At 64.3% G+C, this 112254-nt stretch carries 102 protein-coding genes and 1 tRNA gene (2 of these 103 only partly in view); 55 read left to right on the forward strand and 48 right to left on the reverse strand.

The annotated features are described in order from the left end of the window. The 10 genes in view from ABDB84_RS07595 to ABDB84_RS07640 are tightly spaced (at most 22 nt apart) and all read left to right on the forward strand, a layout consistent with a single transcriptional unit that may run on beyond the window. A protein-coding gene (locus tag ABDB84_RS07595; RefSeq protein WP_345919107.1) for an ABC transporter ATP-binding protein crosses the window boundary here: on the forward strand, positions 1–472 show its 3' portion. The gene continues 341 nt to the left of window position 1, outside the view; the window shows 472 of its 813 coding nt (coding positions 342–813); its start codon lies beyond the left edge, outside the window; the stop codon is at positions 470–472. After that, positions 469–1395 (forward strand): cobalamin-binding protein, encoded by a 927-nt coding sequence (locus ABDB84_RS07600; protein ID WP_345919108.1) that lies wholly within the window; start codon positions 469–471, stop codon positions 1393–1395. The genes ABDB84_RS07595 and ABDB84_RS07600 overlap by 4 nt, the downstream gene beginning before the upstream one ends. Beyond that, positions 1392–1913, forward strand: a complete 522-nt coding sequence (gene cobU, locus ABDB84_RS07605) for a bifunctional adenosylcobinamide kinase/adenosylcobinamide-phosphate guanylyltransferase (RefSeq protein WP_345919109.1) — start codon at positions 1392–1394, stop codon at positions 1911–1913. Before ABDB84_RS07600 ends, cobU begins: the two co-directional genes overlap by 4 nt. Then, entirely contained in the window at positions 1910–2536 is a 627-nt protein-coding gene (locus tag ABDB84_RS07610; RefSeq protein WP_345919110.1) for a GNAT family N-acetyltransferase, read from the forward strand. Before cobU ends, ABDB84_RS07610 begins: the two co-directional genes overlap by 4 nt. Further along, positions 2533–3579 carry a nicotinate-nucleotide--dimethylbenzimidazole phosphoribosyltransferase gene (gene cobT / locus ABDB84_RS07615; protein ID WP_345919111.1) on the forward strand — a complete coding sequence of 349 codons (1047 nt, stop codon included), beginning with the start codon at positions 2533–2535 and terminating at the stop codon, positions 3577–3579. Before ABDB84_RS07610 ends, cobT begins: the two co-directional genes overlap by 4 nt. Continuing rightward, positions 3576–4352 carry an adenosylcobinamide-GDP ribazoletransferase gene (locus ABDB84_RS07620; protein WP_345919112.1) on the forward strand — a complete coding sequence of 259 codons (777 nt, stop codon included), beginning with the start codon at positions 3576–3578 and terminating at the stop codon, positions 4350–4352. The genes cobT and ABDB84_RS07620 overlap by 4 nt, the downstream gene beginning before the upstream one ends. Then, the gene (locus ABDB84_RS07625; protein ID WP_345919113.1) at positions 4339–4935 is read left to right on the forward strand and encodes a histidine phosphatase family protein; all 597 of its coding nucleotides are present in this window, start codon (positions 4339–4341) and stop codon (positions 4933–4935) included. Before ABDB84_RS07620 ends, ABDB84_RS07625 begins: the two co-directional genes overlap by 14 nt. A 15-nt stretch (positions 4936–4950) precedes the next feature. Then, positions 4951–6072, forward strand: coding sequence for a putative lipopolysaccharide heptosyltransferase III (gene rfaQ / locus ABDB84_RS07630; protein ID WP_345919114.1), 1122 nt, complete (start codon positions 4951–4953; stop codon positions 6070–6072). Beyond that, complete coding sequence (locus tag ABDB84_RS07635; RefSeq protein WP_345919115.1) at positions 6065–7291, forward strand: glycosyltransferase family 4 protein; 1227 nt, start codon at positions 6065–6067, stop codon at positions 7289–7291. Before rfaQ ends, ABDB84_RS07635 begins: the two co-directional genes overlap by 8 nt. A 22-nt stretch (positions 7292–7313) precedes the next feature. Further along, a complete protein-coding gene (locus ABDB84_RS07640; RefSeq protein ID WP_345919116.1) occupies positions 7314–7976 on the forward strand; it encodes an HAD family hydrolase in 663 nt (220 codons plus the stop codon). A gap of 26 nt (positions 7977–8002) precedes the next feature. On the opposite strand, the gene dctP is transcribed toward ABDB84_RS07640, so the two are convergent. The 10 genes from dctP to ABDB84_RS07690 all read right to left on the reverse strand — a co-directional run bounded on the left by dctP (position 8003) and on the right by ABDB84_RS07690 (position 20354). Beyond that, complete coding sequence (gene dctP / locus ABDB84_RS07645) at positions 8003–8980, reverse strand: TRAP transporter substrate-binding protein DctP (RefSeq protein ID WP_345919117.1); 978 nt, start codon at positions 8978–8980, stop codon at positions 8003–8005. 307 nt (positions 8981–9287) lie between these two features. Beyond that, a complete protein-coding gene (locus ABDB84_RS07650) occupies positions 9288–10118 on the reverse strand; it encodes a CorC family transporter (protein WP_345919118.1) in 831 nt (276 codons plus the stop codon). A 90-nt stretch (positions 10119–10208) separates the two neighbouring features. Continuing rightward, positions 10209–10661: an rRNA maturation RNase YbeY gene (gene ybeY / locus ABDB84_RS07655; RefSeq protein ID WP_345919119.1), complete on the reverse strand. Its 453-nt coding sequence runs from the start codon at positions 10659–10661 to the stop codon at positions 10209–10211. Positions 10662–11031: 370 nt separating this feature from the next. After that, positions 11032–12666, reverse strand: a complete 1635-nt coding sequence (locus ABDB84_RS07660) for a DEAD/DEAH box helicase (RefSeq protein ID WP_345919120.1) — start codon at positions 12664–12666, stop codon at positions 11032–11034. A 495-nt stretch (positions 12667–13161) separates the two neighbouring features. Beyond that, entirely contained in the window at positions 13162–13977 is an 816-nt protein-coding gene (locus ABDB84_RS07665) for a TorF family putative porin (RefSeq protein ID WP_345919121.1), read from the reverse strand. A 127-nt stretch (positions 13978–14104) separates the two neighbouring features. Further along, on the reverse strand, positions 14105–15541 hold the full coding sequence (locus ABDB84_RS07670; RefSeq protein WP_345919122.1) for an APC family permease: 1437 nt from the start codon (positions 15539–15541) through the stop codon (positions 14105–14107). 57 nt (positions 15542–15598) lie between these two features. Continuing rightward, positions 15599–16579: a helix-turn-helix domain-containing protein gene (locus ABDB84_RS07675; RefSeq protein ID WP_345919123.1), complete on the reverse strand. Its 981-nt coding sequence runs from the start codon at positions 16577–16579 to the stop codon at positions 15599–15601. A 101-nt stretch (positions 16580–16680) separates the two neighbouring features. Continuing rightward, entirely contained in the window at positions 16681–18144 is a 1464-nt protein-coding gene (locus ABDB84_RS07680) for an amidase (RefSeq protein ID WP_345919124.1), read from the reverse strand. A 39-nt stretch (positions 18145–18183) separates the two neighbouring features. Continuing rightward, positions 18184–19416, reverse strand: a complete 1233-nt coding sequence (locus tag ABDB84_RS07685) for an MFS transporter (protein ID WP_345919125.1) — start codon at positions 19414–19416, stop codon at positions 18184–18186. 11 nt (positions 19417–19427) lie between these two features. After that, positions 19428–20354 (reverse strand): SphA family protein, encoded by a 927-nt coding sequence (locus ABDB84_RS07690; RefSeq protein ID WP_345919126.1) that lies wholly within the window; start codon positions 20352–20354, stop codon positions 19428–19430. 232 nt (positions 20355–20586) lie between these two features. Between ABDB84_RS07690 and ABDB84_RS07695 the strand changes: the two genes are divergently transcribed. After that, positions 20587–21594: a helix-turn-helix domain-containing protein gene (locus tag ABDB84_RS07695; RefSeq protein WP_345919127.1), complete on the forward strand. Its 1008-nt coding sequence runs from the start codon at positions 20587–20589 to the stop codon at positions 21592–21594. 52 nt (positions 21595–21646) lie between these two features. Here the strand turns inward: ABDB84_RS07695 and ABDB84_RS07700 are convergent, their stop codons facing one another. Together ABDB84_RS07700 and ABDB84_RS07705 are read right to left on the reverse strand one after the other, a co-directional pair. After that, positions 21647–22012, reverse strand: coding sequence for a cupin domain-containing protein (locus ABDB84_RS07700; RefSeq protein WP_345919128.1), 366 nt, complete (start codon positions 22010–22012; stop codon positions 21647–21649). A 31-nt stretch (positions 22013–22043) separates the two neighbouring features. Next, complete coding sequence (locus ABDB84_RS07705) at positions 22044–23342, reverse strand: NAD(P)/FAD-dependent oxidoreductase (RefSeq protein ID WP_345919129.1); 1299 nt, start codon at positions 23340–23342, stop codon at positions 22044–22046. Positions 23343–23654: 312 nt separating this feature from the next. Here ABDB84_RS07705 and ABDB84_RS07710 point away from each other — a divergent pair, with 312 nt between their 5' ends. Then, complete coding sequence (locus ABDB84_RS07710; RefSeq protein WP_345919130.1) at positions 23655–24812, forward strand: pyridoxal phosphate-dependent aminotransferase; 1158 nt, start codon at positions 23655–23657, stop codon at positions 24810–24812. Positions 24813–24837: 25 nt separating this feature from the next. Here ABDB84_RS07710 and ABDB84_RS07715 read toward each other — a convergent pair whose 3' ends face one another. After that, positions 24838–26754, reverse strand: a complete 1917-nt coding sequence (locus tag ABDB84_RS07715; protein WP_345919131.1) for a DUF6600 domain-containing protein — start codon at positions 26752–26754, stop codon at positions 24838–24840. A gap of 218 nt (positions 26755–26972) precedes the next feature. Between ABDB84_RS07715 and ABDB84_RS07720 the strand changes: the two genes are divergently transcribed. The 13 genes from ABDB84_RS07720 to ABDB84_RS07780 all read left to right on the forward strand — a co-directional run bounded on the left by ABDB84_RS07720 (position 26973) and on the right by ABDB84_RS07780 (position 40348). After that, positions 26973–28469, forward strand: a complete 1497-nt coding sequence (locus tag ABDB84_RS07720; RefSeq protein WP_345919132.1) for a CoA-acylating methylmalonate-semialdehyde dehydrogenase — start codon at positions 26973–26975, stop codon at positions 28467–28469. 5 nt (positions 28470–28474) lie between these two features. Beyond that, complete coding sequence (locus ABDB84_RS07725; RefSeq protein WP_345919133.1) at positions 28475–28873, forward strand: NUDIX hydrolase; 399 nt, start codon at positions 28475–28477, stop codon at positions 28871–28873. A 65-nt stretch (positions 28874–28938) separates the two neighbouring features. After that, positions 28939–29427 (forward strand): bacteriohemerythrin, encoded by a 489-nt coding sequence (locus tag ABDB84_RS07730; protein ID WP_345919134.1) that lies wholly within the window; start codon positions 28939–28941, stop codon positions 29425–29427. A gap of 157 nt (positions 29428–29584) precedes the next feature. Continuing rightward, a complete protein-coding gene (locus ABDB84_RS07735) occupies positions 29585–30826 on the forward strand; it encodes a GTP cyclohydrolase II (protein WP_345919135.1) in 1242 nt (413 codons plus the stop codon). After that, positions 30823–32070, forward strand: a complete 1248-nt coding sequence (locus tag ABDB84_RS07740; protein WP_345919136.1) for a URC4/urg3 family protein — start codon at positions 30823–30825, stop codon at positions 32068–32070. The genes ABDB84_RS07735 and ABDB84_RS07740 overlap by 4 nt, the downstream gene beginning before the upstream one ends. A 19-nt stretch (positions 32071–32089) precedes the next feature. Further along, entirely contained in the window at positions 32090–32734 is a 645-nt protein-coding gene (upp, locus tag ABDB84_RS07745) for a uracil phosphoribosyltransferase (protein WP_345919137.1), read from the forward strand. Then, positions 32734–33483 carry a TetR/AcrR family transcriptional regulator gene (locus ABDB84_RS07750; RefSeq protein WP_345919138.1) on the forward strand — a complete coding sequence of 250 codons (750 nt, stop codon included), beginning with the start codon at positions 32734–32736 and terminating at the stop codon, positions 33481–33483. Before upp ends, ABDB84_RS07750 begins: the two co-directional genes overlap by 1 nt. A gap of 76 nt (positions 33484–33559) precedes the next feature. After that, entirely contained in the window at positions 33560–34555 is a 996-nt protein-coding gene (locus ABDB84_RS07755; protein WP_345919139.1) for a BMP family protein, read from the forward strand. A gap of 101 nt (positions 34556–34656) precedes the next feature. Continuing rightward, positions 34657–36204 carry an ABC transporter ATP-binding protein gene (locus tag ABDB84_RS07760; protein WP_345919140.1) on the forward strand — a complete coding sequence of 516 codons (1548 nt, stop codon included), beginning with the start codon at positions 34657–34659 and terminating at the stop codon, positions 36202–36204. Continuing rightward, on the forward strand, positions 36194–37261 hold the full coding sequence (locus tag ABDB84_RS07765) for an ABC transporter permease (RefSeq protein WP_345919141.1): 1068 nt from the start codon (positions 36194–36196) through the stop codon (positions 37259–37261). The genes ABDB84_RS07760 and ABDB84_RS07765 overlap by 11 nt, the downstream gene beginning before the upstream one ends. Beyond that, positions 37258–38205: an ABC transporter permease gene (locus ABDB84_RS07770; RefSeq protein ID WP_345919142.1), complete on the forward strand. Its 948-nt coding sequence runs from the start codon at positions 37258–37260 to the stop codon at positions 38203–38205. The genes ABDB84_RS07765 and ABDB84_RS07770 overlap by 4 nt, the downstream gene beginning before the upstream one ends. 20 nt (positions 38206–38225) lie before the next feature. Then, complete coding sequence (locus ABDB84_RS07775) at positions 38226–39497, forward strand: amidohydrolase family protein (RefSeq protein WP_345919143.1); 1272 nt, start codon at positions 38226–38228, stop codon at positions 39495–39497. 17 nt (positions 39498–39514) lie between these two features. Beyond that, positions 39515–40348, forward strand: a complete 834-nt coding sequence (locus ABDB84_RS07780; RefSeq protein WP_345919144.1) for an aldo/keto reductase — start codon at positions 39515–39517, stop codon at positions 40346–40348. Between the two features lie 8 nt (positions 40349–40356). Here the strand turns inward: ABDB84_RS07780 and ABDB84_RS07785 are convergent, their stop codons facing one another. Further along, a complete protein-coding gene (locus ABDB84_RS07785; protein WP_345919145.1) occupies positions 40357–42360 on the reverse strand; it encodes a diguanylate cyclase domain-containing protein in 2004 nt (667 codons plus the stop codon). Between the two features lie 157 nt (positions 42361–42517). Here ABDB84_RS07785 and ABDB84_RS07790 point away from each other — a divergent pair, with 157 nt between their 5' ends. Continuing rightward, complete coding sequence (locus ABDB84_RS07790; RefSeq protein WP_345919146.1) at positions 42518–42856, forward strand: zinc ribbon domain-containing protein YjdM; 339 nt, start codon at positions 42518–42520, stop codon at positions 42854–42856. A 16-nt stretch (positions 42857–42872) separates the two neighbouring features. Here the strand turns inward: ABDB84_RS07790 and ABDB84_RS07795 are convergent, their stop codons facing one another. Then, entirely contained in the window at positions 42873–43517 is a 645-nt protein-coding gene (locus ABDB84_RS07795) for a histidine phosphatase family protein (protein WP_345919147.1), read from the reverse strand. A 45-nt stretch (positions 43518–43562) separates the two neighbouring features. Next, entirely contained in the window at positions 43563–44510 is a 948-nt protein-coding gene (locus ABDB84_RS07800; RefSeq protein WP_345919148.1) for a LysR family transcriptional regulator, read from the reverse strand. Positions 44511–44606: 96 nt separating this feature from the next. Here ABDB84_RS07800 and ABDB84_RS07805 point away from each other — a divergent pair, with 96 nt between their 5' ends. The 3 genes from ABDB84_RS07805 to ABDB84_RS07815 all read left to right on the forward strand — a co-directional run bounded on the left by ABDB84_RS07805 (position 44607) and on the right by ABDB84_RS07815 (position 48477). Next, on the forward strand, positions 44607–45815 hold the full coding sequence (locus ABDB84_RS07805) for an MFS transporter (RefSeq protein ID WP_345919149.1): 1209 nt from the start codon (positions 44607–44609) through the stop codon (positions 45813–45815). Positions 45816–45928: 113 nt separating this feature from the next. Then, complete coding sequence (locus ABDB84_RS07810; protein WP_345919150.1) at positions 45929–47197, forward strand: Nramp family divalent metal transporter; 1269 nt, start codon at positions 45929–45931, stop codon at positions 47195–47197. A 158-nt stretch (positions 47198–47355) separates the two neighbouring features. Then, positions 47356–48477: an asparaginase gene (locus ABDB84_RS07815; RefSeq protein WP_345919151.1), complete on the forward strand. Its 1122-nt coding sequence runs from the start codon at positions 47356–47358 to the stop codon at positions 48475–48477. A 231-nt stretch (positions 48478–48708) separates the two neighbouring features. Here ABDB84_RS07815 and dbpA read toward each other — a convergent pair whose 3' ends face one another. After that, positions 48709–50127: an ATP-dependent RNA helicase DbpA gene (dbpA, locus tag ABDB84_RS07820; protein WP_345919152.1), complete on the reverse strand. Its 1419-nt coding sequence runs from the start codon at positions 50125–50127 to the stop codon at positions 48709–48711. A 268-nt stretch (positions 50128–50395) separates the two neighbouring features. Beyond that, entirely contained in the window at positions 50396–50878 is a 483-nt protein-coding gene (locus ABDB84_RS07825; protein ID WP_345919153.1) for a hypothetical protein, read from the reverse strand. A gap of 267 nt (positions 50879–51145) precedes the next feature. Between ABDB84_RS07825 and ABDB84_RS07830 the strand changes: the two genes are divergently transcribed. Further along, positions 51146–52513, forward strand: a complete 1368-nt coding sequence (locus ABDB84_RS07830) for an O-linked N-acetylglucosamine transferase, SPINDLY family protein (protein WP_345919154.1) — start codon at positions 51146–51148, stop codon at positions 52511–52513. Positions 52514–52596: 83 nt separating this feature from the next. Here ABDB84_RS07830 and ABDB84_RS07835 read toward each other — a convergent pair whose 3' ends face one another. The 4 genes from ABDB84_RS07835 to ABDB84_RS07850 all read right to left on the reverse strand — a co-directional run bounded on the left by ABDB84_RS07835 (position 52597) and on the right by ABDB84_RS07850 (position 57132). Next, positions 52597–54057, reverse strand: a complete 1461-nt coding sequence (locus ABDB84_RS07835) for a glycoside hydrolase family 88/105 protein (protein WP_345919155.1) — start codon at positions 54055–54057, stop codon at positions 52597–52599. A gap of 354 nt (positions 54058–54411) precedes the next feature. Further along, positions 54412–55686, reverse strand: coding sequence for a tyrosine--tRNA ligase (gene tyrS / locus ABDB84_RS07840; protein WP_345919156.1), 1275 nt, complete (start codon positions 55684–55686; stop codon positions 54412–54414). Between the two features lie 82 nt (positions 55687–55768). Beyond that, on the reverse strand, positions 55769–56635 hold the full coding sequence (locus ABDB84_RS07845; RefSeq protein WP_345919157.1) for a tRNA nucleotidyltransferase: 867 nt from the start codon (positions 56633–56635) through the stop codon (positions 55769–55771). Positions 56636–56826: 191 nt separating this feature from the next. Next, positions 56827–57132, reverse strand: a complete 306-nt coding sequence (locus ABDB84_RS07850) for a hypothetical protein (protein WP_345919158.1) — start codon at positions 57130–57132, stop codon at positions 56827–56829. 245 nt (positions 57133–57377) lie between these two features. Between ABDB84_RS07850 and ABDB84_RS07855 the strand changes: the two genes are divergently transcribed. The 3 genes from ABDB84_RS07855 to ABDB84_RS07865 all read left to right on the forward strand — a co-directional run bounded on the left by ABDB84_RS07855 (position 57378) and on the right by ABDB84_RS07865 (position 61213). Beyond that, positions 57378–58727: a twitch domain-containing radical SAM protein gene (locus ABDB84_RS07855; protein ID WP_345919159.1), complete on the forward strand. Its 1350-nt coding sequence runs from the start codon at positions 57378–57380 to the stop codon at positions 58725–58727. A gap of 127 nt (positions 58728–58854) precedes the next feature. Then, positions 58855–59568 carry a YebC/PmpR family DNA-binding transcriptional regulator gene (locus tag ABDB84_RS07860; RefSeq protein WP_345919160.1) on the forward strand — a complete coding sequence of 238 codons (714 nt, stop codon included), beginning with the start codon at positions 58855–58857 and terminating at the stop codon, positions 59566–59568. A 136-nt stretch (positions 59569–59704) separates the two neighbouring features. Beyond that, a complete protein-coding gene (locus ABDB84_RS07865) occupies positions 59705–61213 on the forward strand; it encodes a sensor domain-containing diguanylate cyclase (RefSeq protein WP_345919161.1) in 1509 nt (502 codons plus the stop codon). A gap of 8 nt (positions 61214–61221) precedes the next feature. On the opposite strand, the gene ABDB84_RS07870 is transcribed toward ABDB84_RS07865, so the two are convergent. The 4 genes from ABDB84_RS07870 to ABDB84_RS07885 all read right to left on the reverse strand — a co-directional run bounded on the left by ABDB84_RS07870 (position 61222) and on the right by ABDB84_RS07885 (position 64783). Then, positions 61222–61998: a DUF481 domain-containing protein gene (locus ABDB84_RS07870; RefSeq protein WP_345919162.1), complete on the reverse strand. Its 777-nt coding sequence runs from the start codon at positions 61996–61998 to the stop codon at positions 61222–61224. A 103-nt stretch (positions 61999–62101) separates the two neighbouring features. Further along, entirely contained in the window at positions 62102–62497 is a 396-nt protein-coding gene (locus tag ABDB84_RS07875) for a cupin domain-containing protein (RefSeq protein WP_345919163.1), read from the reverse strand. A gap of 85 nt (positions 62498–62582) precedes the next feature. Then, complete coding sequence (gene purT / locus ABDB84_RS07880) at positions 62583–63800, reverse strand: formate-dependent phosphoribosylglycinamide formyltransferase (protein WP_345919164.1); 1218 nt, start codon at positions 63798–63800, stop codon at positions 62583–62585. 107 nt (positions 63801–63907) lie between these two features. Continuing rightward, a complete protein-coding gene (locus ABDB84_RS07885) occupies positions 63908–64783 on the reverse strand; it encodes an AEC family transporter (RefSeq protein WP_345919165.1) in 876 nt (291 codons plus the stop codon). A gap of 141 nt (positions 64784–64924) precedes the next feature. Here ABDB84_RS07885 and ABDB84_RS07890 point away from each other — a divergent pair, with 141 nt between their 5' ends. The 6 genes from ABDB84_RS07890 to ABDB84_RS07915 all read left to right on the forward strand — a co-directional run bounded on the left by ABDB84_RS07890 (position 64925) and on the right by ABDB84_RS07915 (position 70636). Then, positions 64925–65182 (forward strand): hypothetical protein, encoded by a 258-nt coding sequence (locus ABDB84_RS07890; RefSeq protein WP_345919166.1) that lies wholly within the window; start codon positions 64925–64927, stop codon positions 65180–65182. A 2-nt stretch (positions 65183–65184) separates the two neighbouring features. Next, positions 65185–66558 (forward strand): amino acid permease, encoded by a 1374-nt coding sequence (locus ABDB84_RS07895; protein WP_345919167.1) that lies wholly within the window; start codon positions 65185–65187, stop codon positions 66556–66558. Between the two features lie 91 nt (positions 66559–66649). Further along, positions 66650–68158 carry a M20/M25/M40 family metallo-hydrolase gene (locus ABDB84_RS07900; RefSeq protein ID WP_345919168.1) on the forward strand — a complete coding sequence of 503 codons (1509 nt, stop codon included), beginning with the start codon at positions 66650–66652 and terminating at the stop codon, positions 68156–68158. Between the two features lie 67 nt (positions 68159–68225). Further along, complete coding sequence (locus tag ABDB84_RS07905; protein WP_345919169.1) at positions 68226–68699, forward strand: Lrp/AsnC family transcriptional regulator; 474 nt, start codon at positions 68226–68228, stop codon at positions 68697–68699. An 82-nt stretch (positions 68700–68781) separates the two neighbouring features. Further along, complete coding sequence (locus ABDB84_RS07910; RefSeq protein ID WP_345919170.1) at positions 68782–69396, forward strand: YitT family protein; 615 nt, start codon at positions 68782–68784, stop codon at positions 69394–69396. Positions 69397–69439: 43 nt separating this feature from the next. Continuing rightward, positions 69440–70636: an amino acid aminotransferase gene (locus tag ABDB84_RS07915; RefSeq protein ID WP_345919171.1), complete on the forward strand. Its 1197-nt coding sequence runs from the start codon at positions 69440–69442 to the stop codon at positions 70634–70636. On the opposite strand, the gene ABDB84_RS07920 is transcribed toward ABDB84_RS07915, so the two are convergent. After that, positions 70637–71542, reverse strand: a complete 906-nt coding sequence (locus ABDB84_RS07920; RefSeq protein WP_345919172.1) for a LysR family transcriptional regulator — start codon at positions 71540–71542, stop codon at positions 70637–70639. 107 nt (positions 71543–71649) lie between these two features. Here ABDB84_RS07920 and ABDB84_RS07925 point away from each other — a divergent pair, with 107 nt between their 5' ends. Next, complete coding sequence (locus ABDB84_RS07925; protein WP_345919173.1) at positions 71650–72756, forward strand: NADH:flavin oxidoreductase/NADH oxidase; 1107 nt, start codon at positions 71650–71652, stop codon at positions 72754–72756. 25 nt (positions 72757–72781) lie between these two features. Further along, positions 72782–73810, forward strand: coding sequence for a zinc-binding alcohol dehydrogenase family protein (locus ABDB84_RS07930; protein WP_345919174.1), 1029 nt, complete (start codon positions 72782–72784; stop codon positions 73808–73810). Here the strand turns inward: ABDB84_RS07930 and ygiD are convergent. After that, complete coding sequence (gene ygiD / locus ABDB84_RS07935; RefSeq protein WP_345919175.1) at positions 73807–74697, reverse strand: 4,5-DOPA-extradiol-dioxygenase; 891 nt, start codon at positions 74695–74697, stop codon at positions 73807–73809. The two genes, ABDB84_RS07930 and ygiD, sit on opposite strands and share 4 nt — an antisense overlap. Before the next feature lie 176 nt (positions 74698–74873). Here ygiD and ABDB84_RS07940 point away from each other — a divergent pair, with 176 nt between their 5' ends. After that, a complete protein-coding gene (locus ABDB84_RS07940) occupies positions 74874–76304 on the forward strand; it encodes a TldD/PmbA family protein (protein ID WP_345919176.1) in 1431 nt (476 codons plus the stop codon). Next, complete coding sequence (locus tag ABDB84_RS07945) at positions 76301–77617, forward strand: TldD/PmbA family protein (protein WP_345919177.1); 1317 nt, start codon at positions 76301–76303, stop codon at positions 77615–77617. The genes ABDB84_RS07940 and ABDB84_RS07945 overlap by 4 nt, the downstream gene beginning before the upstream one ends. A 9-nt stretch (positions 77618–77626) precedes the next feature. On the opposite strand, the gene ABDB84_RS07950 is transcribed toward ABDB84_RS07945, so the two are convergent. The 3 genes from ABDB84_RS07950 to ABDB84_RS07960 all read right to left on the reverse strand — a co-directional run bounded on the left by ABDB84_RS07950 (position 77627) and on the right by ABDB84_RS07960 (position 82732). After that, positions 77627–79117 (reverse strand): sensor domain-containing diguanylate cyclase, encoded by a 1491-nt coding sequence (locus ABDB84_RS07950; RefSeq protein WP_345919178.1) that lies wholly within the window; start codon positions 79115–79117, stop codon positions 77627–77629. Positions 79118–79263: 146 nt separating this feature from the next. Next, complete coding sequence (locus ABDB84_RS07955; protein ID WP_345919179.1) at positions 79264–81291, reverse strand: helicase-related protein; 2028 nt, start codon at positions 81289–81291, stop codon at positions 79264–79266. Between the two features lie 70 nt (positions 81292–81361). Next, positions 81362–82732 carry a sensor domain-containing diguanylate cyclase gene (locus ABDB84_RS07960; RefSeq protein WP_345919180.1) on the reverse strand — a complete coding sequence of 457 codons (1371 nt, stop codon included), beginning with the start codon at positions 82730–82732 and terminating at the stop codon, positions 81362–81364. Between the two features lie 188 nt (positions 82733–82920). Between ABDB84_RS07960 and ABDB84_RS07965 the strand changes: the two genes are divergently transcribed. Next, positions 82921–84402: a sensor domain-containing diguanylate cyclase gene (locus ABDB84_RS07965; RefSeq protein ID WP_345919181.1), complete on the forward strand. Its 1482-nt coding sequence runs from the start codon at positions 82921–82923 to the stop codon at positions 84400–84402. 19 nt (positions 84403–84421) lie between these two features. Here the strand turns inward: ABDB84_RS07965 and mltA are convergent, their stop codons facing one another. After that, a complete protein-coding gene (gene mltA, locus ABDB84_RS07970; RefSeq protein WP_345919182.1) occupies positions 84422–85699 on the reverse strand; it encodes a murein transglycosylase A in 1278 nt (425 codons plus the stop codon). Positions 85700–85715: 16 nt separating this feature from the next. Between mltA and ABDB84_RS07975 the strand changes: the two genes are divergently transcribed. Both ABDB84_RS07975 and ABDB84_RS07980 read left to right on the forward strand, forming a co-directional pair. Next, positions 85716–85862 (forward strand): hypothetical protein, encoded by a 147-nt coding sequence (locus tag ABDB84_RS07975; protein WP_345919183.1) that lies wholly within the window; start codon positions 85716–85718, stop codon positions 85860–85862. Then, positions 85849–86718, forward strand: a complete 870-nt coding sequence (locus ABDB84_RS07980) for an ATP-binding protein (protein ID WP_345919184.1) — start codon at positions 85849–85851, stop codon at positions 86716–86718. The genes ABDB84_RS07975 and ABDB84_RS07980 overlap by 14 nt, the downstream gene beginning before the upstream one ends. 11 nt (positions 86719–86729) lie before the next feature. On the opposite strand, the gene ABDB84_RS07985 is transcribed toward ABDB84_RS07980, so the two are convergent. Next, a complete protein-coding gene (locus tag ABDB84_RS07985; protein ID WP_345919185.1) occupies positions 86730–87731 on the reverse strand; it encodes a tetratricopeptide repeat protein in 1002 nt (333 codons plus the stop codon). After that, complete coding sequence (locus tag ABDB84_RS07990; RefSeq protein WP_345919186.1) at positions 87728–88081, reverse strand: hypothetical protein; 354 nt, start codon at positions 88079–88081, stop codon at positions 87728–87730. The genes ABDB84_RS07985 and ABDB84_RS07990 overlap by 4 nt, the downstream gene beginning before the upstream one ends. Positions 88082–88256: 175 nt before the next feature. Here ABDB84_RS07990 and ABDB84_RS07995 point away from each other — a divergent pair, with 175 nt between their 5' ends. The 3 genes from ABDB84_RS07995 to ABDB84_RS08005 are packed head-to-tail and all read left to right on the forward strand — an operon-like array spanning position 88257 to position 91045. Continuing rightward, the gene (locus ABDB84_RS07995) at positions 88257–89192 is read left to right on the forward strand and encodes a Nudix family hydrolase (protein WP_345919187.1); all 936 of its coding nucleotides are present in this window, start codon (positions 88257–88259) and stop codon (positions 89190–89192) included. Beyond that, positions 89189–90091: a tyrosine recombinase XerC gene (xerC, locus tag ABDB84_RS08000; protein ID WP_345919188.1), complete on the forward strand. Its 903-nt coding sequence runs from the start codon at positions 89189–89191 to the stop codon at positions 90089–90091. Before ABDB84_RS07995 ends, xerC begins: the two co-directional genes overlap by 4 nt. 60 nt (positions 90092–90151) lie before the next feature. Then, positions 90152–91045, forward strand: a complete 894-nt coding sequence (locus ABDB84_RS08005) for an AEC family transporter (RefSeq protein WP_345919189.1) — start codon at positions 90152–90154, stop codon at positions 91043–91045. A gap of 5 nt (positions 91046–91050) precedes the next feature. Here ABDB84_RS08005 and ABDB84_RS08010 read toward each other — a convergent pair whose 3' ends face one another. Next, entirely contained in the window at positions 91051–91848 is a 798-nt protein-coding gene (locus ABDB84_RS08010) for an inositol monophosphatase family protein (protein WP_345919190.1), read from the reverse strand. Between the two features lie 179 nt (positions 91849–92027). On the opposite strand from ABDB84_RS08010, the gene ABDB84_RS08015 reads away from it, so the two are divergent. From ABDB84_RS08015 to ABDB84_RS08030, 4 genes are all read left to right on the forward strand, one after another. After that, positions 92028–92753, forward strand: a complete 726-nt coding sequence (locus ABDB84_RS08015) for a 16S rRNA (uracil(1498)-N(3))-methyltransferase (protein WP_345919191.1) — start codon at positions 92028–92030, stop codon at positions 92751–92753. A 115-nt stretch (positions 92754–92868) separates the two neighbouring features. After that, the gene (gene argA, locus ABDB84_RS08020) at positions 92869–94188 is read left to right on the forward strand and encodes an amino-acid N-acetyltransferase (protein WP_345919360.1); all 1320 of its coding nucleotides are present in this window, start codon (positions 92869–92871) and stop codon (positions 94186–94188) included. Between the two features lie 29 nt (positions 94189–94217). Further along, on the forward strand, positions 94218–95951 hold the full coding sequence (locus tag ABDB84_RS08025) for a sensor domain-containing diguanylate cyclase (RefSeq protein ID WP_345919192.1): 1734 nt from the start codon (positions 94218–94220) through the stop codon (positions 95949–95951). 31 nt (positions 95952–95982) lie between these two features. Further along, the gene (locus ABDB84_RS08030; protein WP_345919193.1) at positions 95983–96180 is read left to right on the forward strand and encodes a DNA gyrase inhibitor YacG; all 198 of its coding nucleotides are present in this window, start codon (positions 95983–95985) and stop codon (positions 96178–96180) included. 6 nt (positions 96181–96186) lie between these two features. Here the strand turns inward: ABDB84_RS08030 and ABDB84_RS08035 are convergent, their stop codons facing one another. From ABDB84_RS08035 to ABDB84_RS08060, 6 genes are all read right to left on the reverse strand, one after another. After that, positions 96187–96651 carry a GNAT family N-acetyltransferase gene (locus tag ABDB84_RS08035; protein ID WP_345919194.1) on the reverse strand — a complete coding sequence of 155 codons (465 nt, stop codon included), beginning with the start codon at positions 96649–96651 and terminating at the stop codon, positions 96187–96189. A gap of 10 nt (positions 96652–96661) precedes the next feature. Next, positions 96662–97312, reverse strand: coding sequence for a DUF484 family protein (locus ABDB84_RS08040; RefSeq protein WP_345919195.1), 651 nt, complete (start codon positions 97310–97312; stop codon positions 96662–96664). Positions 97313–97381: 69 nt separating this feature from the next. Further along, on the reverse strand, positions 97382–98218 hold the full coding sequence (dapF, locus tag ABDB84_RS08045) for a diaminopimelate epimerase (protein ID WP_345919196.1): 837 nt from the start codon (positions 98216–98218) through the stop codon (positions 97382–97384). Between the two features lie 64 nt (positions 98219–98282). Further along, positions 98283–99320 (reverse strand): A/G-specific adenine glycosylase, encoded by a 1038-nt coding sequence (gene mutY / locus ABDB84_RS08050; RefSeq protein WP_345919197.1) that lies wholly within the window; start codon positions 99318–99320, stop codon positions 98283–98285. A 46-nt stretch (positions 99321–99366) separates the two neighbouring features. Beyond that, positions 99367–101277, reverse strand: a complete 1911-nt coding sequence (locus ABDB84_RS08055) for an ATP-binding protein (protein WP_345919198.1) — start codon at positions 101275–101277, stop codon at positions 99367–99369. Then, the gene (locus ABDB84_RS08060) at positions 101274–102569 is read right to left on the reverse strand and encodes a cyclic di-GMP phosphodiesterase (RefSeq protein WP_345919199.1); all 1296 of its coding nucleotides are present in this window, start codon (positions 102567–102569) and stop codon (positions 101274–101276) included. Before ABDB84_RS08060 ends, ABDB84_RS08055 begins: the two co-directional genes overlap by 4 nt. Positions 102570–102706: 137 nt before the next feature. On the opposite strand from ABDB84_RS08060, the gene ABDB84_RS08065 reads away from it, so the two are divergent. Next, a tRNA-Phe gene (locus ABDB84_RS08065) sits at positions 102707–102782 on the forward strand. Between the two features lie 236 nt (positions 102783–103018). On the opposite strand, the gene ABDB84_RS08070 is transcribed toward ABDB84_RS08065, so the two are convergent. From ABDB84_RS08070 to ABDB84_RS08085, 4 genes are read right to left on the reverse strand one after another with little or no spacing between them, the layout of a single operon-like run. Next, entirely contained in the window at positions 103019–103636 is a 618-nt protein-coding gene (locus tag ABDB84_RS08070; RefSeq protein WP_345919200.1) for a TetR/AcrR family transcriptional regulator, read from the reverse strand. Further along, positions 103633–105123, reverse strand: a complete 1491-nt coding sequence (gene adeC / locus ABDB84_RS08075) for an AdeC/AdeK/OprM family multidrug efflux complex outer membrane factor (protein WP_345919201.1) — start codon at positions 105121–105123, stop codon at positions 103633–103635. Before adeC ends, ABDB84_RS08070 begins: the two co-directional genes overlap by 4 nt. 1 nt (position 105124) lies before the next feature. Beyond that, complete coding sequence (locus tag ABDB84_RS08080; RefSeq protein ID WP_345919202.1) at positions 105125–108274, reverse strand: efflux RND transporter permease subunit; 3150 nt, start codon at positions 108272–108274, stop codon at positions 105125–105127. 16 nt (positions 108275–108290) lie between these two features. Then, a complete protein-coding gene (locus ABDB84_RS08085; RefSeq protein WP_345919203.1) occupies positions 108291–109484 on the reverse strand; it encodes an efflux RND transporter periplasmic adaptor subunit in 1194 nt (397 codons plus the stop codon). 145 nt (positions 109485–109629) lie between these two features. On the opposite strand from ABDB84_RS08085, the gene ABDB84_RS08090 reads away from it, so the two are divergent. After that, on the forward strand, positions 109630–110235 hold the full coding sequence (locus ABDB84_RS08090) for a TetR/AcrR family transcriptional regulator C-terminal domain-containing protein (protein ID WP_345919204.1): 606 nt from the start codon (positions 109630–109632) through the stop codon (positions 110233–110235). Positions 110236–110400: 165 nt separating this feature from the next. Here ABDB84_RS08090 and ABDB84_RS08095 read toward each other — a convergent pair whose 3' ends face one another. The 3 genes from ABDB84_RS08095 to ABDB84_RS08105 all read right to left on the reverse strand — a co-directional run. After that, positions 110401–110994: a GNAT family N-acetyltransferase gene (locus ABDB84_RS08095; RefSeq protein WP_345919205.1), complete on the reverse strand. Its 594-nt coding sequence runs from the start codon at positions 110992–110994 to the stop codon at positions 110401–110403. Beyond that, entirely contained in the window at positions 110927–111274 is a 348-nt protein-coding gene (locus ABDB84_RS08100) for an antibiotic biosynthesis monooxygenase family protein (RefSeq protein ID WP_345919206.1), read from the reverse strand. The genes ABDB84_RS08095 and ABDB84_RS08100 overlap by 68 nt, the downstream gene beginning before the upstream one ends. A gap of 86 nt (positions 111275–111360) precedes the next feature. Next, positions 111361–112254: the 3' portion of an NAD(P)/FAD-dependent oxidoreductase gene (locus ABDB84_RS08105; RefSeq protein WP_345919207.1), read on the reverse strand. It continues 348 nt past the right edge of the window; 894 of the gene's 1242 nt are visible here — the last part of the coding sequence; the start codon falls outside the window, past its right edge — the gene reads right to left on this strand; its stop codon occupies positions 111361–111363.

Raw genomic sequence — 112254 nt, forward strand, 5'->3', positions numbered from 1 at the left:
CCTGGTCAGTCAGCCCGATGCGCGCATGGCGGATTGTCGCGCGCTGGCCCAGCGCAGCCTGGAGCTGCTCGATGCCGCACATCTGGCCGACGCCGATGTGCGGACCCTGAGCGGTGGCGAACGCCAGCGCGTTGCGCTGGCCACGGCTTGCGCGCAGGCTGCGCCCATCCTGCTGCTCGACGAACCGACGGCGCATCTGGACTGGGCACATCAGGCATCCTTGCAACGCTGGCTCAAAACCTGGTCAGCGCAGGGCGGCATGGTGATCGCTGCCGTGCATGATCTGAACCTGGCCTGGACCCTGGCGAGCCACGCCTTGCTGCTCGACGGGCGTGGTGGTTATTGCAGCGGCACACGCGAAGAGGTGTTGAACGCTGCTGCCTTGCAGAATGCGTATGGCGTGCCGGTCAGCGCGCGTGATGAGGGGGCGGTGCGCTGGTTCCGCCTTGAACTGGATGAAAGTTTGAGATGAGTCTTGCCAATCTTTATCGCTGCACGCTGCTGAGCCTGGCCCTGTGTGGCGCCGCGTGCGTGTCGGCCGCCGACAGCCGCATCAGCCTGCGTGACGACAGCGGCCAGGTGCTGACACTTGCCCAGCCGGCGCGGCGGGTCATCTCGCTGGCGCCCAGTCTCACCGAAATGCTCTACGAGGCCGGTGGCGGTGATCGTCTGGTTGGTGCCGTTGAATACAGCGATTACCCGCCGGCGGCGCTGAAGATCGAACGCATCGGCAATAACCAGCGCCTGGATCTGGAGCGCATTGCGGCGCTCAAGCCCGATCTGGTGCTGGTGTGGTTCCACGGCAATGCGCTGCGCGAAGTCGAGAAACTGCGCACCCTCGGCATTCCGATGTTCTATCTGGAGCCGCATCACATCGCCGATATCCCCGGCACCCTGCTACGCATCGGCCAGCTGCTCGGCAGCGAAGCGCAGGCGCAACAGGCGGCCGAGCGCTTCCGTCAGCGCCACGACAAGCTGCGCGCCACCTACGCGGGCCGCAAGCCGCTGCGCGTGTTCTACCAGATCGCTGAAAAGCCGCTGATGACGATCAACGACCAGCAGATTATCTCCGATGTGATCGGCCTCTGCGGTGGCATCAATGTGTTCGGCAAGGAGCCTATGCTGGTGCCGCAGATCTCGACCGAAAGCGTCGTCTCAGCTAACCCGGATGTCATCGTCAGCGCAAGTATGGGCAGCTCGGGTGAGCAGGGCGCGCGACGCGCCATGAACGAGCCGCGGATGGAAAACTGGCTGCAGTTCGGCAGTCTCAACGCGGTGCGCAATCGTCAGCTGTGGATGGTGCCGGGCGACCAGATCAGCCGCCACGGCCCGCGCATTCTCGATGCGGCGCAAGCCATGTGCACGGCGCTGGATGCCGCGAGGCAGGGCAAATGAGGCATCTGGTGATCGGCGGCGCGCGCTCGGGCAAGAGCCGCTTTGCCCAGGATCTGGCGCTGGCGCACAGCGGCGAGGTGTGCCTGATCGTCACCGCCGAAGTGCTGGATGCGGAAATGGCCGAGCGCGTCGCCAAACACCGTGCCGAGCGCCCGGCCAACTGGCGTGTGGTCGAGGCGCCGCTGGCCCTGCCCGCAGCGATCCGCAGCGAAGCGCAGGCCGGCGCCTGCGTGCTGGTCGACTGCCTGACGCTATGGCTATCGAATATTCTCTGCACGCAGCCTGATACGTTGCCCGCCCAGCTTGAGGATTTGTCCGCCGCGGTGGCGAGCGCTCAGGGCACGCTGCTGATGGTGTCCAACGAAGTGGGCTGGAGCATCGTGCCGGAGAACAAGCTGGCGCGCCTGTTCCGTGACGAGCAGGGGCGGCTCAACCAGCAGCTGGCGCGGCTCTGCGACAAGGTAACCCTGGTTGCTGCAGGCCTGCCACTGCATCTCAAGACAGGGGCAGCGCGATGAATCGCGGGCTGCTGCTCACGGCTCGACTGGAGCTGAGCACCGCCAGTGAGGCGGATGCAGCGGCCTGGCTGGACTACGAGCTGCGCAACCGGCGCCATTTCGCGCCGTTGTCGCCGCGGCGCGACGAAGCCTGGTTTAGCCTCGCGGCGGCCCAGGCACGCGCGCAGCAGGCACAGCAGGATCTGCTGGCTGGCCGTGCCTGCACCTGGTTGCTGCGCCGGCGCGATGATGCCGCGCGCGCCGTGATCGGCCATGTGACGCTCAGCGAGATCGTGCGCGGCGTCTTCCAGGCCGCCTATCTGGGCTTTGGCGTGGATCACGCAGAGCGTGGCCAGGGTCTGGCGCGTGAGGCGCTGGAGCTGGTGATCGAGCATGCATTCGGCAAGCTGGGCCTGCATCGCCTGATGGCCAATCATCTGCCGGAGAATTTCGCCAGCTCGCGTCTGCTGCATAAGCTGGGTTTCGTGCAGGAAGGCTTTGCGCCCAACTATCTCTTGCTCAACGGCTACTGGCGCGACCATGTGTTGACCGCCTTGAGCAATCCCGACTGGCAGGCCGCTGCGCCGGCTGCTGATTCTGCCAGCGCCACACCGCTGGCGACCGACAAGGACACACCGCTATGAATTTCAATATCACCGCACTGGACCGCTCGCTCGCGAGCGTTTTGCAAGCCCGCCTCGACTCGCGTACCAAGCCGCCGGGCAGTCTGGGCCGGCTTGAAGCGCTGGCCTTGCAGGCTGGCCTGATCCAGCGCAGCGAGCGGCCGCAGCTCCTCGCGCCGCGCATGGTGGTGTTCGCCGGCGACCACGGTGCGGCCAAGGCTGGCGTGTCGGCCTTTCCGCAAGAAGTGACGGTGCAGATGGTGGCCAATTTCCGCGCCGGTGGCGCGGCCATCAATGTGCTGTCGCGTCAGGCCGGGCTGGCCATGAGCGTGGTCGATGCCGGCGTGGCGAGCGCCTGCTTCGGGCCGGCGCAGAGCGAGGTGGAATTCATCGATGCCAAGCTTGCGCCGGGCACCGCCAATTTCATCGAGCGTGCAGCGATGAGTGCCGAGCAATGCGAAGCGGCGATGGACTGCGGCGCCGAGCTGCTGCGCAAATGGCATGCTGCCGGTTGCAATGCCATCGGCTTTGGCGAGATGGGCATCGGCAACACCGCCTCGGCGAGCCTGATCACCCATGCGCTGGCCGACCTGCCGCTGGCCGAGATCATCGGCCGTGGTACCGGGCTGGATGATGCGGGCCTGCAGCGCAAGCGCGAACTCCTGTCGCGCGCTGCCGCACGTGTCGCCGGGCGTGCGCTGGCGCCGCTCGATGTGCTGGCTGAATTCGGTGGCTTCGAGATTGCGATGATGACAGGCGCCTATCTGGCGGCAGCCGAAGCGCGCATGCTGATTGTTGTCGATGGCTTCATCGCCACCGCTGCGCTGCTGGTAGCGCATGCCCTGCAGCCGGCGGTGCTTGATTACTGCGTGTTCTCGCATTGCTCGGCCGAGCCGGGCCATCAGCGCCAGCTGGCCTTCCTGGGCGTTGAGCCGGTGCTGGCGCTGGATCTGCGCCTTGGTGAAGGATCGGGCGCCGCCCTGGTGTTCCCGATCATCCGCTCGGCGCTGGCGCTGATGAATGACATGGCTGGCTTTGCCGACGCCGGCGTCAGCAACAAATGATGCGCGAGCTGCGCCGCTTCCTCATCGCCATGGGCTACTTCACGCGCCTGCCGGTGCCGGCCTGGGTGGGTTGGGAGGCCGGCGAGCTCAATCGCGCGGCGCGCTATTTTCCGTGGATCGGCCTGCTCGTCGCGCTGATCGTGGCCAGCGTGTTGTGGTGCGTGGCGCTGTATTTGCCGCTCGGTGTGGCGGTGCTGCTGTCGATGATCGTCAGCCTGCGCCTCACCGGAGCCTTTCACGAAGACGGGCTGGCCGACGCGGCCGATGGTCTGGGCGGCGGCTGGCAGCGCGAGGACGTGCTGCGCATCATGAAGGATTCGCGCATCGGCACCTATGGCGCGGCGGCGCTGGTTACCGCGCTGCTGCTCAAATGGGGCTGCTTGTCGGCGCTGACGCCGGGGCAGACTGTGCTCGCCTTGTTCGTAGCGCATCCGCTGTCGCGCCTGGCGGCCTTGCTGGTGATGCTGAGCCTGCCCTATGTGCGCGATGAGGACAGCAGCCGCGCCAAGCCGGTGGCGCAAGGTCTGGGCTGGCCGGAGGGCCTGATCGGCGCGCTGGGCGGCCTGCTGCCGCTGCTGCTGGCGGGCCTCGCGGGCGCGCTCAGTGCGGCGCGCATCGCGCTGATTCTCGGCGCCGTGCTGCTGGTGCTGGCGTTCTGGTTCCGCCTGCTGCAGCGGCGCCTCGGCGGTTACACCGGCGATTGCCTGGGCGCGGTGCAGCAGTGCAGCGAGCTGGCCATCTACCTCGTGCTCTGCGCGCATGTCGCAGGCTGAGATGGGGCGTCGCCTGTTCCTCTTGCGGCATGCGCCGGTCGCCCTGGCCGAGGGCATTTGCTATGGCCGCAGCGATGTCGCCTTGCGCCAGCCGGTGGCCGAACATGCGCGCGCTGCGCAGGCGCACTTGCCGCGCGAGCTGGCCGTGTTCAGCAGCCCGCTGCAGCGCTGCCGGCTGCTCGCCGAGGCCCTGCATCCGGCGCCGCAGATCGATGCACGTCTGGCCGAGATGGATTTTGGTGACTGGGAGCTGCGCAGCTGGAACGAAGTGCCGCGCGAGGGACTCGATGCCTGGGCGCGTGATCCACTGGGCTACAGCGTTGCCGGCGGGGAATCCGGCGAACAGGTCCGTACGCGCGTGCTGGCGGCGCTGCACGAGATCCTCGCAGCGAATGCGGGCGATGTGCTGATCGTCTCCCACGGCGGGCCGCTGCGTTTTGTGCGCGCAGCGCTGCTGGGCGCGGATTTCATGGCCGAAGGCTTTCCGCTCGGTGCGCTGTATTGCCTGCAGGCGCCAGCGGCCGGCCAGGCGCAGTGGAGGCAGCTGTCGGCGCATCAGCTTGTGCAGCAAGTTGCACTTTGATGGACAATCCCGGCCATGTCTGCTTCCACTGCCCCTAGTTCCTACCTGCCCGATGCTGTGCCGCTGGCCCAAGTGCGCCGCGCCCTGGTCATCAAGCTGCGTCACCATGGTGATGTCTTGCTCGCCTCACCGGTGCTCTCGGCGCTCAAGGCCGCCGCGCCGCATTGCGAGATCGATGCCCTGGTCTTCGCCGATACGGCAGCGATGCTCGCTGGTCACGCGGCGCTGGCGCAGCTGCACAGTCTGGATCGCAATGCCAAGAAGCGCGGCGCGCTGAATCAGTTGCGCGAGGAATGGGCGGTGCTCTCGGCGCTGCGCACGCGCCAGTATGACTTGATCATCCACCTCACCGATCACCCGCGCGGTGCCTGGCTGTCGCGCCTGCTCGGCGCACGCTGGGCGGTGGCGCCGGTGCGCAGCAAGGGCGCCAAGTGGTGGAAGAAGTCTTTCACGCATCTCTACAAGACCGTCGGTGGCGGGCGTCGCCACACCGTCGACACCCACCTCGATGCGCTGCGCCGCATCGGCATCCAGCCGCAGGATCAGGCCCGCAAGCTGAGCCTGGTGCCGGGTGCCACCGCTGAAGCCAGCGTAGACGCGCGGCTGTCCAGTCTGGGCGTGGCCGCGGGTAGCTTCATTCATTTTCATCCGGCGTCGCGCTGGTTCTTCAAGTGCTGGCCGGTGGCGCAGTGTGCCGGGCTGCTGGCGCAATTGAGCGCACGCGGTGAGACCGTCGTCATCAGCGGTGCGCCGGATGCGCGCGAGCGCGGCATGGTCGAAGCGATTCTCGCGCAGGCTGGCGTGGCGGCGATCAACCTCACCGGCGAACTCTCGCTCAAAGAGCTGGCCGCGCTGGCCGCGCGGGCCAAGCTGTTCATCGGTGTCGATTCGGCGCCGATGCATATCGCAGCGGCGGTCGGCACGCCCTGCGTGGCGCTGTTCGGCCCCTCGGGCGACCGTGAGTGGGGGCCGTGGATGGTGCGTCACGAGATCGTGACCAGCGCCCATCCTTGCCGGCCCTGCGGGCAGGATGGCTGCGGCGGGGGCAAGGTGTCGGAGTGCCTGACGACGATTCCGGTCGCTCAGGTGCTGGCGGCAGTGGACCGGGTGCTGGGGAATGACAAACCCCGTGGCTGATTCTGTGGCGCCCCTCTCCCCCAGCCCCTCTCCCGCAAGCGGACGAGGGGAGCAGCGCATCCGTTTGGCCATCGTGCGCAGCCGCTACAACCCCTTTGGCGGGGCAGAGCGCTTTGTCGAGCGCACGCTCGCGGCGCTGGATGAACATGACATCGACGTGACCCTGGTCGCCCGCAAGTGGGCCGGGCAGCCGGCGCAGAGCGCCTGGCATCTGCTGCGCTGCGACCCCTTCCACATCGGCCGCGTCTGGCGTGACTGGGGTTTTGCGCGCGCGGTGCAGCGCCTGATCGGCGCGGGACGATTCGATCTGGTGCAGAGCCACGAACGCATTGCCGGCTGTGATCTGTTCCGTGCCGGCGATGGCGTGCATGCCAGCTGGTTGCAGCTGCGCGCACGCACGCTCTCGCCGCTCTCGCGCTGGGCGCAGCGCGTCTCGCCCTGGCATCGCTACACCCTGGCGGCCGAGGATGCGATGTTCCGCAGCCCGCGCCTGCGCGCGGTGATCTGCAATTCACGCATGGTGCGCGATGATCTGGCAGCGCGTTATCCGGCCCTGCAGTCGCGCCTGCATCTGCTCTACAACGGCGTGGATCTGACGCGCTTCAATCTGCAGTTACGCGATCAGCATCGTGCGGCGCTGCGTGAGCGTCTGGGCGTGAGTGAAGCTCAGCCGGTGATCCTGTATGTCGGTTCCGGTTTCGAGCGCAAAGGTGTGGCGCCCTTGCTGCAGGCACTCGCGCGGGCCGAGCTGGCGGGCGCCGAACTGTGGCTGATCGGCAAGGACAAGGCGCAGCCGCGTTTCGAGCGCCTCGCGCAGCGCCTTGGCGTGGCCGGCCGCGTGCGCTTTCTTGGCGCGCAGCAGGACGTGACGCCCTATCTGGGCGCCGCCGACGTGTTCGCGTTGCCGACGCTCTACGACCCGCTGCCCAATGCGGCGCTCGAAGCGCTGGCGAGCGGCTTGCCCCTGCTGACTTCGTCCAGCTGCGGCGCCGCCGAGTTGATTGCAGGACGCGATTGCGGCGTGGTCTGCGATGCGCTGGATGCGGGTGCCATCGCCAGCGGGCTGGCGCACCTCTTGGCGGCGGCCACGGATGCGCAAGCCTTGCCTGCGCTGCGTGCTGATGCGCATGCGGCGGTCAGCGCGCTGTCCTTGCCAGCGATGGCGGCGGCGCAGCTGGCGCTCTACCGCGCCCTGCTGGGTACGGTTCATAGAAACTGATTGTGCACACGGAACAAACAGGATGATGAAGTCCGTAGCGGCGGTACTCTTCGATCTCGATGAAACACTCATTGACCGGCGTGCTGGTTTGCTGAAGTTCGCGCGAGGGCTTTGGGCCGAGGCGTGTCCTGCGGTGAGTGAAGACGTGTTCGTGCGCGATTTCATCGCGCTGGATGATCTGGGCGCCACATCGCGGCCGGAGCTCTTTCGTCAGCTGGTCGCCAGGCATCTGCCCGAGCATGATCCCGCCTCGTTATTGCAAAGCTTTCTGGCCACGGCCTGGCTGGCGCCCAAGCTCTTTGACGACGCATTGCACACCTTGCAGACACTGGAGGCGCGTGGTTGGCGCATCGGCATCGTCAGCAATGGTTCTACACAGACGCAGCGTGCCAAGATCGAGAACACCGCTTTGCATGCCTGGGCCGATGTGTCCGTGATCTCGGAAAGCTTCGGCTGCAAGAAGCCCGACCCGCGGATCTACCACCACGCATTGCAAATGCTTGGCGCGAGCGCGGCGGACAGCTGGTTTGTCGGCGATTGCGCGGTCAATGATGTGATCGGCGCCAATGCCCTCGGCATGCGTACAGCCTGGGTCGAGCGACACGGCAGCTGGCCCGCCCAGCATGTGCCGGTTTATACCGTGCGCATCCAGCAGTTACACGAGCTGCTGGACATCATTCACTGAGCGTGTCGTGCTCGCCCGCGGCTTGATCAGCTCTGCGTCTGGCCGAGCGTCATCACCTTGAGCATCAGGTCGCCCGAGCTGGGATTGCTGAGAATCGGCGAGTAGACGCTGTTCATGCGGGTGATGAAGCTGGAGTTGTCGCGCATCTCGTAGAACTTCACGCCTTCCTTCTCCAGCTGCTTGCGGATGGTGGCGGTTTTCTGCGCCCAGATGGCGCGCATTTCGGTGGCTGAATCGCGGGCGGTCTGGCGTACCAGAGCTTGTTCGGCCGGCGTCAGCTTTTGCCACAGCTGGGTCGAGATGGCCAGCGCTTCGGGCACGACGCTGTAGTGGCTGATCGTGTAGTAGCGCGCCGATTTGTACTGCTCCGAGAGCTGGTAGGAGACGATATCGTTCTCGGCGGCGTCCAGACTGCCGTTGTCGAGCGCTGCGCGGACTTGTTCGTACGGCAGATTGACGGACTGGGCGCCCAGCGCTTCGAGCATGCGCTGCAACTCGCTGCGATTGGCGACGCGCACCTTGAGGCCGGCCAGATCGCTGGCATAGCGCACCGGCTTGTTGCGCGAGAAGAAGTTGCGCGTGCCGCCGTCGTACCAGGCAAGCACCACGAAGCCGCGCTGAGCCAGATTGCGTTCGAGGTTCTGGCCGATTTCGCCATCGAGGGTGCGGAACATGTGATCGGCATTCTTGAAGATGAAGGGCAGGGACATCACCTTCATTTCCGGCACCGCCTGCGACAGCGCGCCATTGCTCAGTACGGCAAAGTCCAGTTCGCCGCTGCGGAACATGCTGAGCGCCTTTTTCTGGTCGCCGAGGTTGTCGGCCGAGAACAGCTTGCCGTCGAATTTGCCATTGCTGCGGCTGCGCAGCTGATCAAGAAAATAGTTCAGCCCCTGGTGATTGGGGTAGGCATCGCCCTGCAAAACCCAGGCTTTGAGTTCGGCGGCCTGGGCCGTCAGCTGCAGGCTTGCCGCAAGGGCCAGCACGAAAAGTTTGCGCCACATGATGTGATTCCTCTGAAAACGGCGGATGTGTCTGACTCATCCATGGGCGCATTTTCGCATCGAGCCTAGGGAAAACCCTAATGCCGTCGGCTATTGGAAGCTATAAATCCGATAAAAATCACTGGAACGATAAAGCGCAGGGCGTGCAGAGGCGCGCCGCTGCGCGCTTTGCAGCCGATTACGGGATTTCGGGGGGTGCGGGGCGAGCCGACGAATGGCGGCGAGCAGAGCTGTCAGGCAGCGCCTGATACCGGTGACATGCGATTGGCCAAGCCTGCGCGCTGGGGCGCGCAAGCTTGGCCGGGGTTTATTCGCTGGCGTCGGGCAGGCGCTCGACCAGCAGGGTGTGCACGCGACGGCTGTCAGCACGCAGCACCTGGAAGCGCAGGGTGTCGAGCAGGATCACTTCACCGCGCTTGGGCAGGCGCCCGAGCTGCTGGATCACCAGACCGCCGACGGTATCGGCGTCGTCGGTGCTGTACTGGGTGCCGAAGGCGGCGTTGAAGTCATCGATCGCGGTGGTGGCCTTGACGCGGTGACGGCCAGCCTGGTCGGGGATGATGTTGTCGGCGTCTTCGTCGAAGTCGTACTCGTCCTCGATGTCGCCGACGATCTGTTCGAGCACGTCCTCGATTGTCACCAGGCCGGCCACGCCGCCGTATTCGTCGACGACGATGGCCATGTGGTTGCGGCTGACGCGGAACTCGCGCAGCAACACGTTGAGGCGCTTGGATTCAGGGATGAAGACGGCCGGGCGCAGCATCTCGCGCAGATCGAAATCGGTGTCGCGGGCACGCAGCAGATCCTTGGCGAGGAGGATGCCGAGCACGTCGTCCTTGTTCTCGCCGACCACCGGGAAGCGTGAGTGGGAGGTTTCCAGCGCGAAGGCGAGGATGTCGTCGATACTTGAATCGATATCGAGGATGTCCATCTGCGCGCGCGGCACCATGATGTCGCGGACCTGAATGTCGGCAACATTGATGGCGCCTTCGATGATCGACAGCGCGTCGGCATCGAAGAGATTGCGCTCGTACGCGGCGTGGAGGAGCTCGATCAGCTCCTCGCGGTCTTCAGGCTCGCGGGTGAGCAGGGCTGAGAGACGTTCAAGAAAACTCGGGCGACTACTGGAAGGGTCCATTTCTGTTGGGTGGAAGTGAAGGGTGAGGAGTGAGGAGTCCCGGCGGGCGGCCCTCAGCCGTCGCGCTCCTTACTCCGCATTCCTGACACCTCACTGGTAAGGATCAGGATAACCGAGTTTTGCCATTACATCTTGTTCGATGCCTTCCATTTCGGCGGCTTGCTCCGCATCTTCATGGTCGTGACCGCACAGATGCAGGATGCCGTGCACGATCAGATGGGCGCAATGCGCCTCGACGCTCTTGCCCTGTTCGGCTGCTTCGCGCACCACCACGGCCCAGCACAGCACCAGATCGCCGCTGAGCACCGGCAGGGTTTCGTACGGAAAGGACAGCACATTGGTGGCGTAATCTTTGGCGCGCCAGCTGTTGTTGAGCGTGCGGCCTTCTTCTTCATCGACAAAGCGCACCGTGATATTGCCCGGGCCATTGCCGACGGCGCGGATCCATTGCCGCAGCTGGCTGCGCGAGGGCAGGCCGGTTTTGTCGGCGAGGGCGTACTGGACGTTCAGATCGAGGCGGGCGGCAGGGCTTTGGCGGGGCATTGGTGCAGGTCTTTGTAGAAGGGCCGCCATGGTGTGGCAGCGGTGGCGTGCTGTCAAATCTGCGCCGGGCGCAGGCATCAAAAAGCCCCGCTCAGCGCGCAATACCGTTCAGTTAGGCTATGCGCATGTTTGATGCGCTGGGTTTGGACGCAAAGGACGCAAAGGACGCAAAGGGCGCAAAGGGCGCAAAGGAAAAGCAAAGGTCCACAAAGGAAAACGATTTTTTGGTTTCCTTTGCGGACCTTCTGTCTTTCTTCGCGTCCTTTGCGTTGAAAATCCGTCGCCCAAAAACTGAATAGGTCTTAACTGAACTGCATTGCCGCTCAGCACGGGGCTGAGCGGGGCTTTGGGCGCACGTGCAGCGCTGTGATCAGGCCAGCTTGCGCAGCGCGTTGAGGCCGCGGGCGAAGACTTCGCGCAGCGGGTTGCCACCGTTGCCGCTCAAGCCGCCCTTGTCGCCTTCACGCTTGCGTGCGTCGGCGGCCGGGGCTGCGCTGCGATCAGTGCGGCGCGAATCGTTCTGGCGCACAAGTGTGCCATCGGCATTGCGACGCGGCGCCGGCGCCGGCGCATCGCTGCGCGGCTTGCTGCGCTGGCCTTCGCCCGGCTTGCGTGCAGCACCGGCATTGGCGCTGCGCGGAGCACGATTGCCATCGGCGGCGCCTTCGCGACGAGCTGCCTGCGGTGCATTGCCATCGGCGCGACGCGGTTGTGCGGCGCGTGCCTCAGCGGAGCGCGACGCCCCCCGTTGTCCTTCAGCGGCACGCGGTGCGCTGCGCGGCTGGGCGCTACGGCCTTCGCCACGACCCTGGCCCTGGCGACCACGACCTTGCGGTGCGCGCGGCGGGCGGGCATCGCTGTCATCGGCGACCACCGGCATGTCGAACACCGGCACGGCGATGCGCGGCAGCTGGCGCTTGATCAGTTTTTCGATGTCGGAGAGGTATTTCGATTCTTCGCGATCCACCAGCGACAAAGCCTCGCCGCTGGAGCCGGCACGGCCGGTGCGGCCGATGCGGTGCACATAGTCTTCCGGCACGTTCGGCAGCTCGAAGTTCACCACGTGCGGCAGTTCCGAGATGTCCAGACCGCGTGCGGCGATGTCGGTCGCCACCAGCACTTGCAGGTCGCCCGATTTGAACTCGGCCAGCGCGCGGGTACGGGCGTTCTGGCTCTTGTTGCCGTGAATGGCCAGCGACGGAATGCCGCCCTTGGTCAATTGTTCGGCGAGGCGGTTGGCGCCGTGCTTGGTGCGTGTGAACACCAGCACCTGGAACCACTGCTGTTCCTTGATCAGGTGGGCGAGTACGTGGCGCTTGGCCTTCTGCTCGACCAGCATGACCTTCTGTTCGACCAGCTCGGTGGTGGTGTTGCGGCGTGCCACTTCGATCATCGAGGGCTTGTTGAGGAGGCCGTCGGCGAGCGTCTTGATCTCGTCCGAGAAGGTGGCCGAGAAGAGCAGGTTCTGGCGCTTCTTGGGCAGCAGGGCGAGCACCTTCTTGATGTCGCGGATGAAGCCCATGTCGAGCATGCGGTCGGCTTCATCGAGGATCAGGATTTCAACTTGCGACAGATCCACGGTCTTCTGCTGTACGTGGTCGAGCAGGCGGCCCGGCGTGGCAACGAGGATGTCCACGCCACGGCGCAGCGCGCTGATCTGCGGATTGATGCTGACGCCACCGAAGATCACGATGGACTTCAGGTCGAGGTACTTGCCGTATTCGCGCACGCTCTCTTCGACTTGTGCGGCGAGTTCGCGCGTCGGCGTCAGCACCAGGGCGCGGATCGCACCGGGGCGGCTGGCGCTGGTGGTGGACAGGCGTTGCAGGATCGGCAGGGTGAAGCCGGCGGTCTTGCCGGTGCCGGTCTGTGCGCCGGCCAGCAGGTCGCCACCCGAGAGCACGGCGGGAATGGCCTGTGCCTGGATCGGCGTAGGAATGGTGTAACCGCGCTCGCTAACGGCGCGGACGATGGGCTCACTGAGCCCGAGGGAAGCAAAAGACATGGCACTCCAATGGGGAGATGACTGCGTCGACCCGTCACTTCGAGGTGACACCAGTCGAGGAGGACGAAGCAGTTTATGTTGGGTCTCCGCCCCGGTCCTGGTGGACCGGCTTGTCCCGCGATGGGGGCCAATTCAATCTTGCGGCGTACCGGCGATGGAATCGAGAGACTTCAGACAGTGGCGAGGGGACTGGTAATCATTGCCACTGGCGCGCAGTGTGCCTGAATCTCGCTGGAAGGCAAGGATTAGTTTCGGCGCTGCGCTCACAGGCGAGAAGGGGCGTGTGGGAGTAGCGTACTTGAGCCTGCACATCGGGAAATCACCACGGTACGGAATGCTTTCACCCTCCGCCTTACGTCCGCAACGAATCCGTGGGCGATACGAAGTTTAGGCTTCGTTGCCGTTCAGGGCAATGGCGTTGGCTTGACATGAAATGTATTGATGGCGCCGTGCAGTGCGGGGGATGTTGCCTGATCCCCCGCCCCTTGCGCGGGTTCAGAAGGTTTTGCTCAGTGTCAGGGAGACGCGCGATTTGCCGACGTCATAGGTGTCGCTGAGCTTGTAGTTGGAAGGCGTCTGGTTGAAGAAAGAACTTGCCAGATTGCGGGTCCAGGCGATGTTGGCTGCCCAGTCATTGGCAAAGCGCTTGCCCAGGCTGAGGCGCACATCGGAGAAGTCCGGGTCGGTGGTGCCACCCGCCGTTGGCGTGCTGAGCTTGGCTTTGACGTGCTGGTGGCCGAAGTGCAGCCCGGCTGTGAAGTCTTGCGGCAGCGGAATGTCGGCATTGACTTCGAAGTAGGTCGAGCCCTTGCTCTTGCCGGTGTAGCCCGTTTTGGTATTGAAGCCAAGCAGGTCAGTCAGGCTGTAGCTGAGTTTGGCGCTGAGCCATTTGTAGCTCAGCGCGGCATTGGCTTCGGTGAAGTCGTATTTCTGGCTGTCGAATTGCGCATAGGTGACCTTGTTATAGTTGGCGCCGGGATAGAAAACATGGATCGCACCCAGGACATAGCCGATGTCATCGGTGATCGCGCCGCGATAGCCGCCCGACAGATCGATTTCGGTATGGCCGCCAGCGTATTGCTTGGGGCTGATGTTCGACGCCCACAGGCTGGCGAAGGCGCCGGAAGCGTGAGCGTAATCAATGCTCGCTTGCGCGGCCGGTGATCCCCATGTCTGCGTCATGCCACGGAAAATGTAGTCCGAGGCGTAGGTGGCGGTCATCGTCAGGGCGGGCGGCGTAGCGGCTTCTTCGCCGTGGGCGCTGTGACAGAGCGCAAGCAGCGCGGCGATCAGAATCTTGTTGTGTTGCATGGTGGGGCTCCTTGTGGGTATTGCTGTAGAAATGAAGGCGTTGCAAGGCGCAGCCGTCCCCCGCTGCACGGGCCGCGAGGCCGGTGCAGACAGAGTGCGACTGTGGGTGTGTGGCTGGAGGGCCGCGTCAGGCGACCGACTCGACCAGCTTTTGCAGGCGCGCGTAGCGCGCTGGAAAGACCTGACTGATCAGCCAGGCCAAGCCGTAGCCCAGTGCGGCAGTGCCAAAGACCAGGTAGGGCAGGCTGAAGATGGCGTGCGAATCGCTGCCGCTGAGTACGTTGAGGTTCTCGATCACCTTGATCAGAGCCACGCTGAGGCCGATGGCCGCCAGCGCTGGCGCCAGCTGGCTGCTCCAGAACGATGCCTTGATCTGCGGATGCTGGCGGAAGAACAGGATCACGGCGACCGATACCGCTGCCTGCAGCAACAGGATGGACAGCGTGCAGATCGCCGAGCACCAGGCGAAGACGTGCTGCATCGGATCGAGCGCAGCCAGACCGCAGCCGAGCATCAGCGCAATCATCACCAGGCTTTGCACCAGACTGGCCATCCAGGGCGTGCCGAATTCCTTGTGCGTGCGCGCCAGACCCTGCCACAGAAAGCCGTCACGACTGATCGAGAAGAGATAGCGCGAGATCGTGTTGTGAAAAGCCTGCGTAGCTGCAAACAGGCTGGTGATCAGCAACACCGACATCATCTCGACCGCCCATTGCCCGACATACTGTTCGGTCATCACGAAGATGAAGCGGCCGGGGTCTTTGCCTACGATCTCCAGCAGCGCAGCAGGGCCTGTTGCCTGCACGAAGGCCCAGGACACGAAGGTGAAGAACAGGGTGATCAGCGCCACTGCCAGCAAGGTGGCGCGTGGCACGGCCTTCTCCGGATCGCGGCATTCCTCCGAATAGATGGCAGTTGCTTCGAAGCCGACAAAGCAGCTGATCGCAAAGATCAGGCCGATGCCGATAGCGCCGCTGAAGCTGGCTTGCGGCGTGAATGAGCTGAATTCCAGCGTCCCCGTCGCGCCGCCGTGCACGACGATGCTGAGTGCTGTGAGGATGACAATGCCAACTTCGGCCAGCATCAGGAGGCCCAGCAGCTTTCCGCCGAGCTCGACCTTGGCGACGCCGAGCGCGAGGACCACGCCCAGCATCAGCACGGAACAGATCCACCATGGCATCGCGAGGCCAAAGTGATCGCTGAGGAACATGCTGGTCATGAAGCCGAACATCGCCGCGACTGAAATCTGGATCGCCGTGTAGGCGAGCAGCGCGATCTTCAGGCCGGCGAGGCCGAATTTGGGACCTAGACTCGATGATATATAGGAATAGAAGGCGCCCGCATTGACGACGTGGCGACTCATGGTGACGAAGCCGACGGCAAACAGCGCCAGGATCAAGCCGGCCATCACGTAGATGCCGGGCATGCCGACGCCATTGCCAGCGAGGAAGGCGATGGGCAGCGCGCCGACGATGCCGGTCAGCGGCGAGGCGGCCGCGACGACAAAGAAAACGAGTGACCACAGCCCCAGGCTGTTTTTCTTAAGCTGATTGTTTGAACTCATGACTCACTCCGGTTGGGATGTGAGTTGAGTATGCAGAGCGTGCCGCCCTGATCGATATCAAGAACTGGCGAACATTGCCCTGCTATGCGCCTGCCTGCCCGCGATTTGCGCCGTCATCGATGGCAGTTCATTGAACAGACGTCGATAGTCGGCCGCAAACTGCGACAGATGCCAGAAGCCCCAGTTGCTGGCGATGTCGGCAATGCTTTGCTGCGTGTTGCAGCGCTGCAGATCGCGTCGCACCGCATTGAGCCGTACGATCTTGAGAAAGGCGCCGGGGCTTTCGCCGACGACTTGTTCGAAGCACTCCTGCAAGGTTCTGCGCGAGGTGTGTGTTTGGGCGCAGAGATCCGTTACGGTGATCGGCTCGCCGGCATTCTCGAAGACGAATTTCTGCGCCTTGCCGACCACCTGGCGCGCCTTGTCGCGGCTGAGTTTGCGGCTTGCCTTCTCGCCTGCGATGCAGTGGATCACCAGACCGGAAAGATCGCTGAGAAATTGCTTGCGCGCTTCCTGTTTGGCCAGCTGCAAAGGATGCTCGGCCAGTACGGCGATGGCACTGCCGATGCGCTGGCGCAGAAACTGCGCCTGGTCGGGCGCATGGCGCGTGCTCAGCGGCGGCTCCACGAGTTCTTCATCGAGCAGCAGCAAGGGAATGCTGATCGACAGCAAGGTGCTCGACTGCGGTGTGCTTACTTGCAGCTCGCTGCCACGGTACATGCACATCACGTGATCGAGGCCGATCTGCTCCCCTTGCCAGCGCGCCTCACCGGACAAATGCTCGAATACGCCAAAGCAAATGCTGTCAGGCCGTGCATGGCCACTCTGGAACACCGCCTGCGAGAGTTCTTCCTTGAAAAGCTGGACACCCTCGACCCAGGCTTCACGCAGATGCCCTTCGAAGCTGCCGCGCGAGAGCTGGTCGTAACGCAGCGACCAGTCGCGAATCAGGCGCGACTGGTCAGCGACATCCTTGATTCTGGACGCTGCGCTGTAGTGCAGTGCCGGCGCAGGTGTCTTGTTCAGGTCGTGGCGCATCTTCCATTTTCCAGTACGGAGTTGCGCTGCAAACACAGCGCTCACGCCAGGGAAGAAGCAGGAATTGCGCCACGACGGGCGGTAAGGATGTCCAGCACGCATCAGGCTGTCTCGCGCTGCGCCTTGCAGGCCGATAGCGTGGGCTGTTTGTGCGCCCACGGGCTGGCCAGTTCAAGTTCGCTTGCCAGCGAGAACAGGCTCGCCTCGTCACCGAAAGGCGCAGCGAAATGCACACCGATTGGCAAGCCGGCTGCATTCCAGTGCAGCGGGACCGACATGGCGGGCTGGCCGGTGGCATTGAACAGCGCGGTGATCGGCGAGAAGCTGTGACTTTTCTCGATGAAGTCGTCCAGGCTGGCGTCGTCGCCAACCGACAACTCACCGAGTTTGACCGGCGCCTTGGCGAGCGTTGGGCTTAGGAGGATGTCCACGTCCTGGAAGATCGCTGCAAAGCGTCGGCCAAGCGCGTGAATCCAGTCGACAGCGGCTGCGTACGCGGCGCCACTGACCTGGCCTCTTTCGCGCAAAATCACCCGGGTGGATGCTTCCAGCAAGTCCAGCGGCGCTGTTTGCCCGCTGTGTCGGGCAATCATGTTCATGAGGTTTTGCGTCTGTGCGCCGATGATGGTGAATACCTGCTGATAGAACTCGGTACTGCTGACCGGGAAGCGCATCACTTGCACCTGATGGCCCAGCGACTCGCACAGAGTAGCTGCCGAGCGGACAGCGCTGACGCAGTCGGCATCGCTGTCCCAGCGGTCGCTGTGCTCGATCAAACCGATGCGCAAGCGACGTGACGGACGCTGGCACGCCTTGAGGAAGCTGTCGTGTTGCGAGGGCGCCGCGTAAGGAGCGCCGGGGTCGTCGCCCGCCACGCAGTCGAGCAAGGCGGCGCTGTCGCGAACCGAGATGCTGACGGCATGGTTGATGCCCATGCCCGCCCAGCCTTCGCCGACCAGCGGACCTATTGGCGTGCGGCCACGCGTGGGTTTGAGGCCAAATAGGCCGCAACATGAGGCGGGCACGCGGATCGAGCCACCACCATCGTTGGCATGCGCGAACGGGACGATGCGCGCGGCAACCAGCGCGGCAGCTCCGCCGCTGGAGCCTCCCGGTGTACGCGTTGTATCCCAGGGATTGCGGGTGGCGCCGGACAGGCGTGACTCGGTCGAGAACAGGGCGCCAAATTCCGGTGCGGTGCTGGTGCCTGCAATGATCAAACCCTTGCGACGCAGGCGGCTGACGAACTCGGCGTCAAACGGCGCCGGAACGTCCTTGAACAATAGCGAGCCGTTTTGCATCCGCGCGCCGGCGACCGGCATGAACAGATCCTTGATGAACATGGGCTGGCCGGCTAGGGGGCTGGCCATCAGCGGGGTCTGGCTGACTTCAGCACGTGCGCTGTCGTAGAGCGTTTCGGAAATGGCGTTGAGCTGGGGGTTGAGCGCGGTGGCTGCACTGATGGTGGCCTCCAGCAGCTCGCGTGGGCTCAGCTCGCCACGGCGCAGCAATTCGCCACGTGCGATGCCGTCAAGTGCGGCGATGTCTTGCAGAATGGGGTGCATGTCGATTCGTCCTGAAATTGGAGTGAAGGTTCTGCTGCCTCAGGCCTGTGCCGGCGTGGCCTGCTCGCGTCGGCTGGCGGCCAGCATGGCCCAGGCCACGGCGGTGCCGATGAGTACATAGGCAAACATGTTGATGGCGGCTGGAATCTGCTGCCCAGGCCCGGCCAGCGCGCCGATCAGCAAGGGGCTGGCGAACTGGCCAAGATAGAGGCACGCGGTAAACACGCCGACGCCACGTGCTCGGGCGCGGGCCGATAGCTTGGGCAGCAAGCCGGCCAGTGCATTGGGGACCAGTAGTCCGCCACCGATGCCGTGAATGCTGACTGCAACCAGCACTTGGGCGTAGCTGTGTGCAGTCGCCAGACTCAGCAAGCCGACTGCCAGCAAGATCAGCAGCAAGCTGTTCGTCAGACGACGGCCGAGCTGGCGATAGGCCAGAGGCCACAGCATCGAGCCGGCCAGTGTGGCCAGCAAACCCGTCCCGGCGGATGCGCCGATCAAGGTAGTGGACGTCACGCCGATATGCACCAACAAGCCGGGTGTCTGTACCGGGACGATGAAACTGCCGATCATGCCGATGAGGGCCAGCAGTCCGGCGCTCAGCACCGGAGCGGCGACGCCCGGCGCAGTTGCGCTGGCCATCTCGACTTGCGTATCAGCTTGGTGCTGCGCGGGCTGGCGTGTCGGCTCCCACAATGTCATGGCCATCAGTGGCAGTAGCAACAGGGGTAGCAGGTACAAGTAGAAAGGTGCGCGCCAGGAGAGCTCGCCCGCCGCTCCGCCGAGTACGAAAAACAGGCTGCCAACAAGGCTGATCGCGACGACTTGCAGATTGATGTAGCGCTGCTGCTGTGCGCCCTTCCAGTAATCGCCGATCAAGGTCGTGCAGCAGGTCATGATGGCTGCCTCGGCCAGCCCGAAGATCAGACGGGACCCCAGAATCTCGTTCAGGGAGTGCAGCAGTGCAGGGGCTACGCCGGCGATCACATAGATCAGCGTGGCCAGCATCAGCAGCGTTTTGCGGCCGATGCGATCCGATAACCAGCCCGCCAGCGGCGCAAACAGCGCAATGGCGAGTGCGGGTCCGGTTGCGACGAGTGGCAGCAGCATGGCTGTCTCGGGGGAGTTCACCAGTTCGCTCGCCATTTTGGGTAAAACGGGCGCGACCATGACCGCACCCATGATGCTCAGGCTGCTGCCCAGCAAAATCGCCAGCGCTTGTTTGGGGCCGGCGACGCGTTCGGCGCCCGGAGAGTTTTTCGCTTCATGCATGCTGGTTCCCCTCAGAATGAATACGCCACGCGAGCGGCGACCGTGTAGCCGGCGGAGCGGTTGGCGACATTGAATTCTTTGTAGGCATGCAGCCAGAGCAGCGGTTTGCCAGGCTCGAAGAAGCTGATGGCCGGGCCGATGGCGAGTGCCCTGGCTCGATTGCCCGAACTCAGGCCAGGCGAGGAGTCATCGCTGATCTGTTGGTACCAGTAACCACCCAGCCCGAGCGTGTAGGCGCCAAGGTGCTGACCTGCGGCAAACTCCTGCTTGTACTCGATGCCACTGCGATAATTGGTGGCGTTGTTGCGCGTATTGATGTCCAGCTCAAGATTGCTGGACAGCTCGAAGCCGCCCTGGCTGATATAGGTGACGCCCATGGTGGGGCCGTAAGTCCAGTGATTGCTGCCCGGATTGACCAGACGGTTCTTGTCGTAGTCGCCGGTCGGCGCCTGAATCTGCAGACTGAGGTTGGTGTGCACGCTGGGCGTGTGCCACTGGATGATCAGGGGTTGAACCTGGATATCGCCCAGCTCTGCCGCCTGACCGGAGAACCCCAGTTTACCAACCGGTGTTGCGACGCTGAAACGGGCATCCATATCCAGAAAAGGCACTACGGTGCCAAAGCCGATATTGCCGCCCAGCCATTGCGTCGTGCTCATGCGCACATAAGCAATTGCTGCGGTTTTAACTGTCAGCTTGAAGTCGTCGAGTGCGGAATTTCCTTGCGCATTGTTGTTGCGTTTGCTGCTGTAGTATGACGTTCGTATTCCAACTGTGCCCAGGCCATCAGTTGCTTGAGGCATGAATCCCGCACCAAAGTCATATACACCGAAGGGCGTTGTGGGCCCATTTTCTGTTGCATGCGCTTGGGCCGCCATACACAGCACAGCCAGGGATATTGCGGTGCGTGTGGCACCACGATTGAGCAGTTGGGTCATTCTCATTTCCTCGTCTGATCGCACTGATGTGCAAGGTGAGGAAAGTATGGGAGTGCCGCCGCGCGCCAAATATCCGCTTTTGGCCAGGGCTTTATCCACTTTCGGCACAAATTGCGATGCGCGGCTTGTCTGAGCGCAAGTCCCGGCAAGCTTGGTACGGAGTTCGCTTGAATATGGCCGGTGAGAAACGATCAGGGCCGGCAATGCGCTGCAATGGCCGAGAGGAGCAAACATGAATGAAACGCTGACATCGCCGAAGCAGAGCTGGTCCGCACGGTTCGGTCATGAAGTCGTGCGCGAAACGCATTCGGCAGATGCCGAGGAGCATGCACGCGGCTTGCGCGGTTGGCAGTTGAGCTTCGATCAGCTGGCGGCCGGCCGCTTCAGGGCGCATTGCCTGGAGTTCATGCTCGACCATATGCAGCTCGTGCATGAGCACACAAATTTGAGTCTGGGCAAGGCAGGCCAGGCGATCGAGGGGAGTGTGGTGTTCAGCTTGCCACTGGCGGCCGATGGCGAAGGCGCCTGTTCCGGGCGTCGCCTGGGGATACCCAGCGTTCTGCTTGCTGATGGTGCTGCCTTGCCCGAGGTGCGCACGCCCGATGCGCTGGAGCTCGTGTATATCGCCATTGAGCGGGGGTTTCTCGTCGAGGCCGCGCACTGTCGTGGTTTTGATGGATTGCCGAAACTGCTAGCCGGGACCAGCTTTCTGGAATTGCCGCTGAGCAAGGCGCGCTTGCTCAGCGACAGGCTGCGCCATCTGCTGGAGCAATTACAGCAGGCAAGGCCGTATCTGCATCTGCAGAGTTTGCGTCAGCAGGTCGAGCAAAAGGTGCTCGATATTCTCCTGTTTACGCTCTATGACGCTGAGCGCGTGCAGATGCTGGCGCTGGATCGCTCCCAGAAGCTGGTCAGCCGTGCGCGCTGTGTTGCGCTCGAAACTCCCGCCTTTCCGCCCGGCATTGACGAGCTGTGTCGACGCATCGGGGTGAGCCGGCGCAAGCTGCAAAATTGCTTTCAGCAGAGCCTTGGCCTCAGCCCTGCGCAGTACTTGAAGACCATCCGCTTGAATGCGGTTCGTCGGGATCTGCGCAAGCAGCCAGCCGCGCGTGTGGGTGATATTGCGGCGAACTGGGGCTTCTGGCACGCCGGCCGTTTTTCGGCGGAGTACCGTGAGTTGTTTGGCGAGCTGCCCTCCGTCACGCTGACGCAGCATCCCGGCGGCTTTGGCAAAGCATGAGGGCCGGTCGGCTTGCTGCCGTACCGGCCCTGCGTGAAGCGTGAGTAATGCCTCAGACTGCCGCGAAGTAATGCTTCATGAACAGCGGGCTGTCGATTTCCCAGATGACTTCCGTACCTTTGGTGACGAACCAGCTGTCGCCGACGCCGTAGCTGCGCGATTCGCCACTGGTGACATCGGTGAGTTTGACGCTGCCTTGCACGACGGTGGCTTGTTCGTTGAACGGATAGGTCATGCGGAAGCTGCCCTGGCTGGCGGCAAAATAGCCGGCGGAGACGGGGTCGGTCGGTGCGCCGAAGGTGCCGAGCGCCCAGGCTTGTACGTCGCCGCTGAGCACCGTTGAGCCGAGGTTCTCGACCGAGCCGATGGCGTGCATGTCTTGTACTGCAAGGGTGAGAGAGATGGGTGTAAAGCTCATGTTGTCCTCTTGTGGGTGAATGTCATTGTGTTCAGCGGCGACCGCTCCAGTAGCCCGCCAGTTGATGCCAGACCTTGCCGGCCGAGACGATGGCTGGACGCAGCTGATCTTTGGCGGGAATCGGTGCGCGGGGCACCGAACTGATCAGCGTGTAGCGTGACGAACCTTCGGCCATGCCTTCGGCGAGAATCTTGCAGATGATGTGGCTTGGCGTAACGCCGAAGCCGGAATAGCCCTGTACGTAGAACACATTGTTGTGCTGCGGCAGGGAACCGATCTGCGGGAACAGATTCGGGCTGCAGGCCATCGGGCCACCCCAGGCCAGGTCGATCTTGACCTGATCGAGGTAGGGAAAGACCTTGAGCATCAGGGCGCGATTCCAGGCCTTCAGATCGCGCGGGATATGCTCGATCAGCGGCGTTGCGGCACCGAACAGCAGGCGGTTCTCGCGTGTCACGCGGTAATAGTCGATGACGGGACGGATGTCGCTGTAGGCCCCACGAATCGGGCTGATCTGTTCGATCAGCGCATCGGACAGCGGCTCGGTCATGCACTGGAAGGCATAGGTGTTGATCGTTGTCTTGTGCAGCGAGGGCTCCATGCCGTTGAGAAAGCTGTCGCATGCCCACAGCATCTTGTTGGCCCTGACACTGCCTTTGGCCGTACGCACCGTGATGCGATCGCCGTAGCTCACTTCGACGGCCGGCGAATGCTCAAAGATCTGCACGCCGTGCGAGGCCAGCGCCTTGGCTTCGCCCAGCAAGAGATTGAGCGAATGCACGTGGCCACCGCCCATGTGCAGCAGCGCGCTGCCATAGACCTCGGAGCCGATGATGCTGCGCACTTCGGCGCCTTCCATGTAGCGGATCTCGTGTGGCGAACCGAGCGACTTGAACTCCTTCTCCCAGGTGCGCAGGGTCTTCGCCTGGCGCCCGTTGAAGCCCAGATAGGCGTAACCATGGCAGAAGTCGGCGTCGATGCCATATTTCGCGATGCGCGCCTTGATGATGTCCGCGCCTTGGTCGCTGATCTCGAAGATCGCGCGCACACCTTCTTCGCCGACGTCCTTCTGGATCTTGCTCAGATCGTGGCCGATGCCGGCCATGATCTGGCCGCCATTGCGCCCCGTGCCGCCAAAGCCCAGGTAGCGTGCTTCCAGCACGGCGATATTGGTGATGCCGCGCTCGGCCAGTTCCAGTGCGGTATTGATGCCGCTGAATCCACCGCCAATCACGACGACGTCAACGTCGATGTCCTTCTCCAGGCTGGGGAAGTCGAGGTGGTATTTCTTGGTCGCGGTGTAATAGGTCGCTGTCTCGATATTGATCATGGTTATCCGTGCACGCCGTGTGCATCTCCGTCGTTCAATGCTGCTGAAGTTCCACGCGTACCGATTCATGGCGTGGGCTAGGCATCAGTCGTCCGCGCTGGCCCTGCCTGGTCGGCACGGCTGCACAGGCGGCTGAGCATCGTTGAAGGCATTGTTGAGGGCGACGGCGCACAGGCGGTATCGAAAACTGGCGGAATTTGCGTGCTGCCTCCGCGTGGCACTCCATGCGAAGCGTGGCCGGCTGATCTGTATCCAGAAGTGCGTCTGCGCCTTGCCGTAAAATGCGCGCTGTCCTTGCAGCAAGGAAAGACCGTGTCCCAGCACATTGCGCAGCGCGCACGCAACATCCCGCCCTTTCATGTCATGGAGCTTCTGGCACGTGCCCAGGCGCTGCAGGCGCAGGGGCGCGACATCATCCACATGGAGGTTGGCGAGCCGGACTTTCCGCTGGCGCCGACCATTCTTGAGGCGGCGCAGCGTTATCTCGCCCAGGGCCGCGTCGATTACACGCCGGCGGCAGGGCTGCCCGCGCTGCGCGAGGCGATTGCCCGGCACTATGCCGAACGCTTTGGCGTGGCAGTGTCGCCCGAGCGCATCCTGGTGACCGCCGGCGCATCCGGCGCGTTGATGCTGGCGCATGCCTTGCTCACCGAGCCCGGCGATCACTGGCTGCTGCCCGATCCCGGTTATCCCTGCAATCAGCAGTTCGTGCGTGCTTTCTCGGGGCTGCCACAGGCCTTGGCTGTCGATGCCAGCAGCGCCTTCCAGCCGCGTGCCGATCAGGTCGCGGCGGCATGGACGGCGCAGACACGCGGCATCATGCTGGCCAGCCCGGCCAATCCCACCGGCACCTTGATCGCGCCGGCCGAGCTGGCCCGCATTCATGCTCTGGTGAAGGCGCGTGGCGGCAGCTTGCTGGTCGATGAAATCTATCAGGGGCTCAGCTACGGGACGGCGCCGAGCACTGCGCTGAGTCTTGGTGAGGATGTCTTCGTCATCAACAGCTTTTCGAAATACTTCGGCATGACTGGCTGGCGCCTGGGCTGGCTGGTTGCGCCACAAGCCTGCGTGCGGGATCTGGAACGGCTCGCCCAGCACTACACGATCTGCGCCTCGGCGCCGGCCCAGCACACCGCGCTGGCGGCCTTTAGTGCCGAGAGCACGGCGATCTTTGAGGCACGCCGTGCCGAGCTGGACGTGCGCCGCCGGCTGCTGCTCGATGGTCTGGAAGCGCTGGGCTTGCAGGTGCCAGCACGGCCCGAGGGCGCGTTCTACGCCTGGGCCGATGTCAGTGCGGTGGCGGCAGACGCCGCTGTGCTGGCGCGGCGTTTTCTCGAAGACGCCGGCGTGGCTACTACGCCGGGCATCGATTTCGTCCGCCGTCAGCCTGAGCGCTGGCTCCGGCTGGCCTACACCACCGAAGTCGGGCGCATCGAGGAAGCCTTGCGCCGCATGCGAAGCGTGCTCTGAGCGCGCTTGCCCCTATTGCGGGCAATCAGTTAAACGGGCGCGGCGCGCGTTCGTCCGGCTTGCGCGCATTGCCGCGTTGTTCAGCGCCGGGGGCTGCCGGCGGTGCGGCCACTGGGGCCGGTGTGGCGCCAGGTGCTGGCGCTGGTGTACGCGGTGTGTCGGGCTGGGTCTGCATGCGGCGTACGCCTTGCTCCGGTGCGCGTTCGATCAAGCGCTCATTGGAACGATCTTCGCGGATCGATTCCATGCGTGGCACGCTGCGGCGTTCTTCCGGCTGGCGGATCTCGACGCGGCGTTCGCTCTGCGGGATTGCCGGCGTGAAGCCGGGTGCCGGCGCTGCGCTGGGGGCCGGTGCCACGCGTGGCGGCGGCGCGCTGATCGGCGCAGCAGCCGGGGCGCGCTCACGCTGCGGCTCTGCACGACGCTCCGGCGTGCGTGGTGATTCTTCATCGCGCGGTGCCCGCTCATTGCTGCGTGGCGCGACAAAGCCCGGTTCGGCGCGACGCGGCTGGACCTGCTCGCGTGCAGGCTGGCGCTGATCTGCGGCAGGGCTGCGCTCGTTCATCACCGGCAGGCGGAACAGCTGCGCCGGCGGCAGCTCGCGTGCTTGCGGCGCATTGCCGCGCAGGCTGTCACGCGACGGGCGCAGCGGCAGCCGCTCCTGTACCGGCAGTTGGTTGAAATCGCGCTCGCGCAAGGCCGGCTGTACGCCCGGCCGCGCCGGCACGCCGCGCAGGAAGTCGCGCTCGGGCATCACCGCAATCGCGTGTGGAATGCGCTGGTTGATGTAGCTACCCGGATTGCGGTCAAGTCGGATGAAAGGATTGATGCGTTCGACATAGCGTGTGTCGCGTGTGTAGGCCGGACGATACGCTTCGTTGGGGCCCAGTGCGAACCAGGCAATGCCGGGCTGTCCGCTGCTCAGCGAAACACTCCAGCTACCATTGCGTGCGCCGACGAAGGCAACCAGGGCCGGCGCGTAAACCGGGCGTCGCACCACCGGTCCGGGCACCCAGCCCCAGCGCTCGCCAAAGCGCGCCCAGCGGCCGTAGTGGAAGGGCGCAAAGCCCCAGGCGGCATCATCGATCCAGGTCCAGCCCCAGGGCTCGATCCACGCCCAGTGCCCGGCATGGTAGGGCGCCCAGCCCACGGGGACGGCACGCGGCAGCCACACTGCGCCATAGCCATCGAACTGACTCCAGTCGCCGTATTCGTCGAGCTCCTGATAGCCGGGCATGTCGCGCGACACGTAGCGCGCACTCGGCGAGGCATCGTCGCGGGCATCGCGCTGTGCCACCCAGTTGTCGAAATCATCGCGCGGGCCAAGGCCGCCGCTCTCGCGCATCAGCAGGTCCTGCCCTTCAAAGCGCACGCGCTGACCCGCCGCCAGTTGCACGGATGGGCGGGACGTATCCTCGGTGTAGGCCGCACCGCGACCACGGCGCAGACTCAGGCTGGTGCTGTTGCGTTCGTTGTCGACGTCGAAGCGGTAGTCGCCACTGGCTTTGACGGTGAAGCCGAAATTGGGCGTGTCGACCTCGATGTATTCATTGTCCGGGTAGTCGCGCACGCGTAGTGCCAGGCTGCCGCTGCTGAGCTTGAGTTTGAGATCTTCGTCACCCAGGTAGAGGATCTGCAGCGCAGTGCCACCAGCCAGGCGCAGCGCGGTCGAGCCGACATGCAGTTCGGCGCGGCCGCCCGGTGCAACCCACAGCCTGTCGCCCGCGGTCAGCGGACGGTTGAGCAGCGCAGCCGACCATTTGTCCTGATCGCCCGGCGCGAAGCTGACGTTGCCGGCGATATAGCCCAACCTGGCAACGCGTGCTGGCGGCGGGCTGTCGTCTTCGCGCTCGGCTGCCGGGGCCGCATTGACCAGGCAGAGCAGGGACAGCAGGCCCAGCACCAGGGCGAGCAGGCGGATGGGCAAAGCCTTGTTGTTCATGATCAGTCTCCTGTGGGCGTTGCAGGCCGTGTGCGAGGCGTGCGCGCTAATTATCGTGCTATCGCGGCGCTCACAGGTATTCCCAGCCTCAGCCAGATGTAACAGTTGGTAATGCCGGGCATGCATTCGTCGGCTGAAGATGATGCTTATTCTGTTTGCGCAACCCGGCGCCCGGCACGCCCTGCCACAATGACGTGCTTCCGCTTCTCAAGGAACGCATGATGGAACAGATCACCCACTTCATTGCCGGCCAGCGCGACGCCGGCAGCAGCACCCGCAGCAGCCCGGTGTTCAACCCCGCCAGTGGCGAGCAGATTGCGAAAGTGCTGTTGGCCGATCAGGCCGATGTGGAACGTGTTGTCGCCAGTGCCAAGGCGGCGCAGCGCGCCTGGGGTGATACTTCGCCGCTGCGCCGTGCGCGCGTGATGTTCAAATTCAAGGAGTTGCTCGAACTGCATCAGGCCGAGCTGGCCGCGATCATCAGCCGCGAGCACGGCAAGGTGCAGAGCGATGCGTTCGGCGAGGTGACGCGCGGGCTCGAAGTGGTGGAGTTCGCTTGCGGCATGCCGCACCTCATCAAGGGCGAGTTTTCCGACCAGGTTGGTACTGGCGTAGACAGCTACAGCCTGCGCCAGCCGCTGGGTGTGGTGGCAGGTATCACGCCCTTCAACTTCCCGGCCATGGTGCCGCTGTGGATGCTGCCGGTGGCACTGGCTTGCGGCAATGCCTTCATTCTCAAGCCTTCCGAGCGTGATCCCTCAGCCAGCCTGTTCCTTGCCGATCTGCTCAAGCAAGCTGGCTTGCCCGACGGGGTGTTCAGTGTTTTGCAGGGCGACGCTGAGGCGGTCAACGCGCTGTTGGTGCACCCGGATATCGCCGCGATCAGCTTTGTCGGCTCGACGCCCATTGCGCGCCATATCTACGCCACCGCGACCGCACACGGCAAGCGCGTGCAGGCGCTCGGCGGTGCCAAAAACCATCTGGTGGTGATGCCGGATGCCGATCTCGACCAGGCCGTCGACGCCTTGATGGGCGCGGCTTACGGCTCGGCCGGCGAGCGCTGCATGGCGATCTCGGTTGCAGTGGCAGTCGGCGATGTGGCCGACGCGCTGGTCGCCAGGCTCGCCGACAAGGCGCGCGCGCTGCGTGTTGGGCCCGGTGACGATGCGGCTTCCGAAATGGGCCCTCTGGTTACGCGTCAGCACTGTGACAAGGTGCGTGGCTATGTCGACGCCGGTGTGGCGGAAGGAGCGGAGCTGGTGGTGGATGGCCGTGCGCTCAGCGTCGCTGGCCATGAAGCGGGCTTCTTCCTTGGTGCCTGCCTGTTCGACAAGGTCAGGCCTGAGATGAGTCTGTGGCGCGAGGAAATCTTCGGCCCGGTGCTGGCCGTGGTGCGCGTGCCGGACTTTGAAGCGGCGCTGTCGCTCATCGGCGAACACGCCTATGGCAATGGCGTCGCGCTGTTCACGCGTGATGGCGACTGCGCGCGCGAGTTCGTGCGCCGCGTCGAGATCGGCATGGTCGGCGTCAATGTACCGATCCCGGTGCCGATGGCCTTCCACAGCTTTGGTGGCTGGAAGCAATCGATGTTCGGCGATCACTCCATGCACGGCATGGAAGGCGTGCGCTTCTACACGCGCCTGAAAACCGTTACCAGCCGCTGGCCGACCGGGATTCGCTCCGGTGCGGAATTCACCATGCCGACCATGAAGTAAAGCGGGTGACGACGCTCGACGTTCTGGCCTGGGTTTGCGTGCGCGAGCGGCGCCTGCTCGTCGTGCGCACGCGTGGCCGCGATGCCTGGTATCTGCCCGGCGGCAAGCGCGAAGCCGGGGAGAGCGATGCCGCAGCGCTGAGCCGCGAAGTCCGCGAAGAGCTGGGTGTACAGCTCGATCAGGCGAGTCTGTCGCCCTGCTGTGTGGTCGAGGATGTGTCGCACGGTCTGGCGGTCCAGATGCAGGTGCACATGGCCTGTTACTTCGCGGACGCCAGCGGAGCGCCTGCACCGCAGGCCGAGATCGAGGCGCTGCACTGGCTGGCGGCAGCCGAAGCCGGGCAATGCGCACCGGCGGCGCGTCAAGTGGTCTTGCGCTTGCGCGCGGACGGGCTGATTGACTGAGGTCAGCCGCCGCACGCCGATCTGGTCGTACCCTTCGTGCTGGCTCTGGCGAAGGAAGGCAAAGCATGGAAGAGACTGCACAGCAGGCGTTATTCCCGTGGTCTGCGCAATTGAATGTCGGTGTCGAGGAGATCGACGCCCAGCACCAGGAACTGGTCAATCTGCTCAATGCCTTGCACGCATCGATCAGCGCGCATCAGCCGCTCGACCGCACACGCGCCGCGCTCAATGACCTGGCCGATTACACACGCACCCATTTCGTCGTCGAAGAGAGCCTGATGCGCGTCTTCGGCTATCCGGGCTTTGGCCATCACAAACACATCCATGAAGCGCTGATGCTGCAGATCAAGCAGCTGCAGCAGACTCTGGATGCCGAGCACACCGAGATCTCGCCGGATCAGCTGGATTTCCTCAAGGTCTGGCTGATACAGCACATCAGTGAGGCCGACAAGCGCTTCGGCGAATACCTGGTCAAGGTGGGCACGGCGCAGGAATGGTCGGCCCATGTGCGCGAGACCATGGAGCGACGCACCTGGTGGTGGAAGTTCTGGTGATTGCACTGTTGCGGCTCCTGCCGTCCCGATTTGGCTTTGTCGCGGTGCATGTTTGCCGTCTTTGAACATGAATCCGGCGCTTTTCTGCATGGCACAGAACTGGCTTGTAGCTGGCTTTAAAAGCTGACCATTCGGTCAGATTTTTTGGAGCAAGCCCATGTCGGACCATATCAAGCTCACATCGCATCCACACAGTGGTAGCGCAACACAAGCGGGACAGGTGCATTGGGGGGCCAGCAGCGCGCTCGCCCGAGGCCCGCTGGTCGCCAGTCTCACTCAGCCGGCGACACGCAATGTCATCGGTACGCATTCCGGGTCGTACTCGGTGTATCGCGCGCTGGCCGTGGCCTCTGGCCATCTGGATCGCGAGCACCGCCCGGACCTCACCAATACCGCGCCGGTGGCGCGCATCGGCCCGAATCCGCAATGGACCGAGCCGGGCAAGATCATCTCGCTCGACCCCTGGGGGCATTGCGTCTCCGAGGTATTTGCCGAGCAGATCGCGGCGGGCCTCGACGTGCGCCCCAGCATTGCGATTACCAAGGCGCACATCAATATGCCCGAACTCAAGGACGCGATCACCGCCGGGCGCCTCAAGCCCGATGGCGACATCCTTGCCGAGAACGGTGATGTGCGCGTGACCAAGGCGGCGATTGATCCGGTGTGGTACCTGCCGGGAGTGGCCGAACGTTTCGGCATCAAGGAGAGTGCGCTGCGCCGTGCCTTGTTCGAGCAGACCGGTGGCATGTTCCCCGAGCTGGTGACGCGTAACGACCTCAAGGTTTTCCTGCCCCCCATTGGCGGCATGACGCTCTACTTCTTCGGTGATGTCGAAAAACTCGGCAAGCCGGAAACCAAGGTGGCCTGCCGTCTGCATGACGAATGCAATGGCTCGGACGTGTTCGGTTCCGATATCTGCACCTGCCGCCCTTACCTCGCACACGGTATCGAAGTGTGTATCGAGATGGCGCAGCGCGGTGGCGTCGGCCTCGTGGTGTACAACCGCAAGGAAGGACGCGCGCTCGGCGAAGTCACCAAGTTCCTCGTTTATAACGCACGCAAGCGTCAGGTCGGTGGTGACCGCGCCGAGACCTATTTCGCGCGTACCGAATGCGTGGCCGGCGTGCAGGACATGCGCTTCCAGGAGCTGATGCCTGATGTCTTCCACTGGCTGGGCATCACGCGCATCGACCGCTGGGCTTCGATGAGCGACATGAAGCATGGCGCCCTCGTCGCACAGGGCATCGAGGTCGTCGAGCGCGTGCCAATTCCTGACGAGCTGATCCCGGCCGATGCCAAGGTCGAAATGGATGCCAAGAAGGCCGCTGGTTACTTCTCCGAAAGCGTGCCCGAAGCCGCCGAACTGACACTGGCCAAGGGCCGGGGGCTCGACGAATGACGCTCAATCAATCTGGATGGCATACCCCGGTGGCGGCCGATCATCCGGCAGCCGCTTTGCTCTCGGCTGCGGCCGTGCGCGAGCGCTGCGCTGTGGTGATGCGCTACGTCGAGAGCGGCGCGTCGCCGAATTTTGTCTGGCATGCAGACAAGCTGCCGGTGGTGGCGCGTTATGTGGCCGAGACGATCCGACTGCGCTACCCCGATCTGCAGGTGCCTTATCACAGCCGTCAGCGGCATTTTGAAGCGGGCGGTGTGGATCGCTGGCAGGCGCTGGCCACCGCCCACGGCCTGGACGCCGACAAGGCCGAGCGCGCACGCATCGCCATCGATCTGGTGATTCCCAGCGTGTTGCTCGATGCAGGGGCAGGCGCGGCCTGGAAGTTTGCCGATGCGGCGACGGGCCAAACGCATGCACGTTCGGAAGGTCTGGGCGTGGCCAGCTTGCGCATGTTTGAGTCGGGCGCTTTGTCGGCGGATGCCGTGCAGCCGCTGCGCTGCGATGCCAGCGCTTTGCAGGCGATCACTCCGCAGCGCCTGGCCGAGGCTTTCCAGGTCACGGCAGACAATCCGCTGGTGGGCCTGGAAGGGCGGGCGACCTTGCTGCGCCGTCTCGGTGAGGTGATTGCCGCAACCCCCGCCGTGTTCGGCACGCCGGCGCGCCTGGGTAATCTCTACGACTACTTGCTGAGCAAGAGTCATGATGGTGTGCTCAAAGCCGCTGTCGTGCTCGAAACGCTGCTCCACGCGCTGGGCCCGGTGTGGCCGGGGCGGATCGCGCTGGATGGCGTGTCGCTTGGCGACTGCTGGCGGCATCCCGCGCTGGCCGATGGTCTGCTGCCGTTCCACAAGCTGACGCAATGGCTGACATACTCCTTGCTGGAGCAGCTGGAATGGAGTGGTTTGCAGATCGAGGGCATCGATGCGCTGACCGGTTTGCCGGAGTACCGCAATGGCGGTTTGCTGCTCGACCTGGGTTTGCTGGAGCCGCGCGCAGCCGATTTTGCAACGCGCAGCTGGCAGGTTGATGATGAGGCGATCGTCGAATGGCGCGCGCTCACCGTGATTGCGCTGGACCGCATCGCCGCTGCCGTGCGCACTGAGTTGGGTCTGAGCGCGGCGCAGTTTCCGCTGGCCCGCGTGCTCGAAGGCGGCACCTGGGCGGCCGGTCGCCGTATCGCCGCCGAGCTGCGTCCCGGTGGCGGACCGCCGCTGACGCTGATCAGTGATGGAACCGTTTTCTAGATTTTTAAAGGAGTCAGTGATGTCCGCAAATGAATTCGACAATGTCAGCGTGATCAATCATCCGCTGTTGCAACACAAGCTCTCCTACGTGCGCAGCGCCGACACCACGACGGACAACTTCCGCCGCCTGGTGCGCGAGATCTCGCACATGATGGCCTACGAGATCACCCGTGATCTGCCGACCGAGAAGATCGCCATCACCACGCCGCTGACCACTTTCGATTCGCCGGTGATCAGTGGCAAGAAGCTCTGTCTGGTGTCCATCCTGCGTGCCGGCACCGGCATGCTCGACGGCATGATCGATCTGCTGCCCGGCGCACGCGTCGGCCATATCGGTCTCTACCGCGATCCGGAGTCGCTCGAAGCCGTGGAGTACTACTTCAAGGTGCCCGAGGACATCCAGGACCGTCTGGTGATCGTGCTCGACCCGATGCTGGCCACCGGTCACTCGGCGATTGCCGCGCTGGACCGCCTCAAGGAAGTCGGCGTCACCAGCATCAAGTTCGCCTGTCTGCTGGCTGCGCCTGAGGGCCTGCGCAATCTGCTGGCGGCCCACCCGGATGTGCCGGTCACCACGGCCTCGATTGACTGGCACCTCAATGACCATGGCTACATCGTGCCCGGTCTGGGCGACGCGGGCGACCGGATCTTCGGGACGAAGTGATGGCGGTGCTGTCGAAGCGTTTGGGGAAGGCAACAGATCTAGAGCTAGGCTCCAGCCATCCCAGCTCTCCCCCAGCCCCTCTCCTCAAGGAGAGGGGAGCTTCAAGTCGCGATGCCTCTGCTGAGGCATCGCGCGCAGTCAAGCCGGGACGCATCCGCCAGGAGCAGGAACATACGATCCTCCAGGCGGCCGAGCAGGTGTTTGCACGTGCCGGTTTTGCCGGCTCCAGCATGAGCGAGCTGGCGCAGGCAGCGGGTTTGCCGAAATCCACATTGCATTATTACTTCGGCACCAAGGAGGCGCTTTACCGCGCCGTGCTGGCCAATATCCTGGCGCTGTGGCTGGAGGGCGCCGAGGCGATCCAGCCCGAGGCTGCACCGGCCGATGCGCTGCGTCAGTACATCCGTCACAAGATGCAGCTGACGGCCGAGCGCCCTGACGCCTCACGCGTGTTTGCCAACGAGATGCTGCATGGCGCCGTGCACATCGGCGATATTCTGCGTACCGATCTGCGTGCCCTGGTCAAGCGCAAGAGCCGCGTCATCGAGGGCTGGATCAGCGCCGGCCAGATGGCCAGCGTCGATCCCATGCATCTGTTTTTCAGTCTGTGGGCGATGACCCAGACCTACGCTGACTTCGAGAGTCAGATCACTGCGGTGGCTGGTGCGCCGCTCGGTGCGCGCGGCATGCGTCGCGCGCAGGAACATGTCGAGAGTTTCGTCTTGCGCGCCTGCGGGCTCGTATCATGAGCAGCAATTGCGTGAGTTGATGCGCCCAGTTGGCGCAAGGGTTTCAGTGCTGTCTGTTTCTTGAAAAGGAGTGCCCATGAATACATTCTCCCGTCGCGGCCTGCTGTGTGCCGCCCTGGCCACCGCGGCTGCCCTGCTGGCGCCTTTGCCGGCCTTGGCCCAGCAGAAGATCAAGGTGGCTGCGATCTACACCGTGCCGGTCGAGCAGCAGTGGGTGTCGCGCATCCACAAGGCGCTCAATGCGGCCAAGACGCGTGGCGAGATCGACTACGTGTTCTCCGAGAACGTCAGCAATGCCGACTACGAACGCGTGATGCGCCAGTACGCCGAGCAGGGCAACAGCTTCATCGTTGGCGAGGCCTTCGCGGTGGAAGCCGCTGCGCGCAAGGTGGCCAAGGATTACCCCAAGACCTCGTTCCTGCTCGGTTCATCGGGCAAGCCACAGGCGCCCAATTTCTCGGTGTTCGACAACTTCATCCAGGAGCCGGCGTATCTGTCCGGCATGATCGCGGCCGGTGTCAGCAAGAGCGGCCATATCGGCATGGTTGGCGGCTATCCGATTCCTGAAGTGAATCGCCTGATGCACGCCTTCATGGCTGGCGCGCAGGAGATCAACCCTAAAGTGAAGTTCACGGTGAGTTTCATCGGCTCCTGGTTCGACCCGCCCAAGGCCAAGGAAGCCGCCTTCGCGATGATCGACAAGGGCGCTGACGTGCTCTACGCCGAACGTTTCGGTGTCTCCGACGCGGCCAAGGAGAAGGGCAAGCTGGCCATCGGCAACGTCATCAACACCCAGGCGCAGTACCCCGATACCGTGGTGGCTTCGGCACTGTGGAACATGGAACCGACCATTGATGCCGCGCTGAAAAAGGTCAAGGAAGGCAAGTTCAGCGCCGAGGACTACGGCCAGTACTCGACCATGAAGTTCAAGGGCTCGGAACTGGCGCCGCTGGGAAGCTTCGAGAAGAAGGTGCCTGCCGAGGTGGTGGCCAAGGTGAAGGCCAAGGAAAAGGCAATTCTTGACGGCAAGTTTGTCGTCAAGGTCGTCGAGACCGAGCCCAAGTCCAACTGAGTTATCCTGCTGCTTTATGCGCTTACCTCAGGCGCCTGCCTCACGCGCCCGCCTTGTGGCGGGCGCGTGATTGCTGGTCTGCGCCCCCACCGAGTTTTGCCATGACCCAGACACCTCCGGCCTTGCGGCTTTCGCGCATCACCAAGCGCTTCGGCGCGCTGACTGCCAATGACGACATCTCGCTCGAACTGGCTAGCGGCGAAGTGCTGGCTTTGCTGGGCGAGAACGGTGCGGGCAAGAGCACTCTGGTAAGCATCCTCTTCGGCCATTACGTGGCGGATGCGGGCGAGATCGAAGTGTTCGGTCAGCGCTTGCCGCCGGGCGATCCGAAAGCCGCGCTGGCTGCCGGTGTGGGCATGGTGCACCAGCACTTCACGCTGGCCGATAATCTCAGCGTGCTCGACAACGTCATGCTCGGCACCGAGCCGCTGTGGCAACTCTTCTCACGCCGCAAGGCGGCGCGTGCGCGTCTGCTGGAGACGGCCGCGCGCTTTGGTCTGGCGCTTGATCCGGATGCTCAGGTGGCGAGCTTGTCGGTGGGTGAGCGCCAGCGTGTCGAGATTCTCAAAGCGCTGTATCGCGGTGCGCGCATCCTCATCCTCGACGAGCCGACTGCGGTGCTGACGCCGCAGGAGAGCGAATCCCTGTTTGCCACGCTGGGCCAGCTGGTGGCGCAGGGCCTGTCGATCATCTTCATCAGTCACAAGCTCGACGAAGTGCTGCGCGTCTCGCAGCGTGTGCTGGTGCTGCGTGCGGGCAAGCTGGTCAGCGTGCGCGCGACCCACGAGACCAGCAAGGCCGAGCTGGCCGAGTTGATGGTCGGCCGCAGTGTCAATCTGCCGCAGCGTGAGTCGCGCATGCCGGGCGAGCGGGTGCTGCAGTTGCGCGCGGTGTCGGCGCACGAAGCGGGCAAGCGCTTGCTCGATGGCTTGAGCCTTGATGTTCGCGCCGGTGAGATTGTTGGCATTGCCGGTGTCTCGGGCAATGGTCAGCTGGCGCTGGCGCAGCTCTTGTGCGGCACCCTCGCTGCCAGTACCGGCGAAGTGCTGCTCAAGGGCCGGGCGATGGCCGCCACGCCCCGCGACTGGGTGGCGCAGGGCGTGGCGCGCATCCCCGAAGATCGCCATGCCGTAGGCATTGTCGGTGATTTGCCGGTGTGGGAGAACGCCGTCTCCGAGCGCTTGCACACACCGGCGTTTTCGCGCTGCGGGATCGTCCGGCGTAAGGCGGCGCGGCAATTTACGCGTGATCTGGTGACGCGCTTCGATGTGCGCCTGTCGGGCATCGAAGCGGCTACGCGGGTGCTCTCCGGCGGCAACATGCAGAAGCTGATTCTCGGCCGCGCCTTGTCGGTGGCGGGCGAGGGCGGCACGCCCAGTCTGATCATCGCCAATCAGCCAACCTGGGGGCTGGACATCGGCGCGGTGGCCTATGTGCATCGCTGTCTGCTCGACGCGGCACGACAGGGCGCTGCGGTGTTGCTGATCTCGGAAGATCTCGATGAATTGTTTGCGATTGCTGATCGTGTGGCGGTGATGTTCAAGGGGCGGCTGGGTGAAGCCCGCGCCACCGAGCACTGGACGCGGGCGCAGATCGGCCTGGCGATGGCGGGCAGCGCGGCTGCGACGGAGGTGGCCGATGCGGCTTGAAGCACGTAGCGAGGTCTCGCGTGGCGCCCTGTTGCTGGCGCCGCTGGCGGCGATCCTGTTCACCTTTCTGATCTGCGCCTTGCTGGTCGCCTGGGCCGGTGCGCCGGTTGGGCGTACTTATGCCTTGCTGCTCGATGGCGCCTTCGGCTCGCGCTTCGCGATTGCCGAAACCCTGACCCGCGCCACGCCGCTGATCCTCACCGGCCTGGCGGCTGCGGTGGCTTTTCGCGCGCGGCTCTACAACATCGGCGCCGAGGGCCAGCTTTACGTGGGGGCGCTGGCGGCGGTGGCGGTCGGCGGTTTGCATGGCGGCACGGGTTTCGATCTGGCGCCGCAGCTGCTTTTTCCGCTGATGCTGCTGGCCGGTGCGCTGGCCGGCGCCTTGCTGTTGCTGGGGCCCGCCTGGCTCAAGCTCAAGCTGGGCGTCGATGAAGTGGTGACCAGCTTGCTGCTCAACTTTGTTGCCTTGCTGGCGGTGTCGATGATGCTCGACGGGCCGATGAAGGACCCGCTGGCGATGGGCTGGCCGCAGTCGGTGGCGATCATGCCGGAGCTGGAATTTGCCAAGCTGCTCGAACGCACGCGGGTGCACAGCGGTTTGTTGCTGGCCCTGGGCTTGTCGGTGCTGATGTGGCTGGTCGAGCGCTTTACCACCTTTGGCTTTGCGCTGCGTGCGGTCGGCGCTAATGCGCGCGGCGCTGCTTTCGCCGGCTTGCCGGTGCAGCGCACGGTGCTGTGTTGCGCCCTGATTTCCGGCGCGCTGGCCGGCCTGGCGGGGGTGGGCGAAGTGGCCGGGCGCGCCGGTTATGTGACCCTGGACATGTCGCCGGGCTACGGCTACGCCGGCATCGTGATCGCCATGCTGGCCGGTTTGCATCCGCTGGGCGTGGTGCTCGCGGCCTGCTTTGTGGCCGCGGTCCTGGTTGGCGCCGACAGCATGAGTCGCGTCGTCGGCGTGCCCAATTACATTGCCGATGTGATCGTCGCCACGGCCTTGCTGGCGATGCTGGTGGCGGCCTTGCTGACGCGCTATCGCCTGCGCTGGGGGCGTGCATGATGGACTTCCTGACCACGCTGGCTGACATGCTCGCCTCGGTGCCGTTCTGGATCGCCACCTTGCGCATCGCCACGCCGCTGATTTTCGGTACGCTCGGCGTGCTGGTCTGTGAGCGCTCCGGGGTACTCAATCTGGGTATCGAGGGCATCATGGTGGCGGGCGCGTTCACCGGCTGGTTGGCGGTGTTCCACGGTGCCGATCTGTGGACCGGGGTGCTCGTTGCGGCGCTGACCGGCGCGCTGTGCGGCTTGCTGCATGCGATGCTGACCGTCTGGCTGGGCGTCTCGCAGCATGTGGCGGGCTTGGGCATCACCCTGCTGGCCAGCAGCCTGGCTTCATTCGCGTATCGCGTCAGTTTTCCCAAGGTCAGTACGCCGCCTACCATCGAGCCCTTTGCGCCCTTGACGGCCTTGCAAGGCATTCCGCTGATCGGCCCGGTGCTGGCTGCGCAAACTGCGCTGAGCATGCTGGCCTTGTTGCTGGTGCCGCTGCTGGCCTGGATCATCTATCGCACGCCGGCCGGACTGGCCCTGCGCATGGTCGGCGAGAGTCCGGCGGCGGCCGAGGGCCAGGGTCTCGACGTGGTTCGCGTGCGTACTCTGGCGATCATCCTCGGTTCGATGCTGATGGGTGTGGCGGGCGCCTTCCTGACCCTGTCCGCCTTCAATGCCTTCTTCTTCAACATGGTCAATGGCCGCGGCTGGATCTGCGTGGCCCTGGTGGTGTTCGCCTCCTGGCGGCCGGGCAAGGCGCTGCTTGGCGCGCTGTTGTTCGCCGCTTTCGATGCGGCCCAGCTGCGCCTGCAGCAGGCCGGCGGCATCCTGCCCTACCAGGTTTATCTGATGTTGCCTTACCTGCTGTCGATTGCGGCACTGGTTTTCATGGCACGCCGTGCGGCTTATCCGCAGGCGCTGATGAAGCCTTACCGCAAGGGCGAGCGCTGATCTTTTGAGGAATGCCAAGCATGTTTGACCTGATCATCCGCAATGCAAATCTGCCCGATGGCCGCAGCGGCATCGATATCGGCATCCGCGACGGCCGCATCGAGGTTGTCGAAGCCGCCCTGGCCGCCCAGGCTGGCGAGCTGATCGATGCGGATGGCATGCTGGTCGCGCCGCCCTTTGTCGATGCGCATTTCCACATGGACTCTACGCTCAGCTACGGCCTTCCGCGCGTGAATCAGTCGGGCACTCTGCTCGAAGGCATCGCGCTGTGGGGCGAACTCAAGCCGCAGCTGACGCAGGAGGCCATCGTCGAACGCGCGCTGGCGTATTGCGACTGGGCGGTATCCAAGGGGCTGCTGGCGATCCGCTCGCATGTCGATGTCTGTGATCCGCGCCTGCTGGCCGTCGAAGCCTTGCTGCATGTGCGCGAGAAGGTGAAGCCTTATCTCGATCTGCAGCTGGTCGCGTTTCCGCAGGACGGCGTGCTGCGAGCGCCGGGCGCGCTGGACAACCTCAAGCGGGCGCTGGACATGGGCGTCGACGTGGTGGGCGGCATTCCGCACTTCGAGCGCACCATGAGCGAGGGCGCCGAGTCGGTGCGCATCCTCTGCGAGCTTGCGGCCGAACGCGGCTTGCGCGTCGACATGCACTGCGATGAGACGGATGACCCGCTCTCACGGCACATCGAGACACTTGCATTTCACGCTCAGCGTCTTGGATTGCAGGGGCGTGTTGCCGGCTCGCACTTGACCTCGATGCATTCGATGGACAATTACTACGTCTCCAAGCTGATTCCGCTGATCCGCGAGGCGGGCGTGGCGGCGATTGCCAATCCGCTGATCAACATCACCTTGCAGGGACGCCACGATAGCTACCCGAAGCGCCGTGGCATGACCCGCGTGCCCGAGCTGCTGGCCGCCGGCGTCGAGGTCGCCTTCGGTCATGATTGCGTGATGGACCCCTGGTATCCGTTGGGTAGCGGCGACATGCTCGAAGTGGCGCAGATGGGGCTGCACGTTGGCCAGATGACCGGTCAGGCAGCGATGCAGCAGTGCTTTGCCGCGGTGACGACGGCACCGGCGCGCATTCTCGGGCTTGATGACTATGGCATTGCGCCGGGGTGCCGGGCCGATCTGCTGCTTTTGCAGGCGCGTGATCCGATTGAGGCCATTCGCCTGCGTGCCACGCGCTTGCTGGTGATGCGTGCGGGCAAGGTGATTGCCCACAGCCCGATGGCGACGGCTACCCTGAATCTGCCGGGTCGCCCGGCGAGTACGGCCTGCATGCTTTAGTTTGTGAAGGAGCGCGCATGAAGCAAATCGTTCTGCCCGGCGGTGAAAGTGTACCTGCACTGGGGCTGGGGACCTGGTGCATCGGCGATGAGCGCAAGCTGCGCGGCGAGGAAATCGCCACGCTCCAGCTGGCGCTCGATCTGGGCCTACGCCTGATCGACACTGCGGAGATGTACGGCGAGGGACGCGCTGAGTCGCTGATCGGTGAGGCGCTGCTCGGGCGTCGTGACGAGGCCTTCATCGTCAGCAAGGTCTATCCGCACAATGCCTCGCGGCGCGATGCTGTGGCGGCCTGCGAGCGTAGTCTCCGGCGACTACGTACCGAGCATATCGATCTTTATCTTTTGCATTGGCGCGGCAGCGTGCCTCTGCAGGAGACGCTGGAAGCTTTCCTGGCCTTGCAGGCGGCGGGCAAGATCCGCCATTTCGGCGTCAGCAACTTCGATCTGGATGACATGCGCGAATGGGCAGCACTCGATGGCGCTGCGGCCACCGCCACCAACCAGGTGCTCTATAACCTCGGGCGGCGCGGTGTCGAATGGGATTTGCTGCCCTGGCAGCGCGCGCGCAGCATGCCTTTGATGGCTTACTCGCCGATTGAACAAGGGCGCCTGCTGCGTGAGCGCAAGCTGATCGACTTCGCTGCACGCCATGGCTTCAGCCCCTCGCAAGCAGCACTGGCCTGGTTGCTTGCTCAGGAAGATGTAATCGTCATTCCAAAGACCGGCCAGCGGCAGCGTCTGCGCGAGAATCTGGCGGCCGCCGAGATCCAGCTTGATGCCGCACAGCTGGCCGAGCTGGAGCACTTGTATCCCGCTCCGCGTGGCGCCGTACCACTGGCCATGCTGTAGCGCCGGCCTCAGTCGAAGCTGACGGGCGGTATGGCGGGCCCATAGAGCGTCACCTTGTCGCGTCCGCTGTGTTTGGCGTTGTACATGGCCTGGTCGGCATGGGCGCAGAGCGTGATCTCGTTGTCGCCATGCTGCGGGTAGATGGCGATGCCGATGCTGCACGAAATATTGAAACGCTGCGCGCCGAGCACGATGCTCTCGCGCAGGCTCTGGCGGATTTTGTCGGCGACGCGCAATGCGTCCTCGGCGTTGTCGAGGCGACGCAGCAGGACGATGAACTCATCACCGCCGACCCGCGCGACGGTATCGGAGTCACGCACGCAGGCACACATTCGCGCCGCTGCTTCACGCAGGACCAGATCGCCGGTGGCATGGCCAAAGTTGTCGTTGATCGGCTTGAATTTATCCAGATCCAGATACATCAGGGCCAGTTGCTCGGTGTGGCGTTGCGCATCGGCAATCGCTTGTCCAAGGCGGTCGGAGAACAGGTTGCGATTAGGCAGGCCGGTGAGCTGATCGTGTTGCGCCATGTGGCGCATGCGCGCCTCGGCTTCGCGTCGCATGCTGATGTCGCGGGCAACACCAAGAATGCCGATGACATCGCCGGCGTGATTGCGGATCGCTGATGTATTGATGTCAGCCCACACGGTTGATCCATCTTTGCAGCGCGCTTCGACCTCGCCGCGAAATGTCGGGAAGGGCTTCCCCTGGCGTACTGCCTCGATGCCACGCTGTATGCTTTCCTTGAGCTGGCGTGCGGACGCTGGGGTGAAATGCTCATCGATGGTTTGCCGCATCGCTTCAGCCGGTGTGTAGCCGCGTATTTTCTCGACCGAAGGGCTGATGTAGGTCAGCTCGCCTTGCAGATTGCGTACCCAGATCACGTCGGAGGCGTTGTCAGCCAGCATCCGGTGGCGTTCCTCGCTCTCGCGCAGGGTCTGCTTGGCGGCCTGGCTGGAGGTGAGGGCCTGCTTGAGCAGATGATTCATGCGCAGCACGTAGAGCATCAGCGCGACCAGGGCAACAAGGATGGCCAGGCCGCCATATAGCCAGCGGAGGTCCGGCTTGCCGGGGGCCTGATAGAGAAAGCGGTCGAGCGGAAAGTCTTTCGGCAGCAAGCCCAGTTCCGCATAGGTGTCAGCAATATGACGCCAACGTTTCGGATTCATGTAGCCGATCTCGACCAGATCGGGGTGTAGAAGCTCGTCCATCTGCTGTGCTTCGTAGAGCAGATAGTTAATTGGGTGCGGTGGAGAATACTCGCGTTCGATCAGTTCGGCGATCTCGCGCGGATGCGCCATGGCGTACTGCCAGCCGCGCAGGCTGGCCGATCTGAATGCCTCAGCGCGTGCAGCGTGGTGCTTGAGTTCTTGCTCGGAGGTGAAGAGATTGTCGCCGTAGAACTCGATGCCCGCTGAGCGTGGCGTGAAACGTTGGTAGTGTATGCCAAGCTGGTCGAGTTCGAAGGGCTCGGCGATTTCGTATGCCGACATGGCGTCGGCACGTCCGTCAATCAGATCGCGTGGCCGATGGCTGTGTGGCATGAAGTGGATGCTCTCCAGCGGTACTTGTTCGCGGCGCAGATAGGCGAGCAGTTCCTCGGCCTGGGGTTCGATCATGATGCGTTTGCCGGCCAGGCTTTGCGGGCTCTGATCACCGGCCTCATAGCGCTTGAGCAAGACCAGGGGCGAGTGCTGGAAGATGACTGCCAGCGCTACTACCGGCTTGCCGGCATGGCGGGCCAGTAGCAGGCTACTGGTGCCGACGCCATATTCTGCCTTGCCGGTGACGACCGCCGTGACGGGGTCCAGATCCGGCGGGGCAGGGAGGATGTCGACCTGGAGGCCGGCCTCGCGGTAATAGCCCTGCGCTTGCGCGGCGTAATAGCCGGCAAACTGGAAGGCATGGGTCCATTTGAGTTGCAGCCGGACCTGCTCCAGCGCGCGTGCGGGGGTGGCTGTCATGCAGAGCAGACAGACAATCAGCCACGCGATGCTGCGGAGTCTTTTCATGTCTGGGTGTCCCGCAGTTGAGAGGAGGCTGCCGGTCGAGTTTTAGATGTCTTATCGCCTCGTTTACGGAGCCTGATCGCAAAACTGTAATCTGACAGATCGGTTCGCCGGGCCTGCCGGGCGTATACTGCCGGCCCCACGTACGTCTGGAACACTCATGTCTGCCATTCCTGCCTGTCCCCAGTGCACTCTCGAAAACACTTATGCCGATGGTGCCAACTATATTTGCGCCGATTGTGGCTACGAATGGCCGATTTCGGCCGAGCTGGAGGCTGAGTCCGATGAGGCGGTCGTCAAGGACTCGAATGGCACCGTGCTGAAAGATGGCGATGCCGTTGTGCTGATCAAGGATCTCAAGGTCAAAGGCTCGTCGATTACCTTGAAGCAGGGCACCAAGGTCAAGAGCATCCGCCTGGTCGGCGGCGACCATGAGGTTGATTGCCGCATGGAAGGCGGCAGCTTCATGCTCAAGGCATGCTTCCTGAAAAAAGCCTGAGCGCTTTTTTGTCGGCTCAGGCTGACTGCTCGTCGCGCGCCGCTTGCTGGGTGGTCTGCAGATGACTGCTGTCGTCCCAGGCGATCAGTCGCCAGGCCTGGCCATCATGCTCTAGCCAGTTGAGTGCGGCATTGTTGAGCCGCCAGCTGCGCACCAGGTTGTAGGGGATACCCATCACCAGGCGGTAGGCGATGTCGAGCACGCCGCCGTGGCTGACCACGATCACGTTCTGTCCGGCGTGTTCGCGCGCAATCTGTGCGAGCACCGCCTCTACACGGGCAAGCAGCGCGTCGATGGCTTCGCCCTCGGGCGGCAGATAGTCGGGCCGACGTGCCTTGAGCGTGCCATAGGCATCGGGGAAGCGCGCATTGGCCTCCTCACGCGTCAGTCCCTGTAGCAAGCCCAGGTGCCGTTCGCGCCAGCGTGCATCGATGCGTGCCGGCAAATGCAGGGCATCGCCGATGATTTCGGCCGTCATGCGCGCACGTTGCAGATCGGAGCAATACAGCGCATCAAAGCTTTGCTCGCGCAGGCTGCGCGCCGCCGCCTGCGCCTGGCGAACGCCGAGGGCATTGAGGGGGATGTCGATGGCGCCTTGCAGCCGCCCTTCGGCGTTCCAGTCGGTTTCGCCGTGGCGGATCAGGCAGAGTCGGGTGGTCATGGCGTTCGGCAAGCGGGCTGCTGCGGTGCAGCGGAGTCCGTCATCTTAACGTGCCGATTCGCCGGCGTCAGCGCGCAGTACTTCGCCGCGCCAGGGCAGACCGCCGAGTGAGTTGCGCATCAGCTCGATGAAAGCGCGCAGGCGCGCCGGGTAGAAGGCCGCGTAGGGGTACGTGAGATAGACCGGTAGGGAGGCGGCGCGCCAGTCCGGCAGTAGCTGTATGGCATTGCCGCTGGCCAGATCATCCTCCACAACCCAGGCCGAGCACACGGCGACGCCGATCCCTCGCAGCATCGCGCTACGCAGCGCATAGAGACTATCGGTGCTGATTCTCGGCGTAATGCTGAGCGTCTCCTGTTCTCCCTTCGAGTTGTGCAGCGTCACTTCCTTGCGATAGTAGGGTCGCAGCGCAAGCCAGTGCAGGGGGCTCAGCTCGCCGGGAGACGTCGGTACCGGGCGGTCTGCCAGCAGGCTGGGCGCGCAGACGATGATGCGCGGTACTTCGGCGATCTTGATGGCGACCGATAAGGGGTCGGGCTGACCGCCGACGCGGATGGCGCAATCGACGCCCTCTTCGATGAAATTCGGCGCCGTGTCGTGCAGCAGCCATTCCACGCTGATCTTCGGGTAGCGCTGGAGGAAGTCAGTCAGCGGCCCAACCAATTGATGCTGGCCGAAAGCGTGCGGCACGACCACGCGCAGATTGCCCTGCGGCTCATCGACGCTGCCGCGCAAGTCCGACTCGAACTCGCTCCAGCCGGCGAGCAGTTTATGCGCGCGCTCGTAATAGCGCGACCCCGCTTCGGTCAGCTGCATGGCGTGGGTGCTTCGCTGCAGCAGGGCCAGACCCAGCGAGCGCTCGAGCGTCTGCAGGCGACGGCTGATGGTCGGCTGGCTGGTGTTCATCTGCGCGGCAGCGGCCGACAAGCTGCCGGCCTCGACGATGCGGATGAAGGTCTGCATGAGGGTCAGACGATCCTGGTTCGCTTTCATGCGCACAATGTATAACAGTTTTGCGAGGCATACGCCTTCCGTAATGTCGTGCTGCGCCGCACACTGCACTCACCCCTTTTGCAGGACCTCATTACCATGACAACTCATTCATCAGCAGATCGCGCCGGCGGCATCAGCAGCGGCCTGGTCTTTTTGCTCGCGGCGGGCGCCGGGCTTGGTGCCGCTTCGCTCTATTACAACCAACCCATGCTGGCGATGCTGGCCGAGCAGTTCCAGGCTTCGCCGGCCGCCATCGGCCGCGTGCCGACCCTGACCCAGCTGGGCTACGCCGCCGGCATCCTGCTGCTGGCGCCAATCGGTGACCGCTACGACCGGCGCCGCATCATCCTCATCAAATGCGTGCTGCTGAGCCTGGCCCTGCTGGCCACGGCGGCTGCGCAGTCCTTGCTGCAGCTGGGTTTGTGCAGCGTGGTTATCGGCATTGCCGCCTCGCTGGCGCAAGACTGTGTGCCGGCTGCGGCCAGCCTGGCGCCCGAAGCGCGGCGCGGCAAGATCGTCGGCAGCGTGATGACCGGCCTGCTGCTGGGCATCTTGCTCTCGCGCGTGGTCAGCGGCAGCGTGGCCGAGCTTTTCGGTTGGCGCAGCATGTTCGTGCTCGCCGCTTTCGCCGTGGCGCTGCTGGGCCTGGCTGCCGCGCGCTGGCTGCCGGCCTTCGTCCCCACCACACAGATGTCTTACTCGGCCTTGCTCGGTTCCTTGTTCACGCTGTGGCGTCGCCATGCCGGCATGCGCCGTGCCGCATTGGCGCAGGGCCTGCTCAGCGCCGCGTTCAGCGCTTTCTGGTCGACGCTTGCCGTGATGCTGCATCAGGCACCGTTCAACTACGGTAGCTCGGTGGCTGGCGCTTTCGGTCTGGCCGGTGCAGCCGGTGCGCTGGCGGCGCCGCTGGCCGGCATGATCGCCGACCGCAAGGGCCCCGAACTGGTTACCCGTGGCGGCGCGCTGCTGGTGTTTGCCAGCTTCATGCTGTTCGTCATCGCGCCGGAGAACCTGTGGCTGCTGATCGTCGGCACCGTAGCTTTCGATCTGGGCGTGCAGGCCGCGCTGATCGCTCACCAGAGCATCATCTACAGCCTCGAACCGGCCGCCCGTAGCCGCCTCACCGCCCTGCTTGTCGGCGCCATGTTCGTCGGCATGGCCAGCGGCTCGGCGCTGGGTAGCCTGGCGCTCAACCACGCCGGCTGGCGAGGTCTGGCGCTGTTCGCTGCAGCGGCCGCGCTGGCCGCTTTGCTGGTGCGGGTGTGGCCGCAACGGCAGCTGAGTGCGCTGTCGCCCGGGGTTTGAGGAGGTCTTTATCTTTGATAGTCAGCGGCAATTGAAAACAGAGATTCAATCAATTGGATTGATTTTCGCCAAAGGCCGACACTACAGTGAATTCCACCGTAAGAGGCCCCACCATGAGCTCACTGATTCTTGCCGTGTCCGGCGCCCAACAGCAACGCAGCGCTTCTGCGCTCAACTTGCGCCACCTGGTTGGTCCAGGTTTGCTGGTGGCGGTTGGCTATGTCGATCCGGGTAACTGGGCGACCGACATCGCCGGTGGTGCGCATTTCGGCTACCAGCTCCTGTCGGTGGTGGTGCTGGCGAGTGTGCTGGCGATGGTCTTCCAGACGCTTGTTGCGCGCGTCGTGCTGGCAACCGGCGAAGACCTTGCCAGCTTGAGTGCCCGCCACTTGCCGCGCGCCCTGGCGCAAGCTTCCTGGCTGGCCGGTGAGGCGGCGATCCTCGCCACAGCCTTTGCCGAGATGGTCGGCGGCGCGATTGCCTTCCGCATCCTGTTCGATCTGCCCTTGCCGCTTGGCATTGCGCTGACCGGTGCGGCGACGGCGGTGTTCCTCTCCTTGTCCCGCGTCGGCGAAGGCGCGCACGAGAAGCTCATCAATGTGTTGATCGGCATCGTCGCCGTGTCCTTCCTCGTGCTGCTGGTGCAGACCGGGCCGGATTGGTCGGCCGCCGCACGCGGCGTGAGCGAGACCGGTACGGCCTTGCGCAGCCATGAAGGGCTGGTGATTGCGCTGGGCATCCTTGGCGCGACCCTGATGCCGCACAACCTCTACTTGCACGCCGGCATGCTGGCCGAGCGGGTGAAGGGCTTGCGCAGCCAGGATCGCGCATTGGCTGGGCGCATTGCCCGCAATGACACCCTGGTCTCGCTGGGCCTGGCCATGCTCGTCAATGCGGCCATCATGATTGTGGCGGCCGCGTCGCTCAGCGGCACGGGCGCCAATGTCGATAGCCTGATCGGCGCGCACGCTGCGATGCGTGATGTGTTGGGCGTGGGCGCGGCGACGATTTTCGCCATCGCGCTCTACGCCGCAGGCCAGAGCTCGGCGATGACCGGCATGATGGCCGGCCGCATCCTCAGCAAGGGCTTTCGTGGCGAGGCGCAGAAAGGCGGCAGCCGTCGTCGCATCGTGGCGCGCTTGATCGTGGCCGTAGCGGGCGTGGCCTTGATGCAGCTGACCGGCCGTACTGACCCGGACCAGTTGTTGGTGTTCAGTCAGGTGGTGCTCGGCGTGGCCTTGCCGTTCGCCTTGGTGCCCTTGGTGATACTTGCCTCGCGGCGCAGCGTGATGGGCGCCAAGGTGCTCAGCCCTGTGGCTGCGACGGCCGCCGCGCTGACGACAGCGGCGATCATCGGCCTCAATCTTTTCACCTTGTTCTGAGTCCGCTGCGGAAAACCGTAATACCCCCGGCGGGTGCTCATGACATGAGCGTCGCCGGGCTCTAAACTTGCTATGGCTTGTTCATGCACCATGATGCTGCGGCGCTTCGGGCCGTGGTGACATGCAGCGAACTTTCATCCATCCATGCAGGAGTCACTATGCAAGCAAGCTTTACAGAAGAAAAATCCTTGTCCTTACGGCGCCTTGGGGCACGCGCCGTATCGCGTTACACGCAGTCTCTGGGCGCCGCTTTGCTGCTGTGTTGCAGCCTGCTGACTGCACCAGTCTGGGCGCAGAGCAAGCCCAATATCGTGATTCTGGCCACCGGCGGCACCATTGCGGGGGCTGGCGCTACGGCCGCCAACAGCGCGACCTACCAGGCAGCCAAGGTGCCGGTGGATAAACTCATCGCCGGCGTGCCCGAGCTCAAGGATGTGGCCAATGTCAGCGGCGAGCAAGTGTTCCAGATCGCATCGGAGAGCTTCACCAACGCACATCTGATCACGCTGGCCAAGCGTGTCTCGGCGCTCTCCAAACAGCCCGGTGTGGATGGCATCGTCGTCACCCACGGCACCGACACGCTGGAAGAAACCGCTTTCTTCCTGACCCTCACCGTGCATACCGACAAGCCCATCGTGGTGGTCGGTTCGATGCGCCCCGGTACGGCGATGTCGGCCGACGGCATGCTCAACCTCTACAACGCGGTGAGCGTGGCAGCCAACCCGACGGCCAAGGGCAAGGGCGTGCTGGTGACGATGAACGATCAGATCTTCAGCGCACGCGACGTGTCCAAGACCATCAACATCGTCACCAATGCCTTCAACAGCCAGTGGGGCGCGCTGGGCATGAATGTCGAAGGCAAGGCCTACTGGTTCCGCGCGCCGGTCAAGCGCCACACCATGAATTCGGAATTCGACATCGACAAGATCGACAGCCTGCCGGATGTGGACATCGTCTATGCCTACGGCAGTGTGCCGCCGACCGCCTATGAAGCCTTTGCCAAGGACAAGGCGATCATCCAGGCGGGCACCGGCAATGGCTCGGTAGCGGATCGCATCGTGCCCGTGCTGCAAAGCCTGCGTGCCAAGGGCGTGCAGATCATTCGCGCCGCCCGCGTGCCCGAAGGCTTCGTGCTGCGCAATTCGGAGCAGCCGGACGACAAGTACGACTGGGTCGTCGCGCATGACCACAAAGCGCAGAAAGCACGCATCCTGGCCATGGTGGCGCTGACCAAGACCAATGACAGCAAGGAACTGCAGCGCATCTTCTGGGAATACTGAGCGCTCAGCTGAATGTGCCAAGCACAAGGGCCGGAATCATCCGCTAATGCGGTTCGGTGAAGGCGTGTTCAGTTTTAAGCGCTGGATATTTTGACGCGAAGGCCGCAGAGCAAAACAGAAGGTCCGCAAAGGGGGCAAGTTGCCTTTCTTTGCGGACCTTTGCTTTTTCTTCGCGCCCTTCGCGTCTAGCGATCGGCGCACAAAACGACAATTTGTGTGTACGCGAGGCGCTCAGAGCATGCGCACCTTGACCGGCTTGCCCTTGAGCTTGCCGGCGCCGAGGCGGCGCACCGCTTCGGCGGCGATGCTGCGTTCGACGGCGACGTAGCTGGTCTGGTCGGTGATGTTGATCTTGCCGATCTGCTCGCGCGTGAAGCCTGCTTCGCCGGTGAGCGCGCCGAGCACGTCGCCGGGGCGGATCTTCTCCTTGCGGCCGCCGAGAATCTGCAGCGTCTCCATCGGCGGCAGCAGGGGCGAGCTGTCGTTCGATTGCAAGTTGCCCAGCGTATGCCATTCGACCTCGAAGCCATTGACCTGCGCGATATTGGCGACACGGCGCTTGTCCGGCACGCTGGCCAGGCTCAGCGCCCAGCCGTCTTCATCGGCGCGGCCGGTGCGGCCGATGCGGTGCACATGCACCTCGGGGTCGGGCGTGATGTCGACATTGATCACCGCTTCAAGGCGGCTGATGTCCAGACCGCGCGCGGCCACATCGGTGGCAACGAGCACCGAGCAGCTGCGATTGGCAAAGCGGATCAGCACCTGGTCGCGATCGTGCTGATCCAGCTCGCCATGCAGGGCCAGCGCGTGAATGCCATTGGCTTGCAGCACGGCGAGCAGCTTGCGGCATTGTTCGCGCGTATTGCAGAAGGCCAGGGTGCTGGTCGGGCGGTAGTGTTGCAGCAAGGTGACGACCGACTGCAGGCGTTCCTCGTGCTTGATCTCGTAGAAGCGCTGGCGGATCTTGTCCGACTGGTGCTGCTCGGCAAGCTTGACGGTCTGCGGATCGCGCAGGAACTGCTGCGCCAGGCGCGCAATGCCGTCCGGGTACGTGGCAGAAAACAGCAGGGTCTGGCGACGCGGCGGGCAATGGCTGGCGACATAGACGATGTCGTCGAAGAAGCCCATGTCGAGCATGCGGTCGGCCTCGTCGAGCACCAGGGTGCTGAGGCCATCGAGCTGCAGGCTGCCGCGTTCGAGGTGATCCATGATCCGCCCCGGCGTGCCGACCACGATGTGTGCGCCGTGTTCGAGACTGGCGCGCTGCGGGCGCATGGTGGTGCCACCACACAGGGTGATGATCTTGATGTTGTCCTGACCGCGGGCGAGGCGGCGGATCTCCTGCGAGACCTGTTCGGCCAGCTCGCGTGTCGGGCACAGCACCAGTGCCTGCACGGCAAACCAGCGCGGATTGAGTTTGGTCAGCAGCGGCAGGGCAAAGGCGGCGGTTTTGCCGCTGCCGGTCTTGGCCTGTGCGATCAGGTCGTGGCCGGCCAGTGCCAGCGGCAAGCTGGCGGCCTGGATCGGCGTCATTTCAAGGTATTCGAGCTGCTGCAGGGTCTCCTGCATGGCAGGAGACAAAGGCAGTTCGCGGAACGATTTGCTGCCGGGGGCCGGCGCTTCGTTGGCGGGGATGTGGATTTCGGTCATGCGCGATTATCCGGCAAGGCGTCGCGCACTGGCTGAAAAATCTCGCTTGCCGAGCATCACGTGCTTGGCGACGACCTTGCCAAGAGGCTGCTCACGATTTCAGGTTGGATTTTTTGACGCGAAGGACGCGAAGAAAAGACAAGAAAGTTTCGCCAAGGAATCTGGTCGGCAAGTCCTGCGATTTGAAGCTTCGCGAACCTTCGCTTTGCTCGGCGTCCTTCGCGTCACAGACACCTGTCAGACGCCTGGGTATGGCTGGCCGAAGATTTTAGTGATTCACGCGCGGGCCACGCGCTGCGCGACCGTAAGCGCGTTTGACTTCCTTTTCCTTCTCCTTGCGCTCGGCAAAGCGTTCGGACTTGGTCGGCGGCGGCAGCGAGGCGCGCCAGGCGCTGATCGCGGCAGCCAGCTCTTCGGCCGCAGGCTGCACAGTGTCATGGCGCGGCGTGCCGTTGTAGCTGGCGAGCTTTTCCTTGAGGCTGAAGATGCGCGCCTGCGTCTCGCCCTTGACCGGCACCGTGGCCATGATCTTCTGCGCTTCGATGCTCAGCGTGTAGCCGCCTTCACGCAATGCGATCAGGCCGTAGGTGGAGAGGCGGGCGAAGGCTTCGATCAGCTTGGCCTCTTGCGGCAGTCGTGGCTGGATCATGCCGAGGCCGACGGCGATCTCGTCGAGGGCGGCGGGTTTGCGCTTGCTGGCGAGGGTGATGGCGAGCAAGAGGAGGACGTCGGTGTCGTGAATCGGATGCATGGATGATCTGTACGGCTCTGGCTGCCCCGGATGCAGGGCCTAGGCTGGGAGGGTAGTCGATCTGGCGGCGCGGGGTGAAGGAATCTTTGCAAGAAAGTGCCACAGGCATGCTGCGCTGCCGCATAAAGTCTGTAGGATGAAAGCACGAGTCCCTGCTCACGACGCGCTTGCGTCTTGCGATGTGCCCGCCAGCCATCATCGTGATGCCCTGCCTGATCCGGCCTGGTTTCATCCTTTCGTCTGCACGGCTGCGCGAGGGCATCCACCATGAAGCATTACAACCTCAGCCGCAGCATGTGCGAGTGGGACGAGCTGGATGCCTGGCGCGCCAAGATCCGCGAGCGCCTCGCGCGCGGCGATGCCAGCCTGGTGCCGCCCTTTCTGCTGCTGGCCTTGCCTGGCATCAGCGCGGCCGAGCAGCGCAGTTGCGCTGACTTATGGTTGCAGACACGCATCCACGACGCTGCGCTGGCGCATCCCGAGGCGGTCTTCAGCTTTGCCCGGCGCCCGTCCGGGCGCTTGCGCATCGGTTATCTCTCCAGTGATTTTCATGATCACGCCACCGTGCACCTGCTCATCGAGATGTTCGAGGCGCATGCGCGTGAAGACTTCGAGCTGTTCGCCTTCTCCTACGGCGTGGATGACGGCAAGGCGATGCGCACGCGGCTGCAGCAGTGCTTCGAGCATTTCGTCGAGGTGCAGGCGCTGTCCAATCTGCAGATCGCGCAGTGCATTCACGCGGCCGGCATCGACATCCTGGTCGACCTCAAGGGCTATACCCAGGGCTCGCGCAGCGCGGTGCTGGCGTTCCGGCCGGCGCCGGTGCAGGTCAACTTCCTCGGTTATCCGGGGACTCTCGGCGCGGGGCTCTGCGATTACATCATCACCGACCCCTATCTCACGCCGGCGAGCAGCGCGGCGGACTTCAGCGAAGCCTTCGCCTATCTGCCTGACACTTACCAGCCGCATGGCCGGCAGGCCGAGGTCGGCGCCCAGCCCACGCGCTCATCGCAAGGGCTGCCCGATGAAGGCACGGTGTTCTGCTGCTTCAACCAGGCTTACAAGATCACACCCGAGGTCTTCGATACCTGGTGCCGCATCCTTGCCGATTGCCCGGGCAGCGTGTTGTGGCTGCTCAAGGACACGCTGGCGGAAGGGAATCTGCGCAATCGCGCGATGCAGCGCGGCATTTCGCCCGAGCGTCTGGTCTTTGCGCCGCATCGGCCGCAGGTTGAGCATCTGGGCCGGCTGCAATGCGCGGATCTGATTCTCGACACCACGCCCTACAACGCGCACACCACGGCGAGCGATGCGCTGTGGGTCGGCGTGCCGCTGATCAGCATCGTCGGCGATACCTTTGCCGCGCGTGTGGCGGGCAGCCTGCTCAGTACCGTCGGCTTGCAGGCGCTGATTGCGGATGATCTGGATCACTACCATGCGCTGGCCTGTGCGCTGGCGCAGGATCCGCCGCGGCTGCAGGCGCTGCGCCAGCGGCTGTTGCGACAGCGCGATGCCAGTGCCTTGTTCGATGTGCAGCGCTATACGCGCCACCTGGAAGCGCTTTACGTCTTGATGTGGCAGGCGTATCAGGCCGGTGGGCCGCTGAGCAGTATTGCCGCAGCGCCCGGGAACTGAGGCCGCCACGCCGCAAAAAAAAATGGGTTTGCCAACGTAAGCTGGCAAACCCCTAGGCTCAGTGAAAGCGGCCGTTGCGCAGCTTAAAACTCAAGCTCGCTGGCGGCGTACAGCACAGCACCGAAGCCTTGAGGCACGTTATCACGCACATAAACGTACTTGCAGGCAATCGGCCACGAAGTGTAAGCCGGCGGCACGGTCGAGCACTGTGCCTTCGGTGCCGGCAATTCGCCGCTGGTCAGATTGCTGCGGAAGTCGACATTGGTGTAGGCGTTGTAGGTGCCGCCCAGGCTCATGCCGACCACGGTGCCGTGGATGTTCACATTGCTGCCCGAGATGTCGATCTTGCTCTTCACGCCTGCCCAGGCCTTCTTGGCCACCGCCTTGGCGCCATCATCGAACAGGCCGATGCGTGCGCCTTTGGCCATGCCGTAGGCGAACAGTGCGCTGGCCGAGGTTTCGAGGAAGTTCGGCTGCGCAGCGACCTGCTCACCCGGGTAGCCGCCATTGCTCGGTAGCTTGTTGTTGCGCACATCGATGACCTGCCACCACAGCCCGGTCGTGGTGTCTTGCTGGCGCGTCAGGCCGTCAGCAATGTAATTCACGATGGAGTAGATGCGGTTGTAGTCGGCATGCGTCTTCGGCAGGTATTCGAGGGTGTCGACCAGGCCGACGAAGTACCAGGCAATCGAACGGCTCCACAGGATCGGCGAGACTTGCTGGGTAGGCAGCGGCGGCACCTTGCCCTTGGCAGCATCGAGACCTGCCCAGACGCCATCCGCAGCGCCGTTCCAGCCGTGGTAGTGCAGGTTCTTCGATGCGTTGAAGGTGTGCTCGTGCATCAGCTTGATCTGCTTGGTGGCGATGTCGTAAGCCGTTGCGGCATCACCGGCCTTGACCGAGTTGGCGTACTGGGTGGCGTAGCGCACCAGGAAGGGCTCGGTCATATAGATGCCGTCCAGCCATTGCTCATTGGCGTAGCTGGGCTTGTGCCAGAAGGCGCCCGCCGAGTTGGTCTTGATCTGGTCGACGGTGTTGCGAACGCGGGTCATCGCCTTCAGGTAGCGCGCATCCTTGGTCTTTTCGTAGAGGCCGAACAGCAGCAGGGCGGGCTGGATGGTGTCCTGAATCGTCGGGTCGTTGGTGGTCTTGGCACCGGTTGCCGGATTGATCTTGCTGTAGTCGATGACGCCATTGGCATCGACGTAGGTGTCGACGAACTTCTTGACGTAGTTGTAGTACGCCACGTTGCCGGTGCGCTCATAGAGCTTCCAGATGCCCAGCAGCGGCACGCCATTGGTGTATTCCCAGAACTTCGGGTTCGGCGTGGCCGGTACGACATCGTAATTGAGGCTGAAGCACTTGGTGCCGCAGCTGTAGTCGTCGAGATTCGGCCAGGTGCTCATCAGGTAGTTGGCCACGGTCTTGCCAACCGTGCCCGCTGCCAGCGGAGCGGCGGTGGCGCTCGAAGCGGCGGCCAGCATGCCTGCGCCGAACAGGACGCCGATAGTCTTGCGAAGTGTAGGACTGCTCAGATTCAACATTGCTTCTCCCTTTTCGTGCTGACTGTTCCCGGTCTTGTCGGTGATGAGCACCGCAGGTTCCGGGGGTTTGGTTTTGCCATGCAGCCGGATGCGGCGACATGGCTCTCACAAAAAAACATCTCCCGACTTGCTTACGGATTTATCGATTTTGTCGAATAATGCGATCAGCATTTGTTTTGGTCGGCACATCCTAAACCCGTTGAGACAGGGGGTAACAAACCGTTCGTCAGTTTTCACGTAAAAGAAATATGCCAATTGAATTGGTAAATCGTTTCACAGAAAGTTGCCAATAAAAACAAAAAGGGCCGCATCTGCGGCCCTTCTAGGTCTGCCAGCACACGGGGTGCGCGGCACTTACTGCCAGCTGATCAGCCCGTATTGTTTCTTGCCTCGACGCAAAACACTGAAGCGACCGAACAAGCGCTCGGCATCAGCGATGACATGCTCGATTGCATCGACCTTGACACCGTTGATGCTCACGCTGCCACTCTGGATGAAGGTGCGCGCTTCGCTCTTGGACTTGGCGAGAGACGCAGCCACCAGCGCATCGATCAGGCTGCTCTGCGCCTTGTCCAGTTGCACGCCGGGCATGCCGTCCTGCGCAAGCTGCTCAAGATCGGACTCGGTCAGTGCGTCGAGGCTGCCGGCGAACAGGCTCTCGCTGATGCGCTGCGCGGCTTCCAGCGCCTGCTTGCCGTGCACCAGCTCGGTCGCCTGCTCGGCGAGGATGCGCTGCGCTTCCGGCTTCTTGCCGCTGGCTTTGTCCGCCGCTTCGATGGCATCGATTTCGCTCACGCTGAGGAAGCTGAAATAGCGCATGAACTTGTAGACGTCGGCATCTGCCGTGTTCAGCCAGAACTGGTAGAAGGCGTAGGGCGAAGTCTTCTTGGCGTCGAGCCAGATGGCGCCCGATTCGGTTTTGCCGAACTTGGTGCCGTCAGACTTGGTGACCAGGGGCAGAGTCAGACCGTACACCTGCTGCTGATGCAGACGGCGGGTCAGGTCGGTGCCGGCGACGATATTGCCCCACTGGTCCGAACCGCCGATCTGCAGCACACAGCCATGACGCTTGTAGAGCTCGGCGAAGTCATAGCCCTGCAGCAGGCTGTAGGAGAACTCGGTGTAGGAGATGCCCTGGTCGTCGCGGTTGAGGCGTTGCTGCACCGATTCCTTCTTGATCATCGCGTTGACCGAGAAGTGCTTGCCGATGTCGCGCAGGAACTCCAGCGCGCCCATGCCGCCGAACCAGTCGTAGTTGTTGGCCATGATCGCGGAATTGTCGCCACTGAAGCTCAGGAAGGGTTCGACCTGGGCGCGGATCTTGCCGACCCAGCTGGCGATCACTTCGGGCGTGTTGAGTTTGCGTTCGGTGGCCTTGAAGCTGGGGTCGCCGATCATGCCGGTGGCGCCGCCGACCAGGGCAATCGGTTTGTGGCCGGCTTGCTGGAAGCGTTTCAAGACCAGCACCGGCACCAGGTGGCCCAGGTGCAGGCTGTCGGCGGTCGGGTCGAAGCCGCAATAAAGGGTCACCGATTCCTTGGCCAGCAGCGCATCGAGCGCCTGTGCGTCGGTCGTCTGCGCGATCAGGCCGCGATCATGCAGATCCTGGACAAGGGGGGACTGAAACATGGTGAGCTCTCCACTGAGGAAGGCAGGCCGTGCAGCCTGCCGGGATAATCGAACCCACGATTCTAACAGGCCGTGCCCGTGCCTAACTGCCGCCGGCAAAGCGCTCTGAGCGCAAGGCCTTGGCAATGGCGGCGGCGCGCGCTTCGAGAACCGCCTCTTCGCTGGCCCCAGACAAGCCGGCATTGACGCTCAGGCAGGCTTGCAAGGCCTGATCCAGCAGGCGCGCCTTGGGATAGACCGCGCCGGCATCGGGAAAGGCACGGTAATCGGCGGCGCACAGCTGCATCAGCGCGGCAAAGCGCTGCGGCTGCGCGAAAGCGCCAAGTCGGCCAAGCATCACCGCCAGCGCGCCGGCACGCATTTCGGTGGCTTTGTGCACGCGCTCCATTTCGGCGACGGCGAGCAGGGCCAGATCGAGGCATTCCGCGCCCAGCGCGAAGCGCGCGCAGACCGCCTGGATGCGCGGCACGGCGCGCTCGATGTGGCGATAGTGGGTGGGCAGGTGCTCGGGCGGTGAATCGGCCTTGCCCAGGTTGTAGAGCAAGCCGGCCAGGCGCACATGCAGCAGGGCGTCCTGGCTGGCCAGTTCGTCGATGACTGCCAGCTGGTGATGCCCCAGATCGACCAGATCGCCCTTGCTGTCGGCTTGCGGCTTGCCGAACAAGGCATCCAGCTCGGGTAGCACGTGGGCCAGGGCGCCGCATTCGCGCAGGCTGCGCAGCATGGCCGAGGGCTGCGTGCTGAGCAGACCGGGCAGCAGCTCGGGCCAGATGTCGAGCGCGGCAAGACCTTCGCAGGCGCCGTGTTCGACCGCATCGCGCATTTCGGTGAGGGTTTCACTGTCCAGCGTCGCCGCACGGGTGCTGGTACTGGCGGCCATGCGCAGCAAGCTGATGCCGGGCTGGGCGAAGAGTTTCGCCAGCGAAGTGTTTGCGAAATCGAAAGCCATGGCGCCTCTGTTTGCCCTCAAAACCGACAAGGCCTTGTCCGGGATGCGACAAGGCCGCCCGGCGCCGCAGCGCCAGGCTAGGGATTTACACGCGGTGGCCGGCGTATTGGGGCTTGCTGGAAGCTTGGCGCCGGTTTGTGAGAGGCTTGAAGCAAGTTCGGGGCCGTCATGCGGGTTGTAGCGGGTGGCGATCAGTAAGGGCGGCCCCAGCCGTGACGGCCGTGTTCATAAGCGCCGTAACGGCGTTCCTCGCAGCGTTCGCGACGCCAGTCTTCGCGCACATAGCGCGGCGGCATGCGGCGGTAGTCCATGTACGGATCCACGCGCTCATACACCACCTCGCGTTCCACGACGCGGGGCATCAGCACCGGCGGTCCGGGCAGGCGCACGCTGACGCCGGGCAGGATGATCTCGACGCCATGCGCCTGGCTGAGACCGGGTGCCAGGGCCAGAGTGTAGGCAAACAGGCTGAGGGCGATGAGGCGTGTGGCTTTCATGTGAGGTCTCCGTGTTGGTTTCGTGCATGCAGCACGGCTCCATCAACGCCGGGAGCCGAGGCTTGCCGACAAGCAGATGTAAGCCTTTGTGTCGACCCGCGCTGCGTGCGGCCGGCGGTCGCAGTGAGATTTGCCCGGACAAAGCCGCTTTGCTTACGCATTGGCCGCTTGCCGAAAGACTCTAGACTGCCTGGCATTCAACGCTGTTAGCGCGCCTCGGCGTGCGCCTTGCCAGGACCATCGCCATGCCCTCCGCCGAATTTCTGATGCAGGACAATTTCTGCGTGTTGCCCTGGCAGCACCTGACCTTGCAGGACGATGGCACGACCCAGCTGTGCTGCCAGTCCACCCAGGTCGAGGACATCGACGGCAAGCCGCTGTCGCTGTACGAGCAGTCGATTGCCGAGATCTGGAATGGCGGCTTCATGCGCGCCATTCGTGCGGCCATGGTGCAGGGCGTGCGTGTGCGCAGCTGTACCAAGTGCTGGGAGGTGGAAGATCGAGGCGGCATCAGTCGCCGGCTGGAAATGAATGGCGCCTTTGCGCGTGCCGGGGGCTTGATCGCACAACTCAAGGCCGAGGCGGTCCGCGAGGAGTTTGCCTGCCCCAGTCTGCCCGTCGACTACCAGCTGAACATGGGCAACGCCTGCAATCTCAAGTGTCGTACCTGTTCCAGTGGCTCCAGTTCGAAAATCGCGGCGGACCCGGTGCATTTGCGCTGGGAAGGCAAGACCCTCAACATGGCTGCTGCCGCGCGTCAGGATGCGTACGGCATCGACGACAACGACGCCGCACCCTGCGTGACACGGGCCAATCGACTCGGTCGCGGCCTGCCCTGGTACAAGGATGCGGATTTCCTGCTCGGGGAATTGCTGGCGGACGCCCAGCGCATCCGTGCGCTGCAGATCATCGGCGGCGAGCCGCTGGTGATCCGCATGCTGGGTCCGATTGTCGAGCATCTGGCCAGCATGGGACGGCCTGAGCTCGTCACCATGGGGCTGACCACCAATGGCACGCGCTTTGACTCCGCCCTGATGGCGCGCCTGGAGCGCTTCGGGCTGATCTCGATCTCGGTGAGTATCGACGGCTTGGGGCCGATGTTCGATTACATCCGCTATCCCGGAAAATGGTCCGAGGTGCTGGCCAATCTGGAGCGCTACGCAGCCCTGCCCAAGGTCATGTTGTCGATTGTGCCGACCTTCCACATCTACAATGCGCTGCACTTTGCCGATGTGCTGCGGTTTTGCGAGGCGCGCAATATCCGCCCGATCTCCAATCCGCTGTGGACACCGCATCAGCTGCGTGCCGAAGTGCTGCCACCGCGTGCGCGTCGTGAGGCAGCGCAGCGTCTGCGTGCCTTCTCGGCCAGTGCGCGGGTCCCCCTCAATGGCATGTTGGCCAATACCTTTGCGCAGCAGCTTGAAGATCAGGGCGACGCCATCGATCATGCGGCGCTGGAAGAATTCATGCTCTACACCAACGATCTGGACCAAGGCCGTAGCCTGCGTTTTCGCGATGTTTGCCCGGAGGTCATCGAACTGATGGCGGCCGATGGCGTGATCTGGAACGAGGCGCTGCGCCACGCAGCGGCCTGAGCCAGCGCAAGCGCTGTGCACGGCGCGCTGCCGTCCCCGCGCCAAGCATTTAGAATGCGGGACGCCGCGCCGGCGGCTGCCGGCGCACTCTTGCATCGTCAAACTCCTCACGCAGAAAGCAATCGCCATGGGCGCTCAGTGGAAAGCCAAACATAAAGATATCGCCGCCAATCTCAAGGGAAAGGTGTTCGGCAAGCTGGTCAAGGAAATCCTCGTGGCCGCGCGCGGCGGCGCTGATCCGGCGATGAATTCGCGCCTGCGTCTGGCGGTCGAGCAGGCGCGCAAGGCCTCGATGCCCAAGGACACGCTGGAGCGCGCGATCAAGCGCGGCGCGGGGCTGACCGATGAGCCGGTGAGCTTCGAGCACGTCATCTACGAAGGCTTTGCGCCGCATCAGGTGGCGGTGATGGTCGAATGCCTGACCGACAATGTGCGCCGCACCGCGCCGGAAATGCGCGTGCTGTTCCGCAAAGGCCAACTGGGCACTTCGGGTTCGGTGGCCTGGGATTTTGATCACCTGGGCATGATCGAGGCTGAACCGGTCAAGCCGGGCAGCGACCCGGAAGAAGCCGCCATCGAAGCCGGCGCGCAGGATCTGGAGCCGGGCGAGGAGGAGGGCACGACCCTGTTCTATACCGAGCCGACCGAGCTGGACCTGGTCAGCAAGGCCTTGGCCGGGCAGGGCTTCAATGTGCTGTCGGCCAAGCTCGGTTACAGGCCGAAGAACCCGGTCAGCGCCGCCAGTTTGAGCGCCGAGGCACTGGAAGAAGTGGAAGCTTTCCTCGCCGCCATCGACGAGCACGACGATGTGCAGAACGTCTATGTGGCGCTGAGCGCCTGAGGATTTGATCCGCTGCGTGGCGCAGCCGGTATGCTACCGGTAACATTTATGCCGCCGGCAAACTGCAGACAAATCTGTCACACATTCTGCTGCGCTGCAGGTTAAGCGTTACCCGAAATGGCCGTAAGCTCATCCGATGATGATGATCAAACGTCCGCATTTCCGGCTGCTGCTTGGCTGTACGGTGACCGCCGCCGGAGGCTTTGGTCTCGGTGCGATGCTGTACTGGCTGGGCGCGCCGGTCTGGCTGATGCTGCTGACGGCCAGCGTGTGCAGCGCGGTGGCGGGTGTGCTTTACCGCCAGGGCGAGGCAGTGCCGCCGGAAGAGGCCGACAGCCGGCTGCTGCGCGAAAGGAGCCAGCACGAGGCGACGCGCCAGTTCATCCAGCGCGTGCTGGATGTCATTCCGATGCCGATCTATGTGAAGGATGCCGATAGTCGCATCCTCCTCATCAACCGCGCGCAGGCCGAATACTGGGGCTTTGCGGTCGATGATCTGATCGGCATCCAGTCTTTCACCATGGCCGAGGGCATCAATGCGGTGCTGACCCAGGCCGAAGATCGCGCCATCCTGGCCGGCGAGCACATCTACAAGGAAGAGCACCTGCTGCCGCAGCGCGGGCATGCAGAGGAGTTTCGCGTCATCGCTAAAACGCGCTGCGAGGGGCCGCAGGGCGAGCCGGTGATTGTCTGTGCGCGCTTTGATACCACGCGCTGGCGGCTCGCCGAGCGCGAGGTGAAGCAGGCGCTCGAACGCGAAGTGCTGCTGCGACGGCGTAATCAGGAATTCATCCAGCGCGTCATCAACGTGATTCCCGATCCTTTCTACATCAAGGATCGGCATGGCCGCATCGTCATGGTGAACGAGGCTTTTGCGCGCGAACGCGAGATGAGCTGCGAGAGCCTGATCGGCATGCCTGCCACCAAGCTCGATGCGCGCCCGGATCTGGCTGCCGATACGGCGCAGGAAGACGAAGAAGTGCTGCGTGGCGCGGTGATCGACAAGGAGCAGCACTATGCGCATCCGCGTACCGGTGAGGAGCGCTTCCGTCATGTCTCCAAGCGCAGCTGTGATGACATCGACGGCCAGCCGGTGATTGTCGTCGCGCATTTCAACATCACGCGCTGGAAAGTGGCCGAGCGCAAGGTGGCGCGCATGGCGCATGAAGACGAGCTGACCGGCCTGCCCAACCGCCGCCGCTTCCTCGCCGAGGCCGAGCGCATGATGAGCAGCGCGACGCGCCATGGCTTGCCGCTGGCGCTGATCATGTTCGATATCGATCACTTCAAGAAGATCAACGACGCCCACGGCCACGTCGTCGGCGATCACGTGCTCAGGGAGCTTGCGCGCCGCGTCATCGACAAGCTGCGCACCGAAGATCTGCCCTGTCGCTGGGGCGGCGAAGAGTTTGCCGTCTTGCTGCCCAACACCCTTGAAGCGGCGGCCGTGGCGGCCGCCGAGCGTCTGCGTGAAGCGGTGGCGGCAGCGCCGATGGTCGTTGGCGAGCTGATCCTCAAGCTCAGCATCAGCGGCGGCATCGCCCAGCTGCAGCCGGGCGAGTCGCTCAATGAGTTCATGACCCGCGCCGACGCCGCCCTCTACGCGGCCAAGCATGCCGGCCGTAACTGCTTCCTGCCTGCTTGAGCGGGGGCTCAGAACTTCGAGGTCAGGCCGGTGAAGATGGTCAGATCATTGTGCTTGCTGGTGCCATTGGTTTGCTCGCGATACTTGTGCAGCACGGCGACCTGCAGACCGAAGCGGTCGGTGATGCGGGTGGTGATATCCGCCTGCAGCGCGGTGCGCATGCCGCCAGCACCGACCGTGGTCGGGAACAGCACGAAGCGCTGGCCCAGACGGCTGGTTTCGGACAGCTTGTAGTCCATATCTTCGCCGACCATCGGTTCGAAGCCGCGCCCGTCGCGCGCCTCGTAGAAGTTGGCCATGGCGTAGGCCAGACCGCCGTAGAGGTTGAGGCGGATCGCCTCTTCGTCATACAGGCGGCGTCCGATACCGGCACTGAGCGACTGGCGCAGCGAGAGATCGTTCTTCACATCACGTTCGAGCTGGGCGTCGCCGAAGCCGAACATGTTGTCGTCGAAACTGCGCTCGCCGCGGAATTCCAGATTGGCCGATTCGGAGGTGCGCTCACCGCTGGAGCTGTTGCGGATCACCAGGGCGCGCGCCACCAGACGGCTGTCGCGCATCGCCCGTACTGCATTGCCGCTGAAACTGGCCTGGGTTGAATTGTCATTGCCACGGTTGAGCGTGAAGCCCATGCCCAGCGAGCCCTGCCACTTGCCTTCGCCTTGCTCGGGCGGCTTGGCCAGCGTCGAGAAAATGGGGTCATCGACGGCAGCGGGGGTGTCCGCCTGTGCTGCCGGGACGCTCAGGAGCAGGCACGCGACGGTGCCGATGAGTCTGAAGTTCATGCGCGAGGAGGATGAGACGACGGGGCGAGCCCGTCAGGCCCGCCATTCTAGTGCGCCGGCTGCGTGCATCGGTAGTGCTCAGTCGTAAGCGCTTGTTACCAGCTCAGTCTGCGGCGTCGGCGCTGCAGTCCTCGTACGCTTCGGGGACGAAGCGCGGCGTGCACAGTGCGAGGAAGACCAGGTCGCATTTGCCGGTGTTGTGGATGCGCTGCGGGCACGCGGCCGGAATGATGACGACATCGCCCGGACCGACCTCCTGCACCAGCATTCCGGCGCCATGTCCGATTTCGACCCGAGCGCTGCCTTGTTCGATCAGGTAGCGCTCGGTGATGCCGTGCAGACGATGCCAGCGCGTCACGCCACCGGCCAGCACGCGTGCGCGCGCAATCGACAGGGCGGGATCTTCCGGGGTGTTCAGGCGTTCGAGGATGAAGCAGCCCTCGGCGAACCAGTATTCGCTTTCGGGATCGGAGCGGAGAACCTCGGGTGTCATTGTCATAGCTTAACCTGCCACGGCGGGCGCCGCTACGGGGATTCCCCGCAGGGCGCGGGATTCTCGGCCGTGCTGTGTGTGCCGCATCGACTCAGCCCTTGACCGGCTTGACGCGGCTGGCCGCCAGTTTGGCGCGTGCGCGTGCTACATCGGTGTCGTCGGCGCTGGCCACGGCAACACCCATGCGGCGCTTGAGAAAGCTCACCGGCTTGCCGAACAGGCGCAGGTCCGATTCCGGCACTTCGAGCGCCTGGGCCACGCCCTCGAAGGCGATGCCGGTCTCTTCCAGGCCACCGTAGATCACCGCCGAGGCGCCGGGGCGGCGCATCGTGGTATCGACCGGCAAGCCGAGAATGGCGCGGGCATGCAGTTCGAATTCGGACAGGCGCTGCGTGGCCAGGGTCACCAAGCCGGTGTCATGCGGGCGCGGGCTCACTTCGGAGAACCACACCTCGTCACCCTTGACGAAGAGTTCGACGCCGAACACGCCGCGTCCGCCCAGCGCGCTCGTCACGCGGCCGGCGATGTCGCGTGCGCGCTCCAGCGCCAGCGCAGACATTGCTTGCGGCTGCCAGGACTCGACGTAATCGCCGCTGACCTGCACATGGCCGATCGGCGCACAGAACAGGGTGTCCACCGTGCCCTGGGTATTGAGGGCGCGTACTGTGAGCAAGGTGATTTCGTATTCGAAGGGAATCAGCGATTCGACGATCACGCGGGCGGCTTTGACGCGGCCGGACTCCATCGCGTAGTTCCAGGCGGCTGCGACGTCCGCCGCGCTGCGCAGCAGGGATTGCCCCTTGCCGGAGGAGGACATCACCGGCTTGACGAAGCAGGGGTAGCCGATACCGCCATCGATGGCTGCCTGCAGACTCTCCAGCGAGTCGGCAAAGGCATAGCGCGAGGTCGGCAGGCCGAGTTCTTCGGCGGCCAGGCGGCGGATGCCTTCGCGGTTCATGGTCAGCTGGATGGCGCGCGCAGTGGGAATCACCTCGGCCAGCCCCTCGGCTTCGATCTCGCCCAGCGTGGCGGTGGCCAGGGCTTCGATCTCAGGCACGATCAGATCAGGTCGTTCGGCCTCGATCAGCGCACGCAGCGCGGCGCCATCGGTCATGTCGATGACGTGGGCGCGGTGGGCGACCTGCATGCCCGGTGCGTCGGCATAGCGGTCGACGGCGATCACTTCGACGCCCAGACGCTGCAGGGCGATGATCACTTCCTTGCCCAGCTCGCCGGCGCCGAGCAGCATGGCCTTGGTTGCGGAAGGGCTGAGGGGCGTGCCGATGGAGGACAGATAAGATGAGCTCATGGTCAGGTCTGGCGGGGCGGTAGCGTAAAGGGCGGATGGTAACGCGCCGGCGGGCGTTGCTGCTGCAAAAGCCTGGGTGGCGTAGTCGGGCAAAGCCTCTCGCGTCGCTATTCCAATGCGAAGACCAGCACCACGGGCAGGACGAGGATGGCGAGCAGATTGCCCAGCAGCACGATGGAGGCGACCTTGTCCGGTTCCTGTTTGTAGCGCTCGGCGAACAGGTAGTTCATCACTGCGGGTGGCAGCGCGCCGTAAATGATCAGCAGCGCAGCGGCCATGCCGTGCAAGCCCAGCAGCCAGGCGACGAGGCCGGAGACGCAGCCGCCGACGAGGGGGCGGGCGAGGCCGCCGATGAGGCCGATGCGCCAGCCGTCGAAGCGGATATCGGTCATGCGCACGCCCAGCGCGAAGAGCATCAGCGGAATGGCGATGTCGCCGAGCAGCTTGAGCGCCATCACCAGTGGTTGCCAGACCACGATGCCGGACAGCGACACCGCCAGGCCGAGGATGGTGGCGATCACATTGGGCACCTTCCAGATCTGAGCAAGGTTGAGTTTGTGATCGAGCAACCAGCTGCCGAAGGTGAAGTGCAGCAGGGTCGACACCATGAACAGGATCACCGCCGGCTGCAGCGCTTCGTTGCCGAAGGACAGCACGGCGAGCGGGATGCCCAGATTGGCCGAGTTGCCGAACATGATTGGCGGGACCAGGGTGCGCGGGTCCTGCTTGAGCGCGCGCGCGAGCAGCCAGGCAAGGCCGCCGCAGGCCAGGGTGACCAGCAACATGGCCAGCGCCAGGCGCGAGAACTGGGCGACATGGAAGTCGCGCGCGGCCAGGGCGCCGAAGATCAGCGCCGGCGAGAAGACGTCCATGGTCAGCTTGTTGGCCACCGCCATGTCGGGGCGGTCGCGCCGCGCGACGAAGTAGCCGATGGCGGCAATCGCAAAGACGGGGAAGAGAATGGCGACGATGCGTTCGAGCATGGGAGGCTTGCGCGGCGAGAGTGCTTGCCATTCTAGCGGCACGCTGCCCGGCTGGCGGCCGAACGCGGTACGCGGGCCGAGGGATTTTTTGCTGCAAACGGGGTTCGATCCTGCGCTGCTCGCCTATTCTGCGCATGGCTCGTGCATCAAAGCCATAAATTGCGTTGCTTTGTGCGCATGAATTGTGCGTTTTTTGTCGTTGTGGGCGTGATTGGTGCAAAAAGATTAGTGTTTTTGCGCGTTTGTATTTCAAGAGTTTTTGGTTTTTGTTTTATCTATTTGTTTTTAAATGTATTTGTAGGTTTTTTCGGGGCTGGCCCCGTTTTTGCTGAGAACCTGATAGCGACGCGGCTTGATGCAAGCCGGCGTTGGCCTTCATTCACTGAAAGAAAAGACTGAGCATGCGTGAACAAGACACATCCAATGCCTTGAAGCGGGGCTTGAAGAATCGCCACATCCAGCTGATCGCGCTGGGCGGGGCGATTGGTACCGGGCTGTTCCTGGGGATTGCACAGACCATCCAGCTGGCCGGGCCGGCGGTGATCCTGGGCTATGCGATTGCCGGGCTGATCGCCTTTTTCATCATGCGCCAGCTCGGCGAGATGGTGGTCGAGGAGCCGGTTGCCGGTTCCTTCAGCCACTTTGCCAATCGTTACTGGGGGCCGCTTGCCGGCTTCATGTCGGGCTGGAATTACTGGGTGCTCTACGTGCTGGTCAGCATGGCCGAGCTGACCGCTGTCGGCATCTACGTGCAGTACTGGTGGCCGGGCGTGCCGACCTGGGTGTCGGCGCTCGGTTTCTTCGTGCTGATCAATGCCATCAACCTGCTGCATGTGAAGCTGTTCGGCGAGATGGAGTTCTGGTTCGCCATCATCAAGGTGTTGGCGATTGTCGGCATGATCGGCTTTGGCGGCTATCTGCTGCTCAGCGGCCAGGGCGGCGCGCAGGCCAGCGTTGGCAATCTGTGGCAGCTGGGCGGCTTTTTCCCGCACGGCGTGAGCGGTCTGGTGGCGGCGATGGCGATCATCATGTTCTCCTTCGGCGGTTTGGAGCTGGTCGGCATCACGGCGGCGGAGGCGGACGATCCGGCCAGGAGCATTCCCAAGGCCACCAACCAGGTGATCTACCGCATTCTGATCTTCTACGTCGGCGCGCTGGCCGTGCTGCTCTCGCTGTTTCCCTGGGACAAGGTGCAGGAAGGCGGCAGCCCCTTCGTGATGATCTTCCACGCGCTCGACTCGGACCTGGTGGCCACCGTGCTCAACGTGGTGGTGCTGACCGCCGCGCTGTCGGTCTATAACAGCTGCGTCTATTGCAATAGCCGCATGCTGCTGGGCCTGGCCGTGCAGGGCAATGCGCCGGCGGCGCTGGCGCACGTCAATGCACGTGGCATTCCGGTGGTGGCGCTGGCCGTTTCGGCCTCGGCGACCGCGCTCTGCGTGCTGATCAATTACCTGATGCCGGGCAAGGCCTTCGGCTTGTTGATGGCCCTGGTGGTCGCCGCGCTGGTGATCAACTGGGCGATGATCAGCATCACCCACCTCAAGTTCCGCCAGGCCATGCGCGCGCGCGGCCTGACGCCACGCTACCGCAGCCTGGGTGCGCCGCTCACCAACTACCTCTGCCTGGCCTTCATGGCCGGTGTGCTGGTGGTGATGTGGCGCAGCGCGGATACGCAGATCTCGGTGCTGCTGATTCCGGCCTGGCTGGCTTTGCTCGGCATTTGTTATCGCTTGCGCCTGCCCCGCCGCAAGGCGGCGAATGCGGCGGCCTGAGCGCGTTGTCGTCTATTCCTGAACCCTTCAAGGGAGTTTTACTGTGTTCACTGCAATTCGATCCTGTGTCTGGCCGCGCCTGTTGGCGCCCATGCTGTTGCTTGCGGCGCTGCCCGCCCAGGCACAACACGTTTTTTCTCCGGCGGAGAGCGAGCGTCTGGCGCGCGCGAGCTTTCCCGAGTATTTCGAGTTTCTCGCCAAGCCCAGTGATGCGGTCAATGCCGAAGACATCCAGCGCAATGCGGCCTGGCTGGAACAGGCTTTCCAGAAGCGCGGCTTCCGTACCCAGCAGCTCGCCAACGAGGGCCGCCCGCTGGTGTTCGCCGAACTGGGCGCGCCGGTCAAGGGACGCAAGACGATCCTGTTCTACATGCATTTTGACGCCCAGCCGGTGACGCCTTCGGAATGGAAGAGCGAACCCTGGACGCCGACGCTGAAGGCCAAGGATGCCGAAGGCAAGTGGCAGGCGCTGCCCAGCGAGCGTCTGCAGCAAGGCAAGATCGATCCGGAATGGCGCGTCTTCGCGCGCGCTGCGGCCGACGACAAGGGGCCGATCGTGATGTTCCTGGCGGCCATCGATGGCCTCAAGGCGGCGCGCCAGACGCCGGCGGTGAACGTCAAGGTGATCCTCGATTCGCAGGAGGAGAAGGGCTCGCCGCGCCTGCATATCGTGATGAAGGAGAACGCCGAGCTGCTCAAGAGCGATGGTCTGATCGTCTACGACGGCGCCATGCCGTCGAACAATAATCCGGGCGTCAATTTCGGTAATCGTGGTTCGATCCAGCTGGATCTGACAGTGTTCGGCGCCAACTCCGCGCCGCACAGCGGCACCTACGGCAATGTCATCCCCAATCCGGCGCTGCGCCTGGCCAGCTTGCTTGCCGGCATGAAGAGTGCCGATGGCAAGGTGACGATTCCCGGCTTCTACGATGGTGTGAACATCAGCGCGGAAGACAAGGCCAGCATGGCGCAGATCGCGCCGCCGGCCGGCACGCTGGAGAAGCGCTTTGGCGTGGCCAAGCTGGACGCGCTGGCGGCGGTTAGCAATCCGGTGGAAGCCGTGCAGTATCCCTCGCTCGACATTCTCGGCCTCGCCGCAGCCCAGGTCGGCCCGCGTGCAGCCAATGCGATTCCTTCCACCGCGACGGCCAGCCTGAACATCCGCACCGTGCCCGAAGGCGCGCCGCAAAAGATGTACGAGCTGGTGCGGCGTTACATCGAAACCCAGGGCTTTCACCTGATCGATAGCGAAGCCCCGACGGCCGAGGAGCGCGCCCGCTACAGCCAGCTCGCCCGCCTGAGTCTGGTGGCTTATCCGAGCACCTCTAGCGCGGCCCGCGTGGCCATGGATTCGCCGCTGGCCAAGTGGGTGCTCAGCGGGGTGCGTGCGCCGCGTGCGCTGGAGCCGGAAAAGGTGCGCATGGGCGGTTCGACCCTGCCCATGAGCGGCGCGGTCGATGTGCTGCAGATGTCTTATGTGGTGGTGCCGCTGGTCAATGCCGACAATAATCAGCACAGCTTTGACGAGAACATGCGCCTGGGCAATTACCTTGAAGGCATCCGCACGATTGCTGCGATGCTGACCACGCCCTCGTTCTGATCCGCCGGCGCGGGCAGGGCTCAATCCTCCCGCGCCAAGTCCTTTTGACGATGAAAGCCATTCAAACATGAGCACTTCCCTCGACGACAATGATCGCAAGATGCTGGATCTGTTGCGCCAGAACGGCCGCCTCAGCAACCAGGAACTGGCTGATCTGATCGGCCTCTCGGCCTCGCAGTGCTCGCGTAAACGCATTGCGCTGGAGCAGGCCGGGCTGATTCTCGGCTACCACGCCCAGCTTTCGCCCGAAGGCGATGGCGCGCCGGTGATGGGCGTCGTCGAAGTACGCATGCTCAGCCACACGCCGGAGGCGGTCGAGCTGTTCTACGACTTCGTGCGCAAGGCCGACGCGATCCGCGATGTGCTCAAGCTCACCGGCGAGTACGACTATCTGCTCAAGGTGGCGGTGCCGGATCTGGCGGCGCTGAGCCAGCTGATCAATGCCTTGTCGGCCCTGCGCAATTGCGTCAGCCACCTGCGGACTTCGGTGGTGCTCGAACGCATCAAGGAATCCGGTGTGGTGATTACGTCTCGCGCGTAATGGTCGTTTATTTGAGATTTATGCTTGATTCGTGCTTTTTAAATACTAAAATTGCACGACAATTTCTAATTGGCTTGATTTGATGACGACGCTGAGCATGCCCGAACGTATTCCCCACAGTCAGTTCGAAGACTTGCTGGCCTTGCTGATCGGCACCCTGGTGGTGTCCTTTGGCGCCAGCCTGCTCAAACAGGCTGGCGCGCTGACTGGCGGCATGGCCGGGGTCGCCTTCCTGATCCATTACGCAACCGGCATCAAGTTCGGTTACGCCTTCTTCCTGCTCAACGTCCCGTTCTACTGGCTGGCCTTCTTGCGCATGGGCAAGGTCTTCGTCTTCAAGACTTTCTGCGCGGTGGCCCTGGTGTCGGTGTTTACCGAGCTGCATCCGCGCTTCATCGACATCTCGCACATCAATCCCTTCTACGCCGCGATCTTTGCCAATGCGGTGATGGGCCTGGGCTTCATCGTGCTGTTCCGCCACAAGGCCAGCCTCGGCGGCATTAACATCCTCGCCCTGTACCTGCAGGAGCGATACAACATCCGCGCCGGCAAGGTGATGATGGGTGTGGATGTGCTGATCGTGCTCAGCTCGCTGTTCCTGGTCAGCTTGCCGCTGCTGGCGGCCTCGATCTGCGGCGCGGTGGTGCTCAACCTGATCATCGCCATGAATCACCGCCCCAACCGTTACCTCGCCTGAGCGCGCCGCGTTGCAGGCCAGCCAACTTTTTTCAGGATTTGCCATGTTCCAGCATATCGACGCCTACGCCGGCGACCCCATCCTGTCGCTGATGGAGCGCTTCAAGACCGATCCGCGCGCCGACAAGGTCAATCTCTCCATCGGCCTTTACTACGATGCCCAGGGCGTGATTCCGCAGCTCGACGCCGTGCAGCAAGCCTATGGCCGCATCGAGGGACGGCGCGCGGTGCCCAGCCTCTATCTGCCGATGGAGGGCATGAAGGCTTATCGCGAGCGCATCCAGCAACTCTTGTTTGGTGCCGACAGCGCCGCCGTGCAGGCCGGCCGCGTGGCGACGATCCAGACCCTCGGCGGCTCGGGCGCACTCAAGGTGGGCGCGGACTTCCTCCGGCGCTATTTCCCGCAGGCCGAAGTCTGGGTCTCGGACCCGACCTGGGATAACCACGTCGCGATCTTCGAAGGCGCCGGTTTCAAGGTGCACAGCTATCCCTACTTTGATCCGCAAACCCTGGGCGTGGCCTTCGACGCCATGCTCGACAAGCTTGCCAGCCTGCCCGCGCAGAGCGTCGTGCTGCTGCATCCCTGCTGCCACAATCCGACCGGCTCTGATCTGACGCCGGCGCAGTGGGATCAGCTCATCGAAGTGCTGCGCGCCCGCACGCTGATTCCCTTCCTCGACATCGCCTACCAGGGCTTTGGCGCGGGCATTGATGAGGACGCCTACGCGATCCGCGCGCTGGCCGCCGCCGGCCTGCCTTTCCTGGTCGCCAATTCCTTCTCCAAGATCTTCTCGCTCTACGGTGAGCGTGTCGGCGGCCTGTCGGTCGTCTGTCACGATGCGGCCCAGGCCGATCTCGTTCTGGGCCAGCTCAAAGCCACGGTGCGCCGCAATTACTCCAGCCCGCCGATGCTGGGCGCCGAGCTGGTCAGCGCGGTGCTGGGCGATGCCGTGCTCAAGCAGGGCTGGCTGGGCGAGGTCGACACCATGCGCACGCGCATCATCAGCATGCGCCAGACCTTGCGCGACGCCCTGGGCCAGACCTTGCCGGATCGCAACTTCGATTACCTCGTCACGCAGCGCGGCATGTTCAGCTACACCGGCCTCAGCCCCGCGCAGGTCGACCGTCTGCGCGAGGAGTTCGGCATCTACCTGGTGCGCAGTGGTCGCATCTGCGTGGCCGGCCTCAACACCGCCAATATCGACCGCGTGGCCGAGGCCTTTGCACGCGTGATGGCCTGATCAACCGATTAGCGCTGCGCAGCGCGCTTCGATGAAGTCGCGCAGCAAGCTGACCGCCGGGCTGAGCAGGCGGCGGTCGGCGCACATCAGGTAGAGCGGGGCGGCTTCGCCCTGCCAGTCGGGGCAGAGCTGCTGCAGGCGGCCGGCAGCCAGATCCTGTGCGATATCCAGATGCGACTTGAAGGCGATGCCATGGCCGGCCACGGCCCAGCGTCGCACGATGTCGCCATCGTTGGAGACATGGCCGACGCGTACCCGCACATTCAGCAGCTCACCGGCCCGCTCGAACTGCCAGCGGTCGTGCAGTTCGCTGTCGCTGCCGATCATGAAGCACAGACAGTCGTGATCCTTGAGCGCTTGCGGATGCTGCGGCTCGGCATGCCGGGCGAGGTAGGCCGGCGCGGCGCAGAGCACGCGGCGATTGCCACTGGCCAGCGGCAGGGCGATCAGGTTCGAGTCCGGCGGCTCGCCGTAGCGCACCGCCAGATCCAGCGGCTGGCGATAGAGGTCGGCCATGCGGTCGGAGAGGTGCAGGCGGAAGCGCGTGTCGGGATAGGCGGCGTGGAATTCGTCGAGCCAGGGCAGCAGCAGGTTGCGGCCCAGATCCGAGGGCGCAGCAATCTGCAGCGTGCCACGGATCTGCGCCCGTCCGGTGGCCAGCTCATCGACGCCGTCACGTAGCGCCGCCAGCGCGATGCGGCAATGGCTGAGGAAGCGCTCGCCTTCGCGGGTCAGGCGCAGGCTGCGCGTGGAGCGCACGAAAAGCGGCGCCTGCAGCTCAGCTTCCAGACGTTTGAGCGCCGCGCTGGCCGCCGCAGGGGTGATGTTCAGCGCGCGTGCGGTGGCGGACAGACTGCCGCTATCGACGGTACGAACATAGATTTCCAGGTCTTGTAGCGCTTTCATTTTCAAAATATTTTTGAATATGTATTCAATTTTGCGCTGGTTTATTTGTTCCTGGAATAGATGGATGATGGCAGCACTGTCCGACTCACCCTGAATGGAGTTCCCGCATGTCCTCGCAAAGCCGCGCCCATCTGTTCACCCCGCTGACCCTGCGCAGCATCAGCCTGCCCAATCGCATCGCCGTCTCGCCGATGTGCATGTATTCCTCGCAAGACGGCTTCGCCACCGACTGGCACTTCGTACACCTGGGTAGCCGTGCTGCCGGCGGCGCAGGGCTGATCATCACTGAAGCGGCGGCGGTGAGCCCGGAGGGGCGCATCAGCCCGCAGGATCTGGGGCTGTGGAAAGACGAGCAGATCGCCGGGCTGGCGCGCATTACCGATTTCATCCGTGCCCAGGGCAGCTATTCGGCGATCCAGCTGGCGCACGCGGGGCGCAAGGCCAGCACTTTCGCGCCGGGCACCGGTTCCGGCGCCGTGTTGCCCGAGGCTGGTGGCTGGCAGACCGTAGCGCCCTCGGCCGTTCGCTTCTCCGACAGCTATTCCCTGCCTCTGGCGCTGGACGCGGCCGGTATCCGCAAAGTGATCGATGATTTCGCCGCCGCGACCCGTCGCGCTGCGCAGGCCGGTTTCGATGTGGTCGAAGTGCATGCCGCCCACGGTTATCTGCTGCACCAGTTCCTCTCGCCGCTGGCCAATCAGCGCGCCGACGAATACGGCGGCAGCTTCGAGAACCGTATCCGCCTGACCCTGCAAGTGACCGAGGCGGTGCGCGCCGCCTGGCCGGCCGAGCTGCCGCTGCTGGTGCGCCTGTCGGCGACCGACTGGGCCGAAGGCGGCTGGACACCGGACGAGACGGTGGCGCTGGCCAGCCGCCTCAAGGCGCTGGGCGTCGATCTCATCGATGTGTCGACCGGCGGCATGTTGCCGGCGCCGAGCATTCCCATCGGCCCCGGCTACCAGGCCGAATTCGCCGCTCGCGTGCGCCATGAAGCGGGCATCGCCAGCAGCGCCGTGGGCCTGATCACCGTGGCGGCGCAGGCCGACCATGTCGTGCGCAGCGGCCAGGCCGATCTGGTCATGCTGGCCCGCGAGCTGTTGCGCGACCCCTACTGGCCGCTGCACGCGGCGCACGAACTGGGGCAGGCAACAGCCTGGCCGACGCAATATCTGCGCGCCGCTCCGGCCGGCAGCACGGCACAGCGCGCGCGCTGAATTCAATTCATCGAGGAGTCATGACATGAAAGCCATTGGCTACACCAGTGAACAATTTGCCTTACCCATTGAAAACGCCGCCGCCTTGATCGACGTCGAGCTGCCTGCCCCGCAGGCAAGCGGGCGCGATCTGCTGGTCCAGGTGCAGGCCATCGCGGTCAATCCGGTCGACACCAAGGTGCGCAAGAGCGCCAATCCGCCTGCGGGCGAGACCAAGGTGCTCGGCTGGGATGCGGTCGGCGTCGTGCAGGCGGTCGGGCCGGAAGCAACGCTGTTCAAGCCCGGTGACCGCGTCTGGTATGCCGGCTCGATCACCCGGCCAGGCGCTAACGCGCAGCTGCATCTGGTCGATGAGCGCATTGTCGGTCACGCGCCCAGCTCGCTCGGCAATGCCGAAGCGGCGGCGCTGCCGCTGACAGGGCTGACCGCCTGGGAACTGCTGTTCGACCGTCTTGAAGTGGCGCGTGGCGCGCAGAGCGATGACGCCATCCTCATCGTCGGCGCGGCCGGCGGCGTGGGTTCCATCCTCGTGCAGCTGGCGCGTCAGCTCACCGGTCTGACCGTCATCGGCACCGCCTCGCGTCCCGAGACGCAGGCCTGGGTGCGCGAGCTTGGCGCGCATGACGTCATCGATCACAGCCTGCCGCTGAGTGCAGAGCTCAAGCGCATCGGCATCCCGCAGGTGCGCTACGTGGTCAGCCTGACGCAAACCGATCAGCACATCGCCGAGATCGTCGAGTGCCTGGCGCCGCAGGGGCGCTTCGGCCTCATCGACGACCCGGCGCCCTTCGACATCAAGCTGCTCAAGCGCAAGGCGATCTCGCTGCACTGGGAGCTGATGTTCACGCGTGCCATCTTCCAGACGCCAGACATCATCGCCCAGCACCACATCCTCGATCAGCTCGCCGCGCTGGTCGATGCCGGCCAGATCCGCACAACGCTCGGCGAGCACTTTGGCGTGATCAACGCCGCCAATCTGCGCCGCGCCCACGCCTTGCTGGAGTCAGGCAAGGCGCGCGGCAAGATCGTGCTGGAAGACTGGGGCCTCAATTAGCCGAACTGGAAGCAGCGCATGCTCAGTGTGCCGCTGTGAAAGCCGCTGAACACAGTCTTCGCGGCTTCGTCCGGCGCGGCCGCGCCCAGCGCATAGAGCATCGGAAAGTAGTGGTCGGGCGTCGCCACCGCCGTGGCGGCACCGGGCAGGCTGCTGTAGTCGAGCAGGCGTTTGTCATCGCGCGCTTGCAAGGCTTGTGCGAAGGCATCGTCGAAAGCCTGCGCCCAGGGTTGGCCAGCTTTGTCTGATTCCGGGCGGCCGCGCATGGTGGCGCGCAGGTTGTGCACGACATTGCCGCTGCCGATGATCATCACGCCACGATCCCGCAGGGCCGACAGCTCGCGGCCGACGGCATGGTGAAAAGCTGGCGGCTTGGCGTAATCGATGGACAGCTGGAACACCGGCACGTCGGCCTGCGGGTAGAGCTGGTGCAGTACCGTCCAGGTACCGTGATCAAGCCCCCAGTCCCGCGTGGGCTGTACGCGTGCACTGCGCACCAGCGCCGCCGCTTCGCGTGCCAGGGCCGGCGCGCCAGGGGCGGGATATTGCATGGTGTTCAGCGCAGCCGGAAAGCCGCTGAAATCGTGAATCGTTTCCGGCCGTTCATGGACCAGCACGCCTGTCGCGCCGGGTGTCAGCCAGTGTGCCGAGACCACCAGCATCGCCTGCGGGCGCGGCAGGGATTTACCCAGGGCTTGCAGGCTGCGTGTGAAGCGATTGTCCTGGATCGCGTTCATCGGGCTGCCATGGCCGATGAACAGAACCGGCGCACGCGCAGTGGCGGCCTTGCTTGAAGTTGCTGCCAAGGCGCCGAGACTGTGCAGGGCCGCCAGGCTGCCGCCACTGATCAGGAAACGGCGGCGTGCGGATGAGGTGTTGTGCGTCATTGCGAAGTGTGTGGGAAGATTTGCCCGTCTGACTGCGCCACCCCAGTGATGGTTCCGGTATCAACAAGATCAGTGCGTGTCGCGGGTTTGCGGGGCCACGAGGCGCTGCGGGACATCTTGCCACGCCAGGCCTCCGCTGGCTTACCATGCAGCTTCCTGCATCAGCGTAGCGCATCGTGGACGACATACGCCTTCTCTTCAAACAGCTTGCCCCCGCCGTCGACTTCTGTTCGCTGCGCCTGCTCGATGAGCGCAGTGAGCGCACTTCGGTGCGTCAGAACGTCTTGCAGCCTTTGAGTACCAGCCTCGACCACGGCGCGATGATCACGGTGATTCATCGCGGCGGTTATGGGTATGCCGCGACCAGCGATCTCAGCGCGGCCGGGCTCAAGGCGGCGATGGCCAAAGCGCAGGACTGGGCGGCGGCGAGTGCCGGGCGCTCGGTGGTGGATTACAGCCGCATCGCGCTGCCGCGTCCGCAAGGGCGTTATGCGAGTCCGCGCAGCGGCGCCGTGCAGCCCTCGCGGCGCGAGATCATCGACATCCTGATGGCTGAGTCGGCGGCCTGTCCGATTGATGCGCGCATCGTGGACTGGTCGGCCTCGCTGTGGACCATCAGCAGTGAGCAGCTTTATCTGACTGCCGATGGCGCCGAGCTTGAGCAGCGCTTCCGCTACGTGATGCCCGATCTGTCGGTCAGCGCCAATGCCGGCAGCCAGACGCAGACGCGCAGCTTCGCCGGTGGCGGATTATGCCGTCAGGGTGATCTGGCCCTGCTGCGTGACAGCGGCTTCATCGGCTGTGCGCCGGGCGTGGCGCGCGAGGCCTTGGCCCTGCTCGAAGCGCCGAATTGCCCGAGCGGGCGCATGGATCTGCTGCTGATGCCGGCGCAGATGATGCTGCAGATTCACGAGTCGATTGGTCACCCGCTGGAGCTCGATCGCATTCTCGGCGACGAGCGCAACTTTGCCGGCACCAGCTTCGTCACCCTCGACATGTTCGGTCACTACCCGTACGGCTCGTCGCTGCTCAATGTGAGCTTCGATCCGACGCGCCCCGAGCAGTTTGCCAGCTATGGCTGGGACGACGACGGCAGTCCGGCCGAGAAGGTCTTCGTGATTCGCGACGGCATCCTGCAGCGCCCGCTGGGCGGTGCCATCTCGCAGGCGCGCGCGGGCATCGCCGGGGCGGCGAGCGCGCGCGCCAGCGGCTGGAACCGGCCGCCGCTGGACCGCATGTCCAATCTCAACGTCGAGCCGGGCGAGAGCACGCTTGAAGCGATGATTGCCTCGGTCGAACGCGGCGTGCTGATGGATGCCAATATGTCCTGGTCGATCGATGATTCGCGCAACAAGTTCCAGTTCGGCTGCGAGTACGGGCGACTCATCGAGAACGGCGAGCTGACGCAGGTGGTGCGCAATCCGAATTACCGAGGCATCTCGGCGACTTTCTGGCGTTCGCTGCGCGCGGTGGGCAATGCTGACAGCGTGGCGGTGATGGGCACGCCTTTCTGCGGCAAGGCCGAGCCCTCGCAGATCATCCGCGTCGGCCATGCTTCGCCGGCGTGTTTGTTCAGCGATGTCGAAGTGTTCGGGGCGGAGGCATGATGCAAGCGTGGTTCTATTCACTCGCCGAGCAGATCAGTGCCGGCATCCGGGCCGGGGAACACTTCACCTGCTGGCTCAGCGCCGAGTCCTCTGACTTCGTGCGCTTCAATCATGGACTGATCCGCCAGAGCGGTCATGTGCAGCAGCGCTACCTGACCCTCAAGCTGATCATTGGCCAGCGTCAGGCGCAGGGCGAGCTGAGCCTGAGCGGCCTGCGCGGCGAGGATATGGCGCTGATCGCCCAGCTGCTCGACGCCTTGCGCGCCCAGATCTTCGATCTGCCCGAGGATCCGCATCTGCTGCTGGCGACGGCGCCGCAGTCGAGCGAGCGCATCGTGGCCTCCAGCCTGCCGGCGACGCGCGAGATCGTCGATGAAGTGCTCAGCGTGGCGGCTGGCTACGACTTCGTCGGCATCCTGGCCAGCGGGCCGGTGTATCGCGGCTTCGCCAATTCATGGGGGCAGCGCAACTGGCACGAAGTGGCCAGCTTCAATCTCGACTGGAGCCTCTACCACGCGGCCGACAAGGCGGTGAAAAGCAGCTACGCAGGCTTTGCCTGGGATGCCGCCGCCTTCCGCGACAAGTTCGCCGAGGCGGCGCGTCAGCTGGCCCTGCTGCAGCGTCCGGCGGTGAGCATTGCGGCCGGGCCCAGCCGCGTCTTCCTCACGCCGACCGCGCTGGCCGAGATCATCGGCATGCTGAGCTGGGGCGGCGTGTCGGAGAAGTCCCTGCGCACCAAGCAGAGTTCGCTGCGGCGCATGCGCGACGAAGGCCTGCAACTGAATTCCGCTGTGTCGATCAGCGAGCACACGGCGGGCGGGCTGGCGCCCAGCTTCCAGGCCGAGGGCTTCATCAAGGCGGCGCGGGTCGAGCTGATCACCCAGGGCCAGCTCACCGGCTCGCTGATCTCGCCGCGCACGGCGCGCGAGTATGGCCTCGCCACCAATGGCGACGAAACGCTGGCCAGCATCGAGATGGCGGCCGGCAGTCTGCCGCAGGCCGACGCCCTGCGCGCGCTCGACACGGGTGTGTGGATCAGCAATCTCTGGTATCTCAACTACTCGGATCGCGCCAGCTGCCGCATGACCGGCATGACGCGCTTTGCCAGTTTCCGCGTCGAGCATGGCGAGATCGTTGCGCCGCTCAATGTGATGCGTTTTGACGAATCGCTCTACCGCATGCTCGGGGACAACTTGCTGGCCCTCACGCAGGAGCGCGAACTGCTCATCGACGGCATGAGCTACGGCCAGCGCAGCACCGACAGCAGCCTGCTGCCCGGCGCCTTGGTGGAGGATTTCCGCTTCGTGCTCTAGCCTGTTGGTCTAGCCTGTTGCAGTGGCCAGCATGCTGTTGTTGCGCCCGGCGTTCTTGGCGGCGTAGAGCGCCTTGTCGGCGCAGGCCACCAGCTGGTCGAGGCTTTGCCCGCTCTGCCACTGTGCGATGCCGCAGCTGAGGGTGACCGGGATCAGCAGGCCCTCGACCTCGAAGGGGTGTTCGGCCAGGTGGGTGCGCAGGCGTTCGGCGAGTTTCAGTGCCTCCGGCGCACTGCTCGCCGGCAGCAAGGTAGCGAACTCCTCACCGCCCCAGCGACAGGGCACGTCTTCGGCGCGCAGCAGCTGGCGCATGCGCTGCGCCAGCTCGCGCAGCACCGCATCGCCGATGGTATGGCCGTGCAGGTCGTTGATGTTCTTGAAGTAATCCAGGTCGAAGAGGATCAGTGACAAGGCTTCGTGGTGGCGTTCGGCATAGCTCATCATGCGCGCCGCGTCGTCGGTGAAGCGGCGCCGGTTGGGCAGGCCGGTCAGCATGTCCTCGTTGGCGATGCGCGCCAGCTCGCGCTCGGCGACTTTCCAGCGGGTGATGTTGAAATGCGCGCCGACGATCACCGGTGTGCCGTCGATGTCGGTGCAGCGGCGCTTGATCACCTTGCGGAAGCGCTCCTCGCCGCTGGGGTGGATGAAATACTGCTCCTTGTCGATTTCGGCGCCGGCCAGCACCTCGATGTCTTCTTCCGGCGTGCCCTTGGCCAGCGCCGGGTTGAAGGCCAGCTGGTGCGCGATCTTGCCGATCAGATCGGCCTTGCTCCGGCCGCGTTCATGTGCGAAGGCTTCGTTGACGAGCAGAAAGGCGCCGTTTTTGTCCTTGATGTACAGCGGGTCGGGGATCACGTCGATCAGGCGCTGGACGAAGTCCTGGGTGCGCTCGCGCAGCTGTGTCTGGCGCTGCAGGGCTTCTTGCAGCGCGCGTTCGGTCTGCCGCCAGTGGGTGGTGTCAAACAGCGCGCAGACGATGGCATAGCTGCCGTCCGGGCTTTCGCAGCGGCCCTTGGTGACGACGCGGAACTGCTCTTCGCCGGTTGCTGCGTGGCGCTTTTCCTCTTCCTTGTAGACGCGTTCGCCGCGCAGCACGGCGGCATCCTCGGCGCGGATCTTGTCGGCCACCGTTGCGTTGGGCGCCAGATCGATCGAACAGACGCCGATCAGGCTCTCGCGGGGCTTGCCCCATTGCTCGGCCTGGGCACGGTTGATCAGCAGGTAGCGGCTGTGGGCGTCCTTGACGTAGATCGGCATCGGCACTACGTCGAGAATGCGCTGAATGAAGTCGCGCGTGGCTTGGTGCTGGTGGCGCTCGTCATTCACCTTGGTGTGCAGCGTGCGCGCTTGCTGGCGCAAGCGCAGGCAAGCCATTGCTGCACTGCCCAGGGCACCGGCAGGCAGGGCGAGCCAGGCCAGATCGCTGAGCAACAGGACCAGGCTGCCGGCGGTCAGCCCGCACAGTGCGGTGAATAAAGCTCCCAGCAGCGCCTCGCGCATGCCCGTCCCTTGTGTTGTTGGTCTTGAAAGCCTGCCGACATCGCCGGGCGGCTGCAGTGATCCGGGAACCGGAGCCTGGGGCCAGCCTGCCCGCTGGATGCATTGTGCATCAAGCGGGCCGGTTTATGCACCTGCCCCCGCCGGGTTCAGCGCACGCTGCGCCGGGTGCGCAGGTGGCCACCGCGTGGCGGCGTGTGGCGGTGTTTGCCGCCAAAGCGATCATCACGTGCCGTGGCGCGGTTCTGGCTGTGGTTTTGCGCGGCGAGCATGCGGTCCACGCGCTCCGAGGTCTCGCGGGCGATGGCGACGGCGGCCTCGGCATCGGGAAAGTACTCCGGCAGGCGGTAGCCCAGCCAGGCGTAGGCCGAGTACTTCTTGCAGGCGTCTTCGGCCGCTTGCAGCGGAAACTTGCTGCGCTCGAAGACTTCCAGATCGGCGCTGAGGTAACAGCTGCGCTGATTGGCGACATTGCGCGCCCAGTTCTGCCAGGCCTCGTTGAGCACCGCCACACGGCTGGAGATCGGCACCAGGGAAAAGGTGAAGCGCTGCGCCAGGCTCAGCCGCAAGCTGTCGAGCCAGCGCGCGCGCTCGATCTGTTCGAGCAGGTTGCCGGGCAGGAAGAAGTCGTCGGAGAGGTCGATATTGCGCGAGAACAGTTCGAGCAGCTTGGCCAATGCTGTCTCGCCCGTGGCGCGTGCGATGCGCTCGATCTGGTCCAGCGAGGGGGTGACGAAGAAGCCTCGGCGCGGCAGCGGCTCGGGCTGGATCTTCATCAGGCGTGCGATGCTGCGATGGGTGTGCTCGTCAAAGCCGGCGACATGGCCGGCCTCGTGGATGCCGAAGCGGCCGGCGCGGCCGGCGATCTGGTGGGTCAGCCAGGGCGGCAGCAGGTCTTCCGAGATACCGTCGTATTTCTTCGCGGTAGTGAATACCACGCGGCGGATCGGCAGGTTGAGGCCCATGCCGATTGCATCGGTGGCGACCACCACATCGGCCTCGCCATCGCGGAAACGCTGCGCCTGGGCGCGGCGCACTTCGGGCGAGAGATTGCCGTAGAGGGTGGCGACCTTGAGCCCGATCTTGCTGATCTGCGCCGCCCACTCCAGCACTTCGCGGCGCGAGAAAGCGATCACCGCATCGCCGCGCTGCAGATGCTTGAGCTGGCCGACCGGCTGCGCTTCCATGCCCAGCGGCGATTTGCGCTGCAAGCTGATGATCTCCAGCGGGCAGTCGAGGCGTTCGGCCAGCGCTTCGACGGCTGGCTGCGCACTCGGCGCGCCGAGCAGGTACACGGTTTTGGCCGGCACACCGCAGACCGCCGCAGTCCATGCCGAGCCGCGTTCGAGGTCTTCGAGCATCTGGATTTCATCGATCACTGCGATGTCGATGGCGCGCGTGGTGTCGAGCATTTCGATGGTGCTGGCGACGTGGGTGGCGCCCTCGGTGAGGCGGCGCTCCTCGCCGGTGACCAGGCTCACCTTCACCTCCTGTTCGAGCAGGCGTTCGTAGTTTTCCAGCGCCAGCAGGCGTAGCGGTGCCAGATAGACGCCGCTGCGCGCTTGCGCGAGCGCTGCCATCGCCTGGTGCGTCTTGCCCGAATTGGTCGGGCCGAGGATGGCGATGAAACGCCGCCGCATGCCCTCGGCCAGATCGAAGGTTTCGGGGTAGCGCGCCAGACGCACCGAGGCCCGCGCCGCCTCGGCATGCGTCTCGCTGCGCTTGCGCAGGATCGCATTGTTCAGCCGGTCTTCGACCACCTGGAAGCGCCGGCTGGCCAGCTCGCGGCCGCTCTGCAGGGCGCCGAGGAAGTCCTGCGCGTCGAGTCCGGCGGCGCGGGCGCGGCGCAGCACGGTGCTGACGAACTGGCCGATCTCGGCATGCAGTGCTTCGCGCGTGGCCGGGTTCAGGCGCTCCTGCACCAGGGCCAGCCGCTGTGCCGCATCGAGTTTGCGCCACTTGGTGATGCGCGCCAGCACGCCTTGATCAGGCACCAGGCGAAATGCAATCGGCGTTTCACTTGGCTGCGCGGCCTCAAGTTCGCCCGTCACTTCGATCGCGACGGCTTCGTTGCTGTGGATCAGGCGTGCGCCAAAGCGGGCAAGGTAACTGGCGAGTTCGGCGTTGATGTCGTCGCCGCTGGTGGCGGTGTGACGGTCTGGTGATGGATTTGGCAAAGCGGCTTTCTGCTGGTTTTCTTCAGGCCAAAGTATGCAGCATGCGCGGTCCTGCTGCAGCAAGGCCGCGTCAGGGCGCCAGCAGCTCGGTGTAGCGGGTGACACAGTTGCGGCCGCGGCGCTTGGATTCATACAGCGCCAGATCGGCGCTGCGGATCAGCTGGTCGGCTGTCTTGCCATGTTCGGGAAAGGCGGCCAGGCCGAAGGAGGCGGTGACCTTGATGGTTTCTGCATGGCAGGGCATCGGGCTGTCGGCTAGCTGCAGGCGCCAGGCTTCGGTACGCTGGCCGGCGTGCGCCAGCGACATGCCCGGCAGCACGACGAGGAATTCCTCGCCGCCGTAACGGCAGACCACGTCGCTCTCGCGCGAGAGCGATTGCAACAGCCTGGCCACCTCTTTGAGCACGGCATCACCGCCGCTGTGGCCGTGCTGGTCATTGATGTCCTTGAAGTGGTCCAGGTCGATCAGCACCAGGGTCAGGGGCTGACCCAGGCGTGCGGCGCGTGCGAGGTCGCGGCTCAGGGTGTCGTGCAGGTAATGGCGGTTGTAGAGCCCGGTCAGCGCATCGCGCACGGCCTGTTCCCACAGTCGCGCTTGCAGGGCGGAGATTTCTTCGAGCTGGGCGGTGAGCTGGCGATTGGCCTCTTCGAGCATGGCCTGATCGCGGCGCCGCTCTTCGATATTGCGGGTGACGCCGACAAAGCCGGTGATGCGCCCCTCGGCGTCGAGGATGCGTGTCGACACCGTCTCGGCCCAGAACACGCTGCCATCGCGGCGCAGTTCCGGCGCTTCGAAGCAGATGCTCGGCGCGATGGTTTCACCGCGTGCGAGTTTCTCCTCGCGGACGCGGATCACCTCGGCGAGGATGGCCTTGCCTTCGGGGGGATAGACATCGAGCACCGAAGTGCCGATCACTTCTTCGCGCTTGAAACCGCGCATCCGCTCGTCAGCCTGGCTGATGAAGGTAAAGCGCATCTGCGCATCGAGCTGCCAGACCACATCGGCACTGTTCTCGGTGAGGAAGCGGTAGAGCGCTTCACTCTCCTGCAGCTGGGCCTGGGTCTGGCGCTGCGGGGTGATGTCCTGCACGAAGACAGCCACCCGCGTGGCGTGGCCGCTGTGGTCGAGCACCGGCGCAATGCTGTGGCGGAAATGGCGAGCATTGCGTTCGTCTTCGAGTGTTTGCGGCTGCGCCGTGCGCAGCACCTGTTCGATCACCGCGGTGCGCGCACTGGCGACCGCTTCGTCGAACAGCGTCATGATGTTGCTGCCGATCATGACTTCGGGCGGCAGACCAAAATGCTGCAGACCACGCTGGTTCATGGCCAGTACGCGCATCTGCGCGTCGAGTAGGAAGGCGAGGCCGGTCGCGGCATCGAGCAGTGCTTGCAGGTCGGGACTGACGGAAAACTCGGGCGTTGTCGGGTGCGGGTCGTTCATCGAAAGCGGTGTCGGGCTGACGCACTCCGGGGCGGAGAGGAGCAACTAGTATCGCACGTGCATGTCCTGCCTCCATTCAGGGTATGCCCGGGCCATGCTGGCGCAGGCGCCGAAATCGCTGCGCGGATCAGCGCGCACGCTTTATCATCTGCACTCCTTTTTGGCAGCCGCTGCGGAGAGATCACTTCATGTCCCGGGACACCCTGCAATACGATCCGGCCTTGCTCATCGAGCACGCGCCGATCAGTCTGTGGCTCGAAGATTTCAGCGGCGTGCGGGCGCTGTTCGAGGCCTGGCGTGCAGAGGGCGTCACGGACATTGACGCCCATTTCGCCGCCGATCCCGGCCGTGTCGATGCCTGCGCGGCGGCAATCCGCGTGCTGTCGGTCAATCAGCGCACGCTCGAACTGCTCGGTGCGGACGACAGTGAGCGCCTGATCGCCAATCTTGACCGTGTTTTTCGCGACGACATGCGTGTGCAGCACGCGCGCGACATGGCTGCGCTGTGGGAAGGGCGCAATGGCTTTGCCAGCCAGAGCGTCAATTACAGCCTGGACGGGCGGCGTATCGATGTGCTGGTCAATGCGCGCATCCTGCCCGGCCACGAGCAGGACTGGTCACGCGTCATCGTCGCGCTGGAAGACATCACGCCACGCGTGCGTGCCCAGGAGCAGCTGCGGCGCAGCGAGCAATACGCGCAAGGCCTGTTCGAGCACTCGCCAGTCTCGCTGTGGGTCGAGGACTTCTCGGGCATCAAGCGCCTGCTCGACGAGGCGCGGCGCATGGGTATCGAGGACTTCCGCACCTTCCTCAATGTGCATCCGGATTTCGTTACCCGCTGCATGCAGGAAATCTCGGTGATCGATGTCAATGTGCAGACCCTGCGCATGTTCGGCGCGGCCAGCAAGGCCGAGCTGCTGGGCAATCTGGATCGCGTGTTTCGCGATGACATGCATGCACATTTCACCGAGCAGCTGATCGATCTGTGGTCGGGCAAGCTGTTCCAGCAGCGCGAGACGATCAATTACTCGCTCAGCGGCCAGGCCGTGAATGTGCACATGCAGTTCTCGGTGCTGCCCGGCAACGAGGCCGACTGGTCGCTGGTGCTGATTTCACTGACCGACATCACGGCGCGCAAGAAAGCCGAGGTCTACCTCGAATTCCTCGGCCGTCACGACGCGCTGACCAAGCTGAGCAATCGCGCCTATTACGAGGAAGAGCTGGCGCGTCTGGGGCGTCGCGGCCATTACCCGGTCGGCATTGTGGTGGCCGACCTCAACGGGCTCAAGCGCGTCAATGACGAACTGGGCCATGCTGCCGGTGATGATCTTCTGCGCCGCGCCGGCGAAGTGCTGCGCAAGGCAGCGGGGGAGAGCGCCTGCGTTGCGCGCATCGGTGGCGACGAATTCGCCCTGCTGCTGCAGGAGTGCGATGAAGCGGCCTTGCGCGAATTGCTGGCCCGCTTGCAGGCGGTGCTGGAGCTCAACAACCAGTTCTACGCCGGCAAGCGCCTGAGCTTTGCCATCGGCACCGCGACCTGCCATGACCCTCTGCGTCTGATGGCCTGCGTGCAGCATGCCGACGAGGAGATGTACGTCGCCAAGCGCGCCTACTATAAGCAGCTGGGCGTCGACCGCCGCGGTGCTGCGGCGGCCGCCGACGAAGCCTGAGGCAGCGGCGCGCGGGTGTTCAGGGCGTGGCCGGCAGCGGTGCGTCCTGCGGCCACAGCAGCCAGATGCGTCCTTGCTGGCGCATGCGCCCGGCCTGAGCGCCGGCTTCGGCGCCAAAACCGGTGAATACATCGGCACGCACGCGGCCGCGAATGGCGCCGCCGGTATCCTGGGCCAGCATCAGCTGCTGCAGGTTTTGCCCGTCAGGCATTTTGGCGGCGAGAAACACCGGCGCGCCGAGCGGGATGCTGCGCGGGTCCACGGCAATCGAGCGCATGCCGGTCAGCGGCACGCCCAGCGAGCCCTTGGGGCCTTCGCCGGTGCTGGCTTCCTCGCGGAAGAACACATAGCTCGGATTGGCGCCCAGCAGCTCGGCGAGGCGTGCCGGATGCGCCCGCGCCCAGGCCTGGATGCCCTGCATGCTGGCTTGTTCCAGCTTCAGCTCGCCCTGGTCGATCAGCCAGCGGCCAATCGATTTGTAGGGGTGGCCGTTCTGGTCGGCATAGGCCAGGCGCACGCGCGAGCCATCCGGCAGCTGCGCCTGTCCCGAGCCTTGCACCTGCAGGAAGAACAGCTCGATGGGGTCTTCGGTATAGAGCAGGGTGCGCGCCGGCAGGCTGTCGATCTGTGCATCGATCTGGGTGCGGTTCCAGTAGGGCAGCAGCTTGCGCCCTTCGAGCCGGCCGCGCACGCGGCTGCCCTTGAGTTCCGGGTAGAGATCGCCAAGCTCGACGGTGATCAGGTCATCCGGCACGCCGAGCACCGGCACATTGAACTGCGCCGAGCGCGTGCGGCTGGCGCGCAGCAGGGGTTCGTAGTAACCGGTGATCAGGCCTTGCTCGCTGCCATCGGCATTGATCAGCTGCCAGGGCGTCAGCCGCGTCTGCAGCAGCTGGCGCAGCTGTTCGCGCGAAGGTTTGCTGCCCAGCTTGCGCAGCGCCTCACAGGTGCTGGCCCAGGCTTTTACCGTCTCGGCCACCCGCATCCCGCGGCAGCTCGACAGCAGCGCTGGCAGGGCTTGCTGCGGATCGTCCTGCTGCCAGCCGGGCAGATCGCTCCAGCGTGCGGCGCGCCAGGGCGCGGCTGCTTCGGCCGGCGGTTTGGCGGGGACTTCGGGCGTCGGCACGGCCGGCGGTGTCACCGGGGCAACCGGAGTGACGGGTGGCACTGGCGTCGCCGGTGTCGGCGTGGCGGGCGGCGTCACGGGTGTCGGGCCGAAGCTCTGACAAGCGCTGAGCAGCAGCACGCAGAGCGCGGGGAGTAGCCGCGCGAGCGGCCTATACTGTTGGTTTTGCATGTGAGGCAGGCGAACGATGGAAGACGGATTGTGGATCATTCTGCTGGAGGCGGGGGCGGCTCTTGGCGCGCTGGCGCTGATTGTCTGGTCCTGCTGGCCGAAAGCCCGGCTGGCTGTGCCGACGGGCAAACTCGACCGGAGTGACCGCAATGAGCCCCGCTGATCTGGAACGCCTGGCGCAGCGCGCCGAACAATTGATGAGCCGCTTTGAGGCTTTGCTGCCGCCGGCGGTTCCCGCGCCGGACTGGAGCGCGCTGGCGCAGCGCTGGCGTACCCGCCAGGGCCGTGGCTGGCTGGAGCCGCTGCACAATCTGCAGCCGATTCATCTCTCCGACCTGCAGGACGTTGACGACCAGAAGCTGCGTGTCGATGTCAATACGCGCCAGTTCGTGCGCGGCGGGCGTGCCAACAATGTCTTGCTGACCGGCGCACGCGGCACCGGCAAGAGCTCCCTGGTGCGCGCCGTGCTGACCGAGTACGCAGCCGAAGGCCTGCGTGTCATCGAGGTGGACAAGAGTGATCTGACCGATTTGCCGGACATCGTCGACCTGCTGCGCGCGCGGCCCGAGAAGTTCATCCTGTTCTGCGACGATCTGAGCTTTGACGATGGCGAGCCCGGCTACAAGGCGCTCAAGAGCGTGCTCGATGGCAGCTTTGCTGCCGTGCCGGAGAATGTGCTGATCTACGCCACCAGCAATCGTCGTCACCTGATGCCTGAATATTTCTCCGACAATGAACAGACCCGTCACGGCGACGGCGAGCTGCATCCGGGCGAGGCGGTCGAGGAGAAGGTTTCACTGTCCGATCGCTTCGGCCTGTGGGTGAGCTTCTACAGCTTCAATCAGGACGCCTACCTGCAGATCGTGCAGCACTGGTTGCAGGTGTTTGGTGTCAGCCTGGCTGACTGGGATGCGGAGATCCGCCGCGAAGCCCTGCAATGGTCGATGATGCGCGCCTCGCGCAGCGGCCGCGTGGCCTGGCAGTTTGCGCGCGACTACGCCGGGCGCGCCAGCCTGTAAGCACTTAGCACTTAGCGCTTGCCGACCGCCAGACGCGCCGACAGGGCGATGGCGTCGGCGGCCAAGGTGTCGTCAGGGAAGCGCTCGACGAGGGCGCCGAGCAAATGCTGCGCTTTCTCCAGATGACCCAGGGCGCCGAGCGCGCTGGCCGATTCGAGCAGGGCGCGCGGCACCAGCGGGTGGCCGTTGTGGCGCATGTCGAACTGGCGCAACAGGCGCAGCGCCAGCGCTGGCCGCTTCATCACCAGGGCATGGTGGGCCAGATCGACAGCATCTTCGGGCAGCGGAAAGTAAGCCTTGTCGAGCTGGGCACACTCGGCCGCGACACCCAGCGCAACATCTTGTCGCTCGGCATGGCGCAGGGCGCTGATGAAGTCCTGCGCATGCTGGATGCAGGCTTGCTTCTGCGTCGGGTCGGCGTGCAGGCGATGATGCAGGGCCAGCCGGGCGGCGATATTGCCCGGCTCCTGCAGCACCTTGTTGCGCAGTGCGCGGTGGGTGTCGCCAACGTGTTCCAGTGCTTCCTGCAGGCCGCGGGTGAGGCCGCGCCCGGTGTCACGCGGGCCGCGATGGCGCGGGCGGGGCGTCGGCGGCAGCACCATTTCGGTCACCGCGTCGTGCATGCTCTCCTCGATCACGCGCAGGCTGTGGCGGCTGTTGGCCAGATGGCTGAGGGCGTGCCACAGGCCGCCGACCAGCCCTAGCTGGGCGAGGAAGCTCAGGATCTCACGCGTGCCCTCATCGAGTTCGAGCAGCTGGGCGAGGCTGCGTGCTTCGCCGGGCAGGCCGCCTTCGAGCAGCAGCAGGGCCAGCACCGACGCGATGATCAACCACTGGCCGCGCACGCCAAACAGCGGAATGCGGCGCAATTTCTGCGCGGTACGCAGCAGCAGGCTGGCCAGCACGGCGGCCAGCAGGCACTGCAGCCAGGGCAGGATCGCCGGCATGCTGGGTTCAAACAGCCTTGTCGTGCTTTGCAGGAGAGCGAAGAGTCCGAGCCAGAGTTCGATCATGCGGCTGTTTTTCTATGTTCGATGGCTGGCCGTGTGTGCAGGGCGACGAGGCAGAACAGCGCGCACAGGGCCAGGCGCAACAGGCCTTGCACAAACACATTGGCGCTGGATGGCGTCAGCGCGCTACTGGCGATCACCAGCAGACCCGCCGCCGCAAACAGCCACAGCAGCGCTTGCGAGCCCTTGTAGCGCAGCTCAAAGCTGCAGATGAAATTCATCGCCACCGCCAGCATTACGCAGAGCAGGTCGCGCACATCCAGCGCGCTACCGGTGAAGGCGCTGAACAGGCCGCTGATGCCGGCGATGAAGCGCAGGGCGTTGGCGAGGCGGAGGTGTCGATCTGCTTTCACCGGAAATCGGCCTGTAAATGAATGACTTGGGCGGCCAGTATACCGTCAGCAAGAGGCTGCGGACCTTGATCGATCCGGGATGGCGCGCGCGGCGTGACGGGCGGCAGCATGGGATGCTTGGAGGCATCCGGCGGCGCGAGTATGCTGCGCTCAACTTTGTGGATGGGCGTTGGGCATGGTCAAGCGTGTCGAAGTAGCCGCAGGTGTGCTGACGCGGGAAGATGGTTCTTTCCTGCTCGGTCAGCGTGGCGGCGAGACTTTTTATGCGGGTTACTGGGAGTTTCCGGGCGGCAAGGTCGAAGCCGGCGAGACGCCGCGCGAAGCCTTGCTGCGCGAATTGGCCGAGGAGCTCGGCATCGTTGCCGACGAAGCCTGGCCCTGGCTGGTGCGCGAGCATCTGTATGAGCACGCCCATGTGCGTCTGCATTTCTTTGAAGTGCCACATTTCCAGGGCGAGCTGCAGCCGCATGTGCATGCCGATCTGCGCTGGCAGCGCGCCGATGCGCTCGACGCTGCGCCGATGCTGCCGGCCAATGGCCCGATCCTCAAGGCCCTGCGTCTGCCACGCCAGATGGCGCTGACCCATGCTGGCGAGATCGGCATTGCGGCGCAGCTGGCGGCGCTGGACAAGGCGCTGGCCGCGGGTCTGCGTGCCGTGCAGGTGCGTGAGCCGCAGCTGGATGCCGCGGCGTGCGATGCCTTTGCCAGCCAGGTGCTGCAGCGCTGCCGTGCGCATGGCGCGCTGGCCTTGCTCAATGGCGAGCCGGCACGGGCGGTGGCGCTGGGCATGGACGGCGTGCATCTGCCCTCGCGCCTGCTTGCCGGCTTGCGCGAGCGGCCGCCGCTCGAATGGGTTGGCGCTTCCTGCCATACGGTGGCCGAGCTGCAACAGGCCAGCGCGCTGGGGCTCGATTACGCGGTGCTTGGCGCGGTCAAGGCGACCGCCAGCCACCCCGGTCAGCCGGCCCTGGGCTGGCAGCAGTTTCACGCCATGACCCGCGACCTGTCGCTGCCGGTGCTGGCCATCGGAGGCCTGGGTGTCGCCGATATGGCTGATGCACGGCGCGCCGGTGCACACGGCATCGCCAGCATCCGGGCGGCCTGGGCATGACAGCCACGGCGCCCGGCCTGCCGCAGGAGGCCGAGGCCTATCTGCAGTATCTGGCCGGGCAGCGGCGCGCCAGTGCGCACACTTTGCAGGCTTACCGCCACGAACTCTCGCGGCTGCACGAGCTGGCGGCGGGCCGCGACCTGCTCTCGCTCAGCGCGCATGACATCCGCCGCTTTGTCGCCAAGCTGCATGCCGGCGGCTTGCAGGCACGCTCGCTGGCGCGCGCGCTGTCAGCCTGGCGTGGGCTGTTCCGCTGGCTGCTGCGCGCCGGCCGGCTCGATGCCAATCCAGCGCAGGGCGTGCGCCCGCCGCGGGCCAGCAAGCCCTTGCCGCGCGCCTTGTCGCCCGACCAGGCGGCCGCGCTGCTCGACGGCAAGCCGGACGACATTCTCGAAGTGCGCGATCTGGCCATGTTCGAGCTGTTCTATTCCTCCGGGCTGCGGCTGGCCGAGCTGGCAGGTTTGGATCTGAGCGGTGACTTCAGTGTTGCCGATGGCGAAGTCACGGTGTTCGGCAAACGCTCGAAGACGCGCCGTGTGCCGGTCGGCAGTCAGGCGCGTGAGGCGCTGGCCGCCTGGCTGGCTGTGCGCCCGCAGCTGGCGAGTCAGGGCGAGACAGCGCTATTCGTCGGCCAGCGCGGCGCGCGGCTGTCGATGGGCATGATCCGCAATCGCCTGGACCGCTGGGCGCAGCTGCGCGGCCTGCCGGTGCATGTGCATCCGCACATGCTGCGCCACAGTTTCGCCAGCCATGTGTTGCAGTCTTCGGGCGACCTGCGCGCGGTGCAGGAGCTGCTCGGCCATGCCAGCATCAGCTCGACGCAGATCTACACCCATCTGGACTTCCAGCATCTGGCCAAGGTCTATGACGCGGCCCACCCGCGTGCCAAGAAGGGCTGACGGGCGTCATTCGGAATCTACGCATTGCCCGCCGCCGTACCCTGCCTTTAGGCTGAGCGCATGGATACCTTTCTGCTCCTGCTGCCGGACTTTGCGCTGATCCTGCTCGGTTATGTCTTGCGGCGCCAGGCCGGTTTCGAAGAGGGCTTCTGGCAGGGGCTTGAAAAGCTGGTCTACTACGTACTCTTCCCGGCGCTGTTGTTCTACGCCGTGGCGCGCACCCATATCGATCTGGCGAGCATGGCGCCGCTGTTCCTCTGTGGTCTGTTGTGCATGCTTGGCGGCTTGCTGGCCGGCTGGCTGATCCAGCCGCTGGCCGGGCTCGATGGCCTGAGCTTCGCCTCGCGCCTGCAGTGCGCCTTCCGCTTCAACAGTTATATCGCCATCGCGGTGGCCGGCAAAATGTATGGTGCGCAGGGCATCTCGATGATGGGCGGCCTGGTCGGCGCGATGGTGCCGTTCGCCAACTTCGCCGCCGTCAGCCTGCTGGTGCGCCAGGGCGAGGGCCGCATCTGGCGTGAGCTGCTGCGCAATCCGCTGATCTTCGCCACGCTGGCCGGCATTGCCTTCAATCTGGCCAATCTGCATCTGCCGGTGCCGCTCGGCCAGTTCCTCGGGCGCCTCTCTGATGCCTCGGTGGCGCTGGGCTTGCTGGCGGTCGGCGCCGCCTTGCAAGGCGGCAGCCCCGGTGGGCATTGGCTGGGCGCGGGCTGGCTGTTGCTGGTCAAGCTGGCCTTGATGCCGATCCTGGCCTGGCTGCTCGCCGGCTGGCTGGGCTTGAGTGGTCTGGCGCGCGATGTCGCCGTGCTGTTCGCTGCGCTGCCGACAGCTTCTTCGGCCTACATCCTCACCACGCGCATGGGCGGCGATGGCGCGGGCGTGGCCTGGCTGATCTCGGCCACCACCTTGCTGTCGATGTTCAGCATGAGTCTCTGGCTGGCCTGGCTGCGCTGAGCGCTTCAGCCATGCGCCTTGAGCCAGTCCAGCCACTGGCTATGCAAGCTGGCATTGGCGCCGAGCACCACCACCTGCTTGCCGATCGGTTCCGATTTGACCGGCTGGCCCGCCAGATCGCTGGCACAGCCACCCGCTTCGGCGAGGATCAGGCGGCCGGCGGCGAAGTCCCAGATCGCCTGGCCGCCATGGATGTACACATCGAGCCGGCCGGCCGCGACGAAACACCATTCAAGCGCGCTGGAGCCGAAATTGCGCTGCGAGTAATACGGCTTTTCGCGTACCAGGGCGGTGAGCAGGGTGTCGGGCAGGCGCTTCAGATCGATGCCGGCCACCGCACTGGAGAGGCTGCGCGCCGGCTGGCGCAGCGGCAGCGGCGTGCCGTTGAGCCAGGCACCATGGCCTTTGCTGGCGTAGAAAGCTTCGTCGGTGATCGGGTTGTAGACCACGCCGTACTGCGGCTCGCCGCCGACCAGCCAAGCCACCGAGATGGCGAAGAAGGGAATGCCGTTGGCAAAATTGGTGGTGCCGTCGATGGGGTCGATGCACCACAGACCCTCGGCGCCGTCCTGCCAGCAGCTGCGGTGCTGGCGCGGGCTCATTTCCTCGCCGATGAAGGGTGACACTTGCAGCTCGGGCAGGCGCTCGATCAGCGCTTTCTGACAGGCCAGATCGACTTGCGTGACAGAGCTGCCGTCACTCTTGTGCTGGCGCACCGACTTCATGAAGCGGGGCAGCACCGTCTGGCGGGCAACATCGCGCACGATGGATTCGAGCGCGCGGGCATGGTTGAGGCTGGGCATGGCGTGAACCTTGTCGGGCCTGTTCGCAACGCACAATGCCGCGCTCGTGAACACGCCCCGTGCAAAAAGCTGGAAAATGCCGTCTGGCAGTCTCCAGACCCCGGAAAACGGGTCTCCTGCAGCAGGCACCCGCTTTGTTTATTTGCGGTGTGCTGCATACGAAACTTGAGCATAACACCATGACTCCTCGCTTTTACTGCCCGCAAACCTTGCAGCTTGATAGTCCCTTTGTGCTGCCCGCCGAGCAGGCCCACCACGCGCGCCAGGTGCTGCGCCTGCAGGCCGGCGACGAAGTCGTCGTTTTCAATGGCGAGGGCGGCGAATATCGCGGTCGCTTGAATATCGAGGGGCGTGAGATTGCTGTAAGTTTCACCGCTTACGATGCGGTCGAACGGCGCCCGCCGCTGGAGATTCATCTGGTGCAGGGCCTGGCCAGTGGCGACAAGATGGACTGGGTAGTGCAGAAAGCCGGCGAACTGGGCCTGTCCAGCGTCACCCCGGTGGCGGCTGAGCGCAGCGTCCTCAAGCTGGTCGGCGAACGTGCCGACAAGCGTGTGCAGCACTGGCAGCAGGTGGCGGTGGCGGCAGCCGAGCAGTGCGGCTGCAATCGACCGCTACAGGTCTTGTCCGTACACAAAAGTCTGGCGGCAGTTCTGGCGCAGGATTTTGCCGGAGAGCGCTGGTTGCTTGACCCCGATGAGGGTGTAGCCTTGTCACGCAGTGAAGCGCCGCGTGGCGCGGTGCAGATCCTGATCGGCCCGGAAGGCGGCTGGAGTCCGGCCGAGCTGGCGACAGCGCATGCAGCGGGCTGCCGGCGCGTGCAGATGGGGCCGCGCGTGCTGCGCACCGAAACCGCAGGATTGGCCGTAGCGTCAGCAATGCTGGCACTATGGGGTGATTATTGATTCTTTGGCGGGCGGCGAGGCGCCGGCCAGACACGAAAGCGAGTCAGCTGTGAGCACTAGCAGTACGGGCAACGAACCCCGGGTTTTCAACGAGCATGTGGCCGCTGCCACGCCGATGGGCGAGGCCGATGCCATCCGCTTCGTCGAATGGGTACGCGGTGCGGCGCCGTATTTCCACGCTTTCCGTGGCAAGACCTTCGTGCTCGCCTTTGGTGGCGAAGTGGCGCAGGGCGAGCTGCTGCAGGATCTGTGTCATGACGTGAACCTGCTGGCCGCGCTGGGCGTGCGCCTGGTGCTGGTGCACGGCGGGCGGCCGCACATCGAGCAGGAACTGGCGCGGCGCGGGCTCGATTCGGTCTATCACAAGGGTTTGCGCATCACCGACGTGCGTGCGCTCGAAGCGGTCAAAGCCGGTTTCGGCATCACCCGCATCGAGATCGAAGCCTGCTTGTCGCAAGGCCTGCCCAACACGCCGATGGCGGGCGCCTACATGCGCGTGACCGGTGGCAACTTCATCACCGCGCGGCCGATGGGCGTGGTCGATGGCATCGACTACCAATTCACGGGCTCGGTGCGCAAGGTGATTGCCGAGGAAATCATCGCCGACCTCGACCAGCAGAACGTGGTGCTGATCACGCCGCTGGGCGTCTCGCCCGCCGGCGAGATCTTCAACCTCGCCATGGAAGAGGCGGCCGAGGCGGTGGCGGTGGCCCTGCAAGCGGAAAAGCTGATCTACCTCTGCGATGCGCCGGGCCTGCTCGACGACGAAGGCCGCCTGATCGAGGCAATCACCACCGATGAGGCCGAGCGCATGTTCAATGCCGGCAAGGGCCTCACCGAAGACCTGCACCTGTTCCTGCCGCGCGCCATCCGCGCCGTGCGCAGCGGCGTGGCGCGTGCCCACTTGATCGACCGCGACAAGGACGGCGGCCTGCTGCTCGAATTCTTCACCCGTCAGGGCGTTGGCACCATGGTCACGCGCGATCCCCTGCATCGTCTGCGCGACGCCAATGCCGAGGACGTCGCCCTGCTGGTGTCGCTGATCGCGCCGCTGGAAGCCGACGGCACCCTGGTGCGCCGGCCGCGTGAATTGCTCGAAAAAGAAGTGGAACGCTTCACGCTGGCCGAGAATGATGGCGTTGTCATCGGTTGCGCCGCACTATATCCTTTCCCCGAAGAGGGCATGGCCGAAATGGCCTGTCTGGTGGTGACCGGTGATTACCGCCGCGCCGGTCTGGGCGAGCGACTGATGCAGCACATCGAGCAGCGCGCCCGCGACCAGGGCCTGGGCAAGCTCTTCGTGCTCACCACGCGTACCGAACACTGGTTCCGCGAGCGTGGTTTTGTCGAAGTCGGGCCTGAGGCCTTGCCGGGCCGCAAACGGGATCTTTACAACTTCCAGCGTCGCTCCAAGGTGTTGATGAAATCGCTCTGAATGCCTGAGACCGCGCATACCTGATCCTGATGCCCAAATCATCCGATTCCTCGACGCCGCTTGCCAAGCCCCTGCCGCAGCGTTGGCGCATCGCCCAGCGTGCTTATGCGTTGGGCGCCGTATTGCTGATGCTGCTGTCGGTGACGACCCTGCACGGCGAGGCGGCGATGACTTCGCGCAGCTTGCTGGAGCTGCTGTGTCTGGCGATCTTGCTGGCCATCATCATCGTGCTGGCCTTCCGGCTGGCTCATCGTGCGGCCCTGGACAGGGTTGCGCAGATGCAGGCGCGGATCAGCGCTGCGCTGAAAACCCTTGAGGTACCCGACCTGCCGCACGATGGCTGGCAGGCTTTTGACGATCTGGCGGACGCCATCACCCTGTATTGCACGCGTGCCGAGCAGCAGGTGCAGGCGCTCAGCTCGGACGTGAATTGGTACCGCCAGCTGGCCGAGGATTCCTTGGGCATCGAGGCCTATTTTTCCGGCAAGGGCCGCCTGTTGTGGCTCAACCCGGCGACCGAGCGGATCACCGGCTATTCGCTGGAGGACTGTTTTGCGGCGGGCGATATTGTTGATCTGTGGGTCTATGCCAAGGATCGGCCGCTGATGAAGGAGCTGGCGCGGCGCGGCCTGGCCGGCGAGGAGCGCGAGGAGCACGAGCTGCGCATCCAGAGTCGCGATGGCGGCTTGGGCTGGTTCTCCTGTCGCTGGCGCGTCAACCGTGACGAGACCGGCCGCATCGTCGGCCTGCGCTTTTCCGCGCAGGACATCCAGCGCCGCAAGGATGCTGAACTCAAGCTGCTTGAAACCGTGGCCGCCCTGCGCCGCACCCAGGCGCTCAAGGAGCATTACCTCAACCGCAGCAATGACGAGAAGATGCGCCTCTCCTCACTGCTCGACACGGTGGCGCAGGGCATCCTGTTCGTCGACCGCGACCGGCGCATCGTCTACATCAACCAGCCAGCGGTCGATCTGTGGCGCCTCGATTCGCGCGACAGCGTGGTCGGCACACGCGACGCCACGCTGATCGAGCAGACCTTCGGTATGCGCATCGATGAGGAGGCCTACGCCCACTACATCGAAGAAGTGATCCTGTCGCGCCAGAACAGCTTGCCGCGCGACATCGAGTTGCGCGATGGACGCATCATCCGCCACGTCTCGGCCATCGTGCCGTCCTCGGATGGTTCGCGGCCGATTGGCCGCGTGTGGGTGTTCGAAGATGTCACCGATGCGCGCAGCGCGCAGCAACGCCTCACCGAGCTGGCCGAGCGCGACCCGCTCACCGGGCTCTACAACCGCCGCCGCTTCATGGAAGAGATGGAACGCCATCTGGCCGATTCGGCGCGTCGCGGTGAGCAGGTCGGCCTGCTCAGCTTTGACCTCGATGGCTTCAAGTTCATCAATGACACCTATGGTCACCAGGCCGGTGACGAGGTGCTGATCCGCCTGTGTCAGGAAATCGGCAGTATTGTGCGTCGCAACGAGCTGTTCTTCCGCCTCGGCGGTGACGAGTTTGCCATCCTGGTGGCCAGCACCGATACCGAGAGCATGGAGCAGCTGGCGCGCCGCGTGCTGAGCAAGGCGCAGGAACTGCACTTCGATTTCGGCGACGGCCGCGCCAGCATCACCCTGAGTATCGGCGTGGCCACCGCACCGGTGCACGCCACCACCCTCGATGGCCTGATCGCCGTGACCGATCGCGCCATGTACCGCGCCAAAGCGCTCGGCAAGAACCGCTGCGAAATTGCCGCGTCCTCGCTCTGAGCGCACGCCCACCCTATTCTGTCAGGCTTGCATGAGTACCAAGATCCGCACCGTCAATTGTCCCCAATGTGGCAAGAGCGTCGAATGGCGCCCGGAGAGCCGCTGGCGCCCGTTCTGCTCGGAGCGCTGCAAACTCATCGATATCGGTGCGTGGGCCTCGGAGGCCTATCGCGTGCCGGGGCCGGAACTCGATCCGGGCGAGCAGGCCGACGAGCCGCCCAAGGCTTGAGCGCGCTCAGCTTGCTGTGAACTGGCGGCGGTATTTGACGAAGCCGCGCTTGGCATCCCCCGCATAGCCGGCGCGCTCGTAGAAGCGATGCGCGGCGGGCCGCTGCTGGGCGCTGAGCAGCATGATCTTCGAGCACTGCCGTGCCGCACAGTCACGCTCGATGGCGGCCAGCAGGCGGCGTCCGATGCCCTGGCCGCGCAGGCTTTCAGCGACGACGAAGTTCTCGATCAGCGCGAAGGGCTGGCTCCCGAACATCACATCGGCGCAGATCACTTGCAGGGCGGTGGCGCAGACCTCGCCGGCGAGCTCGGCCACCCACAGTACGACATCATCGCGCGCGTGCAGGGCGCTGATCCGCTCGGGCAGCACCTTGACCGCCGGGTTGCCGGTCAGCTGCAGATAGAGCGCGGCAATCTGCGCTGCATCGGCGGCCACGGCCGGCCGCAGCACGCAGGCGCTGGTACCGGGCATGGCGGCGGGCTCAGCCGATGTAGCGGCGCACGGCAGCGCTGACCATGTCGCCGATGCGCTCGACGTAGAGCGTGCCCATTTCGGGGAAGAAGCGTTGCGGGTCTTCGCTGCCCAGGGCGAGCATGCCGAACACCTGGGCATCGCGGCGCAGCGGAATCAGCGCCCAGGACTTGAGGTAATCGCCAGGCTCGCCGAACCACAGCAGGATCTCGCCGGGCACGGCCGGGCCGCAGGCCGGGCGCTGCATGTCGGCGGCGGCAAAGCGTACTTCCTCGCTGACTTCGATGAATTCCGGCAGCGGGCGCTTGAGGATGCTGTTCCAGATGCGCAGCTGCACATGCGGCACGGCGAAGTCTTCGGTGAGGTGTGAATACACCGAATGGCTCACCGACTCGAAGCTCTCGGCAATCAGCAGCGACAGTGTGAGGCGGTGCACTTTGGCGGAGATGTTGTCGTTTTCTTCGCCGAAGCCGACCAGCTCAGCCAGCTTGCTCTGCACCTGGTTGAGCTTGTCGCGCAGCGTTGCGACCTGGCGCTCGGTGAGCGAGATGGCCTGGCCACCTAGGTTGTGCGGCACATTGATCTGCGCCAGCAGATCGGGGTTTTGCGCGAAGAAGTCGGGATTGCTTTGCAGGAAGCTGACGATGTCTTGTTCGTTCATGATGAGGGGTTCGTTTCCTGTCTGCGGATCTGTCAATGGGCGGGTTCTGCTGCGGGCATGCGGCCGGGTTCAGACCGGCAAGTCGATTTCGCCCTCGAACACCGATACGGCCGGGCCGGTCATCAGCACCGGGTGATTGCCCGCCTGCCAGGCAATCGACAGCTCGCCGCCACGCGTTTGCACGCGCACCGGGCTTTGCAGCAGACCGCGCGAGATGCCGGCGACCACTGCCGCGCAGGCGCCGGTGCCACAGGCCAGGGTTTCGCCCGCGCCGCGTTCGAAGACGCGCAGGCGGATGTTGTGCGCATCGAGCACCTGCATGAAGCCGGCATTGACGCGTGCCGGAAAGCGCGGGTGATGCTCGATCAGCGGGCCGTGGCTGGCCACCGGCGCCTGATCGACATCGGCCACCACCTGCACCGCGTGCGGGTTGCCCATCGACACGGCGGTGATGTCGTAGTTCTGCCCATCGACTTCAAGCGCCTGCACCAGGGCCGCGGAATCCGAGATGAAGGGCACGCGCGCCGGTTCGAACACCGGCACGCCCATGTTGACGGTGACTTCGCCGGAGGCTTCCAGGCGCGGCGAGATCAGGCCAGACTTGGTTTCGACGCTGATCTCGTGCTTGTCGCTGAGCTGCTTGTCGAGCACAAAGCGCACGAAGCAGCGCGCGCCATTGCCGCATTGTTCGACCTCGCTGCCATCGCCATTGAAGATGCGGTAGCGGAAGTCCACGCCGGCTTGCTGTGCTCGTTCGACGATCAGGATCTGATCGCAGCCCACGCCGAAGCGGCGGTCGGCCAGATAGCGCGCCTGCGCGGCACTGAGTTCGATCGACTGGTTGATGGCGTCGATGACAACGAAGTCATTGCCGAGGCCATGCATTTTCGTGAAGCGTATTTTCATGCCCTCATTATCGCTGATTGCAGCGGCACTGCGGAATGCTGCGAGGGTGCCTCTTTGCCCGGATTTACAGTGCCTCAAGGATCTTGCGGATCGGCGCCGGCAAACCCACGGCATCGAGTGCATCGAGTGCGATCCAGCGCAGTCCCGGCGCATGCAGCTGGGGCGGCGGGCTCAGCTCGACCAGCTCCGGCTGCAAGCTCAGCTTGAAGTGGGTGAAGACGTGCAGCACCTCGGGCAGCTCGATGCTGTCGGCCGCGTCCGTTTGCCCCAGCAGGCGCAGCAGGCCGCTGGCCAGGGTTTCGCCCGCCGCCAGCTCGGGCAGGCTGTAGAGTCCGCCCCAGATGCCGCTGGGCGGGCGCTGTTCGAGCAAGACCGCGCGCGCGTGGCGCAACACCAGCACGCGCGCGCTGCGCTGTGGCACCGCCTTTTTCGGTCGCGGCGTCGGCAGCGCGCCCTGCAGTCCCTCCTTGCAGGCCACGCAGCTGGCCTGCACCGGGCAGTGCAGGCAGGCCGGCTTGCTACGCGTGCACAGTGTGGCGCCCAGATCCATCAGCGCTTGCGGATACAGCTCGGCGCCGTGCTCGGGCACCAGGGATTCGGCCAGCGCCCACAGCTGCTGTTCGATGGCGCGCTCGCCGGGAAAGCCGTGGATGCCGAAGTGCCGCGTCAGCACGCGCTTGACGTTGCCATCGAGAATGGCGACCCGTTCGCCGAAACAGACTGCGGCAATCGCCGCGGCGGTCGAGCGGCCGATGCCGGGCAGGCTTTGCAGCACTTCGGCGCGGCGCGGAAACTGGCCGCCGAATTCGCTCACCACGCGTTGCGCGGCGCGGTGCAGATTGCGTGCGCGGGCGTAATAGCCCAGCCCGCTCCAGTGGGCCAGCACATCATCGAGCGGCGCTGCGGCCAGCGTCGCGACATCCGGAAAGCGCTGCAGGAAGCGCAGGTAGTACGGCTGCACGGTGTCGACCTGGGTTTGCTGCAGCATGATTTCCGACAGCCAGACGCGATAGGGATCGCGGTTCTTTTGCCAGGGCAGGTCGTGGCGACCATGGCTGGCTTGCCAGCGGATCAGGGTAGGGGCGAAGTGCGCATCAGTCATGCGCCAAGTGTAGCCGCAAGCGGCCTGCGGATTTCGAGTGCCTGCTTCAGGCCAGGCGCGCCCACTGGCGCAGGGCTGCTTGCAGGGCCTCGAAGGATACCGGCTTGGTGAGGTAGTCATCCATGCCAGCCTGCAGCGCTTGCTGGCGGTCTTCGCGCATGGCGTCGGCGCTGACGCCGATGATGTAGCTGGCCACGCCGGCCTGGCGCAGGGCGATGGTCGCCGCCAGGCCGTCCATCACCGGCATGCGGGTGTCCATGAAGATCAGCGCAAAGCTGCCGGCGGCGCAGCGTTCCAGCGCTTCCTGGCCATTGACGGCGCTGGCGATTTCGCTGGCGCCGAGCTTGCGCAGCAGCTTGCCCAGCACCATCAGATTGACCGGATTGTCCTCGACGATCAGCACCCGCTGATCGGCCGCGATCATCACCGGCAAACCCTCGGCGGTGTGGCCGAGGCTGGCGCCGCTGGCATCGCGCTGCAGGCTGGCGGTGAACCAGAATTCGGCGCCTTCGCCGAGGCTGCTGTGCACGCCGATCTCGCCGCCCATCATGTTGCACAGCATGCGGCAGATCGACAGCCCGAGGCCGGTGCCGCCAAAGCGCCGGGTGGTCGACATATCGGCTTGCTCGAACGGCACGAAGATGTGTTCGAGCTTGTCGGCGGCGATGCCGATGCCGGTGTCGCGCACCGCGAAGCGCAGCATCACGCGCTGCGCGTCCTCGCTGTGCAGGCTGACGTGCACGCGGATCTCGCCCTGGGCGGTGAACTTGAAGGCATTGCCGATCAGATTGACGAGAATCTGCCGCAGCCGCACCGGGTCGCCGAGCAGCTGGTGCGGCACATTGGCCGCCTGGCTGATGAACAGCTGCGGTCCCTGGCTGTGGTGGCGCACCGAGAAGAGCTTGCGCAGATCTTCCAGCAAGACCGCCAGGTCGAAGGCGGCGCATTCGAGTTGCAGCTTGCGCGCCTCGATCTTCGAGTAGTCGAGGATGTCGTTGATGATCTGCAGCAGCGCTTCGCCGCTGTTGCGCATGGTGCTCACGTAGTCGCGCTGTTCCTCGTTCAGCTCGGTCAGCTGCAGCAGCTGCGCCATGCCGATGATGCCGTTCATCGGCGTGCGGATTTCGTGCGACATCATCGCCAGGAATTCGCTCTTGGCGTGGCTGGCCGTGGCCGCTGCATCGCGTGCGGCAATCAGCGCCTGTTCGGCGCGGTGGCGTTCGGTGACATCGGTGACCGAGAAGACGCGGCCGATCAGCTGCTCGCCGTGCCAGGCCGGGCGTGTCTTGCATTCGAAAACGCGGCCATCGACCAGCGGCGTGGTATCGAAGGTTTCTTCCTCTGAGCCGCACATCAGCGGTGCGCGCATCGCCATGCAGTCCTGCGGCGCTTCGAGCTGGGCGATGATGAAGGCGAACAGGCGGGTGTCGTCGTGGCGCATCATGAAGGCTTCGGGCAGCTGCCAGAGCTGGGCGAAACGGCGGTTCATGTTGCTGATGCGGCCATCGCGGTCGAGCACCAGAATGCCGTCGGCCGTTGCTTCGAGGGTGGCGCGCAATTGCGAGGTGGTGCGCCCCAGTTCTTCCTCGGTACGGCTTTCGTTGTCGATGTTCTCAGCACGGATCACCAGCCAGCCCGGCGCCTGCGCCAGCCGGCTGATGCTCTTGCGCACGATCAGCGTACTGCCATCGGCGCGCTGGTAAAGCCCTTGTACTTCGCGGATCTCGGGCTTGCCGCCCTGGCGTACCTCGTCCCAGAAAAACACGTCGGCCAGGGCGCATTCGATATCGGTGATCGAGCGTCCCAGCAAGGCTTCGCGCGTGTAGCCCAGCTGGCGGCAGGCGGCGGCGTCGGCCGCGACAATCGACAGGCTGTGCGGATCGACCAGCAGCAGGATCTCCTGCGCGAAATCCAGCAGAAGGGACTGCAGGGTGCTGTCCTCAGCGGGCGCACTCATGGGCGGCGATGTGCTGAGCTCGAGTCCGAATCGAAGTAGTAGGTAACGCGCTTGCGCGGACTCAGGTAGTCATAGACCGCAGCCGGCAGCTGCGCCGGGCGGAAAGCCTTGACGATGTTCAGGTCCGGATCGTCTTCGAGATTGATCGAAGTCGCTTCGTCCTTGGGAATGGCCGGATCGTAGATCAGCACCCAGGGGCGCAGCGGGCGCTCCGGATTGACCGATTGCACCAGGGCCATGGCGCTGTTGGAGAGCTTCACCACGCTGCCCGGCGGATACACGCCGAGGCTGCGGATCAGCAATTGCAGCACCCGTGCATCGAACTTGCTGCGTCGCTGCGAGAACATCAGCGACAGCGCTTCGTGCGGCGTCAGCGCGCGCGAAATATCGCTCGGATTGCATAGATTGTCGTAGTAATTGACCAGCGAGACGATGCGCGTGAGCGGGTGGATTGCGGACTCCTGCAGCCCCTTGGGGTAGCCGCTGCCGTCGCAGAGCTCGTGGTGCTGGCCAATGATCAGCTGTACCGTCTCCGGCAGGCCGATGCGCTGCGCGATGCGCACGCCGTATTCGCAGTGCAGCTTGCGCAGCTCGCGTTCGGCATTGTTCATCTCGTCCGGATACTTTTTGAGCACCTTGTCCGGAATGTCCATCAGACCGATGTCGTGCAGCAAGGCGCCCAGCCCCAGCAGACGCGTTTCGTCGGGTTTGAGTTCCAGATCGCGGGCCAGCATCATCGACAGGATCGAGGTGTTCAGCCCGTGCAGGTAAGCCTCTTCACCGCCGGCCTTGTCGCCCATTAGCTGCAAGGTGATCTCCGGCGTCTCCAGGAAGGCGGTAACCATCTGATCGACCAGGGCGCCCACTTCCTGCAGGCAATCGCGGGTGTTCGACAGCAGGTTGCGATTGACGTTACGCACGATGCTGGTGGCCTTGACGAAGGCCTTTTCGATCTGGTTGAGCTTTTCGCGGCGCGCCTGCACGCGGCGGATGCGCTCGATGCGCTCGGTCAGCAGCGGATCATCGTAAGTCGGCGTTGGTACCGGACACACCGGCTCCTGCGGCTCCGGCGCATTGCTGGTCTGCAGCTCCGGCAGCTGATCGCTCCGCGACGGATCAAAGCGGAACTGCTTGACCCCCAGACCGCGCAAGGTCGCGATCTGCTCGGCAGTCCGGATGCGGAAGCTGTTGAAGCTGAACGGATGCTCGAACCAGGGCAGGTCGATATACACGTACAGCCCGATGCACAGCTGGTTGGGCGTGACGTAGAGATCTTCGGCAGGCTGATTCATGGGTTCGTGGTGTGTACGTTTGGTGCGTCCTTCCACGCTCTATCGGCTTGCCTTGGCAGATATTGAGCCCCATCTCAATTTCCTGAAAACTAGCCTTGCAGAATTAAAAATGCTTGGCTATAATGCTCAGCTCATTTGGCCAGTTAGCTCAGTTGGTAGAGCAGCGGATTGAAAATCCGCGTGTCCGTGGTTCGATTCCGCGACTGGCCACCAAGCATTCCAAGACAAAGCCTCACCCTTGCGGGTGGGGCTTTTTCGTTTCTGCGGACAGAAGTCCGCAGTCTTGGTGCATGGCCTTGGTTTTTCTGGATGAGCTGTAGTGGGGAGTGGGGAGTGGGGAGTGGGGAGTGGGGAGTGGGGAGGGCGTTCCTATCCAGCCGTTCCGGAGCCTTGCTGCGCAAGACTCCGGCAGCGACGGAAATTATGTCGGCGGACTTCGATCACGCGTGTTAGGCCTCTTCCGGAGTCTTCGCACTCGCCCCCAGCAAAACCAGCCCCGGCGCTAGATGGAAGGAGCGGTCCAGGTTCGCCTGCGGATCATCCATGTGTTCGGCGATGACACCGGTGCAGGCCGCCAGCAGGCAGCGTGCCACGTCGATGGGGGTGAGCCCGCGTCGCAGTTCGCCGCGTTCGTAGGCGATGTTGAGCACCTTGGTCAGGCGCTCCAGCGAGTTCAGGATGATCGCTTCCAGGCGTGCGTTCAACTCCTCCGGCAGTTCAGGCGTGCCGCGATAGCGCACCACCACTTCTATCCTCAGCCGCTGCCGCGTATCGCTCAGGTAGTGGTGCATCTTTTGCCACAGCACCTCGCGCAGCAGGTCCAGCGGATTCTCGGCCTGGAGATAGTCATCGAGGTTCGCACCGATGTCGAACGGCCAGACCAGCTCTTCGAAGACTGCCGTCACCAGCGTGGTCTTGTCGGGAAAATGCCAGTACACCGCCCCGCGGGTGAGTGCGGCGCTGGCGGCCACCTGCTCCAGCGTGGTCGCACGCACGCCGCGCTGGGCGAAGGCTGCCAGCGCGGCATCAAGCAAGGTGGCGCGGGTCCGGTCTGCGCGAGACATCATGGCTCCCGTGTAGCGAGTTCGGTCCCGACGGGTGCGCCGCTGTGTTCCACCCAACCGCCGCCCAGGGTCTTGTAGAAAGTCACCAGATTGGTCCAGCGCGAGAGCCGGGTGCCGATCAGGTTCTTTTGCGCTGAATACAGTGTGCGCTGCGAGTCGAGCACGCTGAGATAGCTGTCCACCCCGTTGTCAAAGCGCGCCTGCGACAGGCGGAAGGAGCTCTCGCTGGCCTCCACCAGCGCCTCTTGGGCTTCCAGCTGGCGGCCTAGCGTATTGCGCTGGGCCAGCGCATCGGAGACTTCACGGAAGGCAGTCTGGATCGCCTTCTCATACTGCGCTACGTAGATGTTGCGGCTGATGGTGGCGATATCGAGATTGGCGCGGTTGGCGCCGCCGTCGAAGATCGGCAGCGTGATTTGCGGCACGAAGCTCCACGATCCCGAACCGCCCTTGAACAGCCCCGCCAGGCGAGCGCTGGACGTGCCAGCGTTGGCCGTGAGGCTGATACTGGGATAGAACGCTGCGCGCGCCGCGCCGATGTTGGCATTGGCGGCGCGCAGGTCGCGCTCGGCTTGGAGGATGTCGGGCCGGCGTTGCAGCAGGTCCGAGGGCAGCCCCGGCGGAATGGTCGCTAGTGGGCTGGCGGCCGCCAAGCGGGTATCGGGTAGCCCCTGCGGCAGCAGCGATGCCGGCAATCCGGCGCCCACCAGCAGTACCAGCGCATTACGGTCTTGCTCGACCTGGGCGGAGTAGCTTTCCACATCCACGCGGGCGCTCTCGAGGCTGGTCTGCACCTGACGCAAGCTCAGCGCCGAGGCGGAGCCCAGCTCGTAGCTGCGCTGGGTCAGCTGATAGGTGCTGTGCTGGCTTTTCAGCGTCTCTTGGGCCAGCCGCAGTCGGTCCTGGTCGGATGCCAGCGTCAGCCAGGCGGTGGCGACTTCGGCGATCAGGCTGATCTGGGTGCTGCGACGTGCCTCGGCAGTGGACAGGAAGGATTCCAGCGCCTGTTCCTTGAGGCTGCGCACGCGACCGAACAGGTCTAGCTCGTAGGCGCTGAAGCCGAGTGTGGCGGTGTAGTTGCGCGCGGTCACGGCCCGGCCCGAGCTGGACAGATCGGCGGGCGTGCGGCTGGCCGATTCGCTGGCAGCGGCATTGATGGTCGGGAACAGCGCGGCGCGTTCCAGGCCGTACTGGGCGCGCGCCTTCTCGATGTTGAGCACGGCCACGCGCAGGTCGCGGTTGTTGTCCAGCGCCAGTGCGATCACCTGCTGCAGGGCAGGATCGGTGAAGACATCACGCCAGCCGATATCCGCGACGGCAGTGGTGCTGGCATGGGTAGCAGCATCACCGGCAAAGCGGTTCTCGACCGGGGCGTCGGGTCGATGGTAAGCAGGCATCAGGGTGCAGGCGCCTAGCAGTGTGGCCAGCAGCAATGGTGTCAGCACTGCACGGGGGCGGACCGGGGGGCGGATCGAAAGGGGACGATTCATCTCAATGCTCCGTGGAAATCGCAGGTTGGCCTTGCGGCTCGTCCGATGGTTTGCGACCGAACAGCGCCATGATGGTCAAGAAGAACAAGGGCACGAAGAAGATCGCCAATACGGTGCCCGAGATCATCCCGCCGATCACCGCCATACCCAGCGCGTGCTGTGCGCCGGCGCCGGCGCCACTGCCCAGCACCAAGGGCAGGACCCCCAGGATGAAGGCCAGCGAAGTCATCAGGATCGGTCGCAGACGCATGCGCGCGGCTTCCATGGTGGCCGCCACCAGACTCTTGCCGTGTTCGTGGAGGTCCTTGGCGAACTCGACGATCAGGATCGCGTTTTTGCAGGCCAGACCGATGGTGGTTAGCAGGCCCACCTGGAAATAGACGTCATTCATCTTCCAGGTCAGGATTGCTCCGATCAGCGCGCCCAGCACCCCCAGTGGCACCACCAGGATCACCGAGAACGGTACGGCCCAGCTTTCATAGAGGGCGGCCAGCGCCAGGAACACGATCAGGATGGAGATCGCGTAGAGGATGCCGGTCTGGCCGCTGGAGGCCTTTTCCTGCAGGGACAGGCCGGTCCATTCATAGCCGATGCCCGCTGGCATTTTCTCCAGCGCGGCCTCGACGATGGCCATGGCCTCGCCGCTGGAGGCTGCGCCTGGCATGGCCATGCCCAGGATTTCCATGGATGGCACGCCGTTGTAACGCTCCAGGCGCGGCGAACTGGAGGCCCAGTAGGCGGTGGAAAAGGCGCTGAACGGAACCATGGTGCCGGCGCTGTTGCGTACGAACCAGCGCTCGACGTCGGAGGGCAGCATGCGGTATTGGGCATCGCCTTGCAGCATCACCTTCTTGACGCGGCCCTTGTCGATGAAGTCGTTGACGTAGCTGCTGCCCCAGGCGGTGGAGATGGTGTCATTGACATCCGACATGGCGACGCCCAAGGCACCGACCTTGTCGGTATCGACGTCGAGGCGGAACTCCGGCGTGTCCTCCAGGCCGTTGGGACGTACCGCGACCAGGCGCTTGTCCTGGGCCAGCTCAGCCAGCAACTGGTTGCGCGCGCGCATCAGGGCAGCGTGACCGAGATTGGCCTCGTCCTTCAACATCAGGTCGAAACCGGTGGCATTGCCCAGTTCGGAGACGGCCGGTGGGGCGAAGGCGAATACCCGGGCATCGCGGATGTTGGCGAAGGCAGCGCCGGCCTTGGCCGCAACGTCGGTGACCGACAGGCCCGGCCCCTTGCGCTCGTCCCAAGGCTTGAGCTTGATGAAGGCGAAGCCCATGTTCTGGCCGCTGCCGGCGAAGCTGAAACCGGAGACCGCGAAGACTCCCGCGACGGCCTCCTTCTGATCTACCAGGAAATGCTGCTCGACCTGGCGGATGACCTCGTCGGTGCGCTTCTTGGTCGCCCCCGCGGGCAACTGCATGATGGCGAACAGCGTGCCCTGGTCTTCATCTGGCAGGAAGCCCACCGGCAGTTTCATGAACCCCACCACGACCAGTGCCAGCAACACGGCATAGGCGGTCATGTAGCGCCTGCCACGGCCGAGCATGTGACGCACGATGCCCTGATAACGCAGGTTGCTGCGATCGAACTGGCGGTTGAACCAGCCGAAGAAGCCCGTGGTGGCCAGGGCATGCCCCTTGGCGACCGGCTTGAGCAGTGTCGCGCACAGCGCCGGGGTCAGCACGATGGCCACCAGCACCGACAGCGTCATGGCCGAGACAATGGTGATGGAGAACTGGCGATAGATCACACCCGTGGAGCCGCTGAAGAAGGCCATCGGCACGAACACCGCCGCCAGCACCAGCGCCACGCCGACCAGCGCGCCGGTGATCTGGCCCATCGACTTGCGTGTGGCTTCCTTGGGCGAGAGGCCTTCCTCGGACATCACCCGTTCGACGTTTTCCACGACGACGATGGCATCATCGACCAACAGGCCGATGGCCAGTACCATCGCGAACATGGTCAGGGTGTTGATGGTGAAACCGAACACGGACAGTACGCCGAAGGTCCCCAGCAGCACCACCGGTACGGCAATGGTTGGGATCAGTGTGGCGCGGAAGTTCTGCAGGAACAGGTACATCACGAGGAACACCAGCACCACGGCCTCGATCAGGGTGCGTACCACTTCCTCGATGGAAATGCGCACGAAAGGCGTGGTGTCATAGGGCTTCTGTACCTTCATGCCTGCCGGGAAGAACTTCTCCAGCTGGGCCACGCGGGCATCGACGGCCTTTACGGTGTCGAGCGCATTGGCGCCCGCGGCCAGCTTGATGGCCAGGCCCGCCGCCGGCTTGCCGTTGTAACGGCCCACCGAGTTGTAGCTTTCGCTGCCCAGTTCGATACGGGCCACGTCGCTCAGCTTGACGCGGGCGCCGCCGCTGAGTGTGCGCAGCACAATGTTATTGAACTGCTCGGCGGTACGCAGACGCGTCTGGGCCGTGATGGTGGCATTGATCTGCTGATCATCGGTCGCGGGCAAGCCGCCCAGCTGCCCGGAAGACACCTGCACGTTCTGCGCCTGGATCGCGTTCTTCACGTCCAGCGGGGTCAGGCTATAGCTGTTGAGCTTGTTGGGGTCGAGCCAGATCCGCATCGCATATTGCGAGCCGAAGAGCGTGATGTCGCCCACGCCTTCCACGCGGCTGATGGCGTCCTGGATATTGGCAGCCACGTAGTCCGACAGGTCGGAACCGCTCATGCTGCCATCTTCCGAGGTAAAGGCCAGCACGTTGAGGAAGTTGGTGGCGGACTTGGTCACCGTGACGCCCTGCTGCTGCACTTCGGAGGGCAACAGCGGCGTGGCCAGCGATAGCTTGTTCTGCACCTGTACCTGGGCGGTATCGGGATTGGTGCCGTTCTCGAAGGTCAGGGTGATGGTGACCGAACCCGAGGATTCGCTGGTGGACGCCATGTAGCTGAGACGGTCCAGCCCCTTCATCTTCTGCTCAATGATCTGGGTGACGGTGTCTTCCAGCGTCTTGGCTGAAGCGCCGGGATAGTTGGCCGTGATGGCGATGGCCGGTGGCGCGATGGCCGGATATTGGGCGATTGGCAGGGTCAGCACCGAAACGGTGCCGGCTAGCATCACGATGATGGCGAGTACCCACGCGAAGATCGGACGGTCAATGAAGAAGCGAGCCATGGTTCTTACCCGCCTTTCAGTGTGTACCGGCGCGGGCGCCGGTCACAGCGGTGGTCGTGCCCGATGCAGCGGCTTTGGGCGTCCACTGCACGACCTTCACCTTGGCCCCGGCGCTGGCGAGTTGCTGGCCTTCGACCACCAACTGCTCACCTTCCTTCAGTCCGCTGCTGACCAGCCACTGGTCGCCGATAGCGCGGTCAGTCACCAGCGAACGCTGTTCCACTACCCCGTCGGCATTGACCACGAAGGCCACCGGCTTGCCCGCGCCATCCCGACTGACAGCTTGTTGCGGCACCAGCAAACCCTGCTGGCGCACCCCTTCCTGCAACACGGCACGTACATACATTCCGGGTAACAGGTCTGTCTTGGTGTTGGGGAAGACGGCGCGTAGCGTGATGGCGCCGGTATCCTGGTTCACCGTCACATCGGAAAATTGCAGCGTTCCCTCCTGAGCATAGGTACGGCCGTTCTCCAGGATCAGCTTGACCTTGGCGCCGTTGCCGGATTTCTGCAGCTCGCCGTTGGCCAGCGCTTCCTTCAGGTTCAGCCAGGTGGTGCTGGATTGAGTGACATCGACGTAGATGGGGTCGAGTTGTTGAATCGTGGTCAAGGCAGTGGCTTGGCTGGCCGTCACCAGCGCACCGGGCGTGACGGTGGATTTGCCGATGCGCCCCGAGATCGGCGCATCGACTTGGGCGTAATCCAGGTTGATGCGGCTGGTTTCCATGTTGGCGCGGGCGGAGCTCACATCGGCCTCGGCCTCGCCCAGCGCTGCCACGGCGTCATCGTAGTCCTGCTGGCTGACCGCCTTGATGGCGACCAGCTCCTTGTAGCGGCCGGCCTTCAGACGAGCCGTTTTCACGCTCGCCTCAGCCTTGGTCAGCGCCGCAACGCTATTGTCATAGGCAGCCTTGTAGGTCGCTGGATTGATCTGGTAGAGCACCTGGCCTGCCTTGACATCACTTCCCTCGCGGAAGTTGCGGACTTGGACGATACCGCCGACCTGAGGCCGCACGTCGGCGATTTGATACGGCGAGGTACGGCCAGGTAACTCGGTTTGCAGAAGCACAGGCTGCGTGCGCACCGTCATCACGCCGAGCACGGGTGTTCCCGCCGCAGGGGGCGGGCCGCCCGGCGGCTTTCCGCATGCACTGAGTACGCTGATGATCGCCAACACGGCGGCAGGCCTGAGGATGGTGGATGTGCGCATAAAGGGCTCTCTGAAAAGGCAAACTGGTTTATAACAATACCGAACTGTACGGTATTATTAATTGACAGTTTCCGACAAGTCAAGCAATACTGAACCCACATGTACGAAAAAGAGATGTGACCTAGACAACAACGGGGACTTGTCAATGAGAGTAAAGACTGCGGCTAAACGCGAAGCCATCCTGGCGGCCGCGGCCGAAGTGTTCAAGGAGTCGGGATTCGAAAGGGCGTCGATGGCCGAGATTTCGGCGCGCATCGGTGGTTCCAAGGGCACGCTGTACGCGTATTTCAAATCGAAGGAAGAGCTCTTCGTGGGCGTAATGCATCAGGAAGCGAAGAAACAGTTCGATCCGATCCTCGATGCGCTGGATAACGACACAGCCGAGCTTGAGAAAACCTTATGCGTATTGGGAGAAAAGATTGTTAGCTTTCTGTGCCAAGAGAGCTCCATTCAGACCCGCCGGATGATCGTCGCCGAATCCGGCCGCAGCGATATCGGCCGTCGCTTCCACGAGGAAGGCCCGAAGATCGGCATGCAGCGCGTCGCCGCCTTCATGAAGAAGCAGATGGACGCCGGACGGCTGCGCCAAGGCGATCCGCTACGGGCGACTCTGCAACTGTTCGCCTTGCTCGATTGCGAAACGGTGACGCCGATGCTGCTAGGGCTGGAGACCTCGATCTCGCGTCCCCGCATCAAGCGTCTGGTAAGCCGCGCCGTGGAAACGTTTTTAGCGGCCTACGCCGCGCGTTGAGGTCTTCTGCTTTGTCTAACACGCAAACTTCAATTTGCAAGCGTATCTGCCAGCTCCCCGGTTCGAGGCTGGCAGGTGGCGCTTGTTCGTTTCCGGGGGCGCCGCAACTTGGCAAGCTGCCGGCTTGTAGCAAGCCGGGCGATCAGCTTCCATGCGGGCGACTGCCTACAAGGTCTTTTCCATGAAAATCTCGGCTACCTCGTTGGCATTGTATTTTTCGATCTCGTAAAAGCCTTTTTTCCTGAAGATGGATAAGGCGGCGTGGGCGCTTTTCATCGTGTCCAGACGCAGTGTGCGCAGTTGCCTGGCACGGGCCGCTGCTATCGCGTGATCCATCAGCTGCGCACCGATGCCCTGTCCTTGCAGATCGGGCAAGACGAAATAGCGCTTGATCTCGCCGATGCCCGCGGCGCGATCAATGATTTTCAGGGCAATCGTTGCGATCAGGGTGTCGCCCGACATCAGCACCCAGAAGTCTCCGCCGTCGCGCTGGTAGATTTCTGCAATGTTCCGGATGTCTGCTTGGCGGCCCGCCGGGTCAAATGCCTGACCACGACTTTCAAACACGATCTGCAACAAGGCTTCAAGCCGGTGTTGCTGCGCGGGGTTGAAAGATACGGGTTCCATGTTTTCGATTGTCAGGCAAGGCAGGGCTTGAGCGCCTGCACTGGACAGGCGGGCGGCTTCGTCTTCACGCAGGTGGTGTGCCGTCTTGGCGGGCCTCGGGCAAGGTGAGCGCACTGAGTTGCGCATCGCCATAAGTTTTGATGACCTCGGCAATGATGACCTGGTATCCCGCGAGCCAGTTAGCGTGTTTCGCTTTGGCTTGCTGATGCTGGGGGTGGCAGATCAGTTGCTGCAGCGCTTCGAGCGACTGCCAGTAATACACATTCGAAATCAGCCCCGTACTGCTGTTCTCCCAGCTTTCCTCGCCGATGTAGCCGGGGATTCCCTTAGCCGCCTCGGCAATTGCTTGATCGAGCCGGTGGAACTCGTCGTCGTATTGCTTCTTGGAAAATATGAAGGTCGATGAGTACATTGTTGTTTCAATTAAGTCGATTCAGTCAGGAGCCCTAGTGATTGAATGATTACCCGTCATCCAGGAAGCATGCGCTTCAGGGTTGCTCAGGCGCCGAAGCGTGCAGGGGCGAAGGGTTCTGCTTTGATGAAGGGGGTTTGGCTGTCGAACAGATCGGCGAGCAGGCGGCCACTGGCTGGCCCCAGGGTGAAGCCCTGGTGTGCATGACCGAAGTTGAACCACAGACCTGGGTGGCGGGCGGCGGCGCCGATTACCGGTTTCATGTCGGTGGTGCAGGGGCGGGCGCCGATCCAGGGCGTGGCTTCGAGCGGGGCGCCGAGGGCCAGGGCGCGGGCGGCGACCTTCTCGGCCATCGCCAGCTGTACCGGCGAAGGTGGCGCATCGCGCAGGGCTAGTTCGGCACCGGTGGTGATGCGCAAGCCGGCGCTCATCGGCGCCAGCATCACGCCGTCGTCGGCGCACAGCACGGCCATTTCGAGCTGGCGCTCAACCTGGTAGTGGCGGTGGTAGCCGCGTTTGACGAACAAGGGCAGGTGGTAGCCGAGCGGGCGGATCAGGTCATCGGCCCAGGGGCCCAGCGCGACGACGACATCGGAAGCCTGCTGCGGACCCTCGGCGGTGATTACCTGCCAGCCATGGCTGGTCTGGCGCAGGGTGCTGGCGTCGCCGCTGACCAGGCGTCCGCCGCGGCGCTGGTATAGCGCGGCATAGCGGGCGACCAGTTCGCCGGGGTCGTTGACGGCCCAGGGATCCACCCAGTGCACCCCGCCGGCAAAGCGCTGCTGCAGCGCCGGTTCGGCAGCGCTCAGCGCATCGCTGTCGAGCGCCTCAAAGCGCACGCCGTAAGTGTCGTGGTAGTGGCGGGCCTTGGCGACGCCCTTGGCGTAGCTCTGCGCGTGGCGGAAGGCGAGGCGGAAGCCGCTTTCCTTGACCAGATCCTGCGCGCCGGCACTGACTATCCACTCGGCATGCTCGCTGGT

Origin of the sequence: Uliginosibacterium sediminicola, assembly GCF_039631295.1 — a bacterium.
In the GTDB taxonomy this organism is placed as follows: Bacteria; Pseudomonadota; Gammaproteobacteria; order Burkholderiales; family Rhodocyclaceae; genus Viridibacterium; species Viridibacterium sediminicola.

Bases quoted from the DNA above. Each gene is read 5' to 3' on its own strand.
- ABDB84_RS07870 (WP_345919162.1), bottom strand. From the start codon at position 61,998: ATGAACTTCAGACTCATCGGCACCGTCGCGTGCCTGCTCCTGAGCGTC.
- rfaQ (WP_345919114.1), top strand. From the start codon at position 4,951: ATGTCTGCTTCCACTGCCCCTAGTTCCTACCTGCCCGATGCTGTGCCG.
- ABDB84_RS07740 (WP_345919136.1), top strand. From the start codon at position 30,823: ATGACGCTCAATCAATCTGGATGGCATACCCCGGTGGCGGCCGATCAT.
- upp (WP_345919137.1), top strand. From the start codon at position 32,090: ATGTCCGCAAATGAATTCGACAATGTCAGCGTGATCAATCATCCGCTG.
- ABDB84_RS07915 (WP_345919171.1), top strand. From the start codon at position 69,440: ATGTTCCAGCATATCGACGCCTACGCCGGCGACCCCATCCTGTCGCTG.
- ABDB84_RS07700 (WP_345919128.1), bottom strand. From the start codon at position 22,012: ATGAGCTTTACACCCATCTCTCTCACCCTTGCAGTACAAGACATGCAC.
- ABDB84_RS08055 (WP_345919198.1), bottom strand. From the start codon at position 101,277: ATGAGTGCGCCCGCTGAGGACAGCACCCTGCAGTCCCTTCTGCTGGAT.
- purT (WP_345919164.1), bottom strand. From the start codon at position 63,800: ATGAGCTCATCTTATCTGTCCTCCATCGGCACGCCCCTCAGCCCTTCC.
- ABDB84_RS08010 (WP_345919190.1), bottom strand. From the start codon at position 91,848: ATGCCCAGCCTCAACCATGCCCGCGCGCTCGAATCCATCGTGCGCGAT.
- ABDB84_RS07760 (WP_345919140.1), top strand. From the start codon at position 34,657: ATGACCCAGACACCTCCGGCCTTGCGGCTTTCGCGCATCACCAAGCGC.
- ABDB84_RS07690 (WP_345919126.1), bottom strand. From the start codon at position 20,354: ATGACCCAACTGCTCAATCGTGGTGCCACACGCACCGCAATATCCCTG.
- ABDB84_RS07910 (WP_345919170.1), top strand. From the start codon at position 68,782: ATGACGACGCTGAGCATGCCCGAACGTATTCCCCACAGTCAGTTCGAA.
- ABDB84_RS07860 (WP_345919160.1), top strand. From the start codon at position 58,855: ATGGGCGCTCAGTGGAAAGCCAAACATAAAGATATCGCCGCCAATCTC.
- ABDB84_RS07985 (WP_345919185.1), bottom strand. From the start codon at position 87,731: ATGATCGAACTCTGGCTCGGACTCTTCGCTCTCCTGCAAAGCACGACA.
- ABDB84_RS07620 (WP_345919112.1), top strand. From the start codon at position 3,576: ATGATGCGCGAGCTGCGCCGCTTCCTCATCGCCATGGGCTACTTCACG.
- ABDB84_RS07950 (WP_345919178.1), bottom strand. From the start codon at position 79,117: ATGCGCGAGGCGCTGCTGGGAGCTTTATTCACCGCACTGTGCGGGCTG.
- ABDB84_RS07855 (WP_345919159.1), top strand. From the start codon at position 57,378: ATGCCCTCCGCCGAATTTCTGATGCAGGACAATTTCTGCGTGTTGCCC.
- ABDB84_RS07705 (WP_345919129.1), bottom strand. From the start codon at position 23,342: ATGATCAATATCGAGACAGCGACCTATTACACCGCGACCAAGAAATAC.
- ABDB84_RS07640 (WP_345919116.1), top strand. From the start codon at position 7,314: ATGATGAAGTCCGTAGCGGCGGTACTCTTCGATCTCGATGAAACACTC.
- ABDB84_RS07730 (WP_345919134.1), top strand. From the start codon at position 28,939: ATGGAAGAGACTGCACAGCAGGCGTTATTCCCGTGGTCTGCGCAATTG.
- ABDB84_RS07735 (WP_345919135.1), top strand. From the start codon at position 29,585: ATGTCGGACCATATCAAGCTCACATCGCATCCACACAGTGGTAGCGCA.
- ABDB84_RS07830 (WP_345919154.1), top strand. From the start codon at position 51,146: ATGAAGCATTACAACCTCAGCCGCAGCATGTGCGAGTGGGACGAGCTG.
- tyrS (WP_345919156.1), bottom strand. From the start codon at position 55,686: ATGTTTCAGTCCCCCCTTGTCCAGGATCTGCATGATCGCGGCCTGATC.
- ABDB84_RS07945 (WP_345919177.1), top strand. From the start codon at position 76,301: ATGATGCAAGCGTGGTTCTATTCACTCGCCGAGCAGATCAGTGCCGGC.
- ABDB84_RS08080 (WP_345919202.1), bottom strand. From the start codon at position 108,274: ATGGCTCGCTTCTTCATTGACCGTCCGATCTTCGCGTGGGTACTCGCC.
- ABDB84_RS08015 (WP_345919191.1), top strand. From the start codon at position 92,028: ATGACTCCTCGCTTTTACTGCCCGCAAACCTTGCAGCTTGATAGTCCC.
- ABDB84_RS08040 (WP_345919195.1), bottom strand. From the start codon at position 97,312: ATGAACGAACAAGACATCGTCAGCTTCCTGCAAAGCAATCCCGACTTC.
- ABDB84_RS07650 (WP_345919118.1), bottom strand. From the start codon at position 10,118: ATGGACCCTTCCAGTAGTCGCCCGAGTTTTCTTGAACGTCTCTCAGCC.
- ABDB84_RS07600 (WP_345919108.1), top strand. From the start codon at position 469: ATGAGTCTTGCCAATCTTTATCGCTGCACGCTGCTGAGCCTGGCCCTG.
- ABDB84_RS07960 (WP_345919180.1), bottom strand. From the start codon at position 82,732: ATGAACGACCCGCACCCGACAACGCCCGAGTTTTCCGTCAGTCCCGAC.
- xerC (WP_345919188.1), top strand. From the start codon at position 89,189: ATGACAGCCACGGCGCCCGGCCTGCCGCAGGAGGCCGAGGCCTATCTG.
- ABDB84_RS07770 (WP_345919142.1), top strand. From the start codon at position 37,258: ATGATGGACTTCCTGACCACGCTGGCTGACATGCTCGCCTCGGTGCCG.
- ABDB84_RS07660 (WP_345919120.1), bottom strand. From the start codon at position 12,666: ATGTCTTTTGCTTCCCTCGGGCTCAGTGAGCCCATCGTCCGCGCCGTT.
- ABDB84_RS07905 (WP_345919169.1), top strand. From the start codon at position 68,226: ATGAGCACTTCCCTCGACGACAATGATCGCAAGATGCTGGATCTGTTG.
- ABDB84_RS07755 (WP_345919139.1), top strand. From the start codon at position 33,560: ATGAATACATTCTCCCGTCGCGGCCTGCTGTGTGCCGCCCTGGCCACC.
- ABDB84_RS07695 (WP_345919127.1), top strand. From the start codon at position 20,587: ATGAATGAAACGCTGACATCGCCGAAGCAGAGCTGGTCCGCACGGTTC.
- ABDB84_RS07815 (WP_345919151.1), top strand. From the start codon at position 47,356: ATGCAAGCAAGCTTTACAGAAGAAAAATCCTTGTCCTTACGGCGCCTT.
- ABDB84_RS08030 (WP_345919193.1), top strand. From the start codon at position 95,983: ATGAGTACCAAGATCCGCACCGTCAATTGTCCCCAATGTGGCAAGAGC.
- ABDB84_RS07845 (WP_345919157.1), bottom strand. From the start codon at position 56,635: ATGGCTTTCGATTTCGCAAACACTTCGCTGGCGAAACTCTTCGCCCAG.
- ABDB84_RS07995 (WP_345919187.1), top strand. From the start codon at position 88,257: ATGGTCAAGCGTGTCGAAGTAGCCGCAGGTGTGCTGACGCGGGAAGAT.
- ABDB84_RS07790 (WP_345919146.1), top strand. From the start codon at position 42,518: ATGTCTGCCATTCCTGCCTGTCCCCAGTGCACTCTCGAAAACACTTAT.
- ABDB84_RS07775 (WP_345919143.1), top strand. From the start codon at position 38,226: ATGTTTGACCTGATCATCCGCAATGCAAATCTGCCCGATGGCCGCAGC.
- ABDB84_RS07975 (WP_345919183.1), top strand. From the start codon at position 85,716: ATGGAAGACGGATTGTGGATCATTCTGCTGGAGGCGGGGGCGGCTCTT.
- ABDB84_RS07765 (WP_345919141.1), top strand. From the start codon at position 36,194: ATGCGGCTTGAAGCACGTAGCGAGGTCTCGCGTGGCGCCCTGTTGCTG.
- adeC (WP_345919201.1), bottom strand. From the start codon at position 105,123: ATGAATCGTCCCCTTTCGATCCGCCCCCCGGTCCGCCCCCGTGCAGTG.
- ABDB84_RS08035 (WP_345919194.1), bottom strand. From the start codon at position 96,651: ATGCCCGGTACCAGCGCCTGCGTGCTGCGGCCGGCCGTGGCCGCCGAT.
- ABDB84_RS07750 (WP_345919138.1), top strand. From the start codon at position 32,734: ATGGCGGTGCTGTCGAAGCGTTTGGGGAAGGCAACAGATCTAGAGCTA.
- ABDB84_RS07805 (WP_345919149.1), top strand. From the start codon at position 44,607: ATGACAACTCATTCATCAGCAGATCGCGCCGGCGGCATCAGCAGCGGC.
- ABDB84_RS08070 (WP_345919200.1), bottom strand. From the start codon at position 103,636: ATGATGTCTCGCGCAGACCGGACCCGCGCCACCTTGCTTGATGCCGCG.
- ABDB84_RS08090 (WP_345919204.1), top strand. From the start codon at position 109,630: ATGAGAGTAAAGACTGCGGCTAAACGCGAAGCCATCCTGGCGGCCGCG.
- ABDB84_RS07980 (WP_345919184.1), top strand. From the start codon at position 85,849: ATGAGCCCCGCTGATCTGGAACGCCTGGCGCAGCGCGCCGAACAATTG.
- ABDB84_RS07610 (WP_345919110.1), top strand. From the start codon at position 1,910: ATGAATCGCGGGCTGCTGCTCACGGCTCGACTGGAGCTGAGCACCGCC.
- ABDB84_RS07885 (WP_345919165.1), bottom strand. From the start codon at position 64,783: ATGCTCGAACGCATCGTCGCCATTCTCTTCCCCGTCTTTGCGATTGCC.
- ABDB84_RS07925 (WP_345919173.1), top strand. From the start codon at position 71,650: ATGTCCTCGCAAAGCCGCGCCCATCTGTTCACCCCGCTGACCCTGCGC.
- ABDB84_RS08100 (WP_345919206.1), bottom strand. From the start codon at position 111,274: ATGTACTCATCGACCTTCATATTTTCCAAGAAGCAATACGACGACGAG.
- dapF (WP_345919196.1), bottom strand. From the start codon at position 98,218: ATGAAAATACGCTTCACGAAAATGCATGGCCTCGGCAATGACTTCGTT.
- ABDB84_RS07850 (WP_345919158.1), bottom strand. From the start codon at position 57,132: ATGAAAGCCACACGCCTCATCGCCCTCAGCCTGTTTGCCTACACTCTG.
- ABDB84_RS07865 (WP_345919161.1), top strand. From the start codon at position 59,705: ATGATGATGATCAAACGTCCGCATTTCCGGCTGCTGCTTGGCTGTACG.
- ABDB84_RS07685 (WP_345919125.1), bottom strand. From the start codon at position 19,416: ATGCATGAAGCGAAAAACTCTCCGGGCGCCGAACGCGTCGCCGGCCCC.
- dbpA (WP_345919152.1), bottom strand. From the start codon at position 50,127: ATGACCGAAATCCACATCCCCGCCAACGAAGCGCCGGCCCCCGGCAGC.
- ABDB84_RS07965 (WP_345919181.1), top strand. From the start codon at position 82,921: ATGTCCCGGGACACCCTGCAATACGATCCGGCCTTGCTCATCGAGCAC.
- ABDB84_RS07680 (WP_345919124.1), bottom strand. From the start codon at position 18,144: ATGCACCCCATTCTGCAAGACATCGCCGCACTTGACGGCATCGCACGT.
- ABDB84_RS07930 (WP_345919174.1), top strand. From the start codon at position 72,782: ATGAAAGCCATTGGCTACACCAGTGAACAATTTGCCTTACCCATTGAA.
- ABDB84_RS07780 (WP_345919144.1), top strand. From the start codon at position 39,515: ATGAAGCAAATCGTTCTGCCCGGCGGTGAAAGTGTACCTGCACTGGGG.
- ABDB84_RS08085 (WP_345919203.1), bottom strand. From the start codon at position 109,484: ATGCGCACATCCACCATCCTCAGGCCTGCCGCCGTGTTGGCGATCATC.
- ABDB84_RS07715 (WP_345919131.1), bottom strand. From the start codon at position 26,754: ATGAACAACAAGGCTTTGCCCATCCGCCTGCTCGCCCTGGTGCTGGGC.
- ABDB84_RS07835 (WP_345919155.1), bottom strand. From the start codon at position 54,057: ATGTTGAATCTGAGCAGTCCTACACTTCGCAAGACTATCGGCGTCCTG.
- ABDB84_RS07670 (WP_345919122.1), bottom strand. From the start codon at position 15,541: ATGAGTTCAAACAATCAGCTTAAGAAAAACAGCCTGGGGCTGTGGTCA.
- ABDB84_RS07825 (WP_345919153.1), bottom strand. From the start codon at position 50,878: ATGCATCCGATTCACGACACCGACGTCCTCCTCTTGCTCGCCATCACC.
- ABDB84_RS07665 (WP_345919121.1), bottom strand. From the start codon at position 13,977: ATGCAACACAACAAGATTCTGATCGCCGCGCTGCTTGCGCTCTGTCAC.
- ABDB84_RS07875 (WP_345919163.1), bottom strand. From the start codon at position 62,497: ATGACAATGACACCCGAGGTTCTCCGCTCCGATCCCGAAAGCGAATAC.
- ybeY (WP_345919119.1), bottom strand. From the start codon at position 10,661: ATGCCCCGCCAAAGCCCTGCCGCCCGCCTCGATCTGAACGTCCAGTAC.
- cobT (WP_345919111.1), top strand. From the start codon at position 2,533: ATGAATTTCAATATCACCGCACTGGACCGCTCGCTCGCGAGCGTTTTG.
- argA (WP_345919360.1), top strand. From the start codon at position 92,869: ATGGGCGAGGCCGATGCCATCCGCTTCGTCGAATGGGTACGCGGTGCG.
- ABDB84_RS08060 (WP_345919199.1), bottom strand. From the start codon at position 102,569: ATGAATCAGCCTGCCGAAGATCTCTACGTCACGCCCAACCAGCTGTGC.
- ABDB84_RS07785 (WP_345919145.1), bottom strand. From the start codon at position 42,360: ATGAAAAGACTCCGCAGCATCGCGTGGCTGATTGTCTGTCTGCTCTGC.
- ABDB84_RS07900 (WP_345919168.1), top strand. From the start codon at position 66,650: ATGCTGTTGCTTGCGGCGCTGCCCGCCCAGGCACAACACGTTTTTTCT.
- mutY (WP_345919197.1), bottom strand. From the start codon at position 99,320: ATGACTGATGCGCACTTCGCCCCTACCCTGATCCGCTGGCAAGCCAGC.
- ABDB84_RS07895 (WP_345919167.1), top strand. From the start codon at position 65,185: ATGCGTGAACAAGACACATCCAATGCCTTGAAGCGGGGCTTGAAGAAT.
- ABDB84_RS07800 (WP_345919148.1), bottom strand. From the start codon at position 44,510: ATGAAAGCGAACCAGGATCGTCTGACCCTCATGCAGACCTTCATCCGC.
- ABDB84_RS07810 (WP_345919150.1), top strand. From the start codon at position 45,929: ATGAGCTCACTGATTCTTGCCGTGTCCGGCGCCCAACAGCAACGCAGC.
- ABDB84_RS07625 (WP_345919113.1), top strand. From the start codon at position 4,339: ATGTCGCAGGCTGAGATGGGGCGTCGCCTGTTCCTCTTGCGGCATGCG.
- ABDB84_RS07920 (WP_345919172.1), bottom strand. From the start codon at position 71,542: ATGAAAGCGCTACAAGACCTGGAAATCTATGTTCGTACCGTCGATAGC.
- ABDB84_RS08025 (WP_345919192.1), top strand. From the start codon at position 94,218: ATGCCCAAATCATCCGATTCCTCGACGCCGCTTGCCAAGCCCCTGCCG.
- ABDB84_RS07795 (WP_345919147.1), bottom strand. From the start codon at position 43,517: ATGACCACCCGACTCTGCCTGATCCGCCACGGCGAAACCGACTGGAAC.
- ABDB84_RS08095 (WP_345919205.1), bottom strand. From the start codon at position 110,994: ATGGCGATGCGCAACTCAGTGCGCTCACCTTGCCCGAGGCCCGCCAAG.
- mltA (WP_345919182.1), bottom strand. From the start codon at position 85,699: ATGCAAAACCAACAGTATAGGCCGCTCGCGCGGCTACTCCCCGCGCTC.
- dctP (WP_345919117.1), bottom strand. From the start codon at position 8,980: ATGTGGCGCAAACTTTTCGTGCTGGCCCTTGCGGCAAGCCTGCAGCTG.
- ABDB84_RS07675 (WP_345919123.1), bottom strand. From the start codon at position 16,579: ATGCGCCACGACCTGAACAAGACACCTGCGCCGGCACTGCACTACAGC.
- ABDB84_RS07720 (WP_345919132.1), top strand. From the start codon at position 26,973: ATGATGGAACAGATCACCCACTTCATTGCCGGCCAGCGCGACGCCGGC.
- ABDB84_RS08005 (WP_345919189.1), top strand. From the start codon at position 90,152: ATGGATACCTTTCTGCTCCTGCTGCCGGACTTTGCGCTGATCCTGCTC.
- ygiD (WP_345919175.1), bottom strand. From the start codon at position 74,697: ATGACGCACAACACCTCATCCGCACGCCGCCGTTTCCTGATCAGTGGC.
- cobU (WP_345919109.1), top strand. From the start codon at position 1,392: ATGAGGCATCTGGTGATCGGCGGCGCGCGCTCGGGCAAGAGCCGCTTT.